Consider the following 115,343-nt stretch of genomic DNA (forward strand, 5'->3'; position numbering starts at 1 on the left):
GCCCGATGATGTGATCGCGTAACCACCGCTCCACCCACTGGCCCGCCGACGCATCCACGCCCGGTCGCAAGGTGATCGATGTGCCGATTCGGCTGACGAAATGCCAAGGCAGCTCGTTCAATTGCGATCGCGGTGGGTGCCCGCCGAATATCCGTGTGAACAACACCTGCCCGGTCAGGATCGCCGTCACCTGCGGATGGGAATCACGCACACCGTCGATCAGCAGATCGTCGACGATGCCGACCGGCTCGCGTTGCGCGTCGACGATCTGCCGGTCCAACAGGTGCAGCCTGGCGTCGATGAGCCGGACACCGTCGGGTCGCGGGGCGTCCGGGGCATCGGGAGACCGCAGTCGATTCGTCAGTCGATTCGTCATTGTCCTGCTCCTGTCACGATCATCAGCGGTATGGCGGCCGCGGAGGCGGCCAGAATGATCACCAGGTAGACCGAGGCCAGCACATTGGTGATGCGACCGTTGACATGGTTGCCCATGTATCCCGGGTCGTTGGCGACGATCAGGATCGGCAGATAGGTCAGCGGAAGTGCGATGGCCGAGAACACCACCGAGTACTCGGTGACGAGGATGGGGTCGATACCGGTGAAAAGCACGGCGCTGCAGGCGAAAACGGCCACGAACATCACGGTGTGGAAGCGGGCGGCTGCCGCGGGTCTGCGGAGCTTGCCCCACGCCCATCCGAAATACTGTGCCACGGTGTAACCGGAGGACAGCGTGGTCTCCAGTGCTGCACCGAAGGTGGCCGCGACGATTCCGACGATGACGAATGCCAACGCCAGCTTTCCGCCGGCCGCCACCACCGGCATGGTGATCTGGGACAGCGATGTCACCTCCACCTGTGCGGGCATCAGCACGATTGCCGCGCACGCCGCGATGGCGATGGACAGCAGGCCACCCAACAGGAAGCCCACCAGGACGTTGAGTCGTGACTTGCCCAGATCTGCAACGGTCCAACGCTCTTCGATGCCACCGGAGGAGAAGAAGAACACCTCGTAGGGTGTCATCGCGGCGCCGAACAGTGCAATCGCGAAGTACCAGTAGGTGGCGGCGGACTCCGTTTCGGGAATGACCGGCGCCAGCGCCTGATCAGACAGCTCCGACCAGTTCGGCTGCAGCAGAAACACACTGACGGCGAAGACGATCAAGCTCAGGCCGAGGATGCCGGTCACGTTCTCCATCACCGAGAACTTCACCCGCCAGATCACGATCCATACCGCGAAGGCGGCGACCGGAACCCACAACAGGTGGCCGACGTCAGTGGCCAGTTGCAGGGCCAGCGCGATACCGCCGATCTCGGCGGTCACCGTCATCAGGTTGATGAAGAATGAGGCGCCCAGGTTCGCCGCTGCCATCCGAGGCCCGAGCCGTTCCCGGATGATCTCGAAGGTGGCATGTCCGCTGAGCGCGGCAACCCGGCCGGCCATCTGCGCGTACAGGCAGATCCCCACCACGCCAACCGGTACCACCCAGGCCAGCCCCAGCCCGAAGCGGGATCCGACGACGGCATTGGTGACCAGATCCCCGATATCGAGGAACCCGCCGATGGCGGTGAGAACTCCCAGCGCGACGCTCAGCAGCTTCTTCATCAGCGGTACCGGTGTCGAAGATCGTCGGCGGCCGCGAGCAGCGCTGCCCGGAGTTCGTCCGTCGACCCGTATTGCGTCCCGGCGCGTACCGACGCGTAGGACCGGTTCAACGTGGAGGTGATCTCCGTCATGGCCTGCATCAGCAGAGTCTGTCGAGCCAGATCCACCGGATCCGTCGTCCGTAGCGCCGATGTCGTGTCGTAACTCTCCGCGACGTCATCGCGGGCGTCGGAGATCTGGACGGCGACGAGCCGGTCCGGCGATCGCCCCTGCCGCCACAGTTGCAGTGCCAGCGCAGCGGAGTGTGCAGCGGACTCGGTCTGCTCCTCGGCCGACGCCAGCTGGCCCGAGACGCCATCCCGGTAGGTCGGGCAGCTGGTGAACGCGCCTGCCAGCGCAGCGGCGAGAAGGATCGGGCCGAGCACCAGGCGGGCAACCCTGCCGGTCACCGCCGGACCCCCGCTGCCATCGCGATCTCCCTACACCTACGGCGATCTGTCGATCGGATCCCCCGGACCCGAGGTACCCGGCAAGCGACGCCACAAACAGCGCCCATCGGGTGCAGGGTCACCAAACGAACATTCCGGTGGTCGCCGCGTCCGCCGAGCGAAGCAAACCCCCTCTCGATTAGGTCGATGGTTACCTATCGCAACTATGTTCGGAGCGGGCAGATGGTGCTCAAGGTGGCACGACAATGCGGTCCGTCCAGACTCCCCACCGTCGATACAAGCCCGGTTCCACCAGGACCGTCCATCCGCACTTGCTGGCTGGACGGGTCGTCTTCGTGTGCGAAAGGAGTACGGCGATTGTCTGACGGGCTGTCCGACGCCGCAGATGGCCGGCGACGTGCAGAACGGCCGCTGATGGCCGATGCAGCATTGATCATCAGGTTGGTCGAGCTGGCGGATTCGCTGCAGCGTGACGATACGGCCGATTTTGCCGCGGCGATGCTCGCCATGAATGCCGAGGCGGTGTCGTTGGTGCCGGGCGCGCAGTATTGCAGCATCACGGTGCTGGAAGACGATGACTCGATCGCCTCGCTGGGGCCGACTCATCATCACGCGGAGACGGTGGATGCCGTGCAGCGTGAGACGGGCCAGGGTCCGTGTCTTGCCGCAGCACGTGGTGGGGGAGTCATTCGCGTCGACGATCTCGAAAACGAATCAAGGTGGCCGGGATTCGGGAGTGCGGCGCTGGCTCGAACACCGGTGCGCTCGGTATTGAGCGTCCACATGTTCGGGTCCGAAATCCCACCCATGGCGGCGATGAACTTCCATGCCGAGCGTCGGGACGCCTTCACCGACGAGTCGGTCGAGATGGCCCAGATCCTGGCTGCGCACGCCACCATGGCCTGGAATCTGCAACGTCGGGAGCAACAGTTCAGCACGGCCCTGCTGTCCAGGGATGTGATCGGACAGGCAAAAGGGATGCTGATGGAGCGCTTTGCGGTCGACGCCTATGAGGCGTTCGAGTTGCTCAAGCGCATGTCTCAGGAAAGCAATGTCAAACTGGCGACCGTCGCGGAGAAGATCGTCACTCTGACGCACCCGAGCGCTCGGCGCGGAGCCGATTAGCTGCGCAGGGTCACCGCAGGCGGGCGCCCATAATTCTGTCGGTAGAACGCAGCGAACCGCCCGTTGTGTGCGAACCCCCAGCGCTTGGCTATGGCGCTGACCGTGGTCTCCTGCGGCGAGCTGGTGAGGAGGTCGTAATGGGCGCGGTGCAGCCGGACTCTACGAAGGTACTCAGTCGGTGTGCAGTCCAGATGCCGGCGGAACATGTACTGCACTGCCCTGGGCGTCAGGTAGACGGCGCCGGCGATATCGGCCAGCGCGATATCGCGATCGACATTTTCCTCGATGAACGCAACGGCGCGGCGCAACAGCGCCGGCACCCCTGCATCGCGTCGATCGACCGCGGTCGGATCGATCGAAGCGTTGTGCGGGAAGGCATTCAACGTCGCGGCCGCCAGATGTGTGACGGCGCTGCCGATCACGAGCTCGGATGCCCGAGCCTCTTGGTCCGGGAGAACATGACCCCGTAGATAGTCGATCAGCGCGCCCAGTCGCCGCCCGGCCGCCCGCGAAACCGTCCGGTGCCCGGTCAATACGACCCGTGACTGACGCGCTCCCGGCACCGATGCTGCCACCCTGTCCAGAATCGCGGTGTCGAACACTGTCAGGGCATAGGAGGCACCGCGCACCGTTCCGGAGTGCGGCTGTCCCGGTGGGCTGAACAGGGTCAGGTCGCCTGGTGCGAACACATCGGTTTGCCTGCCGCTGATCGTCTCTTCGATGTGTCCGCTGCGCATCTCGCACAGCACTATTCGGCTCAGCGGGTCGGCATCGAAACTCATGTCGTAGGTGAAGGCGAGTTCGTCCATGCCGATGGCTCCCAGCGCCCGCCGGGAAATCCTGGCCCGCGATTGTTCACCCGCGCCGCCGATTCGCATCTTGGTGTAGGCCTGCACCAGAAACTCCTCGGTCTCGCCGAGGTCGCTGCTGTCGAAGGTCAAATCCTGCATGTCCGGTACCTGTCAAGCGGGTCGATTGTGCGCAAGAGAGTATCGAGCACCTGCTGCCACGTGTCACACGCCGCCGCGCGATGTGGCCCGTTTCGTGCGGCAGGTGGACCGAAATTGCCACCGAGAGTGACGATTCGTGCGTGGCCGACGGGGTACATCCGGTGCTGACGGCGGCGAGATCAACTTGCCGCGTCGACGACAGGAGATATCCGCATGACCGTCAGTAGGGAGACCTCTGCCACCCGACAGCAGGTCTGGGATGTGCTCGCCGACGGATGGACGTACTCGGGTTGGGTGGTCGGAAACAGCCGGATCCGAGCCGTCAGTGCCGATTGGCCGTCGAAGGGTTCGCGCATTCTGCACTCCATCGGCACGTGGCCTGTCGTCATCGACGACGAAACGGTGGTCGAGAGTTGTGAGCCCGGCCGTGAACTGGTGTTGCTGGCCAAGGTCCGCCCGGCAGGGAAGGCGCGAATTACCATGCGGCTCAACGATAGTGACACCGGGGGGTGCCGGATCGAAATGGCCGAGGTGGCAACCAGCGCGCCGGCGCGGTGGATCCCCGACGCCGTGCAGTTACTCGGTGTCGCGCCGCGCAACCGCGAGTGCACCTGGCGACTGGCGCTGATCGCCGAACGGGCCGACCCCAACGCGTTCTGAGATCAGGCGGCGGTGTGCCTGACCCGCGGGCGTTCGGCCATCTGGGCATTTGCCTGTTTGCGCAGCGAGTCCAGCGCCTTGGCCAGGATGCGCGATACCTGCATCTGTGAGCAGCCCATCCGCTCGGCGATCTGCGTCTGGGTCATATCCTCGAAGAACCGGTAGTCGAGTACGGCGCGTTCTCGCGGGGACAGTTTTTCGATGAGCGGTCGCACGGTCTCCACATCGATGATCTTGTCCAGCCGGGTGTCCACCGAACCGAGGGTGTCCTTGAGGGTGAAGTCCTCACCGTCGTCGGTGGCCGGTCGGTCGGTGGAGACGGTCGAGTAATGGCTCGCGGCCACGGTCGCCTGGATGACCTCTTCGCGTTCGATGCCCAGGTGGGTGGCGATCTCGCTGGCGGTCGGCGCGTGGCCCAGGGTGCGGGTCAATTCCTCGCGTGCCTTGGTCAGTTGCAGGGTAAGATCTTTCAGTCGGCGCGGCACGTTCACGGCCCATCCGGTATCACGGAAGTGCCTGCGCACCTCGCCCATCACCGTCGGTACGGCAAAGGACAGGAAGTCCGCCCCACGGTCCGGATCGAACCGGTTGACCGCCTTGATGAGTCCGATACAGGCGACTTGGTAGAGATCATCGTAGGGCTGTCCGCGCCCGGCGTAGCGCTGGGCGATGTGTTCGGCCAGCGGCAGGATCCTGGTGATGATGTCGTCGTAGAGGGTGCGATGGTCGGCGGAGCCGGGCTCGTGGCAACGCAACAATCGCACCATATCGGCGATTTCGGCGTACTGCTGATCGGTTCGTGGCATCCGAGTTTCCCCTGTTCGAAACGGTACTGAGGGTGGCTCGGATCTGAACCGTCTATTGCATACCCCGAGGAGTCGCTCATCGAACCTCGAGTTCGGGCCGGTATGCCGGCCGCATGATCATTATGCGACGGCGGTACCCGCCGCGCCGTGGTCACGCGCCGATTGTGCGCACGACGCGCATTCCGCGGCGTCGAGGTCGAATTCTCCGCATGTCGTGCAGATGAACGGAATCACGATCGCACCTCCAGGTGTGTTGCGGCGCCGCGATCGCGCCCGATGGTCAGCCTGTACCCGGTGCGGTGGTGAGTTGAAACCGACAGTCCCATGAGGTGCTGTGCCTGCTCTCAGGGGCATGACGCAAGACGAAAGCTCTTACGGCGACGTTAAATTGCCGCGAATGTATGTCGAAAAGGAAACCCCAGATGACGCTCGTATTGGTCTTGCTGTCGAGGTTTGCAGCAGTTGCACGGACAGATATCGACGCCGGCAGGCAGGCCGTACTCGCTGTCCACAAAGCGCACGCGGAGTTACGGTAGGAACATGTCTGATCGGGGGAACGATCTCGCACGCACTCTCGCGGACCTGGCACTGACGATGCAGGACCAGGCCGGCACCGAATCCACTCTCGAGGCGGTGGTCAAGGGCGCAGTGGACATCGTTCCGGGCGTCCGATGGGCAGGTGTCTCGATGATCGAGGGTCACACCGTCATCCCCAAAGCGCCGAGCGATCCGCTGGTCGCCCGCTTGGACCTGTTGCAGACCGAACTCGACGAAGGGCCGTGCCTGAGTTCGCTGCGTGAGCATCGCACCGTGCTCATCGCGGATATGGCTACTGAGACGCGCTGGCCTCGGTTCGCTGCGGCGGCGAGCGAGCTGGGTGCGCGCAGCCTGTTGTCCTTCCAGCTGTACGTGCTGCAACAGAATCTCGGAGCACTGAACCTCTATGGCGGTGAGGCCGAGGTGTTTTCGGAGGATTCGGAGTTCATCGGTGCCATCGTTGCCCAGCATGCCTCCATTGCGTTGTTCGGTGCGGAGGCCGAGAGCCAGTTCGAAGAGGCGCTGCACAGTCGTGATGAGATCGGGCAGGCCAAGGGGATCATCATGGAACGCTTCAAGATCGATTCGATGGCGGCGTTCCGGCTGCTGGTCAAGCTCTCGCAGGATGCCAATGTCAAGCTCTCCGATATCGCGCATCGTCTCGTCGCCTCGGTGGACGACGAGACGCCCTAAGTTACCGAGACCTCCGGTACTGGCTATGATCGGTCCGCCGTGCCAGCGGCCGAGCGAACGGGAGGTCGCGGTGATGAACATGGTGGGGGATTCGGGCGCGTCGGCGTGCGGTGTCAGTACCCGTCGGGTGGACGGGACGGTGGTCATCACCGTGACCGGCACGATCGACATGGTGACCGTCGCGCAGTTGGAGGCGGGAATCGAATCGGCAATGGCCGATGCGCCGGCGCGCGTCGTGATCGATCTGCTCGGCGTGCAGTTCCTGGCGTCCATAGGCATCGGTGCACTCGTCGCTGTCCACCATCATCCGACGGTACGGTTGGCCGTCGTCGCTGACGGACCTGCGACCGCCCGGCCGCTACAGCTCGTCGGGGTGGCCGATGTGATCGATGTGTGCCCGACGCTCGACGATGCGTTGAAAACGGTTCTCGTACAGCGATAGTCGCCGATTCAAGAAGTCGCGTTGAGGGCCAGCAGCGCGATATCGTCGGTCGGCTGGAGTTTGGGGATCAGCGTCGCCAGATCGTCGATGAGCGCCGCCGCGCTCAGAGCCGTGCGGGTCGTGCCGTAGGTGGCAAGTGCGGCATCGTCGAAAGGCTCGGCCCCGCGGCGTGCCTCGGTGAGCCCGTCGGTGTAGAGCAACAGTGTCTGACCAGGCTCCAGCGTCAATGTCAGCGTTCCGAACGTCGCGTGCGGGGTGGCCCCGACAAGCATGCCGGTCTCCGGTCTGACTGCGTGTGCGGTCTTCGCCCGCGGATCCAGTAAAAGGGCGGGAGGGTGCCCACCGGTAGCCATGATCAGATCGAAACCACCGGAGCTACGCGGGCGCAGGATCAGTACCGACACCGTCGCGAAACGGCGTGGACGCAGTTCCCGCAGTAGCACCGCATTCAGTTCCTCCAGCGCCGAGGCGGGTTCATGGTCATGCAGCAGCGCCGCGCGCAGGCTGTACCGAATGAGTGTCGTCAGCACGGCCGCATGCACACCGTGGCCCTGGACGTCGCCGATGAACAGACCCCACGTTCGCTCGTCGAGGGCGAACGCATCGTAGAAGTCACCGCTGACATCCCGCGGTGATGCCGGGTGATACCCGGCAACCAGGTCCAGGCCCGGGATCTCGGGCAGCACTGGGGGCACCAATATCTGCTGCAGTGCTGTCGCATAATCGTCGATGCTGTCGCGCTCTCGTTCGGCCGCCTGCCGGTCCAGCTGGGCCTCGTCGCGGTCCGACCGGGCCTGATCCCGATCTCGCTGAGCGATCAGGCGATCCGAGCGCGCCTCATCCAGCGCCAGACGCGCACTGTCGCGATCCCGCCTGGCCGCGTCTCTGTCGGCCCGGACCTCGTCCAGTTCGGCCTCGGCGACCGTACGAAGCCCATGTTCGAGGGTCAGGGCTTCCGAGGACGAAAGCCGGAGCTCCAATTGCTCGATCACCACGACGGCAAAGTCGGCCAGTACCGACAGCTGCGACGGAGAGGGATCGCGACGCGAACGGGTGTCCATCGCCGCGACGGCACCCAGGTGGTGTCCGTCGAACGTGATCAGCGGGACACAGGCGTAGAAACCGATGCCGTGCGCGCGAACGAAGCGGTTACCTGCCGTACGCGGGTCGGTTTGGCAGTCGGACACCACGTGTGGGGCTGTGCCGGCAATGGCGGTGGCGCACAGTCCGTCCTCACGGTCGATCCGGTCGACGTCCAGCCCGTGGGTGCCGATCATCCAGATGTTGTCCCGTTCGACGAGTGTGACGACGCCATATGGTGCGTCGAAGACCTCGGCGATGATCGTGGCGATACGCGCCAGCACCGGGTCGGCCGGGCCGATGACCTTGCGATATCGCGCCACCGCAGCCAGCCGCACCCGCTCGTCGGCGTCGATGTCGTCGGTGCTCATGGCTCCTACCCGATTCTGATTCGCGTGGACTGCTGCAGCCGACAGGGTTCCCGTTTCGTAACGGTTTTATACGGAGCAGGCGTACGTGGCGAGGGCCATGACTAGACCCCGTCGAATGGGGTAACCGATTGAAGATGTCCGCACTTACCGACCCTGCGCCGCTGTCAGGTGACGCTGACTTCGTGGTGACGGCGGCCGCCGAGCCGACCGCGGCCGGCGAGTTGAGCGGCGAAGTCAGGGCCTGGTTGACCCGACGAGTGCACATCGACACCGACCGGATCGCCGATATCGTGCTTGCCGCCTACGAGGCATTGGCCAACTGCGCCGACCACGCGTACCGCGGCCAATCAGCCACCGGGGACATGAGCATCGAGGCCCGCCACGATACGGACGCACGGACGGTGCGGCTCTGCGTGGTCGACCGCGGCCACTGGCTGGATCCACGATCGTCGCCGAAGAACCCCGCCCGAGGTCGCGGGCTGCGACTCATGCGCGCGCTATGTGATGATCTGACCGTTGACGGCACCGATCACGGCACTCGGGTGTGTCTGAAGTTCGAGCACTGTCCGGCCCGCTGACGGGGCTATGCGTCCACGATCTGCACTGTCACCAGATCGGCGAGCCCGCTGAGTGTGAGGATCGCCTTCAGTAGTCGGTTGGCCAGGATGCTGATGTGGTCGACGTGTCGGAAGAGCGCGTTGATGGCAGCGCTGTCGAGATAGGTGACATGCGTGAGGTCCACGGAGACAAGGCCCCCTGTTCCAGCGGTCGCGGTCTCAAGCGCAGCGGAGAACGCCTCGACATTACTCAGGTCAATCTCCCCGACCGCTTCCAACGCGGTCGTCCCGGCGTCGGTGCGGGTCTGGTGGAGGGTGAGTTCGGTGTTCATCAGCGGATCCTCGCCTGCATATCCACGGTGGTGCCGAGGTGATCGGAATTGATGGTGACCTGGTGGGTCAGCGCGCGCATCAACGCGAGGCCGCGACCGCGGGTGGGGTGTGGCACCTCGTCGGCGGGCTTCCACACACCGGTATCGGCGATGCGCAGGTGAACGTCTGACCCGTGCACCCGGCCGGTGAGCGTCACCGTGCCGGACTTCCCGCCGCGGTGCCCGTGTTCTATCGAGTTGGCGACGGCTTCCCCCACTGCGACCAGCAGATCCTGGACCTGCTCGGGGTGCAGACCGTTGCGCGACAACCACGTTCGCAGGGCGTTGCGGGTGACGGCCAGCTGGCCGATGTCGGCGGGGACGCTGATGTGCAGGGGGCCGGGGTGACGGTAGAGCAGCATCGCCACGTCATCGGAGTAGCCCTGTGGTGGGGTCATGCCGGCCAGCAGGCGGTCGGCCAGTTCGTCACCTTGATCGGTCGAGCAGGCTTCCCGCAACAGCTCACCGGCGCGGGCAATACCGTCATCGAGCGACTCGCGTCGACGCTCCACGAGACCGTCGGTATAGATCAGCAGCGTCGCTCGCGCAGGTAGCGTCAGCAACGCGACCGAGCGGTTTCGGCCCGGCCGAATCCCTACCGGGACACCACGTGCCGCGTCCAGCGTCATCGAGGTCCCGTTGGCATCGACCACGATCGGTGGCGGATGCCCCGCGTTCGAGTAACTGAGCTCCCCGGTCTCCAGGTCGAGCACTGCGCAGAACACGGTGGTGGACCTGGCCCCGGTGAGTTGCATGGCGAAACGATCGAGACCGGCCAATGCGGATGCCGGGGAGGGATTTTCGAGCAACAGCGCGCGGCACGCGCTGCGCAGCTGACCCATGACGGTCGCGGCGTCCAACCCGTGGCCTACACAGTCTCCGACGATGAGACCGGCCCGGCCGTCACCGAGGTCGATGACGTCATACCAATCCCCGCCTACCTGAAGCGGTGTGGTCGCCGGTAGGTAGCGGGCGGTGAATCCCGGTGGAAGGGCGGACGGTCCGAGAATGGCGTGTTGCAGCGCCACGGCCGTCTGGTGCTGTTGGTCGAGGCGGTGCACCCGGTGCAAACCCTGCCCGAGCTGTCCGGCAAGCACGGTCAGCAGGGTATGGTCCGGTGCGGTGAAGGGCCGGTTCTCGGCGAGTTCCATCCACACGACCAACACTCCGTCCGGGTGGGACACCGCGATGGCCGCGGTTCCCGGCCCACCGGTGAGTGAGGTGAGCAGGTCGGCATCACACAGCGATTCGATGAATCGGCGCTTGCTGGTGGGCAGGTCATCCCACGCGGTGGATACCCCTGCGGCGATCACCTTCGGGTGATCGGTCGACCCGTCGGTCGCAAAGGTGACGGCGAGAACGCGCCGCGCCTGCCATATCTGGCGCAGCACGGTGATGGTGGATTCCACGGCCTGGTCCACGGTCTCGGCGAGGACGAGGGCATGATTCAGATCTGCCAGTGCGGTGTCATGGCGTCGACGGTAGTGCTCAGCGGTCGCGTCGCGCAGGGTGCCGACGGTGAGGCGCTCCCCGGTGTCCGGGTCTTCGGCATGGGTGAACGAGAACGTCACCCACAGCCGATGACCGTCGCGGTGACACACCGGCACGGTGCGGACTCCGCGGTCCCGGTGCAGCAGGTCCTCGAATGCCGTCGCGATCTGCCGATGTGCTTCGGGTTCGGTGGCCGCATCCGGCCACCAGGGATGAATGGGTGGATAGGGAAGGCCCTCCGGACCGTAGCCGAGGATCTCGGCGAATGCAGCGTTGATCTCGACGACGGCTCCGTCGGCGTCGCAGACGAAGAACGCTTCCTGCAGGGAGTCGATGAGTGCGTCATGCCAGCGCGCGTGATGGGCCCGCATCCGGGCCAGGGTGATGTTGGCCTGCACTCGCGCCAGCAGCTCCGATGCGGCGAAGGGCTTGACCAGGTAGTCATCGGCTCCGGCGCGCAGGCCGTCGATCGAGGCCTCCGCGCCCGCCCGCGCCGACAGCAGCAGCACCGGCAGTGCGGCAGTGCGGGGATCGGCGCGCAGCGTGGCCACCAACTCCAGACCATCCAGATGAGGCATCATCACATCGCTGACCACCAGTTCCGGCGGCCGCGACCGGATGATGTCGAGGGCATGCCTGCCGTCGGACGCCTCTTCGACGGCGTACCCCGCGCCGGTGAGTAGCCGGGTGATGTAGTGCCGCATATCGGCGTTGTCATCGGCCACCAACACCCGCTCCGAGGTGCTCGCCGATGGTCTGGCCGGCGATACCACATGGGTGCCCTCGTCCTCGGGCAGCCAGCGCAAGGCCTCCTCCAGGAAGGGATTCGCCGACTGCGCCGGCGCCTCGTTCGTGGTCGCGGACCCACCAGGGGAGACAATCGCCTCTTCCGGTAAGTGATTGGTGCCGAACGGGATCCGTATGGTGAAGGTGGTACCCCGACCCTCGGTGCTCTGCGCGGTGATGGTGCCGCCGTGCAGTGCCACCAGCTCACGCACCAATGCCAGTCCGATACCGCTTCCTTCGTGCGATCGTGCCCACGCCGCCGGAATACGGTGAAAACGATCGAAGAGCCGGGGCAGTTCATCGGCGGACACGCCGATGCCGGTGTCGGCGAGGACGAACACCGCGTCGTCGCCATCGCGGTCCGTCCGCACCGAAATGGAGCCGCTTGCAGTGAATTTCACCGCGTTCGACAGAACGTTGAGTATCACCTTCTCCCACATGTCCCGGTCGAGGTAGACCGGTTGGCCCAGCGGTGGGCATTCCACCAGGAATGTCAGTCCCGCACGCTCGACCGCCGAGCGAAACCCACTGGCCAGCTCTGCGGTCAGGGCCGCGGCATCCACCGGTTCGTAGCGTGCCTGCGTCCGGCCCGCTTCGATCCGGGCGAAATCGAGCAGCGTGTTGACCAGTTTGGTCAGCCGAAAGCCATTGCGTTGCACTACTTCCAGTTCCTGCCGCGCATCAGGGCTGATTTTCTTCTCATCACCGCCGAGCAGCTCGGCGACCGGTCCGAGCATCAAGGTCAGCGGGGTGCGGAACTCATGGCTGACATTCGAGAAGAACACCGTCTTGGCCTTGTCCAGTTCGGCGAGTTCGGCGGCGCGACGCTGCTCGGCCAGGTAGCTGCGTGCGCTGCCGATCTCACCGGCGATGTGGCCGGCGACCAGGTCGATGAATCCGCGATAGGAGTCGTCCAGCGGGCGGAACCTGTTGAGCCCGGCGACCAGCATTCCGTACGGCGCCGCGCCCTGCTGGGTCAGCGGCGCCAGCAACGCCTGCACCGGCGGCTGTGACCACGGTTCGGTCGGTAGGTTCATAAACGATGCGCCCGCGAGCTCGACGACCCGTGAGCGCCCGGCGGCCGCATCGGCGCAGGGCCAGACCGAGTCGGTGCTGTCGTCGGTGATGTGCACCAACTCGGGGGCCGCCGGATTGTCAGCGGGTATGCCGGTGTGCGCAACCAGTCGAGCGCCGCCGGCACCGTCGAAGAGGTACAACAGGGCGAATGGGAGATCGAAGCGGTTACGGCCGAGCTTTGCTGCCGCAGACTGCAGAGTTTGGTCTTCCGACGGCAGCAAATTGGGATCGGAGCCCAGTTCCCGCAAGGTGGCCATCCGCCGCTCGGTGATCACGCGGGTGGTGTCCTCGCTGACGACGCACAGCAAGCCCACCACGTGTCCGTCGTCGTCGCTGAGCGCGCTGTAGGAGAACGTGTGGTAGCTCTCCTCGGGAAATCCCGAGCGCTGGATGATCAGCTGCAACCCCTCATCCCAGGTCGCCTCGCCGGTGCTGAATACGTGATCGATGCGGGGGCCGATGTCCTCCCATATCTCGGCCCACACCTCCCTGGCCGGTCGACCCAGTGCCCACGGATACTTGCTGCCCAACGTCTGATCGCGGTAGGCCGCATTGCAGAAGAAGGTGAGTTCCGGGCCCCAGGCCATCCACATGGAGAACCGCGACCTGAGCAGGATGCGCACCGCGGTCTGCAGGCTCTGCGGCCAGGCCGCGGGAACACCCAATGGGGTATCGGCCCAGTTCACCCGTGCCAGATCGTCGCCGATCTGCGGGTCGGAACTGAACACATCCCCGGCCGGATGGTGCGGACCGGATGTGGTGTCAGTGCTCATCGCCGGCCTCTGGTGTCCTCGCAAGCGGCGTCATGCCCGGTAACTACCCACCGAACGATCCTCTCCAACGTGATGCCGGCGTTCCGTTTTGCCGCACCGACCATACCCGGCAGACTTTCGTCTACCGGACAGCCGGACGGCGGCGGGTGATCGGCTCCCGTCAGCTGATCCGGGTGACCACACCCCGATCACCGTCGACGCGGATGCGGTCACCGGTCCGGAAGGTCTGGGTGCCGACAAGGGTGTTCACCACGCACGGCAAGCCATACTCGCGCGCCACCACGGCACCGTGGGATACCGAGCTGCCGATATCGGTGACCAGGGCTGCGATCACGGTGAAGTACGGGGTCCAACCGACATCGGTCACGGGTGCCACGAGAATCTCACCGGGGCGCACGGCCCCGGCGTCGTGGACCGATTTCGCCACCCGCACCGTGCCCTCGACCACACCGCGGCTCGCCGGACGGCCGATGATCATGTCGTCGTCACCGGCGACTGCCATCTGCGGTGTCGCGATCCTGGGTCTCGGTCGTCCCACCGAGACATCGTCGAACTCGAGCGCGTCCTGATAGGGGAGTGCTTCTCGGCGCTTTATCGCACATCGGACGAGATCGTCGATGTCATCGTCGCCCACCACCTGCCCCAGCTCGAAGCGATCGAAGAAGAACACGAGATCGGCATCGGGCAGTCGGCCGGCGCGCTGGAGTAACTCACCGAGATTGCGGTACCCACGCTTGAGCGCATGGGCCATCAACGCCATCTTCGCTTTGGTCTGTTCGCGTCCGCGGGCTCCGCCCCTGGCGAGACGGGCCAGCAGTTCGATCGGCGCGGGCGACTTCTCGTGCACCGCATCGGGTGTGCGGACGCGCTCGGAGGTGACGAGCGAGGCTCGCAGCATTGCCTGCATCATCGCCCCGAGGCCCGCGGGGTCATCCGCCCAGGACGGGTCGCGCATGCACAGTTCCCGGTATCCGCGATGACCGTGCCTGCCGAGGAACTCGCGCAACCCGGTGCCTGCGGCATCGGCGTACAGATTTCGGACAGCCACATCGGGTGCTTGGGCGAGGAATCGTTGGGCCGTCGGCGGATCGGCGGCCAGCCTGGCAACCACCGACCTCAGCTGCTCGAGCATCAGTGCACTCTCGACGTCATCGGCGCCGGCCATCAGGCGCATGGCCTCGGCCCGGCCGTCGGTCTCGGTGCGACCTTGCCGAACAGCCCGGCCGATCAGGGTGCTCTCCAGGACGTTGGCCGCGACGGCGGCACGTGATGAGGACCGCACGTGGATGAGTGTGACGTCACAGTAGAGTTCGACGCCGGATTCCAGTGCGCGCAACATCTCTCGCGGATCGGTGGTGGCGGGGATGCGAAATCTTGTGATCCGGTCGTCGAGTCGGCGGATCGCCGGGCCGACCGACAGTGCGTGGCTCACCAGTCGAATCGTGTTGCCGAGCTTGCGGTGGAATGGTTGTGCGGGTTTGGCTTCCAGCTCGTCGATCACCCGGCCGCATATCGACATCGAGAACTGCTCAAGCGAATTACCGAGGATTCCCGAGCTCAGCGCCGTACCTTCGGTGAGGTTCAAGAACATGTGGCCGTAGAAATAGCCGACCTGCAACCAGGGTGCCTCATAACGCTGCTGGGCCCGTGCCACTACCTGGGTCATCTGCATCGCGTAATCGATGGCGTAACCGGACACCGACGCCGTGAGTGGACAGAACGCGCCCGGCATCATCTCTCCGATGTTGCAGCGGGTGTAGACGTGATCGACACCGGCCAGCGGGGAGTCCATCTCGTTGAGGTCGCCGGGGAGGGTGGTGATGGGGCGGGCTTGCAACCACCACAGCATTCCCGATCGGTCGATGGCCCATTCGAGGTCCATCGGCACGCCCCAGTGCCGTGCGGCCAGGACCGCGCCGTTGCGGATCGCGGTGATCTCGTCGGTGCTCAGCACCGGTGTTCCGGCAGATTCGCACAATGCGGTGGTCCCGTCGGCGTTGAGCACGAGGTGGTCCGACGAGGCCGACCCATCGACCAGTGCCTCCCCGAGACCGGCGACGGAGTCGATGACCATCAGGTCGCGCCGACCGGTGGTGGGATCGGCTGTGAAGACCACGCCCGCGGCACGGGCGTCCACCATCTGCTGCACCACCAGATGCATGGTGGTCGTGTCGCGTTCGCTGTATGCCGACGCCCGTTGTGAGGCGACCGAATCGGCGCACCGGCGCACCGCGGCGACGAACTCGTCGACGTTTCCGACGCTCAGCACTGTCTCGTACTGACCGGCGAAGGATTGGTCGATCCCGTCCTCGCCGGTGGCCGAGGAGCGCACGGCGACGGGAACCGCTCCCGCGGAGAACATTTGGGTGAAGCGCCCGACCGCCGCCGCGATCGTGCCGTCACGCGCGGCATCGGCGAGGACGAATCCGACCGGAACGGGCAGGCCGATTCGGCGCAGTTCTGCCAGTCCGGCCGCTTTACCGCCGAGGCGACCGTCGGTGATGTCGTCGAATTCCACAATCGGCGACGTCTCCATCGGGCCCCTTCAGAATACGATACGGACGGTATTGTAATTACGGTCGGCATCATGACAGCAGACGGCCGCGCGGTTGGCAAGACCGCGCCCGATCCTCGAACTGATCACCTCGGGGTGGTCACTGGTCAGCCCCTGGTGTTGATCACCTGCTCGGCGATATCGGCGAGTTTGGTATTGCTGTCCTGGGACAGCTTGCGCAGCAGGGCGAATGCCTGCACGTCGTCGACCTTGAAGCGTTCCATGATGATCCCTTTGGCCTGCCCGATGCGGTCGCGGCTGGCCACCGCCGATTCGAGCTCCTCGCTCTGACGGCTTGCCAAAATCGCCGCGGCGGCATGCGCGGCCAGCACTAGGCCGGTGGTCTCGGCGCGGGCCGTCCAGACGTTGGGGTGAAAGCTGAAGAGGTTCAATGCTCCGGCCGTGCGGTTGGCTGTGTAGAGCTTGAAGGACAGGCCGCTGCGCACGCCGTACTCGAGGGCCGCCGGTGAGTACTTGGGCCAGCGCGGCTCGTCGCGGAAGTCGTCGGTGCGCACCACGATGTCATCCAGCGCTGCCTGCATGCAGGGACCCTCACCGAAGGTGACCTGCAGTTCGTCGAGTTTGTTGGGCAGGTCGCTGGTGGTCGCCAGTGACTCGTACGTGGAGTCTTTGCCGATCAGCAGGATTCCCGCGGTGTCGGCCTCCGGGATCAACTCGATCGCCGCGGAGGTGACATCGCGCAGGACATCGTCGACACTCTGCAAGGCGACGGCACGGGCCAGCTCGGCCATCCGCTGCGCCAGGTCGCCACTGGAGTCAAACGTCATCTCGCCACCCTAGAAGGGCGCGCGCTGCCACGTACAGTTTGGTCTGCCAAATGTGCGGGTAACGCGTCCTCAGTGCCGGCGATGACAGGCTGCGTGATCCCGGTACGAGGTGGGCTCAGGTTGGTCGGCAGCCACGTTAAGAAGTCAGCGGGACCAGAGTCTCACCGTCGCGCTGACATCGTTGTCCCTTTGTTATCAGTCCGCGGCCTGATGTCATCGGCCAAAGCCCGGACAGCATTTCGCCAAACTGGCGGCTCGACCATGGTCCAATGACGGCAGGGTTGCCGGACCAACGGTCCGGTCGAGGGGGGAGTCTGCTGTGGGCGACACCGGTGTGGTCGCCTTGTTCGGACGGTGGTGGCGACAACCGGGCCGCTATGACTGGCTCGTCCAGCTGGTACAGGACAGTGGTTATGGACGGCTCGGCCGATTCGGCGTCGGCGCGTCCTGCGTCGCCATCGGGGCGTGGCCGATCCTGATGGCGTTCAGTGCCCAGGGCGTCGTCCCGCCTGTGGCCCGGATCGTGACCTTGTCATGTGGTGTGCTGGCAATTTTGCTCGGCTGGTGGTGGTTTGTCGGGTGGCCCACCTATCGGCAGTCCAGGTTCATCGTCATCGTCCTGAACGCCAGCATCAGTCTCACCTGCGTGCTGTACATCCTCAATGGCAGTCCCGTCACCGGAACCTTGGCATTCGCCCTCACGGCCACCTATGTGGCCGGCTTACACACGCTCCCGCATCTGATGATCGTGTTGGGGCTGGCGACGGTGCCAATCGTCATGAAGATCGTGTCCGAGGCGCTGGCCGGCGATCTCTACGAGGGATTGGCCGATGGTGTGCTGCGACTTGCCACCGTCACGGTGGTGCCGATCACCTTGCGACTGTTGTTGCAGTTGCTCAGCGACGCCGCCGTCGACTCCGATCTCGACCCCCTGACCGGACTGGCGAATCGCCGTGGGCTCGTGCGATCGATCGGCCAGCTGGTGGGGACCGCGGGGAACGGCGAAGGTGTCCAGGTGTCCCTGACGATGCTCGATATCGACAATTTCAAGGCGATCAACGACACCCACGGACATGCCACCGGGGACGGCGTGTTGGTCACGCTGTCGCGATTGATGCGTATGACCTGTCCCGACCACGCGGTGATCGCCCGGGTCGGCGGCGAGGAATTCGCGATCGTCGCGATCGGAGCCATCGACGATGCGGTGGTGATGGCCGAGCGGCTGTGCCGCCAGTTCCATCGGGCTCCTGCTCGCTTCACGGTCAGCATCGGCATTGCCGGCGCCATGCTTGGGCACGCTGCGGCCGTCGACACCATCGCGCTCACCGAACGTCTCCTCGATGCCGCGGACAGGGCAATGTATACCGCCAAGCGCGCAGGCGGCGACCGCGTTCAGGTCGCCGGCGGCTGACCTGCAGGTGAGGATCCGGCGGTGAGCGGGTATCCCTGAGCCGCGGCACCGGGTCGCGTGGTGGGAGGATCGCGATGCTGGCTTGGCTCGACCGTGTCCAACAGCGCAGTCGCGCTGCCGGATTCGCGATCGCAGTGGTCTACAAGTACGTCGACGACCAGGCCAATTACCTGGCCGCGTTGATCACCTACTACACCTTCGTCTCGCTGTTCCCGGTCCTGATGCTGCTCACCACGGCACTCGGGGTTGTCTTGCGCGACCGTCCGCAGTGGCGGGAGCAGATCGTCGATTCGGCCATCAGCCAGTTTCCGCTGTTGGGGGATCAGATGAGCGAGCCGAATGCGCTCAGCGGCGGCACGACGGCCGTCGTCGTCGGGATCATCGGCGCACTCTATGGCGGTCTCGGGGCGGGTACGGCGCTGCAGAACGCCATGGACACCATCTGGGCGGTGCCGCGCTATGTTCGGCCCGACCCGATCAGGGCTCGGCTGCGCAGCCTCATGCTGCTGCTCGTGCTCGGATCGGCACTCATCGCCACCACGGTGCTCACCGCAGTGGGCCGCAGTTGGGCGGACCTCGGTTTCCTTGGGACGAGCGCGGTGGTCATCGCCTCGCTGGCCCTCAACACTGCGGTCTGTGTCATCGCATTCCGTGTCACGACGGTGCGCGAGCTGACGGTGCCCCAGGTGTTGCCGGGTGCGCTGATCGCTGCGTGCCTGTGGCAGATCCTGCAATGGTTCGGTGCCTCGTACGTCACCCATGTTGTCGGTTCGGCCAGCGTCACGAACAGCGTATTTGCCATCGTTCTCGGCTTGCTGGCCTTCCTGTACCTGGTCTCCACGTCGCTGTTGGTCTGTGCCCAGATCAATGCCGTCCGCGTGGACCGTTTGCATCCCCGCGCACTGCTGACCCCGTTCACCGATAATGTCGAGCTGACCGCGGCGGATCGCCGCATGTACTCCGGGCAGGCTGAGGCCCAGCAGGCCAAGGGTTTTCAGCGAGTCGATGTCAGCTTCGACGAGACACCGGTGAGTGACGAGGTTTCTCGGCGCGACGGCGAGGGTATGGCCGGGGCCAGTCAATGAGTGGCCGAGGGTTTTCCGGCCGCGTTTTCTTCAGATGGGAGACATGCTTGTGAGCGTCACCGGTAAGGCGAAGTCTGCCACTCGGTTCGGACTCAAGGTGCAACGCCGGATCGTGATCGCGCAGGCCCTGTGGTGGCCCACGCTCATCCTCGGGGGGATCGTTGCGGGAGTGAGTGTGCTCGCCGCGGCTCGTCGACGTACTGTGCCGCAACCGGTTTCGCCTCCGCAGCCGGTCACGACTGCCTACTGAGCTGCCCGCGCGCGGCGCGGGTGCCCAAGAACAGCACCGCGCCGATGGCCACCAGAATGCCGGCGAACAGCCAGACCTTGGCCGACTGTTGGGTCAGCAACAGCACGCACGACGCCACACCGAGTACCGGGACTATCGTCCACACGCGGAAATGCGGATGCTCGACAACATCGCGACGCAGCACGAGCACGGCGATATTGGTCGAGATGAACACCACCAACAGCAGCAGGACCACCGTCTCGGCCAGTGTCGACAGATCGCCGATCAGGGTCAGCGCCATGGCCACCGCGGTCGTTGACACGATGGCGACCCATGGGGTCCGGCGCCGTGGCAGGACTCTGCCCAAAATTTCGGGGAGCAGGCCGTGCTCGGCCATTCCGAATGCCAGCCGGCTCGCCATGATCATGGTGAGCAGTGCGCCGTTGGCGACGGCGACCAGAGCGATGGCCGAGAAGACCCACGCCGGGATGTTCAGCCCGGAGGCCGAGACGACGTCGAGCAGCGGCCCACTCGATGCTGCCAACTGATCAGTCGGCAGTACCACCGCGCTCGCCAGACCGACCAGGACGTACACCGCGCCCGCGGTGATCAGCGCGGCGAACAACGCCCGGGGATAGATTCTGCTCGGATCGCGGATCTCTTCGACGATATTGGCCGATGTCTCGAATCCGACGAATGAGTAGTAGGCGATGATCGCGCCGCCCAGGATGGCCAACGCCGGGGCCGAGTCTGCAGGGAACTCCACCACGCGATCGACATCGCCCCCGCCGCGACCGATGAGCACGGCACCGGCGATGATCACGATCAGCAGGCCGGTGAGTTCGATGACCGTCATGACCACGTTGCTCTTCATCGACTCGCTGATGCCCCTGGCGTTGAGCGCGGCGACCAAGCCGAGGAAAACCACGGCGGCCGGTATGGCCGGGACGTCGATGAAGGTGCGCAGATAATCGCCGGCAAAGGCCAGCGCCAGACCGGCCGCGCTGGTGACGCCGGCGGCCAGCATGCAGAAGCCCACCAGGAACGAGACCAGTGGCTGTCGGAACGCTCGCTCGGCGAATACGGCGGCGCCGCCGGCCTTGGGGTACTTGGTCACCAGTTCGGCATAGGAACCGGCGGTGAGTAGCGCCAGCAACAGGGCAACCAGCAGTGGCGCCCACAGCGCACCACCGACTTCCTCGGAAAGCACGCCCATCAGCGCATAGATGCCCGCGCCCAGCACATCACCGAGGATGAACAGGAACAGCAGCGGCGCTGTGATCCTGCGTTTGAGCTTCTCGGTGGTGCGCGGCGGGCCGGCCAGTGTTTCCGACGACATTGCTACCTCCACACTCCGTTGACCTGCGGGCTGCGGTGTACCCGGCGGACCGCGGTTTATGCACGCAGTCCGCCTTGCGCATCACGACGATTCGCCGCCGTGCCGTTTGACCGCTGCCGAAACGAGCATCCGATGGCACGTGACACTCGCACGCACACAGAGACAACCGGAGGAAACCCGATGACAGCTCGCGATGCGTCAGGCCAGGCCCGCAGGGGTCTGATCGATTCGGTCAAGGGCAAGGCCAAAGAACTTGCCGGGGCCGTGACCGGCAACGACTCGCTGACCGCAGAAGGACAGCTGGAGCAGGAGCAGGCACGTCAGCGCAAGGAAGCCAATACCGTCGAGACAGTCGCGAACGCCGAGGCCGAGACGGCCAGCCGCCGGGAGCGCGAAGCGCATCGACAGGCCGCTGAGCAACGAGATTCGGTGCGGCACGTCACCGCTGCGGTCGACGAGTCGATCACCGGGCAGCAGGCCGCCCAGACACAGGCGGGCGTCGAGGCGGCCCGTCGGGAAGGTGCACGGCAGCAGGTGCGGGCCGGCCAGGAGGCTCGGTTGGAGATCGGGCGGGCCGAGGCGCAGGAGCGCGTCGATGCGCGGGCCGCTGCCGCTGACGCCGCCGATGCCCTCGCCGCCCACGCCGCGCAGGTCGAGGAGGCCGACCGCCGCGCGGCCGAGGCCGACGAATTGCGTAGCAGGGCAGAGAAGTTGACCGACCGGACCGATAATCGGTGACCCTGACCCGAACAGGAGCTCGTATGAACGTCATGGAAGTCCCCCGCACGATAGCCAGGGCGCAGTATCGCTGGGCGCGAATCCCGTTGCAGCTGTTCGAAGATCGAGTGGTAGCCCGATTTGATGCTGAGGCGCCGGCGCGCCTGTTCTACGAGCGGTCCGTTGGCGTGCTCGACACCCTGATCGGGCACGCGCTGGGCGATCGGAAACTGTCTCACGACGGAGCCGCGCTGGCACAGCGCAGCGCCGCACGCGGCCGCGCCGCCCAGCTCGACGCCGACGCCGATGCCCTGCGGCGACAGGCCGACGAAATGCTGCAGGAGGCGCGCGAGGAGGTCGTGCAGGAACGCGAGGATGCACGCGCGGCCAAACGTGACGCCGTAGCCGAGGCGGTGAGTGATGCCGATCAACGCCGGCGCAACGCCACCGAGACCGCCGAACGCAACGCCGACGCTGCCGCGCGCCGAGCCGCCGATGCGGCTTCTCAGCGGCGGGAGTCGGTACGGCAGGTGCAACGCGGCCAGATCGACCGCATCGACGCGGCCGAGGACGCAGTCACCGCCGACGCATCGGACAAGCGCGCCGCAGCACAGGCCAAGCGCGCAGACGCCGCCGACAAACGCGCCACCGCCGATCGGGTGGAGGACTTGGCCCATGCCGAGAAGCAGGGCCGTCGCAACGCCGCGCGCTGAGCAGTTCAATCGAGCGATTCGCCCCGGTGTTTCTCGACGACATCCGGGGCGACTTCGCGCGTCGCCATGCCCCCGGAACGTCCCTGATCTGTCGGGCCGGGCGGCGGAACCTCACCGTTGTCGGCATTCGCGTCGGTGTCGGACTTGTCGGGTTGAGCGCTCATGGGGCGGGGGATGCCCGCCGAACCGGTCGGCCAATCCGCGGCACGCGCGGTACAGCACAATCGGGTCATGCGGCAGGACACGAAAACCATCGTCATCACAGGGGCCGGCAGCGGCATCGGACGGGCGTGTGCGCGGTCCCTGCTCGGTGCGGGCCACCGGGTCGTCTTGGCAGGTAGACACGCCGACTCGTTGTCCGAGGCGGCGCAGGGCAGCCCGGACGCACTCGTCGTACCCACCGATGTGACCGACTCCGATTCGGTCGATGCGCTGTTCGCCCAGGCCGTCGACCGATTCGGGCGCGTCGATGCGCTCTTCAACAACGCCGGTGTATTCGGGCCGCGCGCGTCGATCACCGATATCGATGACGAGCAATGGCACACCGTCTGGCGCACCAATGTCGACGGTGCGGTGTTCTGCGCACGCGCTGCGGCGCGGACGATGATCGCGCAGTCACCGCGCGGAGGGCGCATCATCAACAATGGTTCGCTCGCGGCGCACCGACCGCGACCAGACAGCCTGGCTTACGCCGTCACCAAGCATGCGATCAGCGGGTTGACGGCATCCATGCTGCTCGATCTCCGGGATGTCGATATCGATGTCACCCAGATCGACATCGGCAATGCCGCCACCGAGATGACCGCCGGATTCGCGGAGGCGTCGATCGATGTCGCTCATGTGGCCGAGATGATCACCCACATCATGGGGCTGCCGGTCGATGTGTCGGTGCCGACCATCACTGTGATGGCCCGTGGGATGAAGTACGTCGGACGGGGTTGAGGTGTCGTCCCGCTATGTCGTCAACTGCTCGATGCTCTTCCCGGAGCTTCCGATGGTGAAACGGCCGCAAGCCGCTCGCGACGCCGGGTTCGGAGCTGTCGAGTTCTGGTGGCCGTTCGAGTCGGCAGTCCCGAGGGACAGGGACGTGCAGGCATTCGTCCGCGCTATCGAGGACGCCGGCGTGCAATTGGCCGCGCTGAACCTCGCCGGTGGGGACATGGCCGCGGGGGAGCGCGGTCTCGCGTCGATTCCGGATCAACGAAATATGTTCCGCGACAACGCCGATATCGCGTTCGACATAGCAGAACAACTGGGCGTCGGCGCGCTGAACACCCTCTACGGGAATCGGATGCCCGATATCAGCGCGGCGGCGCAGGACGAGATTGCGACGGAAAACCTGGCCCATGTTGCGGGACTGGCCGAGCGCATCGGCGCTGTCATCCTGATCGAACCGCTCAGCGGTATCGAGGCGTATCCGTTGCGGACCGCCGCAGACGCGATCGCCGTCATCGACAGGGTGGGGGCGCCTGCCCTGCGCCTACTGGCCGATGTCTATCACCTGAGCGTCAACGGTGACGATATCGTCGCCGACATAGCGGTTTTCGGGGATCGGATCGGTCACGTCCAGATTGCCGACGACCCGGGCCGGGCTGAGCCCGGCACCGGGACGATCGATTTCGATGGTCTTCTCCGGCGACTCTTCGCCCGTGGCTACCGGGGGCATGTCAGTCTCGAGTACCGACCGACCGCCCCCGACCCGTTCGGGTGGTTGCCGAGGAATCGGCGCGGCGGCAGCCCGTGGGATCAGTCGGCGGCGCGGTCGAATTCGTAACGCTGCGCGACAGCGATCAGCTCTTCGCGCACCGTCGAATGGGGCATGGCGTTGATCCGCGCGTAGAGGCGGCGCCGGTTGTTGGCCCGCTTCATATCGGCACGAAACTTCGCGAACGACATTCTTCTCACTCCCTCAAAGTGCCCTGGGTCACAGAGCTTGTATTTCAAATCCGTTGTCACAGCGGGGATCACCCGGTATGAACAACACCTCGATCGTCGGTGTTAATTCTGTGTAAAGCAAGTTTCGACGTGTGAGTTTGGCTACAACGCAAGCGATTACCGCACCGGTCAGACGGTGCTCAGCGTCAGCAGGGTGATTTCACTCGGGGCGAAGATCCGAAACGGCGGACCCCAGTAGCCCGTGCCGCGGCTGGTGTAGAGCTGGGTGCGTTCGCCGTGGCTGCTCAGTCCCTGCACGACGGGCTGCTCGAGTCGCACCAGAAAGTTGAAGGGCCATATCTGGCCGCCATGGGTGTGACCGGATATCTGCAGATCCACCCCGGCGGCCACCGCGTGGCGGATCTGCTTGGGTTGATGTGCCAGCAGCAGGATCGGCGCATCGTCGTCGGCCCCACTCAGCGCCGCGGCGAGATCCTGACCGTGACCGCTCACACCCGAATCAGCGGCGGTCGCGTCGTCGATCCCGGCCACGATCAGCCGGTCGCCGCCGCGCTCCACGGTCACGTGCCGATTGTGCAGGGAGCTCCAGCCGATGGCTTCCATATGATCCAGCCACTCCTGCGCCTCGCTGAAGTATTCGTGATTGCCGGTCACGTACACGCGCGTCGCCGCGGTGATCGCCGCCAGTGGCGCGGCCTGCTCGCGGCGCATCTCGACCGTGCCGTCGGCGATGTCACCGACGTGGCAGACGATGTCCGCATCGAGCTCGTTGACCCTGTCCACCATGGCGGCTGACCAGCGCGCCCGGTTGATGGGGCCGTAGTGGGTGTCGGTGATGATCGCCACCCGCAGCCCGTCGAGGCCACGGCCCAACCGCGGCATCCGGACCGGCACCCGGCGTATCCGCGGGATCCGCATCGCTTCGTAGTGACCCCAGGCCAGCAGCACGGTCGCCACCACCAGGACCGTGGCGGCGATCAGGCGTGACCGCAGCGGGTCCTCGACTCCCAGCCCGATGAGCAGGAGCCGCGCGATGTTGCCGAGAACCGACCAGACGAATACCACCCAGATCACGCCGAGGAGCACGTCGCCGATCGCGGACGGCACGTCGCGATGTTTGCCGTGCCCGGTGAACATCAGCAACGGCAACGCCACCAGTGCGACCGCGAAAACCAGCGTCGCCGTTACCAGGACCGGCACCGGCCAAGCGGGGGCAACCACCAGCGTCCACCAAGGGACACCGAAAAGCAGTCCCAGCACCACCGACACCACCGCAAACCGCCGCCAGTGCCTCGACGCAGGCCGTGGGGGATGGCCGGCTTCCTCGACTACTTCGGCTGGGTTTTCGGTCATGGCACCTCGATCACGCTTTTGGGGGTTGGCAACGACGGTACCTATGGCGGGCGACCAGGCACGTTGCCGAACGAGCTGTCCATGATCAGATAGGGCGCGTAGGCTGGTGTCATCCGGCTTTTTGCTTGGAGGTTAAGAGTCAGCCTTTGAGTCATTGCGCCCTACCAAGTGTTGGTCTGCGAGGCATCATGACTGATCCAGGCTCTATGACCGTCAAAACCACCTGGTTGGAATCGACGGTGATCATGCATTGTGTCGGCGATCTCGACATCACGACCGCCGCAGTGCTCGAACGGAAGATCGACGAGGTCCTCAACCGCGGCCCTGGTGCGATCGTCGTCGACCTGACCGAACTCGACTTTCTGGCTGCTCGCGGCATGAACGTCCTGATCCGCGCCAAGGGCCGGTTGGGTGACCGGGTGAAATTCCTGGTGGTCGCGGACGGCCCCAAGACCCGACGGCCCATGACGCTGATCGGTGTCGACAGCCAGGTGCCACTGCACAGCACTCGAGACACTGCTCTCGCTGCGGCCGGTGGACCGGACTCGCTGGCCAGTTCGACTGATCGGCGGCCGCCTCAGCCCGGCAGTGTTTCGCCGCCGATGGGTGCCAGCACTTCACCGCTGTAATAGGACGACATGCGTCCGGCGGCGAAGAACACATACGACGGTGCGATCTCGTCGGGCTCGGCTGCGCGGCCCATGGGTGTCTGTTCACCGAAGGACGCCGTCTTCTCGGCATCCATCGTTGCGGGTATCAGCGGCGTCCACACCGGCCCTGGCGCAACGCAATTCACGCGGATTCCCCGGTCGCTGAGCGCCTGGGACAGTGAATAGGTCAAGGCGATGACTGCGCCCTTGGTCGCCGAATAGTCGATGAGCGTCTTGTTGCCGCGCAGCCCGTTGATCGACCCGGTGTTGATGATCGAGCCGCCCGGCGTCAGATGCGGCAATGCGGCCTTGGTGACATAGAAAAAGCTGTCGATGTTCACCGCGAAGGTGCGGCGCCACTGTTCGTCGGACAGTTCGGTGAGGTCGTCGACCGGCGACTGGTAGGCGGCGTTGTTGACCAGGATGTCCAGGCCTCCTAGCGCCGAGACCGACTCATCCACGATTCGACGGCAGTGCGCCGGGTCGCCCAGATCCCCTGGGAGTGCGACCGCTCGGCGCCCCTGCGCCTCGATCAGCCCAACGGTGTGTGCGGCGTCGGCGTCCTCGTTGAGATAGGAGATCGCGACATCGGCCCCTTCCTTGGCGAACGCCGCCGCGACAGCGCGGCCGATACCCGAATCACCACCGGTGATGAGGGCCCGCTTGCCCGCGAGTAGGTCGCGACCGACATAGTCGGCCATCTCGTCGTGGGGGGCGCGTTCCATCTCGTCAGTGCGGCCGGGGTAGGGGATGACGCCATGTGGTGCTGGGTCGGAGTGGGAGGCCATATCGTCCTTCGCTCGGGGTATGAGCCGACGAGATACCCCGACGTCCTGCCTCGAAACGGTGGACCCATCAGCAATCCGTAAAGATCATCAGGGGTCGCGTCAGCACCGCGTATGAGCCATTTTCGCGGGCGGGCCGGCAGGCGTAGGCATGAGACATGACATCTGCTGTTGACTCCGCGATCGACGACCCGCTCCTACGCCCGGTTTCCCGCAGTGCCGGCCACAGCGTGCCGGCCGCCGCCTTGGGTGATCGCCGGGTGGCGCTGTGGGTTCGTGCGCACGGCATATCGGTGACGGCGTGTGACGATCGAGACCTCGACCTGGTGCGGTTTCACGGGATCCGGCCGCGGCAGGTCATCGTTCGTTGTCCTACGGCGACCGAGACGCTGCGTCGGGCCTGTGAACTCGGTGTCTCGCGTTTCGTGGTTACCACCGGCCCGCAGCTCGCACGGCTCGCGATGTGCGCCGAGCGCACTCACTATGTGTATCTCGATGATGATGCCCCGCTGATGCTCGGGGACCCGAAGGTCAAGGTCATCGGGCTGCACACGCGGGTGGAGGATCAGGACTGGGCTGATGCCGCGCGAAAGCTCGTCGCCCGGTCGGCGGTCCTGCTGGCATGCGGATCGCGGGTCAGGCGGATCATGCTCAGCGGTGGCCCGGCGGAGTTGTGGATGGACGTCAACTCCGGCAGCGCGCGGCAGGTCGTGGCCGGTATCGACGCCGCGATTCGCGCTGAGGCCCGTTTCTGGCAGGTGCCCGTTCCCGCTGTCTCGATGGCAGCGCTGAGCACCTGATCCCTGGCCCCGGACAGAGAAATGGGCCCCGCGACGCTGCGGAGCCCATTCCTCTTTATGGGGCTACTTGCCGTTATGGAGCTACTTGGCGCTCTCGGCGCTCTTCTGTCGAGCTTCGGCGGCGCTTGCGGCCGCGCGTGCGGCGTCGGCCTGCGCTTCCTTCTTGGCGACGTTGCGCTCCGCCTCGGCCTTGTCCTGTTGGGCCCGTCCCTCTTCGCGAAGTCCGTCGTTGCCGGAGACGATCCCGGCGACTTCCTTCACCTTGCCCTTGACGTCTTCGACGACACCACTCACGGCATTCTCGGGTCCACTGTCAGCCATGGCGATTCCTTTCTACGGGGCGATATTCGCGAGGGCGATGTTCGCTGCGGTGTAAATACCCGTCGCTTTTCGGATCATTCCAAATTGTGATGTGCGTCACTTTTCAATGAGATGGCGAGCTCGGCGGCGTTGCGGGTGCGTTCGGCGTTTATGCGGTATTCGCGGTCGCGTTGTCGGGTGCGTTGGCGCCGTGGGATGTCGGGTTCGCGGTCGCTGAGATTGCCGCGCTCACCGATCAGGGTGATGTGCCGCGCTCGCGGGATCTCGACCTCAGATGTGTTGTGCCCGAACAGGACCGGACCGAGCGGCATCGTCGCATATCGGTGCCCGGATGGTGAGGTCCATGTGGTGGTGCCGTCGGGGTGCGCTTTCGGGGTCCAGCCAACTTTCACGGTTTTCAGTAGGTGGTGTTCGCGGCACAGTGGGCGCAGGTTGCCCGGGTGGGTCGCCCCGGCAGGCCAGGGGGTGACATGGTCCAGGTCGCAGCGTTGGGCGGGTTTTCCGCAGCCGGGGAAGCAGCAGGTCATGGCGGTCATGCGGACATAGGCGGCCAGCTTTGCTGAGGGGCGGTAGCGGGGTTCGGAGCCCAGGTCTGTTGCGCTGCTCAGGGGCCGGACTGTCGCGCCGGTGTTGATGAGCTCGGTGAGCAGGTGGGCGGGGATGATGGCCCCGTCGAGGGTGATACCCGCACCCACGCCACGTCGGGTTCTGGCGGCTGGTGCGGCGGGGCGCGGATCGGCGCCACCGCCCTCTTTCGCGGCGGGCTCCTCGGCCGGCGGCGCGGCCACCGGCCGTTCCTCGTCCTTGTCGGTCCTCGGGTCCTGCCCACCGCTGCCATCAGGTCCGGGCCCCGACGCGGGCTCCGCCCCGTGCCCGGTGTCGGGTTGCTGTCCGGTGAGCACGTAGATGGTGACCGCACCCGCCCGGGGATCCTTGCCCGACCCGGTGCAGTCGGGGTTACCGCACAGGCACGTCAAGGTTTCGGCGCCGGTCAGGACGGCGGCCAGGGCGTCGGCGCGGCGTTCGGCCACGGTCCGCGGATCACCCTCACACACACCGTGGGCGAGATCGTTGAGCCGGGCGTCGCTGAGCGCGGCGTCGGTGGTGCGCATCCGTCCCCAGAACGAGACCACTCCGTCGGGGTCGTCACGGTCGCCGAAGTCGATATAGCGGTCTTTGGCCGCGACCTTGGATCGGATGACCGCGATCGGATCGAACTTTTGCACCCAGAAATCGACCGCCCGGATCAGCGCGGTCTCCGATAAAGCCCCGTATTGGTGGGCGGTGCCGGCGATCCCGGCGTCGATCAACGACAGCGCCTCCTCGTCCGTGACGAGTTGGGTGCGCCAGGTGATCGCCGCGATGACTTTCGCCGATACCGACCCTTGCGCGAACACCTCCGCGGTGCGGGGTAGCCGGTCACGCAACGCCATCGCGATGCGCATCTGGGCGCTGGCGGCGCGGGGTCCGAGGGTGCAGGCGGCGCTGATTTCGGCTTTGGCCAGTGCCCATCCGTCGATCAGCTTCAATGCCGACGATTCGTCTTCGTCCGCGCAGTGTCGTGCGGTGACCTCGGCGATCAACGCAAGCCGCCGGGCCGCCGCGGCCGCCTCGGCGCGGGTGGCATCGGTGACCGCGGCGATGAGGTCTTGATCGCTCAGCTCCGACAACCCCGATCGTTCGAACATATGAGCGATTCTACTGACGCCCACCGACAAGGTCGGCCACCGAAACATTGGAACGGCCCCGGGAAACACACCGGGGCCGTTCCGTGGGCCTGGAGCACCCGCTCCGTAAAGATTGTTGCCGCCCCTGTACCCGGGGCATGCGACGATACTAACCTGTTTGTGACACGGATCACACGGCGGGTAGCAATCAGACATCCAATCGTGACCCGACCAATATCGTTCGGTCTGGCGGCAGGTGAAAGTAGCCGGCCGCATCGGCTGTGAGGAAGGATGTGGCGACGAAAAGCCGTTTGCGCCAACCGATCATGTCGTCGCTGTCGCCCGGTACCAGCTCGAGATGTGACAGGAAGTAGGACGCGTTGTCCAGGTCGATACCCCCTTCGGTGACTTCGCTGGGCAACATTCTCAAGGCGGCCGGGACGTCTGGCCGCTCCATATAGCCTGCATACACGGTGACGTGCACGATCCCGTCCTCGCGGTAACCAAGAGCGTCCACCGAGATGCGCTTGTTGTCGGGTAGGCGGGGGACGGGGACGGTCTCGACGGCGACGATCACGGCATGTTCATGCAGGACGTGGTTGTGCTCGACATTGGTGCGCATCGCCAGCGGTGTGGTGTCATCGGACCGGTTCAGGAATACCGCGGTACCGGGCACGCGTACCAGCGGGGGTTGCCGGTCGGCCAATTCGTCGATGAAGGGCCGGAGCGGTCCCTCGATCTCGTGCCTGGCCGCGGTCACCAGGTGACGGCCGCGCTGCCAGGTGGTCATCACGACGAAGGCGCAGATCGCGATGACCAGCGGCAGCCAGGCGCCGTGGACCAGCTTGGTGAGGTTGGCCGCCAAGAACATGACATCCACGAACAACAGTGCGCCGCCGCCCGCCACCAGCGCCCACAGCGGCCACCTCCACTCCTGTCTGGCGTAGTAGAGGAACAACAATGTGGTGATCGTGATCGTCCCGCTGACCGCCATACCGAACGCATAGGCCAGCGCTGCCGAGGAGCGGAAGGCGAACACCAGGGTAAGTACCGACATCATCAGTACCCAGTTGATCCACGGGACGTAGATCTGGCCGATCGCCTTGGCCGACGTGTGAGTGATGCGTAGACGCGGCAGATAACCGAGCTGGACGGCTTGTGAGACCACGGAGAACGCGCCGGTGATCACCGCCTGCGAAGCGATCACGGTGGCCGCCGTGGCCAACAGGACCAGTGGCAGCCGCGCCCACTCTGGGGCAAGCAGGAAGAACGGCGCGCTGTGCACGTTGTCATCTCGCAGCAGCAGTGCACCCTGCCCGACGTAGTTCAGCGTGCAGGCCGGTAGCACCAGTCCCAACCAGCCGATGACGATCGCACGCCGTCCGAAGTGCCCCATGTCGGCGTAGAGCGCCTCGGCGCCGGTGACAGCCAGCACGATCGCGGCAAGCGCAAAGAACGCGATGTGGAAGTGTCCGCCGATGAACGCGATGGCATACGTCGGTGACAGCGCGGCCAGAATCCCTGGGTTTCCGGCGATGCCGACGACGCCGCACGCGCCGATCGCGACGAACCAGACGATCATGACCGGACCGAAGAATCTTCCGACCACCGCCGTGCCTTGGCGTTGCACGCTGAACAGCGCAACGATGATCACCGCGGTGATCGGGACCACCCAATCCTTGAGGCCGGGTTCGACGGTCTTGAGACCCTCCACCGCCGACAGCACCGATATTGCCGGCGTGATCATCGAATCGCCGAAGAACAGTGCGGCCCCGAACAGGCCGAGGAAGCCCAGCGCGATCGCGGTCCGGTGACCGCGCGTACTCGCACCGCGGCGCAGCAGCGTGATCAGCGCCATGATGCCACCCTCACCGTGGTTGTCGGCGCGCATCACCAGGGTCACGTAGGTGAGGGTGACGATCGTCATGACCGACCAGAAGATCAGGGAGACAACGCCATACACGTTGGCCTCGGTCAGTGGTACCGGGTGCGGGTCGGCGGGGTTGAAGACCGTCTGCAACGTGTAGATGGGACTCGTGCCGATATCGCCGAACACCACGCCTAGCGCTCCGATGATGATCGCCAGCCGCAGCGGTGGCGCGGACTGCTGTAACTGTGCGAGTTGGTCTGGCATGCCTACATCATCGGTATCAGCGTGGGGTGAAGCTGCACTTCCTGGGTTTTCATGACGAAGTACACCCGCTGCCCGATCTCCAGATCCAGCTCAGCGGCCGCGGCAGGGGTGATATCGGCGGCCAGGCCCGTGCCGCCATCGGGTTGCTCGACACCGCGAACCCGCACCGTGGACCCGTGGATGTCGAGTTCGGCGATCTGCACCTCGACGATATTGCGCGGGCTTGCGTGCGGGGCACTCACGTGGACCGCGACCGCGGCGGGACGGAACAGTGCGACACCGGCCGACCCGACCTCCAGATCGCCAAGACCGGAGATGGTTTGGCCCCATGCGGTGCGCAGAACGCCAGGTTCGGAAAGAACGCCCGACACCAGATTGACCCCGGCGATGCGCGCGGCGAAGTCACTTCGTGGCGCGCTCAGTACCTTGCGGACATTCCCACTCTCCACCACGCGGCCGCCGTCGATGACGACCACGGTGTCGGCGAGGGCGAGCGCGTCGAGCAGATCGTGGGTGACGATGATCGCCGTGCGGCCACTTTCCCGCAGTACCTCGCGCAGCAGCCGGCGCATGGCGGGCGCTGCGGTGACATCGAGGGCGGCCATCGGTTCGTCGAGCAGCAGCAGCCGCGGTTCGGCGGCCAGCGCCCGGGCGACCGCGATGCGCTGCGCCTGCCCGCCGGACAGCTCCGCCGGCCTGCGTGCTGCCAGCTCCATGGCGTCGACGGCCGTCAACCAGTGCCGAGCCTGCTCTCGGGCGGCTGACCGCGACAATCCCCGGCAGCGCGGGGCGTAAGCAACGTTGGCCTCGGCCGTCATATGCGGAAACAGCATTGCCTGCTGGGACAACATGGCAACACCCCGGCCGTGCGGCGGGATGAACGTTTTGGCCGCAGTGTCGATGAGGACGGTGTCGCCGAGGGTGATGCGGGCTGATTCGGGCTGCAGGAGGCCGGCGATCATCTGCAATAGCGTCGACTTGCCGGCGCCGTTGGGGCCCAACACGGCCAGGACCTCGCCTTCTGCGACTGTGATGTCGACGTCGACATCACGTTGGGGGAACCGAGCCCGCACCGCGAGATCGCTCACAGGCCTCCCGCCAGACGCCTACTGGCCGACGCGATCACGATGGCCGCGGCGGCGACGATGAGCAACAGCGACAATGCCACGGCCGCATCGGGATCCGTTTCGCGTTGCAGATAGATCTCCAACGGCAACGTGCGGGTCACCCCCTGCAATGATCCCGCGAAGGTCAGCGTCGCCCCGAACTCGCCGAGCGAACGCGCGAAGGCCAACACCGCGCCCGATATCAGGCCGGGTAATACCAGCGGCAGAGTCACCGTGCGCAGCACGGTGGTGGGGCGGGCGCCCAGCGTTGCCGCGATGTGTTCATAGCCGCTACCCGCCGAGCGTAGCGCGCCTTCCAGGCTGACGACCAGGAACGGCAGCGAGACAAAGGATTGCGCGAGTACGACCGCGGTGGTGGAGAACGCGATGCGCAGGCCCCACAGTTCGAGGTATTCGCCGAGCAGTCCTTGGCGGCCGAATGTGTAGAGCAGTGCGATACCGCCGACCACCGGAGGAAGTACCAACGGCAGCAATACCAGCGAGCGCAGGATCGCTTGGCCGGGGAAGTGTCCGCGCGCGAGCGCCAGCGCCATCGGTGCCCCGAGCAACACACAGACCAGGGTGCTGGCGCTCGCGGTCTTGAGGCTCAACAGTAGTGCGGCGCGCGATGATTCGGAGGTGATGAGAGGGATGAAGTGCGGCCAGTCAATTCTCGACAGGATCGCGATCAGCGGTGTGATCACGAACAGTGCGCCCGCCGCGGCGGGCAGGTAGATCCAGGCCGGGAGGCCTACCTGGACCAGCCCGCTGGGTCGGCGCGCGACGGTCACGGTGAGGCAAAACCCGCTGCGGTGAGGACGTCCTGTCCGGCCGGGCTCGTCACGAGGTCGACGAAGTCTTGTGCGGCTCGTGAATTGACGGCCTCCTGGAGTACGGCGATGGGATAGGTGTTGACCGCGTCGGTGGACTCGGGGAACGGGACAGCTGTCACATCGTCCGCGGCGCCCGCCGCATCGGTGACGTACACCAGTCCGGCATCGGCCTGCCCGGAGGTGACCTTGCCCAACACATCGGTCACCGCGGATTCCTCACTGACCGGTGCCAGCATGACGCCGGTGGCCTTCTCCACTTTTTCGGTGGCCGCCCCGCACGGGACCTGCGGCGCGCACACCACCACCTGGGTGCCCGACCGCGCCAGATCGGCAAACGTCGCAATTTTCTTGGGATTACCGAATGGCGTGACGATCGTCAAGGTGTTGCTCGCGAAGTTGACCGGCTCTCCGTCGACGACGCCGGCGTCCACTGCTTTGGTCATGTTGGCGGTGTCGGCGGAGGCGAACACGTCGGCGGGCGCGCCCTGGGTGATCTGGGTGACCAGATCGGAGGAGCCTGCGAAATTGAAGGTGACCTTCGTTCCGGGATGGTCCTTTTCGAATCGGGCCCCCAGCTCGGTGAACGTCTTCTTCAACGATGCGGCGGCGAACACCGTGAGCTGTGCATCCGGCTGTGCCGAATCGCTCTGCGACGACGAGCATCCGGCGAGCAGGAGGGCTAGGGCCAACAGTCCCGCTAGTGGTTTCACGATGTTCCTCCTGGAGTTTCCACGATGACGTTGGTGGCCTTGACGACGGCGACGGCAAGCGCACCGGGCTCCAGCCCGAGCTGTTCGGCCGAGGTGGTGCTCATGAGCGAGACGACGGTGAACGGACCGCACTGCATCTCGACTTCGCACATCACGCGGTCGGCCGTGACCTTGGTGACGAGCCCGACGAGGCGATTGCGTGCGGAGCTGCTGGCTCCGGTGGGGTCGGCGGGTGGGGAGGCCTGTTCGCGGACGAACGCGGCCAGGACATCGCCGGCGATGACCTTTCGTCCGGCGTCGTCCTTGTGCGAGGCCAGCGCACCGCTGTCGGTCCACCGGCGGACGGTGTCATCGCTGACCCCGAGCAGCGCGGCGGCGTCCTTGATGCGAATCTCCGGCACCAATGACCCCCTCTATCCGACTATGCGGTTAAGAAAGCATAGATCACCCGCATTTGCGGTTCTCGGTGAGCGCGACGAAGACGAGATCGAGGACCCGTGGTCGACCGGCTTCCTCGGCGGTCCGGCGTGACGCGTTGTTGAGCCCGTGGATGGTGCCGATCAGATGCTCATCGCGGTCGGCGCTGATATCGGCGGCCCACCTTCGCTGGGCGTGGCTCGCGTAATGGTGGCCGGCATGATCGGTGTCCACGACCTCCTCGTGGATCTCGGCGCCAGGAATCCAGTAGATGCGGCCCGGCCGGACGGCGAACGCCCCGACCGCGATATCGGCCACGGTGATCGCGTGCAACTGTCCGGCGGCATGCCAGGCGCGTAAGTCCTCGGTGGCGGCAGCCACCACGCTCTGGGCCAGTACAGGATTGAGCGTTCGGTATCGGGTCTGTACCAGGCCGATGGCGTCCTCGACTCGGTCGAAAGGAACCAGCTGAACCTGCGGGTCCGGCACGCTCAAATCCTTGCACCGTGCGGCGTGAACGGTCTGATCCAGGACGATATCCGGGCCGTCGAGTGTCCCCGGCAGCGTCCGCAAGCGCAGCGCCTTCGGCGCGAACACCGACCACTCGGCGGCCACACACCGTGCCAGGTCGTCGACATCATCGAAGGTGTGCGCGATGATCTCGATGAACGGCTTGTCGATGTTTCGTCCCCGAAATCGGATGCCGCCCAACAAATCTCCGCGCTCGCTGTGGACAACTCGCTGCAGGTAGTCCGACGAGGACACCCCGGGCAGGTCGATGTGGTCGGAGAACGACCGGGCGAAGGCGTCATCGCGAGTGCGGGCCAGTTCCTCGGCCAGCCACGCCGACACATGCTCGCGACCGGACACATCGAACAGGGCGTGCGCCAGGTCGAATTCATGGGCCACTGATGGCCAATCCTCGATCAAGCGCATGCGCGCAATTCAACGCGACAATCCGGCCGAAGCCAATGTCTTTACGGCGAGGCGGGAGCTGTCACCACGTCGACCACCGATTGCGACGCGGTCCGCAGTCCGTTCCAGTCACCGCGCCAGCCCAGCAGGTGCACCGCCAGATCCGCGGTCCGGTTCGGCTGATCGGGCTCGCCCAACCCGTCGGCACGTAGGTTCGGCAGGCTCTCGACCAGTCGGAACACGGTATCGGCATCGGCGCTGACATCCAGGGCGCCGTCGGCCGGCTCGATATCGGCGATCACCCGCGTCGACAGCTCCCGGTAGGCGCGACGCAATTCGGTCCGTTGCCGGTGGAATTCACCGAATTGCGGATCACGCACCTCGGGCAGCAGATAGAGGATGCCCAGGTTCCACGGGCTGTCCCACAGGAGCCGGCAGTCGAGCAGGCTGAGCGCATGCAACAACACCACCGGTGGCTCGGGGCGGTCGCGCAGCTGTTCGGCCGCCCGCAGGGACGACAACACGGTGCCGCTCAACAGTGCCGCCAGGATGTCGTTCTTGGTGCGGAAGTGGTGATACAGCGACGCCTGCCGGATCCCGACGGCCTCGGCGATCTGGCGCGTCGAGGTCGCGGCCACCCCCGAGGTGGTGAACAGTTCGGCGGCCGCGTCCAGCACCTCGTCGCGGGCGGTCTGGCCGGGACGCTTGCGCCCCTCCAATCGGGGGCGGCCGCTTGCGGTGGTGCGCACGTGTCGATCCTGCCAGTCCGACAGGCGCGACACGTGCGCCACCGCCGACGTGTCCCGGCTCAGGACCGGGCCGCCGTCAACACCTCGACCGCGGGTGCCGGCTCGGTCTCCACGTCTTTCTCGACGCGGCCCGGTGTCAGCGCCGCGACAACCACATACGCGATCAACGATGCCGCCCCGGCCAGCAACGTGCTCCACCCGTCGGCAGATGTCGTCACCAGGTCGTTGGGGACGAAGAACAGCGTGTTGTCGACCCCGTAGATCGTCGGGGTGAGCACGAAGAACGTCATCCGCACGCCGATACCGATCACGATCGCCGCCCAGGCCGCCGCGGCGCCGCCGCGGGACCAGTACAGGCCGAGGATGAACGGGACCACCAGGCTCGCCAGCAGGAGGTCGAAGGCCAGCGTCAGCAGGATGCCGGTCTGCGGCACCCGCAGCGCGACGAGGCCCGCCAGTACCGCCATCGGCAGGGTTGCCCAGCGGGTCGCGGTCAGCACCCGCGGCGTCATCGTGACCGCAGCGGCATCGATGCGCAGGATGTTGCGGATCAGCACCGCTGCAGTGGACAGCAGAATCCCGCTGATGGTGGTCAACGTCGCGGCCAACAGGCCCGAGATGACGATGATAGCCAACCAGGCCGGCGCGTAACCGCCCAGCAGTGTGTACAGGATCGGACCATCCGTGGCCGCGTCACCGACGATGCTCACGGCGGCCAACGCCACGAATGACAGGGGGATGCAGAGCATCAGCAGTCCGGCTGCCGCGGCGAAGCATGCCTTCTGCGCACCGCCCGGCGTGCGGGCGGAGAACACACGCTGCATCAGGTCGATGGCCACCAGGTTGCCCAGGCCTAACGCGATGATGGTGGCCCAGTTGATCACTGCACCGGAATCGCTGGAGGTCAGCTGCGCGAGATCGCCGGCACCCATGCCCTCCGGAGCGGTGAAGCCGTGCGTGGTGGCCACCCAGGTCACCAGTGCGGCAACGCCGATGACATTGACGATGACGCAGGCGACGCCGGTGTACACCGAGGCGAACATGCCTCCGCTGATGGTGTACAACAACGCCAGCGGGATGGTGAGAAGAATCGCGTAGGCGTACGAGACGCCAAGGAAGCGCTCCAGCAGGAAGCCGACCGCGACCAGATTTCCGGCCAGCAGGATGATGAAGCTGGCGATGGTGAGAAACGATGACGCGACCTCGGTGCTGCGACCGAATCGGTCACGGAAGTACTCGGGCAGCGTCACCACGTCGGCAGCCCGCATCCGTTTGGCGAAGAACAGACCCATCAGAAGTAGGCAGATGGCCAGCCCGATGGGCAGTGCGGCGCCGGCCCAGAACCCGAAAGTGGCTGACAGATCGGCATTACCGATGGTGGCGTTGGAGTCGACGGGTTGGGCGATGAGCACGGCGGTCACCAGCACCGCTGGCAGGGCCCGACCGGCGACCAGATAGTTCGAACAATCGCCGCGGACACGGCGCGCGGAGATCACACCGCTGACGGTGAGAATGAGCAGGAAGACGGCAACGCCGGCAATGATCATGGCGAACTCCAAGAGGGAGTAGGGGTTTGTGGATCGGCGACGTTGCCGGGACAGCTTCGGGTACGGGTTAGGGGTCAGTGATTGGTGAGTGCCTTGCGGCCGAAGGTCGCCAGCGGTTGGGCGCCGGCGGGTAAGGTCACCTCCCCTCGGGCAAGACGCTCCTGGAGATAGCGGAAGCTCTGGGCGGTCTGCGCGAACAGGTGCTCACCGGCGATCACGGGTGTGCGCGCGGGCTTGCCGTTGTCTGCGAAGGCAGGAAGTGGCGCCACTTCGGTGTCGTCGTCGACATTGACGAACAACGGGAAGGAGTAGCGTTCCTCGGCAACCTTGCGGACTCGGTGGGTCGTTGCGACGAATTCCCCGTTGCTCCAGATCTCCAGTAGATCACCGATGTTGACGACGAACGCGTCCTCGAGCAGCGGCACGTCGATCCACGTCCCGGCGGCGTTGAGAACCTCCAGACCGGGTGCCGTCGGACGGAGCAGCGTGAAGCATTCGTAATCGGTGTGCGCGCCGATGCCCGGTCGGTCGGCCGCAGCCGGGTCGAACGGATAGTGGATCAACCGCAATTGTGACGGCGGGGCGGTGACATACCGGTCGAACCGATCGGCGGGCTCGCCCAGTGCCACCGCGAAGGCACGCAACAACCGGCGCGACAGCGCGAATACCGCGTCGTACCAGGCGGTCACGGCCTCCCGGAATCCCGGCAGCGCCGGCCACTGGTTGGGGCCCAACAACGGGTTACCTGCCAGATAGCGCGGGTCATCGGCGGGTAGATCGAGGGACAGGTCGAAGGCCTCCTTGGCATCGACGGTGCCTGCGGCGAACACTTCCTCACCGGGCGGCACGTATCCCCGATGGTTGCTCGAGCGGCCGATGTGGACCTTGAGCTTCTCCTGTTCGGGCAAGGCGAAGAAGGTCCGGGTGGCGGTGAGCAGATCGTCGAACAGCGCGGGACTTATTCCGTGGCCGACGATCTGGGCGAAGCCCACTCGTCGGGAGGCGTCACCCAGCTCGGCGACCGCCCTGGCATAGCCGGGGTGGTCATCATCGAGCAGGGCGGCGATGTCGAGCACCGGCACCTCGGTGAAATCGGCGGTCATATCGTTCCTCGTGGGTTCAGAGGGGGAGCAGATGATCGGAGCGGTCGAGCGCCATGACGGTCCAGCGCCGCCGGATGGCCGCTCCGGAGGAATCCCGCTCGCCGGTGGTGATTTCGGCGGCACCGAGATCGGGTGCCAGGTTGTCACCGATCCGGAACGGAAGCGTCGAACGGGTGATGTGCCAGCCGGATTCGTCGACGACCCCGAGGGAGACCTCGATGTCCAGGAGTGTCCGGGCCGCATCCGGGTCGGCTGCGGCGACGGCGGCGGACAAAAGGCCGACGGCCGGGTCGGTATCGCGACCGCGAACGAACCCGAACCGGCCTCCGACCCGCAGCAGCATGCCGAGCCGGCCGGACGCGTCGCGCAGCCGCAGTTCGATCCCGTCGGTGGACGGGCCGTCGGCGACCCAGTCCTCGTAGTAGTCGCGGCCGACCCCGGTCTCGACCAAAACCCCATCGGCAAGGTGCAATCGACCTCGATCGGGCAGGTCCTCGGCCGGATGCAGATCGAACTCCCGATGCCAGGTCCACACGCCGTCGTCCTCGGCGAGCCGACCCGCGAACGCGTGTTGACGGCACAGTGTCACCAAGTCGTCTCGGGTGAGGGTGTCCAACGAGGTGCCGGAGATCGACGGCATGTCCGCCGGCGTGCGCAGGTCGATGAACAGTTCGCCGCCCTGTAGCCAGTGCACCTCGGTGGTGGTGTCGATCTCGGTTGCGGGCACGGCGATCGCGGTGCGCCGCCAACAACGGTGCGCCAGATCGGACCGGGTGACCGCTACTCCGGGCTGTATTCGGCGCAGATAGCCGGGCCAATCACCGTGGTGGGTGATGTCGATACCGGATTCCCAGGCGTGCAGGCTGCACCCGAAGCCGACGACCTCGGTACCGTCGGCGAGTTCGACCCGCCCGAGTGACATCGGCGCGGGCAGCGCGTTAAGGAAGTCACCGAGCATGGCGGTGCCGACCGACCACAGCTCACCGGTGATCGTCGTGCCCGAACCGGGCGCGACCCGCACCAGGCCGGGTTTGGGCGGCTCGGTGTCCAGTCGGGCCAACCGGTAATGCGGTGCGGTGCGCGCGGGCCCGATCCAGCGTGCACCGCGGTCGTCGAGCTGCCAGGCCAGCGGCTGGCCGCGCAGATGGGCACCCACCACCAGCAGCGTGGTGGTGGCCAACCCGGCCCGTGCCGGCCAGGGATCGACGGCCGTGGGCGCGTCGGTCAGCAGGCGCGCGATGTCGAGCGCCACCGCGTCCGCGCCCGCGCGTGCGAGGACGCTCACTCCGAATTGAGCTCCTGCGGAATCGGTTCCGGTCGGCACTGCGACGGCGCACAGGTCCATCAGATTGCAGAAGTTGGTGTAGACACCCATCCTCGAGTTGGTCGCCACCGGGTCGGCGGTCACCTCGGCGATCGTCGGATGACCGGTGGTGGTGGGTATCAGCAGGGCATCGCAATCGGTCAGTTCGGCCATTGCGGCGGCGGTCAGCTCGGCCAACCGCACCCTGTCCCGAACCAGAGTGGTGGCCGCCACCGTGCCCGCGGACCCGATGATGCCGGCGACGGTCGGGTCGAGATCGGGGGAGTCGCGGTGGGATTCGACGAACGCCCCGACCGCCTCGTGCCGTTCGGCGACCAGACCGCCGTCATAGAGCAGCCGCGCCGCAGCCAGGAAGGGAGTCAGGTCGATATCGACGAGTTCGACACCGCGCGAGGCAAGCTCGGCACAGCTGGAGCGGAACAACTGCGCCCATTCTGCCGATAATTCGGGCAGCTTGCCGGGTACCGCCACGCGGGGCACCGGCGGTGCCGCCAGCGGTGCGTCCGGTGGGAACGGCCGGGCGCCGCCGGCGATCACTCCCGTGGCGGCATCGGCGGTGTCGAGATCCCTGGCGAACACCGTCACACAGTCGTAGGACCGGCAGGCGGGTACCACACCGTCGGTGGGCACCACGCCCAATGTGGGTTTGATCCCGACGATGCCCTGCAGCGCGGCGGGCACCCGACCAGATCCTGCGGTGTCGGTACCCAGGGCGATGTCCACCAATCCGAGGGCAACGGCCACCGCCGAGCCGGAACTCGAGCCCCCCGAGATGTACTCGGGGCGTCGGGCATCGCGCACCGGACCGTAGGGGCTGCGGGTGCCGACCAGGCCGGTGGCGAACTGGTCGAGATTCGTGGCGCCGATGACGACCGCACCTGCCGCGCGCAATCGGGCGACGGCGATGGCATCGGTGTCCGCCGGCCCGTCGGCGTAGCTCGGGCAGCCCGCCGTCGTCGGGATACCGGTGACGTCGATGTTGTTCTTCACCGCGGCCACCACGCCGGCCAAGGGAAGGTCGGGCCCGGCGGCATCCACGGCACGGGCATCGGCCAACGCATCGTCCAACGGCCGCAGCATGATCCAGATCTCCGGACGTCGCGCCGCGTCGATGGCAGCGTAGGCTGCGCGAACCCGCTCGACCGCGCTCATGCTCCTGCTCCGGTGCCGACGACCACCAGCGGAGTACCGGGATCGACCAGATGTCCCGCGGAGACCAGGATCTGGGTCACCACACCGTCCGACGGTGCGCGCAGCACCGTCTCCATCTTCATCGCCTCCAACGCCAGCAGCGGTTGGCCGCTGACGACCTGCTCGCCGACGGCGACGTCGACCTTCCACACGCTTGAGGAGAACGGTGCATCGATGCGGTGGTCGCCGTCATTGAGGACGATCTCATCGGTGGACACCGGGGCATCGGCGGCGGCCCGCTCGGCGCGGTCGAACTCACCGGCCCGCTCCCATGCGGTGCGTTCCGCGGCGAACGCCGCCGCCTGCCGGGCACGGAATGCGGCGATATCGGCGGCATTGTCGGCCAGGAAGCGATCATGGTCGGCCAGTGAGAAGGTGCCCTCGGTGATGTCGACATCGCCTCGCCCGGCCGCCATGTCGGCGCGCAGCTCCAGCAGTTCCTCCGCCGAGACCGGGTACCAGGAGATCCGGTCGAAGAACCGCAGCAGCCATGGGCTGCCCGCTTCGAACGGCGCGGTGTGCCGGTAGCGGCTCCAGACCTGGGTGGTGCGCCCGACGAACTGGTAGCCGCCCGGGCCCTCCATCCCGTAGATGCACAGATACGCGCCACCGATACCGACGGAGTTCTCCGCGGTCCAGGTGCGGGCCGGGTTGTACTTCGTGGTGACCAACCGGTGCCGCGGATCCAGCGGGGTGGCCACCGGTGCGCCCAGATACACGTCGCCCAGCCCCAGCGTCAGATATTCGGCGGCGAAGACGGTGTCGTAGACATCGGCCTGGCCGTCCAATCCGTTGATACGCCGGATGAATTCGATGTTCGACGGGCACCACGGCGCATCGTCACGCACACCCGAGGTGTACCGTGCGATCGCCTCCCGGGTGGCCGGGTCATCCCAGCTGAGCGGCAACCTGACCCGTCGGCTCGGCACGACCAGTTCCGAGGACGCCGGCAGCTCATCCTCGATCTCGGACAGCAGACCCAAAAGTCGTGATGTAGGAAGCACATCGGGATCGACATGCACCTGCAGCGACCTGATGCCCGGAGTCAGGTCCAGGATGCCGGCACAGCTGCCGTCCAGCCGGGTGTGTAGCGCGTGTACCCGGGCCCGCAGCGCGAGATCCAAGACGATATCGCCGTATTCGACGAGCACGTTGTCATCACCACTGCGCCGATAAGTCACCGCGGGTGCGCCGTCGACACCCGCGCGGCGGGCCAGCACGCCATCATCGCCGTCACCGCGGCGCACGGGCGCGGCCACCCGCCGCGGGCTCAGGTCGGCACGCGAGGGTGCCTCCACCGCGCGGACCGGTACGAACCGGACGGTGTCACCCGGGCGCAGCTGCCCCAGCTTCCAGCGTTGTGCGGAGATCACCGTGACGGGGCAGACGAATCCGCCGAGGCTCGGCCCGTCCGGGCCGAGCAGGATCGGGGTGTCCCCGGTGAAGTCCAGCGCACCTACCGAATACGCGTTGTCGTGGATGTTGGACGGATGTAGACCGGCCTCACCGCCATCGGGGCGGGCCCACTGCGGTTTCGGGCCTTCCAGTCGTACGCCAGTGCGTGCGGAGTTGAAGTGCACCCGGTACGGGGTGTCGAACAGAGTGTCGATGTCGGCGCGGGTGAAGAACTCCGGAGCCCCGTGCGGTCCCTCGGTGACGGCCAACTCCCACTCGCGGGCGAATGTGGGGCGACATTCCGGTGGAACCGGCGCTGCGGTGTCGACCGCAGCGCTGTGCGCGCGCAACACATCACCGGCGTGCAGCTCACGGCCACCGTGGCCGCCGAAACGCCCCAGGGTGAAGGTGGCGGCGCTTCCCAGGTAACTGGGCACGTCCAGCCCGCCGGCCAGCAGCAGATAGGTGCGCAGCCCGAGGGTTTCGGCGGCGCCGATGTCGAGCACGCCGTCGGCGGGGACCGTGATCGGTTCCCACATCGGCACGGGCACGCCGTCGACGGTGACCAGACATTCGGCGCCGGTGACGCACACCGTTGTGGGGTGGCTGAACCGCAGTGCCGGACCGGACGCGGTGCACTCCAGGCCCGCGGCCTGCTCGGGGTTGCCCAGGGCGCGGTTGCCGAGCCGGAAGGACAGGTCGTCCATGGGTCCGCTCGGCGGCACGCCCACCTGCCACAGGCCGAGTCGGCCGGGCACATCCTGCACGGTGGTCAGCAGGCCGGGTCGTTCGACGGTGATGCGCGGCCGCGGGTCGCGCACGTGTGCCAGCGTGGCGGTGTTGTGCCGCGCCGCCCGCACATCCGGGTGGGCGATGGCGGCGCCGAGCATGCCGATGTTGACCTCGATACCGTGCAATACGGTCTCGGACAGCGCCCCGGCGAGCCGGTCGAACGCGGTATCGCGGTCCTCGGCGCCGACGATCATCTTGGCCAGCAGCGGGTCGTAAGAGGCGGTGACCTCGGTGCCGTCGGTGATCCAGCCGTCGACCCGGACGTCATCCGGAAAGCTGACGGCGGTGATGGTGCCGGTGCTGGGCCGGTAGTCGCGGCTCGGGTCCTCGGCGTAGATCCGCGCCTCGACGGCATGACCGGTGACGGCAACGGAACCGGAGGGATGGTCGTCGAACATCGCCGTGTCGCCGGTGGCCAATCGCAGCATCCAGCCGGCCAGGTCGACGCCGGTGACGGTCTCGGTCACCGGATGTTCCACCTGCAGACGGGCATTGACCTCCAGGAACGAGGCCTCCTGCCGGGCGGCGTCGTAGACGAACTCGACAGTGCCCGCCGAGCGGTATCCCACCGAGGCGGCCAGCGCGCGCGAGGTGGCGTGCAACTGTTCGCGTACGGCATCGGGTAGTGCGGGGGCAGGCGCCTCCTCGATGACCTTCTGATGCCTGCGTTGCAACGAACAGTCCCGATCACCCAGAGACAGCACCCGACCGATGCCGTCGCCGAAGATCTGCACCTCGATGTGGCGGGCGTTCTCGACGTAGCGCTCGACGAAGACGCCGGCGGAACCGAAGCTGCGCTCGGCCTGCGCGACCACCCGCTGATAGGCCGTGCGCAGATCGTCGGCATCGCGGCACACCTGCATGCCGATGCCACCTCCACCGCCGGTGGCCTTCAGCATCACCGGATAGCCGATACCGTCGGCTGCGGTCACTGCCTCGTCGAGATCACCGAGCAGGTCCGAACCGGCGAAGATGGGGACTCCGGCCGCGCGGGCGGCCGCCCGCGCGGTGTGTTTGGTGCCGAACTCACGTAACTGCGCGGGGCTGGGTCCGGCGAAGCGGATACCGGCCCGCTCCACGGCGGACGCGAAATCGGCATCCTCGGAGAGGAATCCGTAGCCCGGATGCACGATCGTGGTGCCGGTGGCCGTGGCGGCGTCCAGGATGGCGTCGGTGCGCAGATAGCTCTCGCGCGGTGCGGCCGGTCCGATTCGCACGGCCTGGTCGGCCAGGGTCACATGGGGTGCACCGCGATCGGCGTCGGAGAACACCGCGACGGTGCGCAATCCCAAGGCTTTTGCGGCGGTCAACAGCCGGACCGCGATCTCGCCGCGGTTGGCGATCAGAACGGTGTGATCGGTCATGCTGGCTCTCCATTTCCCGTCCGGTCCGGCGAGGTGACGATCATCCGGACCGGTGTGGGGTCGAATGCGTTGCAGGGGTTGTTGATCTGCGGGCAGTTCGAGACCAGCACCAGGGTGTCGATCTCGGCGCGCAGTGCCACGCGTTTGCCGGGCCCGGACAGTCCGTCGACGATGCCGAGTGCACCGTCGGGGTCCACCGGCACGTTCATGAACCAGTTGATGTTGCTGGACATATCGCGGGCATCGAGACCATGCCGGGATCCTTCGAGCAGGAAGTTGTCCAGGCAACCGTGTTGGGCGCGGGTGTGCTGGCCGTAACGCAGCGTGTTCGACTCCTTGGAGCACGCGCCGCCGAGCGTGTCGTGTACACCGACCTCATCGGCGACGACCGTCATCAGTGCCGCACCGGTGTCGGCGCGTAGCACCGATCCGGTGGTCAGCGTGATGCGGCCCTGGCGCCGAACGGTTTCCGGTGCCGAGTACCGAACCCCGGTATCGGCCGCCGAATACAGCAGGCAGTCGACGGCCTGGTTTCCGGCCAGGTCGACAATGGTCAGGACATCACCGGCGGCGACGATCGCCGACCACGAGGCGCGCGCAGCGACGTGCTCGTCGAGCACGACGGTTCCTGGGATCAGGGCGGGAATCTCGACGGTGGTCACAGCTGTCCCCTTGCGGTGAGGTCGGCGTCGGTGTTGGCGATGGCCTGGATGTGCTCGGGACCCAACGGCCCCAACAGTTCTCCGGTGGCCAGGCGATCCAGATCGGTCGTCGCCGGCCAGGCGTGCACCTGCAATGGAGAGCAGGTGAATTGCGGGCGCGGGTCCAACGGGTGGGCGGTGTTGGCCAGCAGCATGATCGCGTCGACGTGCAGCAGCAGGTCGACCGTGGTGGCGGCGCCGGCTGAGCCGAGCCATCGCAGCGTGCCGTCATTATCGACCCGAACGCCTTGGAAGAAGGACACCGAGGGCGGCAGGTCGCGGCGGTCCAGTCCGTGTTTCAGCGCGGCGAGGGTGAACAGATCGCGTCCGGCGGGGGAGTCGGATTCCGGGGCCGATGCGCCGTATCGCTCCATATTGCCTGCACGGGTTGATGTTCCGGTCAGCGCATCGTGATTCCCGGAGGTGTCACCGACGAGGGTGGCCAAGACACGACCGAAACCGCTGAGCAGCGGATGTCCCGTGCCCAGGTAGGCCTGCCATGGCACCTTCACCGTATCGGCGACGTTGAGCCGCTCGTGCGGTGCATCGGCGCGGTGCAGCAGCAGATGCGCACAGGCGTCGCCGTCGGTATCGGTGAGGCGGATACGGGTGCCGCGGGCCAGCACCGCACTGGTGTATCCGCCGGGGGCAACGGTTTCCGACCAAACCAGCTTGCCGGCGGCGACACCGGCCGGCGCCGTGGGTGAGGCCGATGCCGGGTGGTGGCGCATGAATTCGGCGGTCCTGCCGTGTTGGGCACGCGCATGGGCCCTGGCGCCGGCGGTGGTGGCCGTTTCGGATGTGCTCGACACAGTGGTGCTCACTGATCACTCTCGGGCAGTCGGGAGTCCGTCGTTTCGGACTTTCTGTCAGGTGACAGTTTTCGCGGCGAGCGCGATGTCGTGGTTGCGGCGATGTAACCGATGATTCGGGGACTGTTAACAACGAGTGCCGAATGTTTCTGTCAAGTGACAGGTATTGGATGTCCATACTCGCCCGCGCGCCGATGGGCCTGCGGGCACAATCACCGGCATGGCCGACTTCGACCTGTCCGTCGAGGAACTGCGTCTGGTGGCGTGCTTCGTCGCTGACGCGGCGGAGCCGTTGATCCCGTACTACGAAAGCGCCCACCCCGACGACCGGCGTCCGCGTGCGGCCGTGGCGGCGGCCCGGGCCTTCGTCGCCGGGGATCCACGCGGGCGGCGGCAACGGGCTGCGTCGATGGATGCCCACCGCGCTGCGGCCGAGGCCGGTACCGAATCGGCGCGACTGGCCGCCCAGGCCGCCGGCGATGCGGCCTCCGCGGCATACCTGCACCCCATCGCCGCGTCACACCAGCTCGGCCATATCTTGCGGGCGGACGCCAATGCCGCGCGGATCGCCGAGATCGTCGATGGTCCGTCGGCCGCGGAACGTGTACTCGAGTTGGCTTGCCGTCGCGCCGGACCCGGCCTTGTCGATGTCCTGCGCAGATACCCACCGCCGACGTCCGCGTCCAGTCGGACGGCACAGCTGATATCGGCCCTGGACGGCGCGCTACGCAGCCAGTGAGGCGGCCATGAGCTACCCGGGTGGGAATGTGCCCCGTTGCTACGATTGCCGGCGTGCCAGACGATAACGAATCCGAGGTCAGCGACACCGAAGCCGACGAGACCAAGGTCGGTGAGACCGACAGTCAGACCAACGTCGGCGAGACCGACGGTCAGAAAGCGTCCGGCGAGAAAGCTCCCGACACCGCGGCTTCCGATGACGTCCTGGACGACGACGAGACGAGCTCGACCCGCGGACCCGCGGTCATCGCGGTCAGTGCGATGCTCGTGGCGATCGCGACACTCGGTGCATCGGCCTATATGTGGCGCAATCCGGTCAACAGTGCCCCGGCCCCCGCTGCGGCGCCTGTGGCCGAGACGTTCACCGAAGAGCAGCGCGCGCAGTCACAGGCCCAGGTGTGCGATGCCTTTGCGCTCGTCAGCGTCGGCGTCGCCAACAGCAGCGCAATGCAACAACCCGCGGCCAACCAGGGCAACTTCGGGGCGGCGATAGCCGTCGCGGCGAATGCGCGACTCGCGCTGCTCGGCGGCGGTCAGTTCCTGCTCAACCGGGTCGAGCCCGCCACCCCCGACGAGCTCGCCGAGGCGGCCCGCAACTTCGGCAACACATTGATGGACGTCGGCGCCGCGGCGATCGCGGAGATCCCGACCAACGATCCCGCGCAGCAGCAGCGACTCAAGGATGCCGACGAGCAGAACACCAAGCTCGACCAGATCTGCAATCCACCGACCGAGTCGGCGCCTCCGCCGCCACCCGCACCGGGAGCGCCCGCACTGCCGGGTGCGCCGACCCCCGGCGAGCCAGGGAACTGACGCAATCCGACACGCGCCATTGCTGAGAGCACGCTCAGCCACCGATGCCGACCCGATCCGGTGTCGGTCCACGTCGCAGCGGGTACGGCCACCAGCCCATACTGGCTGAATTGTCGGCGGCGTCAGCGTAGGAACCCGATTTTGGCAAAGGTCATATAGTTTCCGGTCATGGATCGCATCACGATGCGCAGGGCGCACGTCGACACCGTGCCGGACGGCCGTCGGAGCGCGTGGTGAACGTGCTCGCGTCGGCGTTGGCCGAGACCCTGTCCCGCAGCCCGCGGGATCTCGTCCTACTCGCCGACAAGCAATGGTCGCGCCATCCCTGGCAGGAGATTCACGCCAGGGCCGGAAGTGTCGCCGAGCGGTTGCGCGACCAGGACATCCGCCGGGTGGGACTGGTCGGTGCGCCGACCGCGGAACTCGTCTCGACCGTCATCGGTGCCTTCTACGCCGGGGCCGCCGTGTCGATTCTGCCCGGACCGATCCGCGGTGCCGACGCCACCCAATGGGCGCAGGCCACCCAGGATCGATTCCGAAGCATCGACGTGCAATTGGTCGCCAGCCAGGGCACGTATCTGGAGAAGATCCGCACCGCCGGGCAAGGGTTGCCGGTCACCGATCTCACCGACCTCGCACCCGCCGGACGATCGAGCGCCATTGGATGCGCAGAGGTCGACGTGTCCACAGCGATTCTGCAGGGCACCGCGGGGTCGACAGGCACCCCGAAGACGGTGGAGTTGTCGCCGACGGCGGTGCTGGCCAATCTCAGCGGTCTCGGCAAGCGCATCGGTTTGCAGGCCGGCGATGTGGGGTGCTCCTGGCTTCCGCTCTACCACGACATGGGTCTGAGCTTCCTGCTTGCCGGTGCGCTGGCCGGTAACGAGGTGTGGCAGGCACCGACGGCAGCCTTCCAGGCCTCGCCGTTCCGGTGGTTGAACTGGCTGTCGGAGAGTCGGGCTTCGGTGACCGCGGCGCCCAACATGGCCTACGGCATGATCGGCAAGTACTCCCGCCGCGTCGCCGACGTCGACCTGTCCGGGCTGCGGTTCGCCCTCAACGGCGGCGAACCCGTCGACTGTGAGCTCACCGAGCGGTTCGCCGTCGAGATGGCACGCTTCGGCTTCTCCGCAGGAGCCCTCTCACCGTCCTACGGTCTTGCCGAATCTACCTGTGCGGTAACGGTTCCTGTCCCGGGAGAGGGTTTGCGCATCGACGAGACCACCTTCACCACCGAGGAGGGCACCGCCACGCGCAGACACGCCGTGCTCGGCACACCGATCGAGGGCATGGAATTACGGATCGAACCCCGCGAGGGGATGGCCGTGGCGGTCTCCGGCCGACAGGTCGGCGAGGTGATCATCCGGGGAACCTCCATGATGTCCCGTTACCTCGGCGACCTGCCGCGCGTCGGCGACGAATGGTTCCGTACCGGCGATCTGGGTTATCTGGTCGACGGTGGACTGGTGGTGTGCGGCCGGGCCAAGGAGATCATCACCGTGGCCGGGCGCAACATCTTCCCCGCCGAGGTCGAGCGTATCGCCGCACGGGTACCGGGCGTGCGTGAGGGAGCGGTGGTCGCGGTCGGCATCGGCGAAGGTTCGGTGCGTCCCGGACTGGTGGTCACCGCCGAGTTCCGCGGGCCCGACGAGGCGGGCGCTCGAGCCGAACTCATGAGGGAGGTGGCCTCGGGCTGCGGTGTCGTGCCCGCCGAGGTGGTGTTCGTCAAACCGGGGACCTTGCCGCGCACATCATCGGGCAAGTTGCGACGGCTCGAGGTCAAGCGCGGGCTCGAGGTCGCCGCGACCTAACCGCTCATCGAGTTCCACGGGCAGAACGCGATGGTTGCGGTGCCGACCATGAACGTCGCCACGTTCTCGGGAACCTTGTCTGCGTTGATCACCACGTCGACGACGTCGAGTTGGTCGACCCCGCCGTCCATGGTGGCGCACAGTTTGTGGCCGCTGGCCAGCGCGGTGGCCGGGGTGTAGAAGCCGGGGATGATGCCGGCGTTGTGCAGCGCGTTGAGGTATGCGCGCTCGGTGTTCTCGTCCGCCGCGGCCGCGGGTGAGCCGAGCAGCGCGGCCGCCCCTGCCGCCGACACGGCGAGGGCCCCACGGAACAGGCAGCTGCGCATGTCTCGACGGTAGTCACTGATCGTGGCGGGGACCAACGATTATGGCGACGATTCGGACACAATGGTCGGTGATGGCTTCCATTCGACCCACCGCACCCGGTCCATTCGTACGGCTGGCCACCCGCGTGGTGAGTGCGCGACTGCGGCTACCTCCGGCGACGACGGGCTACCGGGTGGACCGCGACGTCGCGGTGACCATGCGTGACGGTGTCGACCTGCTGACCGACGTCTACCTCCCTGGTGTCCCGCACGCTGAACCCACGGGAACGGTGCTGATCCGCACTCCCTATGGCCGAACGAACCTTCCCGCCGCCGTGACCGCCGCGGTCTATGCCGTACGCGGTTATCAGGTGGTGATGCAAAGCGTCCGAGGCACTTTCGGCTCTGGCGGTGACTTCCACCCCGGGCATGCCGAGTCCGAGGATGCCGCCGACACGCTGATCTGGTTACGCGACCAGCCTTGGTTCCGCGGGCGGCTGTTCACCGTCGGGTCCTCCTATCTCGGCTACACCCAGTGGGCCCTGCTGATGGACCCGCCCCCGGAGCTCGACACGTCGGTGATCGGCATGGCCCCGCACGATTTTGCCGAATCGGGCTGGGGCACGGGAGCATTCGCGTTGGCCGATTTCCTCACCTGGAGCTACCAGGTCGCCACCCAGGAAGACGGCGGGACGTTGCGCACCGTCGTCCGGATGGTCACGATGCCGCGCCGGTTGCGTCGACCGCTGCGGATCGTGCCGCTACGCGATGCCGGCGCGAAGATACTCAAGGATCGTGCTCCGTGGCACGAGTCCTGGCTGCGCACTCCGGACGCCACCGATCCGTACTGGCGGCCCGCCCGTCTCGGGAGTGCATTGCAGCGCACCCGGACTCCGGTGCTGTTGGTGACCGGCTGGCAGGATGTCTTCCTCACCCAGACCTTCGAGCAATATCGCCGACTCCGCGACGGTGGCGCCGGGCCGACGCTGATCGTCGGTCCGTGGACCCACGGTGACGGTGGTGGGGATGTTTTACGAGAGTCGTTGAGCTGGTTGGCCGGTGAGCGATTCGACGGTGTCCGGGTCTTCGTCACCGGAGACGGCTGGCGGGATCTGTCATCGTGGCCACCTCCGGCCGATGCGCAGCGGTGGTACCTGAGCCCGCGTGCCGCGCTGACACCGCAACCGGTGGACGGTCCGCCCGCCCGGTTCGTCTACGACCCGGCGGATCCGACACCGACGATCGGGGGCCGGTTGTTGTTCGCGCCCCGGGGTTATCGCGAGGATTCTGCGCTGGCCGCCCGCAATGACGTCATCACCTTCACCGGACCCGTGCTCGACCGGCCGGTGGAGGTGATCGGCACCCCGACTGTCGAGTTGGCGCACCGAACCGACACCGGCTGGTGCGATATCGCGGTGCGGATCAGCGAGGTCGGCGCCGACGGTCGTTCCCGAAATGTCAGTGACGGTTACGCCACCCGGACACCCGCCGACACCGGGGTGCTCAGGCTGGATCTCGATCCTGTCGCACACCGCTTCGCGGCGGGGTCACGGATCCGGGTGTCCATTGCCGGCGGTTCGTATCCGCGGTTCGCCCGCAACCCGGGCACCGGTGAGTCGGTGTGGACCGCATCGCGATTGGTGCCCACCACCCACGAGATCGGCACGCGGTCCCGGTTGAGCCTGCCCGTCATGAACGGATGACCCGTCAACGGATCTTGAGCACCACCTTGCCGACGGCGGTCCGGTTCTCCAGCGAGGCGATCGCCGCGCCGGCCTGCTCGAAGGGGAACACCACGGGTGCGGGAGCACTGATCGCTCCGGAGGCCAACAGCGGTGCCAATTCGGTCCACTGCTCGGCCAGATAGCCCGGATGGGTTGCGGCCCAGGCGCCCCAGCCGACCCCGATGGCGTCGACGTTGTTGAGCAGCAACCGGTTCACCCGAACGGTGGGAATCTCACCGCCGGTGAAACCGACGACGAGCAGTCGACCGGCCGGGGCCAGGGACCGCAACGAGTCGGTGAACCGGTCCCCACCGACGGGGTCGAGCACGATATCGACCCCGCGGCCGCCGGTGAGTTCTTTGACCGCGTCCTTGAAACCGTCGACCGGCACCACATCGGTCGCCCCGGCGGCACGGGCGGTATCGGCTTTGGCCTCGGTGCTGACCACCGCGATGGTGCGGGCGGCGCCGAACGCGGGCGCCAGTCGCAGTGCCGAGGTGCCGATGCCGCCGGCCGCACCGTGCACCTGCACCGTCTCACCCTCGGCGAGCCTGCCCCTGGTGCGCAGGGCGCAATGCACCGTCAGATCGTTGAACAGGATCCCGGCTCCGGCCTCGAAGCTCACATTGTCCGGCAGTGCGAACACCCGGTCCGGCGGCAACGTCACCACCTCGGCCATGCCGCCGGTCAGCATGCATAGGCCCGCCACCCGGTCCCCGGCGGTGAACCCGGACCCTTGCGCGGCGCTGCGCACCACACCGGCGACCTCGGCGCCCGGGATGTAGGGAAGCTCCGCCTTGTGCTGGTAGAGCCCGCGGGTCTGCAGTGCGTCGGGAAACGCCACCCCCGCGGCGTGCACGTCGATCACCACACCGTCGGACTCCGGTTCGGCGATCTCCACCAGTTCGGCTGCCTCGGGCCCGTCCAGTCGGGGTATCTGTATAGCGCGCATGACTGACCATTTAACATGCGTCAAGTGATCAAGGCACGTGCCGCGGTGCTTCTGGAACCGGGCCAGGAACCGCAGCTCACCGATATCGAACTACGTGATCCGGTCGGCGACGAGGTGCTGGTGCGCATCGATGCCGTCGGCATCTGCCACACCGATATCACCATGGCGTCCTGGTGCAGCAAGACACCGATGGTATTCGGCCACGAGGGTGCGGGCACCGTGCTCGCCGTCGGTCCGCACGCCACGCCGCGCCCCGGCGAGCAGGTGGTGCTGACGTTCGCCAGCTGCGGACAGTGTGGCAACTGTGTGGCCGACCGGCCCGCCTACTGCGATCAGTCCACCAACCTCAACATGCGCGGGAGCCGTCGAGACGAGACGAGCCCGCTGCGGTTGAACGGCGCACCCATCACCGCGGGCTTCTTCGGTCAGTCCAGCTTCGCGTCCCACGCGATCGCAGGCAGTCGCAATGCCGTGGCGCTGCCCGCAGGCTTGGACCCGGCCCTGGCCGCCCCGCTGGGCTGCAGTGTGCAGACCGGTGTCGGTGCGGTGGTGAACGTCATCGGACCCGTGCCCAGCGTGGCGGTGTTCGGGGCGGGCGCGGTCGGGCTGTCGGCGGTCATGGGCGCACGTATTGCCGGCGCCGAGACCATCATCGCCGTGGACCCGGTGCCAGAGCGGCGGGCGCTGGCCGCCGAACTGGGCGCCACCGCGACCATCGATCCGACGTCCACCGATGCCGCGGCCGAGATCATCCGGATGACCGGGGGAGTCGCCGGTGCGGTCGACACCACGGCCCGCCCGGAGGTGATCAACGCGGCGGTCGGTGTGCTCGCCTCGCGTGGCACCCTGGCCCTTGTCGGTCTCGGCGCGCCGACGGCGGAGCTGCCGGTGACGCTGATCATGGGCAAGGGGCTGACGGTGCGCGGAGTGGTCGAAGGTGACAGCGACCCGCAGATGTTCATCCCGCAGCTCGCCCGCTGGTATCACGAGGGCCTGCTGCCGCTGGACCTGCTGGTGAGTACTTTCGCGTTCGACGATTTCGCGTCCGCTTGGTCGGCGGCCGAGTCCGCGACCGTCATCAAACCGGTGCTGGTCACGTAACGCCGGTACGTATCGAGACAGGGGCTACGCTCCCGTCTCAGGCAATGATGCCGAGGATTGGAGCCACCGTGACGCTACCCACCCTTCCCGAGGGACGCCCCCTGACGGTGCGCTCGGCCGACGGAACCCGCCTGCACGCCCAGGTGTTCGGCCCCGATGACGGCTACCCGATCGTGCTGGCGCACGGAATCACCTGTGCCATCGAGGTATGGGCCCATCAGATAGCCGACCTGGCCGGTGATTACCGTGTCATCGCCTACGACCACCGCGGGCACGGTCGCAGCGAGATCCCGCGCCGGCGCAGCGGCTACAGCCTGAACCACCTGGCTGCCGATCTGGACTCGGTGCTCGATGCCGCGCTCGCGCCGGGCGAGCGCGCCGTCATCGCCGGGCACTCGATGGGTGGCATCGCGATCACCTCGTGGTCGCAACGCTATCCGCGCCGCGTTGCCCAGTGCGCCGACGCCGTGGCCCTGATCAACACCAGCACCGGCGATCTGCTGCGCGATGTCCAGCTGGCCAGGGTGCCTGCCGCGCTGGCCGCCACCCGCGTGCGTACCGCGGGCTCCCTGCTGAAGACCTTCGGCGCCACACCCGTACCCAAACTCGCCGACCGGGCCAACAAGCGTTTCGTCGGCTACCTGGCCGTCGGTGCCACCGCCGAGCCGGAGGTGGGCGAGCTGGTGTACCGGCTGTTCGCCACCACTCCACCCGCCGGGCGTGGCGGCTGGGCCAGAGTTCTGGTCGATGGTCTTGGCGCACAACATATCTCGTTGTCGAACCTGTCCGTGCCGACCCTTGTCATCGGGAGCACGCAGGACCGGTTGCTGCCCATCAACGCCTCGCGTCACATCGCCGACAACGCACCCCGGCTCGCCGAGTTCGTCGAGCTGCCCGGCGGACATTGCGCCATCCTGGAATGCCCGGCTGAGGTGAACCGGCGGTTGCGCTCACTCACCGAAAACGTCGGCAGGCAACGCATCAGCTCGTGAGATAGGTGGCGGCCTCGGCGGCGGCACGCCGGCCCGACCGGACCGCGCCGTCGAGAAAACCCGTCCATTGGTCGGCGGTTTCGGTTCCCGCCCAGAAGATCCCGCCCACCGGTGTGCGCAGATGCGCGCCGTGCGCGGTCCAGGATCCCGGTGGCACGGCCGCAGTCGGACCGCCCGGTGCGAACGGTTCGGCACTCCAACAGTGGTCGAGATAGTCGATGGGTCGGGCGGCCTTGTCACCGAACAACGTCACGAAGCACCGCAGTGCCTGCTCGCGGCGTGCAGCGGGCGGGAGTGAGTCGAAGGTGCGTGCGGACGCAAAGCCCAACAGCACGCCCGGTCCCTGATCGCCCGGGCTGACATCGAAGGTGATGAACACCGGTCCGTCGTCGGACAGTGACTCTCCCGAGCAGCCGTCGGCGCGCCAGAACGGGGTGTCGTAGGCCGCGTATGCCTTGCTGAGATTGCCCTGCGGCCAATTCGGGATGAGCTCGGCATGCCCGGTGGGCAGGGCCGGCTCGAAGTCGATCGCACCGCGATGGGCCGGCGGAATCGCGATGATCACCGTCCTGGCCGAGTGCGTACCGCGCCCGGATTCGACGACGTATCCGTCCTCTGTGCGTAAAACCCGCTGTACCGGTGCCGATGTCAGGACCCGTTCGCCCAAATCTGCGGCCATCCGTGCGGCGATCGGCTGGGTTCCCGCCGGGAAGTGGTCCTGCTGTGCGCCACCCTTGACGTCGAGCATCCGGGCCAGCCCGCCGGCGGCCTTGATATAGCGCACGGCGTGCAGCATGGACACCTCGTCGGGCTCACAGCCCCAGGTGACGCGGGACATGATGGCCATCAGGTTGCGCGTCGACGCACCTGCGTGCACGGCGCGCAGCCAACTCTCCAGGCTCTTCTGGTCCAGACGCGCCGCGGCCGGCGCAGACCAGGTGTCGGTGACCGGGATGAGCCGGGACAGCCGGTCGAAGCGCCATTGGATCCGGGAGACGTCGAGAAGCTCGATCAGCGACAGCTTGGGGATGGTGCTGCGGTAGGACCGCACCTTGCCGTGCCAGTGGATCAGGTTCTTGCCGCGGCTGTATGTCGGCACGGTCGCACAGCCCAGTTCGGCTGCCAGTTCGCGCACGGCGTCCTGGGTAGGGCCGACGAAGGTTGCGCCCAGGTCGACCGGCACGCCGGCCACGGTCGCGGTGTAGGAACGTCCGCCCACCCGGTCGCGACCCTCAAGCACAAGTACATCGTGGCCGAGTCCGGTCAGCTCGCGCGCTGCTGACAGACCAGCAAACCCTGCCCCCACCACGATCACATCGGTCACGGCACCCAGTGTGCCGTCTCGGCGCGCCGAGGTGGGCGTTGCCTGCATTTTCGCTTCGAAATCGCATTAGGGTGACGGCCTGTGAAGGTGATGACTGCACTGCATGGATTGTCCGGAGCTGCCGAGCGGGCCCGCGAGTTGCGCGATGCCGGGGCCAGCGGTGTGTTCACCTTCGAGGGGCCGCACGATGTGTTCGCTCCGCTGACCTTGGCGTCGACGGTCGGCGGGCTGGACCTGATGACCAATGTGGCAATCGCCTTTCCGCGCAATCCGATTCACCTTGCCCACCAGGCCGTCGATCACCAGATCTTGACCGAGGGACGGTTCACCCTCGGGCTTGGCACCCAGATCCGCACCCAGATCGAGAAGCGATTCGGTGCGGACTTCGACCGGCCGGTGGAACGGATGGTCGAACTCGTCGGCGCGCTACGTGCGATCTTCGCGACCTGGCAGACCGGTGAGCGGCTGGATTTCCGAGGCGAGTTTTACCGGCACACGCTGATGACGCCGACCTTCACCCCGCGGGACAACCCCTACGGACCGCCGCCGATCTATGTCGGTGCGCTCGGGCCACGTTTGACCAAGGCCACCGCGCAGCATGCAGACGGGTTGCTGGTGATGCCCTTCGGTAACAAGAAGTTTCTGCACGAGGTGACGATGGCGGCGGTCGACAAGGGCCTGGCCGCCGCCGGCCGGACCCGCGCCGACCTGGCGGTGGTACCCGAGATCATCGTCTCGGTGGCCTCCGATGCCAACGACGATCACCGGGCGACCCGTCAGTTGTTGGCGTTCTACGGATCGACGCCGGCCTACCGGCCGGTGCTGGACATCCACGGTTGGGGAGATCTGCAACCCGAGCTCAATGCACTGTCCAAACAGGGCAAATGGGCGGAGATGGGATCGCTGATCGATGACGAGGTGCTGCACACCATCGCGGCGTGCGGTACTCCGACCGAGATCGCCGACCATGTCCGGGACCGGGTGGCGGGCATCTCCGACCGGATCTGCATCTACCAGCCGGGCCCCATCGAGACCGACTCGTTGGCTCAGATCGTTGACGCGTTGCACACCTGAGGTCCTATGGTGGTTGGTACGGGAGAGGACCATGAGGAGGTTGTCCGATGGCCGAGCGTGCCGAGGCTGATGAAGCCGAGTTCAGCGATGTCCTGATCATCGGGGCGGGCATCTCCGGGATCAACGCTGCCTACCGCATCCGTGAGCGCAACCCGAACCTGACGTTCACGATCCTGGAGCGGCGCGAACGCATCGGCGGTACCTGGGACCTGTTCCGCTACCCCGGGATTCGTTCCGATAGCGATATCTTCACGCTGAGCTTCCCGTACGAGCCGTGGACCGGTCGCGATCATGTTGCCGAGGGCGCCGACATCCGCGACTACCTGGTCGCCACGGCCCGGAAGTTCGGCATCGACCAGCACGTCCGGTTCGGCACGCAGGTGTCCTCGGCCGACTGGGATTCCTCGACCGATACCTGGACGGTGCATGCCGAAAGCGAGGGGGGCGCGACAACGTATCGATGCCGGTTCCTGTTCTTCGGCACCGGCTACTACAACTACGACGAGCCATACACCCCGGAGTTCCCGGGTATCGAGAACTTCGGGGGCACGGTGGTGCATCCGCAGTTCTGGCCGGAGGATCTCGACTACACCGGTAAGCGCATCGTCGTGATCGGCAGCGGTGCCACCGCCATCAGCCTGGTGCCTGCGCTGTCGGCCACGGCGGGTCATGTCACGATGTTGCAGCGTTCGCCGACGTACATGATGTCCATGCCCGCGGTGCCCAAACCGACCGAGGCGGTCCGCAGGATGCTGCCGCGCAAGATCGCCCACCAGGTGGTCCGATTCCGCAACGCGTGGATGCACTACTTCATCTACGTGTTCTTCCGCAGCATGCCGAAGTTGGGACGCAAGCTGATCCGGCGAACCACCATCAGTGCGCTGCCGAGCGGCTATCCCGTCGATGTGCATTTCAAGCCGCGCTATAACCCGTGGGATCAGCGGATGTGCCTGGTGCGCGACGGTGACCTTTTCGAAGATATCAGCGCGGGAAGGGCCGATGTGGTGACCGACCACATCGACCATATCGATGCCGACGGGATCGTGCTGAAGTCCGGTGACCGCATCGACGCCGACATCATCGTCACCGCCACCGGGTTGCAGCTCCTGGCACTTGGTGGGATCCAGATCAGCATCGACGGTGCCACGATCGATCCGACCGACCGGTTCGTCTACAAGGAGTATCTGCTCGAGGACGTCCCGAACATGGCGTGGTGTATCGGCTACACCAACGCCTCGTGGACGTTGCGGGCCGATATGACCGCACGCGCGGTGGCCAGGCTGCTCGCCTATATGGAGGAGAAGGGCTACACCCATGCCTACCCGCACCTGGGTTCGGTGGCCATGCCCGAGAAGCCGACGTTCGATCTGGCCGCCGGTTACGTGACCCGCGCACTGCACGCGTTGCCCAAATCGGGCACCCGCCGGCCGTGGAAGGTGCGGCACAACTACGCCCTGGACACCTTCGAGCACCGGTTCGACCGGATTGAGGAGTCGATGACGTTCGGTCGGGTGCAATCGGGTTCGCGTCCCGCGCCCGCTGACGCTCCCGCCGAAGTGAGTGCCTGAATCACGGGGTCCGAATCGTCAGGCCGGTGGCCAGCAGCTGGGTGGCCGACAGTCCGAACGTGGACTTGAAGCGGTCGGATAGATGTGACGAGCTGGCGAAACCGGCCTCGACGGCAGCGGTGGTGAGGTTGGCCCCGGCCGACAATTCCGCGCCCGCGCGCATCAGCCGGCACCACATCCGATACCGGCGCAGGCTGGTGCCGATATCGGCGGAGAACAGATGCAGGAAGCGGGATTCGGAGAGGCCGGCCTCGGCGGCGAGCTCCGAGGCCCGTGCCGCATGCACGGGGTCATCGCGGATCTGTTTGGCGGCCAACTCCATCCGCGGGTCCACCGTGCGCAATTCCCGGGGTGCGGCGATATCGAGCCAACGCCCGGCCTCCCGGTCGTCGTGCGGTGGGGAAAGTAGAAGCTGTTCTGAGCGGTGCCCTATGCCGATGCCGTGGGTGATGTCACGGAACTGGTTGCGGCAGGCCGTGCTCCGTTGTGCGGCCGGATCCAGATAGCAGGACACCAGCGGTCCGGTCATCGTCAGATGGTGGGTCAATCGGGGCGGGATGAGCGCGCTGCGTGTGGTGACCCGATACCCGCCGATATCGACGGTCAGCGGCGCATCCACGCCCACGGCCAGACACCACACCGACCCTGAATGCGGATCGAGGCCCAGCGCCGGACCGGAGTACAGCGCCTGTCCCGGCCAGATCCAGACGGCGGGATAGCAGGTTTGTGGAAGCTCGGTCCCCTCACGCGTTGACATGCTGGACTCCTCACCGCATCGATCAGGAGGTTACCGTGGCAGCAGCCGTCATCGTGTCCGTCGGGGTGTTCTTTACCGGAATGGGGCTGTACGCGCTGGCCGCCCCCGCGGCATTGTTGCGCCCCTTCGGTTTTGCCGTAGCCTCGGACACCCAGCGCGCCGAGGTGCGCGCCGTGTATGGCGGGTTCGGTCTCGCGATCGCCGGCGTGCTCGGCTACGCGCTCTTCGCCCCCGATGCCGTCCGCACGGGCATACTGCTGACGGTGGGGGTGGCGCTGGCCGGAATGGCGGCGGGCCGCATCATCTCGGCAGCGGTGGGTGACCGGACGGCCTTCTACCCCAACTGGTTCTACTGCCTGGTCGAAGGGGCCGCTGCCGCGGTGTTGTTCTGGTTTGCCTGACGCACGCCCCTGGATCTACGGGGCGACAGTGAGCCAGTCGGCGAATCCGGACGGGTCGTGGCGGCCCAACGCGCCGTGCTCGAACAGGCCCCAGCCCTCGCTGGTCGTTGCGCCTTCGCTGCACACCGCCCGCCCGACGTGGTCGATGACGCCGAAGCCGGATCGACCGATGATCGCGGGATCGGTCATATCGTAGGTGCGGCGCTCGGTGAAGTTCTCGCCCTTCCACACACCGTGGATCCAGTCCGGATCACCGCCGTACCCACCGCCGACGTGAATGGGCACCGGCAGTTTGGATTCCACGTCGAAACGTAACTGCGCGCCGGTGGCCGTCGTGGTGGTGATGGTGGCCCCGGTGGGGATGCGCGTGCCGGAACGGTAGTGGATCGTGACCTGTGGCCAGCCGAGCTGCTCGACGCGGCCGTCCTTGAACACCCTGGTGCAATCGTTGAGGGAGCGGAAACCGTCGGGCGCCTCCTGGATGATCATGACGATGGAGAATTCGTCGAAGGCCATCGGTACATAGAGCCACCACATGCCCTCGAACGGCGGGTCGGCGGGCCGACCCGCGGGTTCGGCCTCACCGATCGGACGGATGCCCCAGGATCGGTCGCGGGAGCCGATCCAGCTGGCGGGATCGACCGTGATGCGCTCGCCGTCGATATCGAGATGACCACTCCACGAACCCAATTGGGCAAAGCGTTGGGCATTCAAGGTCACTCGATTGCCCTGGCGCATCAGGTGCGGTTGTTCTTGCACCACGTCACACAGGCCGTTCCAGGTGAGATCGACGGCGATTCCTTCAGTTTCGTCCATGGTGATCCGCAACTGCTGCAACGGTTCGGCGACGTCGACCCGGTAGGAGTTGACATGCTGGTGTAGCCGATCCTGGTCGATGGCATCGGACAGGTGCACCGCGGTCTGGGTGTCGCCGCGGCGGATCAGGACGAAGGCGTCCTTGACGCCGAGGTTCGGGTAGTAGCCGATACCGGAGATGAGGAAGATGTCCCCGGTCCGGTCGTGTGCGTTGAAGTAGGACCGATCGTAGAAATTGCGGTCCGATGATCCCGGCCATGCGATCGGTTGCGGTACCTGGTGAATCGGGAACTCATCCATCGGTCCGAGCATCAGTTCTCCTCAAGCAGTCGTCGTAGCAGGGAAGCGTGGTAGAACGTCGACTCCACGTCGTCCGGGGCGTCCATCTCGCCGAAATGCACGCGGCGCGCAGTGGTACGCATGAACACGCAGCACCAGATCACCCCGGAGTAGATGTAGAACCAGCGCAGATCGCCGAGTGTCACACCGGTCAGCTTTTCGTAGGTTGCGCGCACATCGTCCTGGCGCAGGACATCCGGTAAGCCGGGAAGACCGGCAAGTCCGGCGAGTTCCTGAAAGACCATGTGCGCGAAGATGAGCCACGCGACATCGAGTTCGCGCGGGCCGACGGTCGCCATCTCCCAGTCGAGCACGGCGACCGGCCGGAAGTCTTCGTACAGCACATTGCCGACCCGCGAATCGCCCCACACGAGTACCGGTGTGCCGGATGCGGTATCGGTCGGGAAGTTCTCGTCGAGCCAGATCAGCGCCTGCTCGACAAGGGGGGACCGGCCGATATCGGCGACGGCGAACTCGTACCATTGCCTGAGCCAGCCGAAATGGCGACGCAGTGGTGATTCGGCCGGAGGGTCGGCTTCGGAGAGGAAGGAGAAGCGCTGTGCGGCATCCGGTATCGCGTGCAGTTTCGCCAGTACCTCGACCGTGGCGTCCTGTAGCTCGCGGCGGCGCGCCTGCGGCGCGTCGGCGAACCAGTTGCCCCCGAAGGTGTAGGGCATGACATCGGGCGGGACTTCGCCGGGCACGCGGTCCATCAGGAAGAACGGGGTGCCCAGCACCTCGCCGCCGTTGTCGATCCACCGCACCGTGGGCACGGGGACATCGGTGAGTTCGCCGACGAGCCGCATGAGGTCGAACTGATGGTCCAGTCGGTACGAGGAGAAGACGGGCACATCGGCCGCGGTGGGGGCCACGCGGGCCACCAGGGGATGCTCATCCTCGCCCCAGCGCGCCGTGAGCAGAATGGTCTCCGACGACATCCCGTTGGCGTCGACACCGCTTTCGAGGACGATCTGCGGTGCCGGACGCTCGGGTACCTGGGTTGCCAGCCAGTGCGACAGGACATCGGGCAGCGTGCTGGTATCGCGGGTGGAGCGCTGCAGACGGCTGACGTCCTCGACAGCCGGGTCATTGGCCACGATGCTTCCTTCCGATCCGAATTACGATACGCTGGGTAGCGTTATGAAATCAGACTTGCCATCGGTTGACAAGGGTGCCGGGCGGCCGCGTGACCCGCGGATCGATGCCGCCATCCTGTCGGCGACAGTGGACCTGCTCGTCGAGATTGGCTATGCCAACCTGACGATGGCGGCGGTCGCGGAGCGCGCGGGAACCACCAAGACGGCCTTGTACCGGCGGTGGTCGAGCAAGGCCGAATTGGTGCACGAGGCGGCGTTCCCGACGGCGCCCACCGCCCTGAACATGCCCGAGGGTGATATCGCCTCCGATGTGCGAGCGATGATCGCGGCGGCAGGCGCGGTGTTCACCAGTCCGGTGGTGCGGGCGGCACTACCCGGACTCATCGCGGACATGGCCGCCGATCCCGACCTCAACGACCGGGTGATGAGTCGGTTCACGGGACTGTTCGAGGTGGTCCGGTTGCGTCTGGTGCACGCGGTAGAACGCGGCGAGGTGCTCGAAAGCGTCGATCCGCAGCGGCTCATCGAATTGATCGGCGGTGCCACGCTATTGCGCATGCTGCTGACCCCGGGCCAGGAGCTCGACGATCACTGGGTGCAGCAGACCACGGCCATCGTGGTCAACGGCATCGTCCTGTGATCCGAGACCGATCGCCCCGACCGACCCCGATGTGCGACACCCCCGGCCGGCGCCATGCGTATGGTCGAGACGTAAAGGCTGTTTCGCCTCATCTGTCGAAAGGTGTGCCTCGTCGTGTCCGTGTTGTCGACCCCCTTGATCGCCGACACCCTGGCCCGGTTGTTCTCCCGGTTGGTGAATCCGAGCCCCAAGCAGGCAGTGCGCTTTGCCGATATCCCGGCCCGGGTCAGTACGGTCAGCATCCCGACCCGCCACGGCGAGACGGAGGCCGATGTCTACCGTCCCGACGGTGAACCCGACGGCGTGTACGTCAACATCCACGGCGGCGGTTTCGTCGTGGGACACCGCGAGCAGGACGATCCGTGGTGTCGGTTCCTGGCCGCCCGCGCCAACGTCGTCGTCGTCAACACCGACTACCTGCTGGCCCCCGACCATCGCTTCCCGATCGCCGTCGAGCAGCTCTACGACGTCGTCACCTGGGCCGGTGCCGCCGAACGGGACTGGCCGGGAGAGCGATTGTGTGTGGGTGGACAAAGCGCAGGGGGCAACCTGTCCGCTTCTGTAGCCCGGCTGAGTCTCATCCACGGCGGTCCCTCGATCGCCCTGCAGGTGCTGCATTACGCACCGCTGGACCTGGTGACCGCGACCGGACACAAGAGATCTCCCCGCGGTGCGCAGGCGATCATGAAACCGTGGATGGGTGAGATCTTCGACACCGCCTACATTCCCGACCGGCACCGCCGCCGCGACCCGCTGGCCTCACCGGCGTGGGGTGACAACGCCGACGAGATCGCCGGCATTGCACCGGCACTGGTCATCGCATGCGAGTACGACCGATTGCGTGACGAAGCCGCGGAGTACGCCAAGAGTCTCGACGCGGTGGCGGCGCTGGTCGACTATGTGGAGGTGCCCGATGTCGACCATGGATACAACATCATGAGCGACGCCGTCGACGTCACCCGCGGCATGTACGAGTTGATGGCCGGGCGGGTGCGCGACGCGGTGGGTTAGCGCACGAACTGTTGCGCGTCGTTCGCCAGGTCCAGCAGCGGCTGGGGGAGCGCGCCGAGGGCAAAAGTGGCCGCGGCGGTCACCGTCACCGCACCCATGGTGAAGACGCTCGGTGCCATCACCTCGGGCGCATCCGCGGGCGGATCGGTGAAGAACATCAGCACGATCACCCGTACATAGAAATAGGCGGCCACCGCGCTGGCGATCACGCCTACGACCACCAACGCGCCTGCCCCGCCCTGGGCCGCGGCCTTGAACACCGCGAACTTGCTGACGAACCCACTTGTCAGCGGGATACCGGCGAAGGCCAACAGGAACAGCGAGAACACCACGCCCACCACCGGATACCGCCGACCCAACCCGGCCCATTGCGCCAGTGAGGTCTCCTCCTCACCGTCGGCTCGGCGCACCAACCCGGCCAACGCGAACGCACCCAGGGTGCTGAAACCGTAGGCAAACAAATAGAACAGCGTTGCCGACACCCCGGCATCGTCGAGCGCGATGACGCCGGTCAGGATGAACCCGGTGTGGGCCACCGCGGAATAGGCCAACATCCGCTTGACATCGCTCTGACCGACCGCGGTGAGCGTGCCGACGACCATGGTGACGATGGCGATGATCCACATCATCGGTCGCCAGTCGGCCGCCAAACCCGGCAGCGCAACGTAGAAGATACGCAACATCGCACCGAACGCCGCGATCTTCGTCGCCGCCGCCATGAACGCCGTCACCGGCGTCGGTGCGCCCTGATACACGTCGGGGATCCACGAATGAAACGGAACCGCACCTACCTTGAACAGGATGCCGACCGTCAGCAATCCGGCACCCGCCAGGACCAGCGCAGGCCCGCCCGCGCGTTGCGGACCGTCACCGGCGATGGCGGCGGCGATATCGCCCAGCCGGAAGCCGCCGGCATAGCCGTACAGCAGCGCGATCCCGAAGAGAAAGAAGGCCGAGGCGAACGCGCCGAGCAGGAAGTACTTGAGTGCCGCCTCCTGTGACACCAGCCGCCGTCGTCGAGCCAGGCCGCACATCAGGTACAGCGGCAGCGATAGCACCTCGAGGGCAACGAACATCGTCAACAGGTCGTCGGCGGCGCCGAAGATCATCATGCCCGCCAATGCCAGCATCATCAGCGGGAAGATCTCGGTCTGCGCCACAACGGCTTTGGCGGCGATCTTCTCGGCCACACTTCCCGGTATCGCGGCGGCTTGCGGGGTGAAGCCGTCCAGTCCGCCACCTGCAGAGGCGGGGATGCGACGCTCGGCGGCCAGCAGTACCCCGAGGATGCCGATCAACAGCAACAATCCCTGCAAGAACAGGGCAGGCCGATCGACGGCCAGCGAGCCGACCGCGGCACTGTTGCCCGGGGAGGATCCCAGCCCCGCCGCCACCGACACCACCGCGACCAGCGCGGCGATCTGACCGCCCAGCGCCAGTAAGAGTTGGGTGCCGTAGCGCCGGCGGCGGGGGACGAACGCCTCCACCAGGATACCGGCCACCGCGACGCCGAGAACGATGAGAAGCGGTGCCAGCTGCCCGTATTCGATATGCGGCGCCTCGACGTTCATCGGCCGTTTCCTTCCGCGGTGGCGGGTGTCGGATCCTGCACGTCGATCGTGGTGAGCGTGTGGGTGACGGCGGGATCGATGACATCGAGCGCAGGTTTGGGGTAGATACCCAGCACGAGCAGCAGGGCGATCAGCGGTGCCACCACGATGAGCTCGCGGGGGACCAGGTCACGCACCGATTCGTTGCCGCGAGCCACCGGTCCGGTCATCATCCGCTGGTAGGTCCACAGGATGTAGATCGCGGACAGTACCAGCGCGAGCGCGGCGATGATCGCCAGCACCGGGAACCGGCCGAATGTGCCGATCAGCACCAGGAACTCACTGATGAACGGTCCGAGCCCCGGTAGTGAAAGGGTGGCCAGGCCCGCGACCAGGAATGTGCCGGCCAGCACCGGGGCCACCTTCTGTATCCCGCCGTAATGCGCGATGAACCGGGAACCTCTGCGCGACACCAGGAACCCGGCGATCAGGAACAGGGCGGCGGTGGAGATGCCGTGGTTGACCATGTACAGCGTCGACCCCGCCTGGCCCTGGCTGGTCAGTACGAAGATGCCGAGGATGATGAAACCGAAGTGCGATATCGAGGTGTAGGCGATCAGTCGCATCATATCGGTCTGGCCGATTGCGACGACGGCACCGTAGATGATGCCGATGACGGCCAGCGTGATGATCACCGGTTGAAACGTCTTCGTGGCATCGGGGAACAACTGCAGGCAGTAGCGCAGCATGCCGAAGGTGCCGACCTTGTCGACGACGGCCATCATCAGCACCGCGGTCGCCGGGGTGGATTCGACGGCGGCATCGGGCAACCAGCGGTGGAACGGCCACAGCGGTGCCTTCACGGCGAACGCGAACATGAAGCCGAGGAACAGCGCGTTGAGCACAGCGGGATCGACGGCGAGCTGACCGCTCTGCACGGCCGCCACGATCGCCCGGAAATCGAAGGTGCCACCGAGCTCGTCGAGGGTGACGACGTAGAGCCCGATCACCGCGGCCAGCATGATGAGACCGCCGAAAAGGTTGTACAACAGGAACTTCACGGCCGCGGCACCGCGATGTGCCCCACCGAACCCGCCGATCAGGAAGTACATCGGGATCAGCATGGCCTCGAAGAACACGTAGAACAGCAGCACGTCCAGCGCCACCAGCGAGATCAACACCATGCCCTCGACGGCGAGTGTCAGCGCGAGATAGGACTGGGTGGACCGGGCGCGATCGGCATGACCGTCGTTCCAGCCCGCCACGATCAGCAGCGGTACCAGCACCGCCGTGAGCACCACCAGGGCCAACGCGATACCGTCCAGGCCCAGGATGTAGCCCGTGCCGAAGCTCGGGATCCAGGGGTGGTCCTCGACGAACTGGAACTGTGGTCCGGCCGGGTCGAAACTCACGGCCAGGAGCGCCGCGACGGCCAGGACGGCCAGCGACACCGCGAGCGCGGCCCACCGCGCAAACACCTTGGAGGGCAGCAGGATCACGATCGCAGCGCCGACCAGGGGCACCGCCCACAGTGCGGTCAGCCAGCCGACCCCGTTCACCAGATCCTCACCATCAGTATCGCCCCGATCACCAGCACCGTGCCGGCCAGCATGGACAGTCCATACGACCGGGCGAACCCGGTCTGCCATCTCCGCAATCGTTGCGAGGCGTCGCCGATGACGGCGGCCAACCCGCGGGTTGCTCCCTCGACGACACCCTCGTCGATCTCGACCAGACCCGCGGTGACGCGCTGCCCGGGTCGCATCAAGAGCCGTTCGTTGAAGGCGTCGCCATAGAGATCGTTGCGGGCGGCGACGGTCACGGCCGAACCGGCCGGCGCGATCTCGGGAACGGGCCGGGTGGCGTACATGCGGTAGGCGAGCCCGATGCCGACCGCCACCACCGCCAGGATGATGGCCGTCATCGCCCACACCGGCATGATGTGGTGCACCTCGTGCACCCCGACCACGGGTTCCAGCCAGTGCTCCAGCCCACCGCCGACGGCCAGCACCGCACCGGCGCCGACAGATCCGAGGGCCAGGATCACCATGGGCGCGGTCATGACCGCCGGCGACTCGTGCGGGTGGGTGGTGTGCTCATCCCAGCGCCGCTCGCCGAAGAACGTCATCAACATCACCCGGGTCATGTAGAAGGCGGTGATCCCGGCGCCCAGCAGGGCGGCGCCGCCGAGCAGGATGCCTTTGACTCCGCCTGCCCCGAAGGCGGATTCGATGATGGCGTCCTTGGAGAAGAACCCGGCGAACGGGGGCACACCGATGATCGCCAGATAGCCGAGGCCGAAGGTGACGAAGGTGATCGGCATGACCGTGCGGAGCCCGCCGAACCGGCGCATATCGGTCTCGTCGTTCATCCCGTGCATCACCGACCCGGCGCCGAGGAACAACCCGGCCTTGAAGAAGCCGTGCGTGATCAGGTGCATGATCGCCACGGCGTACCCGGCCGGGCCGAGACCGGCCGCCAGCACCATGTAACCGATCTGGCTCATCGTCGAGGCGGCCAGTGCCTTCTTGATATCGTCCTTGGCGCAACCGATCGCCGCGCCGAACAGCAGCGTGACCGCGCCGACGATGGTGACCGCGACCTGTGCGCCGGGCGCGAGGTCGAACACCGGCCCCGACCGTACGATCAGGTACACCCCGGCGGTGACCATGGTGGCGGCATGGATGAGCGCCGATACCGGCGTGGGCCCCTCCATCGCATCACCGAGCCAGGACTGCAGTGGCACCTGGGCAGATTTGCCGCACGCCGCGAGCAACAACAACAACCCGATGGCGGTCAGTGTGCTCTCGGGGAGCCGGGCGGCCGCATCGAACACCCCTGCGTAGGAGACGGTTCCGGTCGAGGAGAACATCACCATCAGCGCGATGGCCAGACCGATATCGCCGACCCGGTTGACCACGAACGCCTTCTTCGCCGCCGTCGCGGCACTCGGCTTGTGTGACCAGAAGCCGATCAACAGGTAAGAGGCCAGCCCGACGCCCTCCCAGCCCATGTAGAGCCCCAGGAAGTTGTCGGCGAGCACCAGCAGCAGCATCGCCGCCAGGAACAGGTTGAGGTAGGCAAAGAAACGTCGGCGACCGGCATCCGCCCGCATATAGCCCACCGAATACAGGTGGATCAACGAACCGACCCCGGTGATCAACAGCACGAAGCAGATGGAGAGCGCGTCGACCTGCAACCCGAAATCCACCCGCAACTGTCCGACCGGCACCCAGGTGAACAGCGTCTGTGTCACGGTGCGGTCCTCGGCGGCCCGCCCGAGCAGGTCGACGAACAGCAATACGCCAAGGACGAAAGACCCAAGGGCGGTGGCGCATCCGAGTAGGTGACCCCACCGATCGGTCCTGCGGCCGCCGAGCAGCAGCACCGCCGACCCCGCCAACGGCAGTCCGATCAGCAACCAGCCCAGGGTGCCCATATCAGTTCTTCAGCAGACTGGCCGCGTCCACCGAGGCGGACTGCCGGGCCCGGAAGATGGCCATGATGATCGCCAGGCCTACGACCACCTCGCAGGCGGCGACCACCATCACGAAGAAGGCGACGACCTGACCGTCGAGGTTGCCGTGCATCCTGGCGAAGGTGACGAAGGCCAGATTCGCCGCATTCAGCATCAGCTCGACACACATGAACATCACGATGGCGTTGCGGCGCAGCAGGACTCCGGCGGCCCCGATGGTGAAGATCAGGGCCGACAGGTACAGGTAGTTCGCCGGGTTCATGATTCGCGCTCCCGCGATCCGCTGTTTCGCGGGATGAGGACCGAACTGACCGAGCTTGGTGCGGCGCTGCCGTCGGGCAGGCGCGCGGGCATGTCGACGGCGTTGTGCCGGGCGTAGACCCCGGGATTGGGTCGCGGTGTCGGATGCCCGCCGGGTGCGAATCGCTCGGTGGCCAGCTCGCGTTGCGTCTTGCGCCGGTCGAAGCGTTCCCGGTGGGCCAGTAGCATCGCGCCGACGGCAGCGGTGATGAGCAGCGCGCTGGTCAGCTCGAAGGCCCAGACGTAGCGGGTGAAGATCAGCACCGCCAGCCCCTCGACATTGCCTGTGCTGTTCGCCTGCGCGAGTCCGGTGAAGCCGCCCACGGTCCCATCGGCGACAGCGCTACCGATGCTACCGACCAACAGGACGCCGAAGCCAAGCCCGGCGACAATGGCTGCAACCCGCTGTCCGCGAAGGGTTTCCACCAGCGACTCCGAGGAGTCGACCCCGATGAGCATCAGCACGAACAGGAACAGCATCATCACCGCGCCGGTGTAGACGACGATCTGCACGACACCGAGGAAGACCGCGTCCTGGGCGATGTAGAGCACCGCGAGGTTGATCATGGTGACGGCGAGGAACAACGCCGAATACACCGCCTTCGGCGCGGCCACCACGCCGATCGCCGCTATCAGCGCCAGGGCGCCGAGAACCCAGAACACGACTGCTTCACCGGTCGAGGTCACCGTCATCGGGTGGTCTCCGATTGGCGTGCGAGTCCGTCGGAGTGGATGTTGCCGCGGTAGTAGTCCTCATCGGTGCTGCCCTCGGCCATGGCGTGTGGCGGCGCGGTCATGTCCTTGGTCAGCGGCGCCAGCAGTTTGTCCTTGCCGTAGATCAGGTCGGCCCGATTGTCATCGGCCATCTCGTAATCGTTGGTCATGGTCAACGCCCGGGTGGGGCAGGCCTCGATGCACAACCCGCAACCGATGCACCGCAGATAGTTGATCTGATAGACACGTCCGTATCGCTCACCGGGGGAGAAGCGTTCCTCGGCGGTGTTGTCGGCCCCCTCGACAAAGATGGCGTCGGCGGGACATGCCCAGGCGCACAGTTCGCAGCCGATGCACTTCTCCAAGCCGTCGGCGTATCGGTTCAGCTGATGCCGGCCGTGATAACGCGGCGCGACCGGCCCGGGTTTCTCCGGGTACTGCTCGGTGATCGGTTTGTGCAGCATCGCCTTGAACGTGACGCCGAACCCGGCAAGTGCGTCACCGACCTTGGACATCGGAGTACTCCTTCGGTTGCGTGCGCGGCGGACTCGGGATCGGAGGAATCGGGAAGGAACGCACCGCTTCGGGATCGGTGGGTAGCGTGAAGTGGGGGATGGCGCGCCTGCGCACCGCGCGCCGGATCATCACCACGACGGCCAGTACGGCGATCGCCGCACCGCTGACCGCCGCCGTCGTCCAGGACGGGGCGCCCTGGTTGCGCAAGGTCTTGGTGACCGAGACCACCACGATCCAGGCCAACGACAGCGGTATGAGTACCTTCCACCCCAGCGTCATGAACTGGTCGTAGCGCATCCGGGGCAGAGTGGCCCGCAGCCACATGAACAGGAACAGGAAGCCCCACACCTTCGCGACGAACCACAGCAACGGCCACCAGCCGGTGTTGGCACCGTCGATCAGGCTGAACGGCAGCGGCGCTTGCCAGCCGCCGAGGAACATCGTGGCCGCCAGTGCCGACACCGTCGTCATGTTGACGTACTCGGCCAGCATGAACATGGCGAACTTCAGCGAGGAGTACTCGGTGTGGAAGCCGCCGACCAGTTCCCCCTCGGCCTCGGGCAGGTCGAACGGGGCCCGGTTGGTCTCACCGACCATTGAGGTCACATAGATCAGGAACGACGGCAACAGCAATACGACGAACCAGGTGCTGTGCTGGGCGGCAACGATTCCCGACGTGGACATCGTGCCGGCGTAGAGGAACACCGCGACGAAGGACAGCGCCATGGCGATCTCGTAGGACACCACCTGGGCGCTGGAGCGCAGCCCGCCCAGCAGCGGGTAGGTCGATCCCGAAGCCCAGCCCGCCAGCACGATCCCGTAGACACCGATCGAGGTGACGGCCAGCACGTAGAGCACCGCCACCGGCAGATCGGTCAGCTGTAAAGCGGTGGTGTGCCCGAATACCGACACCTCACCGCCCATCGGGATGACGGCGAAGGCCATGATCGCCGGGATCACCGAGATGACCGGCGCCATCAGATAGATCGGCTTGTCCACCCCGGCCGGGATCAGTCCCTCCTTGAGGGCCAGCTTGATACCGTCGGCCAGGCTCTGTAGCAGCCCGAACGGACCGACTCGGTTGGGACCGAATCGCATTTGCATGCGACCCAGTACCTTTCGTTCGACCAGGATGGCCACCAGCACGGTGAGCAGCAGGAAAACGAAGATCGCGAGGCATTTCGCGAGCATCAGCCACCACGGGTCGTGGCCGAAGGAGTCCAGTGTCGGATAGGTCATACGGCCTCGATCCCGACGATCGTGCCCAGTGGCGCTTCGAGGGTGCGGTAGACCGCCGCGCCCGCCGTGTTCAGCGGCACCCACACCACCCGATCGGGCATCTCGGTGATCGCGACCGGCAGGTCCACGGTGCCCCGATCGGTGGAGATTCGCACCGGTTGCCCATCGGCGCAGCCGATCTCGGCGGCGGTGGCTGCCGACAGCCGGGCCACGGCCGGTCGGGCCGTCCCGGCCAGATGAGGTTCACCGACCTGCAGCCGGCCGCCGTCGAGCAGCATCCGCCAGCCGGTCAGTACCGCTTGACCGGGACCCGGCTGGAGCGCATGCGGCTGGGTGACCTGTGGCGCGGGCGGCCGCGGTCCGGTCCACGTACCCAATCGGTCGATATCGGCGCGGACGGTCGCGGTGTCGGCCAGACCCAGGTCGACGCCGACCTCATCGGCCAGTGCCGCCAGCACGCGCATGTCCGCGGTGGCCGATGGCGGTAACGCGGCCTCGAACGGTCGCTGCCTGCCCTCCCAGTTGACGAAGGTGCCCGATTTCTCGGCGACCGGCGCGACGGGGAAGACCACATCGGCGCGGTCGGTGACGGGGGAGTGCCGCAGCTCGAGGCTGACGACGAACGGGGCGGCGTCGATCGCGGCGGCCGCCGCCTGCGGATCGGGCAGATCGTCGATGTCGACACCGCCGATCAGCAGGGCCTGCAAGGCTCCCGAGGCGGCGGCGGCCAGGATGGCGTCGGTGTCGCGGCCCACGCCGGCGGGCAGGTTCTCGACATTCCAGGCGGCGGCCACCTCGGCGCGGGCCCGGTCATCGGTGACGGGCCGCCCACCGGGCAGCAGGTTCGGTGCCGCGCCGACCTCCAGTGCGCCACGATCCCCGGCGCGCCGCGGGATCCACGCGATCCGCGAACCGGTCGCCTCGGCCAGCGTGCACAGCGCCGAACAGGCTCCCGGCGAGGTCGCCAGCCGCTCACCGGCGAGGATGAGGGTGCCCGCCGGCAGGTCGTCGTGCATACCCGCCAGCGCGGCGGCCTCGGTTCCCGGTGCTGCCATGGCGAGAGTGCCGCCCATCTTGGCGAGCCCGCGGGTGGCGAACGGTGCAATCGCGGTCACCGGCAGTCCCCGCTTGCGGAATGCCTTGCGCAGCCGAAGGAAGACGATCGGTGACTCTTCTTCCGGTTCGAACCCGACCAGCAGCACCGCCGGCGCCGACTCGATATCGGCGTAGCCGACCGCCTGCGTCCGGCCGGCGACGGCTTGGGCCAGGAAATCGGCCTCCTCACTCGAATGCTGTCGGATTCGGAAGTCGATATCGTTGGTGCTCAGCATGATCCGGGCGAACTTGGCGTAGGCCCAGGCGTCCTCCATGGTGGACCGGCCGCCGACCAGCACCCCGGCGTTGCCGGCAGCGGCGGTGAGGCCGCGCACCGCCACGGCGATCGCCTCCGACCAGGACGCCGGGCGTTGACTGCCGTCGGGATCACGCAGCAGCGGGGTGTTGATCCGATCACCCTGGGTGGCGTAGGTGAAGGCCCAACGTCCTTTGTCGCAGTTCCACTCCTCGTTGACCTCGGGATCGTCACCGGCCAACCGGCGCAGCACCTTTCCGCGGCGATGATCGGTGCGCTGCGCACAACCCGAGGCGCAGTGTTCACAGACACTGGCTGAGGACACCAGGTCGAACGGCCGGGCGCGGAAGCGGTACGCGGTCCCGGTGAGGGCACCGACCGGGCAGATCTGCACGGTGTTGCCGGAGAAGTACGAGTCGAAGGCATCACCCTCGGCGATGCCGACCTGTTGCAGTGCACCGCGTTCCAACAACTCGATGAACGGGTCACCGGCGATCTGGTCGGAGAACCGGGTGCACCGCGCGCAGAGCACACAACGCTCGCGGTCCAGCAGCACCTGTGCCGAGAGGTTGATGGGTTTCGGATAGGTACGTTTGACATCGGTGAAACGGGAGTCCGCGCGGCCGTGTGCCATCGCCTGGTTCTGCAGCGGGCACTCTCCACCCTTGTCGCATACCGGGCAGTCCAGCGGGTGGTTGATCAGCAGCAGTTCCATCACGCCGTGCTGCGCCTTGTCGGCGATCTCCGAGGTCAGCTGGGTGCGGACCACCATGTCCGGGGCGACGGTGGCGGTGCACGACGCCAACGGTTTGCGCTGCCCCTCGACCTCCACGAGGCATTGCCGGCACGCCCCGACCGGGTCCAGCAACGGGTGGTCACAGAACCGGGGAATCTGGATGCCCATCAATTCGGCTGCCCGGATGAGCAAGGTGCCCTTCGGCACGCTGATCTGGTGGCCGTCGATGGTCAGCGACACCATCTCCACGGCGGTGGTGTCGTTGGCAGGTCCGGCGAGCGTCATGCCCGTGCCCCCTCTTTCTCGGCGAGCAGGCTGATGTACCCCCAAAAGTGGCCATGGCCGGGGGTACACGCGTCTGCTCGCGGGGTCATGGTCACCGGCCCGCCTCCGCGGTGGCGAACACCGTCGACGCGTGCGGGTCGAACGGGCAGCCCGACCCCAGATGAGCCAGGTACTCGTCGCGGAAGAACTTGATCGAGGAGATGATCGGGCTCGCGGCACCGTCACCGAGTGCGCAGAACGACTTGCCGAGAATGGCATCGGAGATGTCGAGCAGCGTGTCGACATCGGCGGCCGTGGCGCGACCGGTCTCCAGCCGTTCGTAGATCTGGGTCAGCCAGTACGTGCCCTCCCGACACGGTGTGCACTTGCCGCAGGACTCGTGGGCGTAGAACTGCGTCCACCGCCGGACCGCGCGCACCACACAGGTGGTCTCGTCGAAGATCTGCAACGCCTTGGTGCCCAGCATCGACCCGACCCCGGCTACCCCCTCGTAATCCAATGGCACGTCCAGGTGTTCGGCGGTCAACAGCGGGGTCGACGACCCGCCGGGGGTCCAGAATTTCAGGTCGTGGCCGGCCCGCACCCCGCCCGCATACTCGAGCAGTTCGCGCAGCGTGATACCCAGCGGCGCCTCGTACTGACCCGGTTGCGTGACGTGTCCGGACAACGAGTACAGCGTAAAACCCGGGGACTTGTCCGAACCCATCGAACGGAACCAGTCGACCCCGCCCGCGACGACGGCGGGCACGCTGGCGATCGACTCGACATTGTTGACGACCGTCGGGCAGGCATACAGACCCGCGACGGCGGGGAACGGCGGCCGCAACCGGGGCTGGCCGCGCCGGCCCTCCAGTGAGTCCAGCAGGGCGGTCTCCTCACCGCAGATGTAGGCACCCGCCCCGGCGTGCACCACCAGGTCCAGCCCTGCTCCCAGGTAACCGGCGTCGTAGGCCTCGGCGACAGCACCCTGCAACCGGCGCAGCACCGGCACCACCTCACCGCGCAGATAGATGAACGCATGTTCGGCGCGGATGGCGTGTGCGGCGATGATCGCGCCCTCGACCAGTGCATGCGGGTTGGCCATCAGCAGCGGGATGTCCTTGCACGTACCGGGTTCGGACTCATCGGCGTTGATCACCAGATACTTGGGCTTGGGGTCGTCCTGGTTGATGAACGACCATTTCTTTCCGGTGGGGAAACCGGCGCCACCTCGACCGCGTAATCCGGCCTCTTTGACCAGGGCGATGAGCGCGTCGGGATCCATCGAAAGGGCCCTGCGCATGGCCTCGTAACCGCCGCGGCGCTGGTAGCCGGCCAGCGTCCAGGAGTCGGCGTCATCCCAGCGCGCGCTGAGTACCGGAGCCAGCGTCACCGACGGTCCCCGTTCCTCGGCGGCACGTCTTCCGACGGTGCCGGGGCGGGCTGATCGCGCGCCGATTCCTCGGTGAGGCGTTCATCGTCCGGCTTCTCCACCCGGGCCGGAGTGCCGGACTCGGGTGCGGTGATACCGCGTTCGCGCGCGACGCGCAGACCCGCCAGCGTTGCCTGTCCCGGGGCACCGTCGTTGGCGCCGGGACGCTCGTCGGGAAATCCGGCGAGGATGCGGGCGGTGTCGGTGAACGCGCACAGCGGCGCGCCGCGACTGGGTGTCACCTGGTCGCCGGACCGCAGGGCATCGACGAGATCGCGTGCCGTGGAGGGTGTTTGGTTGTCGAAGAACTCCCAGTTCACCATGATGACCGGTGCGAAATCACATGCCGCGTTGCACTCGATGTGTTCCAGGGTGATGGACCCGTCCGCGGTGCTCTGCCCGGCGTGGACACCGAGGTGATCCTGCAGGACCTCCAGGATCGCGTCACCGCCCATGACCGCGCACAGCGTGTTCGTGCACACCCCGACCAGATACTTTCCGGTAGGAGTGCGCCGGTACATCGAATAGAACGTGGCCACCGCGGTCACCTCGGCCGGGGTCAGCGCGAGTTGCCGGGCGCAGAAGCCGATGCCGGCGGGGGTGAGGTAACCATCCTGCGACTGCACGAGGTGCAGTAGGGGCAGCAGCGCCGACCGGGCCACCGGGTACCGCGCGATGATCTGGGCGGCATCGGCGGCCAGTCGGGCCGTCACCTCCTCGGAATACGATTGGGGCCCAGCGCTGATCGGGGGTCCGGCCTCGTCGGGTCGCTGACCGAGCATGAGATCGATTGCTGTCACCTGAGGATCACCTGTCCACGCCTCCCATCACCGGGTCGATCGAGGCCACCGCCGATATCGCGTCGGCGACCATGCCGCCCTCGCACATCGCCGCCACGGCCTGCAGATTGGTGAACGACGGATCGCGGTAGTGCACCCGGTAGGGCCGGGTTCCGCCATCGCTGACCATGTGCACACCCAGCTCACCGCGCGGTGACTCGACCGCGACGTACACCTGCCCGGGCGGCACCCGGATGCCCTCGGTCACCAGCTTGAAATGGTGGATCAGCGCCTCCATGGAGGAGCCCATGATCTTGGCGATGTGCTCTGGTGAGTTGCCGAGGCCGTCCGGGCCGAGCTCCAGGTCGGCGGGCCAGGCGAGCTTCTTGTCGGTGAGCATCACCGGCCCGGGCCGCAGCCGGGATACGCACTGCTCGACGATGCGCAGCGACTGTTTCATCTCGTCGACCCGGATCAGATAGCGGCCGTAGGCATCGCAACCGTCATCGGTGCAGACGTCGAAATCGTAGGTCTCGTACCCGCAGTAGGGCTGGGCGCGGCGCAGATCGTGCGGCAACCCGGTGGAGCGCAGCACCGGGCCGGTGATGCCGAGGGCCATGCAGCCGGTCAGGTCCAGGTAGCCGATGCCCTTACTGCGGGCCTTCCAGATGTAGTTCTCGCGCAGCATCTTCTCCAGGTCACGTAGCTGCTCGGGGAGCACCTCCAGCAGGCGGCGTAGCTGCGGCATGGCCTCATCGGGCAGGTCGGCGGCCAATCCGCCGGGCCGGATGTAGGCGTGGTTCATCCGCAGCCCGGTGATGGTCTCGAACAGCGACAGGATCTCCTCGCGCCCGCGGAAACCGAAGAACATGGCCGACATCGCGCCCAGTTCCATGCCACCGGTGGCCAGTGCGACGAGATGGCTGGAGATCCGGTTCAGTTCCATGAGCATCACCCGGATGATGCTGGCGCGTTCGGGGATATCGTCGGTGACGCCGAGGAGCTTCTCCACTCCCAGGCAATAGGCCGTCTCGTTGAAGAACGGCGACAGATAGTCCATCCGGGTCACGAAGGTGACACCCTGTGTCCAGGTGCGGTATTCGAGGTTCTTCTCGATCCCGGTGTGCAGATACCCGATACCGCAGCGGGCCTCGGTGATGGTCTCGCCCTCGATCTCCAGGATCAGCCGCAGCACCCCGTGCGTCGACGGGTGTTGTGGGCCCATGTTGACCACGATGCGCTCGCCGGCGTGCTCACGCGCCGCGGCCACGACCGCATCCCAGTCCTGGCCGCCGACCATCACCACGGGCGGGTCTGTCTCTATCGTCATCAGTTGTAGGACCTCCGCTGGTCGGGCGGCGGTATCTGGGCTCCGTGGTATTCGACGGGGATGCCGCCCAACGGATAGTCCTTGCGCTGCGGGTGCCCCACCCAATCGTCGGGCATCTCGATGCGGGTCAGCGCTGGGTGCCCGTCGAAGATGATGCCGAAGAAGTCGTAGGTCTCGCGTTCATGCCAGTCGGTCGTCGGATAGACCGAAAACAGCGACGGCACATGAGGATCGGCGTCGGGTGCGGTGACCTCCAGCCGGATCCTGCGGTTGTGGGTGATCGACATCAGCGGATAGACGGCGTGCAGTTCGCGGTCCTGCTCGTCGGGAAAGTGCACCCCCGACACCCCGAGACAGAGTTCGAATCGCAGGGCAGCATCGTCACGGAGGATCTGGGCGACGGTCAGCAGGTGCGCGCGGCGCACGTCGATGGTGAGCTCATTGCGGAACACCACGACGCGTTCGACGGCATCGGTGAACCTGTCGCGGCCCAGTATCGCGATCAGGGTGTCGACCACCTCGTCGAAGTAGCCACCGTAGGGGCGCGGGGAACTGCCCGGCAGCGCGACCTCGCGGACCAGCCGACCGTAACCGGAGGTGTCTCCGGTGCCGCTGACACCGAACATGCCCCGGCGGGTGCCGATCACCTCCCGGTCATGCTCGGTCATGCGATTCCCTCGCAGGCTCGGGTCTCGCATGTCATCTGTCTGTTCGCTCCGCAAGCGTCGCTCATCGCAGCAGCCCGGTCAGTTCGATGGTTGTCGGCGATGCCAGCGCGGCCTGCTCGGCGGCGGCCACGGCCTCGGCGCGATTCACCCCGAGCGGCATCTCGGCGATCTTGGCGTGCAATTTCAGGATCGCGTTGAGCAGCATCTCCGGCCGGGGCGGACACCCGGGCAGATAGATGTCCACCGGCACCACGTGATCGACCCCTTGGACGACCGCGTAATTGTTGAACATCCCGCCCGAGGACGCGCAGACCCCCATCGCCAGAACCCATTTGGGTTCGGCCATCTGGTCGTACACCTGACGAAGAACCGGGGCCATCTTCTGACTGACCCGGCCGGCGACGATCATCAGGTCTGCCTGCCGCGGGGTCGCCGAGAACCGCTCCATGCCGAACCGGGCGATGTCGAAGCGCGGACCTGCAGTCGCCATCATCTCGATGGCACAGCACGCCAGGCCGAAGGTCGCCGGCCACAGCGAGCCCTTGCGGACATATCCGGCCACCTTCTCCACGGTGGACAGCAGGATGCCGCCCGGTAGCTGTTCTTCTAATCCCATGACAGACCACCTCGCCGCCAGACATAGGCGTAGGCCACGAAGACCGTGAGCATGAACAACAGCATCTCGACGACTGCGAACAGGCCCAACGAGTCGAAAGACACCGCCCAGGGGTACAGGAACACGATCTCGATATCGAAGATGATGAACAGCATGGCCGTCAGGTAGTACTTGATCGGGAACCGCTGTCCCGTTGCGATCTTGGCGTCCGCGGCCGGCAGCAGCGGTTCGATTCCGCACTCGTAGGCCTCGAGCTTGGCCCGGTTGTAGCGGCGTGGGCCGATCAACGTGGCGATACCCACCGAGACGATGGCGAATACCGCCGCGATCGTCCCGAGCACCAGAATCGGTGTGTAGACGTTCATGCCTGTGCCGCTCTCTCGGGGAAGTGTCGATGTGAGCTAGAACACAGCTTAGACACGTCAACGGTCGAGGCGCCGCATTTCCGATAGGATTTCGGTCAGCAGCTTCGGCCGCCCGTCCTCACCGGTGAGGATGGTGAACAAGCAACGGCCGCAGCCTATTTCGTCATGGATTACGATGCTGACCGCAGCAGGTCGGCAGCCGCCTCGCCGAGCCTGATCGGATCGATCGGATGGGTCACCGCCGCCTCGGCGCGTGACCAGGACGCCAGCCAGGCATCATCGCGCCGCCCGGTCAGCACGAGAATCGGCGGGCATGCCTCGATCTCGTCCTTCAGCTGCTTGGCAAGCCCCATCCCGCCGGTCGGTGTCGCCTCGCCGTCGAGAATCAGCAGGTGCAGACCTCCCTCGGCAACCCGGGAGAGCACCGTCGGGGCGGTCGCCACCTCCAGATAGCTCAGCTCGGGCAGGTCGGGGTGGATTCGCCGGCCCAGCGCAGTGCGCACCTGATCTCTGGTCCGGTTGTTGGAGCTGTACACCAGAATCCGCAGCTGGGCATCGGGGTCGGCCACAACGCCGATGCTACGGCTGCCGGACGAACACCGCGGCCGCTTCGACGCCTACCGCATCCCCCATCATGCCCAGCAGATTGCCGTCCACCCCCAGATTGCGCCGGTTGAGTGTCGCTGTCGTGCTCAGCTGTACCGCACCGCCACCGAGATTGCGGACGTGGACCGGCAGGTCGAGTTCGGATTCGTGACCCTTGACCGTCAGGCGCACGTGCAGCGTGACCCAGGATGGCGAGGTGACCTCGCCGGACTCAGCCACGATCTCCACGGTGGGGAAGGTCTCGACATCGAAGAAATCGGCCGACCGCAGATGGGCGTCGCGGCGCTTGATGCCGGTGCGCACCGACGCCGCATCGATGCGCAGCGTGCCGGTGAGCTTGTCACCGTCGACCTGCGCGTCGCCGTCCATGGCGTCGAATTCGCTCTTGACGTGGACAAATCCCCAGAAGGTGGGGCTGTGCGTGGTGATGGTGGTGCGTTCGGCATCCAACCGCCAACGACCAGCCCAGTCCTGCAGGTCCATCTGTGCTCCCTCAGTTGCCCAGCAACGGCGCCATCTCTGCGGGGTCGAAGTACTCGTCGATCCGGGTGATCAGCCCGTCGGTACCCACCTCGATAACGATGCATACCCGTAAATGGATCGAAGCGCCATCGCTGGAGTCGGCGTGCAGGATGTGCTGCTGGACGAAACCGCCATCGAAGAACCGGCGATCGAGGATCTCGTACCGTCGGGTGGCCGTCGCTCGCAGGAACCAGCGGATGACTTTCAGGGCACGCGCCCGATCGTTGTCGGCGGTATCGCCGGTGTGCCACACCAGGACGTCATCGGCCCACAACGCCTCGATATCAGGGTAGTCACCGCGTTCGATCGCGGCGAACAGACGGTCCGCTACGGCTGCGCTCATCTTTGTTGACCTCAACTGTTTTTCAGGTTGGACACTGGCGGTGTGACAGCGATTCGGAATTCGACGGCTCTGAACGCATCGCGATGTCATTCGGTGTCGTCATTCGGCGTCGTAGCCCGGATGGGCCACGGCCACCCGCCGCGCCACCACGGCGTGCAGCACGGGCAGCACTTCGGCGTCGCGACCATCGAGATCCCCGCTCCGGATGGCTGCCGCCAGGCTCGCCTCGTCGGCGAAACCCAGCAGATCCGGAGCGGGCTCGGTATCGAGCAACTCCCGTTCGACGGTGCGCAGGACATTGGCCGCCACCCGAGCGTGGAAGTTGACCGCACCCGCGTCGGCGAGTCCACTGTCCGGCCCCGTCGCCGCGCGTACCTCGCCCTCCAGGAACTCCGCGACCGCGGCGACGAGCTCGGCGGCGGTCGGCCGGTAGTGCAGATCGGTCATGCTGCCTCCAAGAGGGTGAGCAGGTCGTACTCGGTTTCGCACACCCGGCGTCCGATCGCCGCGAGCTCGACCGATCGGGTCTGCCCCGACCGGTGTCGCTCGAACTGATAGCGGCAGATGACCCCCCAGCGCAGCGTGGCGGCGACCAGCCACCAGCGCAGCGCGGCCCTGTCGACCGCCGCACCGCCGGCCGCTTCATAGGCGGTGACGAAATCCTCGATGCCGCCGAGCCCGCCGGCGGCGAGTTCGCGCGGGGCGCCGAAGCGCCAGGCCCGGATGCAGAACCAGGCGAGATCGTCCAGTGCCTCACCGATGTGGGTGAGCTCCCAGTCCAGCACCGCGGCCAGTCGGCCGTCGTCGACGATCAGGTTGCCCATCCGGAAATCCCCGTGCACCAGCACCGGGGGTGTGCGGACGGGACGGTTCCGCTCCAGCCACCGGAAGGCGTACTCGAATACCGCAGTGGTGTCGCCCATTTCGTCGAGCTGGGCCCGCCATTGTTCGAGTGGGTCGGTGATAGGCAGACCAATTCCGGCCGGGTCTGCTCGGTGGATGGCGGCAAGTGCCTGCGCGCACTGGTCCAACAATCGCGCACGAGCCTGCGTGTCCAGTGTGCGAGCGATCCTGCGCACGATCGTCTCGCCGCCGATGAAATCGCAGATCAGATAGGGAGTTCCCAGAGCCGCACCGGCGTTGTCGGCGGCGAGGACCGCTGGGACGGGCGCGCCGGCTTCCGCGGCGCGCCGCAGGGCGGCCGCTTCCAGTTCCATGCCGGCGTGCACATCGTCGGGCGGGCCGGTGCGCAGGATGAGGGCTCGGTCATCGGCGTGGAATGCCCAGGTTGCCCGGCTCGCGCCGCCGGTGAGCACCCGCAGGTCGGTGATGCGGTCGGAGCCGAGCACCGTGGCCAGTCGCTCGGCCAGTGACTGGTCGGGCTGCGCGGTCACTTGCGGCCGAACTTCAGCATGCGCTGGGCGACTCGGCGGATCTGGATCTCCTCGGCCCCCTCGGTGATCCGGTAGCGGCGGTGGTGGCGATAGATGTGTTCGAACGGTTCGTGGCGGCTGTATCCGATGCCGCCGTGGATCTGCATGGCGCGATCGGCTGCCTCGCACACCAGGCGGTTGGCGCGGTAGTTGGCCATCGACACCTTGTCGGAGACCTCCATGTGGTGGTCGCGATCCAGGTGCCATGCGGCGTAGTACACCAGCAGGCGCACCATCTGGGCCTCGGTCTGCAGCTCGGCCAGCGGCCACTGCACGGCTTGATTCACCGACAGCGGCTTGCCGAACACGACGCGTTCGCCGGCGTAGGTGGCGGCGCGATCGATACAGTATTGAGCCGCCCCGAGGCTGCTGGCTGCTTGCCGAATCCTGTTCTCGTGCAGGAAGGTCTGACCGACCTCCAGGCCGTGGTCGACCTCGCCGAGCACCGCATCGGACGGCACCCGGACGTCGTCGAGCTCGACCTCGCCGTGGTCACTGGGCATGTTGAACGTCCACCAGTAGTACGGCACGCTGAAACCCGGGGTGTCGGTCGGGACGAGGAACGCGGTGATACCCACCGCCGACCCCGATTCGCCGGACGTGCGGGCGAAGATCAGATCGTGGGTCGCCCGGTGCACGCCGGTGTTCCACCGCTTGGCGCCGTTGATCACCCAGTCGTCCCCGTCTCGGACGGCGGTGGTCTCCAGCCAGGTCGCGTCGCTGCCGTGGTCGGGTTCGGTCAACCCGAAGGCCATCGAGCGGGTGCCGGTCAGCAGCGCTTCGATCCATTCGGCCTTCTGCGCCGCGGTGCCGAACCGACTCATCATAATGACCTGTGGGAAGTTGCCGACGATCGAGGACTCGTCCTGCAGGTCGTTGTGCAGGCCCAGTCCCTTGTGCGCCAAGTGTTCTCGGATGACGGCCATGTCCAGGTTGGAGCCGCCACGCCCACCGAACTCCTCGGGCAGCCCGTAGCGCAGCCAGCCCGCGGCATCGGCGCGCCGGCGCATCTCATCGAGCAGATCTTCCCACTCACGGCGAGGGACCCCACCGTTGTCGAGATCGGTGCGGGCGAACTCACGCCGACGGTCGAAATACTGCATGTTCTCGCGTTCCAGCGGCTTGATCTCGGCCTCGATGAAGGCGTCCATCTCCTGGAGCAGAGTGGGAAGATGTTCCGGTAGCGCGAAATCCACGTTGATCTCTCTCGATTCAGTTGCCGTACAGGGTTTTCTTCCAGATGGTCGACAGGGTGGTGATGGCGTCATCATCGCTGATCTGCAGCGCAGTGCCGGGGTTTCCCACCACGACCACGGTGAAATTCTCGAACAGCAGCGCGATCGCCGCCGCGATGTGTTCGGGCTCCAGGTCTTGGGCGTAGCCCTGCTCACGGGCGCGGCGCACCGATTCGGCCACCAGATCCATCCCGAAGCGTCGGAACTCGTACTGCACCTTGGCGAATCGGGGTTGGGTGGCCGCGAGCTGGGCGACGGCGATCATGATGCCGATATTGCGTTTGAACAGGTTCCAGTATCCGGTGACCACGGTGTGGAAATAGTCGGTGTCGGCGGGCGAATCCGGCAGCGGGACCTTGGTTCCGGACGGTTCGACGATATCGTGCAGGAAGGACTGGGCCAGTGAGGCGAGCAGATCCTCCTTGTCGTCGAAGTAGCGGTAGAACACCGCAGCGGACTTTCCTGCGGCGGAAGTGATATCGGCCAGTGTGGTGCCGTGGAAACCGCGCTCGGCGAACAGCTTCCGTGCGGCCAGCTCGATGGCCTCTCGGGTCTGGCGGCCCTTGGCGGTCAGGGCGGACGATGGGTCCGATGCGGCGGACGGGTGCGCCATCTCAGCCCACGATTCGATCACCGGCGCGCAGCAGCGCACTGGGCAGCTCGTGGCCGACGGCCCGCTGGGCAATCCGTGCCGCGGCGATGGCGCTGTCGAGGTCGACATCGGTGCTGACACCGCTGTCGCGCAGCAGATAGACCAGGTCCTCGGTGGCGATGTTTCCGCTGGCGCCCGGTGCGAACGGGCAGCCGCCGAGTCCGCCGACCGACGCGTCGAGACGGGTGATGCCGGCCTGCACGGCGGCGAATGCGCTGGCAAGTCCCGCCCCGCGGGTGTTGTGGAAATGTGCGCCCAGCGGCAGGTCGTCGACGATCGGGCGGATGGCCTCGACCAGGGCGCTCACCCGCACCGGGGTGGTGGTACCGATGGTGTCGGCAATGGCGATGCGGTCCACCCCGAGTTCGACGGCGGCCGAGGCGATGTCGAGAACCCGGCGCTGATCCGTCGGCCCGTCGAACGGGCAGTCCCAGGCCGTCGCGATGATGACTTCGACACGTGCCCCGCTGTCGTGGGCGATCCGGGTGACATCGGCGATGGCCGTGGTCGCCTCCGCGGTATCGCGTCCCACATTGGCCCGGCTGTGCGCATCCGATGCCGAGACCACGTACTCGATGGAGTCCAGTCCGGCCGCGATGGCGCGCTTGGCCCCGTTCGGGCTGGCCACCAGCGCCGAGAACTCGACGTCGTGAGATGCCCTGTACCGGTGCAACTCCTGGGCCAGTTCGGCCGCATCCGCAAGTGCGGGCACCTTCGATGGTGAGACGAAGGCGGTCGCCTCCACTTCCCGAACTCCGGTGGCGACGATAGCCTCCAGCAACTCGACCTTGGCCGACAACGAGATCGGCGCCTCGATCTGCAGGCCGTCGCGCAGGCAGACCTCGCGGATGTCGACCTTGGCGGGCAGATTCATCGTCACAGCACCCCCTCGGTGCGTAGTGCCTCGAGCTCCTCGGCGCTGAGTCCCAGCAGTCCGGTGTAGATCTCGTCATTGTGTTGACCTGGACGTGACGACCCGGCATTGCGAATCGAACCCGGCGACTCCGAGAGGACCGGCACGATGCCCGGACCCTTGACGAAGCGTCCGATCCGTTCGTCCCAGTGATCGGCGATCATGCCGCGGGACCGCAGTTGTGGATCCTCGACCACCTCGGCGACGGTGTTGATCGGCCCGCTGATGACCCCGGCCTCCGACAGGGTGCTGATGATGTCGTCGGGCTGGCGAAGCGCAGCCCAGGCGCCGATGATGGCATCGAGCTCGTCCTGATTGCGCCCGCGTGCGACGTGGTCGACGAATCGTTCATCGGTGGCCAGCTCAGGTTGACCCATCGCCGCGCACAACCGGCGGAAGACGGTGTCCTGGTTGGCGGCGATGACCACCCAGCTGCCGTTGGCGCTCTGGTAAATATTCGACGGCGCAATACCTTCCAGCCGGGTGCCCGACGGGCCGCGCACGACGCCGCCCACGTCATAGTCGGGGATGGTGGATTCCTGCACGGCCAGGCAGCTCTCGGTCAGCGCGGTGTCGACGATCTGGCCCTCACCGGTGATCGTGCGTCGATAGAGCGCGGCCAGGGCACCCTGGGCGGCGAACATGCCCGCCAGACTGTCGCCGAGGGACAGCGCCAGCCGCGGTGGTGGTCCCCCCGGGAAACCATTCATATGGCGCAGGCCGCTGGCCGCCTCGGCCACTGAGGCGTAGCCGGCCTTGCCGGCATCCGGTCCGGTCTGGCCGTAGCCGGAGACCCGTACCAGGATGATGCCCTTGTTGCGATCCTTGAGCACCTCGTAGCCGAGGTCCCATTTCTCCAGGGTGCCGGGGCGGAAGTTCTCCACGATCACATCGGTACGGTCGACGAGCTCGAGGAAGAGTTCCCGGCCGCGGCCCGTGCGCAGGTCGAGGGTGACGGCCTTCTTGTTGCGGGCGTGCACCGTCCAAAAGAAGTGGTGTCCTTCGAGCTCGGCCTGTCCCCAGGTGCGCAACGGGTCCGGGGTGGTCGGCAACTCGATCTTGATGACCTCGGCGCCCATATCACCGAGCAGTCGGGCGGCGAACGGCCCCGAGATCAGGGTCCCGAGTTCGAGCACCCTGATGCCGTCCAGCGGTCCGGTGACCATCAGATCGACAGCCCGTGCCGGTGTAGCCAATCGGTGCAGATGCCCACCGCCTCGCGCAACGTTGCGCGCTGATCGGGGCCGGAGTAGTAGTGGTTGGCGCCGTGGATCTCGTGCATCTCCTTGTCGGGGTGCCCGATCGCCTCGAACAGCCTTCTGGTGTGGCTGGGCGTGCAGGCATCGTCGGCCAGGTTGCCGATCACCAATGTCGGCACCGCGATATCGGGGCCGGCCTTGACCGCGTCGCCGTTGGCGTCGTCATAACTCCACTGTGACAGCCAGCTGCGCAGCGTGCAGAACCGGGCCAGTCCCACCGGGCTCATGTTCACCACCTGAGGATCGCCCAGATAGCACTGTCCCGGGGCGCGTTCGTTGGGATCCACCGTGGGGTCCAGCCAGCGCGGGTCGGCCATGGTGCCGTGTACGACGAAGGCGTACTCGTCATCGGGGCGGCCGGCGGCCTTCAATTCCGCGAGTTTCTCTTTGACCCACTTCGTGATCCGCCGGTTCCTGGCGATCTGCGCCGCGTGGTAGCGGTCCAGGAACTCCCTCGTATAGGGCGGTTGGTTCGGGTTGTCGGGGTTGTAGAGGTCCAGCTCGGGATCTCGTCGGGTGGGGTCGTTCTCGTCGAGGATGGAGGCGTCCATCCATTCGGTCATGGTGCCGTGCCTACTGATGTGCGCGGCCAGCAGCATGATGGCGTCGGCGGGAATGAGACCGAGCTTGGTGAGGTCCGGTCCGTCACCGGACGGGCTCGAGGTGACGGTCGGGTGCTGCGCCTGCTGTTGGTAGAACACCGACAGCGAACCGCCGCCACTCCACCCGGCCAGCACGACCTTGTCGTAGCCCAGGCGGTTCTTGGCATCCTTGATGCACTCGCCGAGATCTTCGACGACCTTTTCCATGAGCAATGCCGAGTCGGTGCCGCGGAAGCGGCTATTGCAGTAGATGACATGATGGCCCGCGCGGGCCAGCGCATTGATCATCGGCAGATAGGCGCCGCCACCGATCGGGTGCATGAAAACCAGCACCGTATCGGACGGCTTGTCCTTCGGCTTGAGCAGATAGCTCTCCAGGACCACGAGTTCGGCGACGCCGCCGTAGACATCGCGGACACCGGAATTGTTCTGGTAGGCAACCAGATACGGGATGCGGTCGTACTCGCGCTTCGCGGGCGCCTCGGTGGTCGTCATCAGTGCTCTTTCTTCTTCGCGCAAGCGCTCATCAGTGCTGTTGCTTCTTCGCGCAGCCGCTCATCAGTTCTGTTGCTTCTTCGCGCAGGCGCTCATCAGTGCTGCCCCAGGTCGTTGGCGAGGATTTCCGCCGACGGGGTGAGCCGCCGCCGGGTGTCGATGGCGATCACCGACCAGTCCACCCGGTCGTAGTCGTCGAACTTGCGGCGCGCCCGCTCGCGCGCCTGCTCCGGTGCTCCGTGGTGAACCCCCTGCGGCGCATGCGAAACCAGCCCGGGTGGCATCGGGATGCCGTAGAGCGAACCGGAGTGGAAGAACGCGATCTCGTCGTAGTCGACGTTGCGGTGATACCACGGAGTGCGTTCGGTGCCGGGGACGCTTTCGGCGGGCTTGGGCAGGAAGTTCATCACATACACCCCGGTTGCCTGCATGAACAGATGCACCGTCGGAGGCAGATGCACACTCTCGGACGTGATGACGGTGTAGTCCTCGATGTTGAACGTGAACGGGAAGTTGTCCCCGCGCCACCCCTCCACGTCAAGCGGATTGTGTTGATAGAACAACGAAGTGAAGCCCACCCCCTGGACGGGCGAGTGGATGAGTCGCACCTCGTATTCGTCCCGGCCGTCATCGTCGATGGGGGAGGGCTCGGGAATGGTCACCTGCGCGGGATCGAACGGGAAGTGCCTGCCCAGTGACCCGGCCGGCGGTACCCGGAAGTCGTCGGTGGCCTGGATCATCAGCCAGGTGGATTCCTCGCTGGGGACCTGGCGGAAGGTGCATGCCTTGGGGATGTAGACCCAGTCGCCCTCGCGGTAGCGCAGCGGGCCGAACTCGGTCTCCAGTAGTCCGGCGCCCTTGTGCACGAACAGCAGCAGATCGCCATCGACGTAGCGCACGAAGAACGGCATCGGTTCGGTGCGCCTGCTCAGCAGCACCTGGCAGTCGGCATTGCTGAACATCAGCAGCGGAGCGCCATGTGCATCGGTGGCATCGCTGGGCTTGAGCTCCGAGGACAACACATCGGTGGGGCGCAGCGGCCCCACGGTGCGGTAGGCGGTCGGGTCGTGGCGCCGGTACATGTTCGCGGTGCGGCCGACAAAGCCGCCGCGGCCGAGTTCATCGTCTTTGAGACCGTCCAGATCGGCGTGCACACGCTTGGGCGTCTTGCCTTTGCGAAGGTGGACAAAGGATTCCATGGTGCTCCTCGGATATCGGTCCGCAAAACTGAAAGTGACATTACTTTTTGTTTCGGCCCGACGCAAGGGTCTGTCGGAGGCGAATTCGCCGGCGGCCAGGAGTTCCGCCTTTGCCTAACGGATGCAGGCGTATGGCTAGCGGCGGTGTGCGCGCCTGCGTCGGTATCGCCACACCTTGTACGTGATGAAAGCGCTCACGCCCACGAGGACCATGACGGGCCCACCCGGAGTGGTCGCGCCATCCTCGCCGGCTGGAGTGGCCGGTGCACGCGGCTTCGGCGGTTCCTGCGGGTCGGCGAGCGCGATGGCTTCGCCCGCAGCTGTCTCGTCGCTCATGTCGCTATCTCATATCGGTGCCGTCGATCGGCGTCGCGTCGTCGTCCGCCAAGTGTCGGAGGGTCGCGGCAATGCTACGTGCCGAGGGTGAGAGGTTCAGATTTGCGACGATCGATACTGGTCAGTGGTGGTGTCCGGCGGGACGGTGGTCGCCGAGTCCCGACGATTCGGACAACGCCGACGATGCCTCGGACCGTCGCGAAGTCGCCGCCCCTGCCCGGCGGGCCAATTCGATTGCCTCGGCGCGCATCTGTGCCCGCTCATCGGGTGTCCAGCGGGTGGTGGGCTCGATCACGAGTGTCTGAACCCGGTAGCCGAGCATGCCGAAGACATACTCGAGATACGGTCGCTGGAAATCGTTCAGCTCGGGATGTCGGCCGTCATAGGCGCTGCTACGGGTCAGGATGAGCTGCACCGGCTTCCCGTCGCCGAGGGTGCCGACATGGCGCCCTTCGGCGTCGATCTCGTCGAGCACCTGCTGCCAGATGTCCTGCTGTCGCGCGGTGACGCTTTCGCCGAACAGGGGAGCGAACTTGGCCACCGCCGCGTCATGGCCGAATCTCAGCAGATCGTCATTCCACACCGAGAAGCGTTGGTAACGAGTGCCTTCCAGGAATGCTTCGGCAAGCTGAGAGGACAGTGCATCATCGCCCTTCGGGCTGCCCTCGATCCAGAGGGTATCCATGCCGGACACCACCGCTCCCTAGATCATCGAGGTGCGGGGGATCTTCATACCGAGGCTCAGGGCCCCGGCCAGCTCCCGCGCGGTGTCGTAATCGAAGACGACGTGGCCGGACAGCACGTCCACATCGCGCTTGAAGCGCTGCATGGGGCTGGACAGGAAATGGATGCTCGCGCCGCCTGCGCCCATCAGATCGGCGATGACGGCCTTGGACTCCGCAACGATGTGCGCCGCGGCCAACCGTGCCTGGGCGCGCACCGACTTGTCGACGCTGTCACCCGCCGCCACGATCGTCTCGATCTCGCCGACGGTGTCGGCGAGCAGTCCGTGCAGGGCGCGCAGACGCACCTGTGCGCCCGCCAGTCGGGCCTGCGCGATCGGTTTGTCCTTCTGCATGACGCCCTCATAGGCCAGCACGCGTTCGGCCAGGCGCTCGGAGTAGGCCTCGGTCACGCGTTCGGCGCTGCCGAGGGCAGGCATGGCCGACAGCAGAGCCAAGGCAGGCACCATCGGCCAGCGATAGGTAGCGCTGGCGTGCAGTCCCGCGCCGGGGGCGGTGCCGGCATAGATGTCGGTGACCCGCACCAGTCGGTGCTCGGGCACGAACACATCGGTGATCACGGCATCGTTGGAGCCCGTCGCCCGCATGCCGTCGGTGTGCCAGACGTCCTCGACGGTCATATCGCCGGACGGAAGCAACGCCAGCGCGGGGAACAGGCCGTCATCCGGCCCGCACAGCGCGCACACGATGATCCAATTGGCGTGCATCACGCCGGTGGCCCAGGACCAACGTCCGGTCAGCCGGATGCCGCCGTCGACGGGAACGCCCCGGCCGGTCGGCGCGAGCGGGGCCGGGGCCAGGAACGGGCGGTCGGCGAACGCCTCCTGCTGGGCCTGCTCGCCGAACAGCGCGAGCATCCAGTTGTGCAGGGTCAGGAAGCCGATGGTCCACGCGCTGGAGGTACACCCGTGGGCCATCCGGCGCACCGGATCGAGCAGGGCGGGGAACGGCGCCTGCCGACCGCCATAGGTCGCCGGGACCAGCAAATCGGTGAACCCCGTCGCGGTCAGGTCGGCCACCGTGGCATCGGGCAGCCGGCGCAGGGTCTCGGCTTCTTCTGCGCGATCGGCCAAGGCCGCCACGAACTCGTCGGTGATCACGCCACGTGCCTCGATCGTCGTCATGCCCGAAACGTACCATACCTTTTAGTACGGACTTGATCAGTGGGCCACCATCAGATCGAGGAAACGCTCGCTTTGTTCGGACAATCGGCTGTCGGGAGCGTGCCCCAACAGGTGCAGGAAGCCGATACCGGCTGCGAAGGTGGCGTTGGCACGCAAATCCGCATCCTCGGCGTCGAACCCCAGGTCCTCGAATGCCCTGCGCACCGCGGCCAGGATGCGTCGGTCGGCGGCACGCACGCTGTCGGCGACGGCCTCGTCGGTGCGGGCCCACTCGCGCATGGCCCGCTCCAGCGTCCAGTGCCGCGGGCTGACCATGGACGCCATCATCTGGACCAGCCGGTCCCGCGCAGGCAGCTCGTCGACGGCCTCGATCCGGCTCCGATCGTCATCCCGCAGATCGCCCCACGACTCGATGAGCGCGGCCCGGTAGCCCGCCATGTCGTGGAAGTGCCAATAGAAGCTGCCCTTGGTCACGCCGAGGCGCCGACACAGCGCATCGATTTTAAGAGATTTGAGACCGTCCTCAGCGAGGATCGTGTAGCCGGCCTGGAGCCAGTCATCCGTGGTCAGGCGGTTGCCGGACGGCTTCGGAGCGGTCGTCATGACCGGCAGCCTACGGCGGCGCGCCGAACACCTGACTTTCTGTACGTGCTGGCTGCATGTTTTACTGCAACTCGCGACAACTGAATTCTCGGTCCGCTCCGCAATCCAATCGGAGTCAATGCGAGCGGACACGGATACCGCAGTGCAAGGGAGCACTGCGGTATCTCTGGGTGTTGGGCACACAGCACCGAGGGTCGGGCGGGACCGTGAACAATTAGAGTTGGGAAGAAATACATGCAGAACGTTGTTGGCCGGTGGATGCGCCGGATCGGGGCCGCAGCCGCGGCCGCGCTGGTCGTGCCTGGCGCGATCGCTGTAGCGGGTGAGACGGCCACCGCCGGTGCCTTCTCCCGCCCCGGACTGCCGGTCGAGTACCTGATGGTGCCGTCGGCCGGAATGGGCCGCGACATCAAGATCCAGTTCCAGAGCGGTGGCGAGAATGCTCCTGCGGTGTACCTGCTGGACGGCCTGCGTGCGCAGGAGGACTTCAGCGGCTGGGACATCAACACCCAGGCCTTCGAATGGTTCCTGGACTCCGGCCTGTCGGTCATCATGCCCGTCGGCGGCCAGTCCAGCTTCTACGCCGACTGGTACGCGCCGGCCCGTAACAAGGGTCCGACCGTCACCTATAAGTGGGAGACCTTCCTGACCCAGGAACTCCCGGCCTACCTGCAGGCCAATAAGGCCGTCAAGCCCACGGGCAGCGCCGCGATCGGTCTGTCGATGGCCGGCTCGGCCGCGCTGAACCTGGCGACCTGGCACCCCCAGCAGTTCATCTACGCCGGTTCGATGTCGGGCTTCCTGAACCCCTCCGAGGGCTGGTGGCCGTTCCTGATCAACATCGCGATGGGTGACGCCGGTGGCTTCAAGGCCGACGACATGTGGGGCAAGACCCAGGATCCCAACAGCGGTTGGAAGCGCAACGACCCGATGGTCAACATCCCGACCCTGGTGGCCAACAACACCCGCCTCTGGGTCTACTGCGGCAACGGCAAGCCCAACGAGCTCGGTGGCGGCGACCTGCCTGCAACCTTCCTCGAGGATCTGACCATCCGTACCAACATCACCTTCCGCGACAACTACCTGGCCGCGGGCGGTTCCAACGGTGTGTTCAACTTCCCGGACAACGGCACCCACAACTGGGCGTACTGGGGCCGGGAGCTGCAGGCCATGAAGCCCGATCTGCAGCGCGTGCTCGGCGCCGCCTGATCTAGGTACTGAGAAGCGAAAATCCCCCCGAGGCCGCATGGCCTCGGGGGGATTTTCTTTTCCCCCCAGGGGGTTCCCCCCGGTACCCCCGGTCTATGTCCCTTGCGGGACGAGTTGAGTGCGGCGCGGGTCGCGATTCCCCTCAGATCGCGACCCGCGCCGAGTTTGGTTGGCGCGTACGACTCGGCGCACGAACGCCGGCCGCATGAGTTGGGTGGGTGAATCCAGCAGTCCGGTCACCTTGATCAGGTCCACGGCGACGTGCGGGTCGGTTTCGGCGGCTGCCGTAACCGCGGCCAGGCAGGGCTGCGCCACCCGCACCCAGAGCCGGCGGTGCCCTTCAACCTCCGGCAGCGCGAGGTCCGAACCGACCGCGATACGCCACGCGCTCCGCAGCCGCGGGGTGCACGCGCGGAAGAACCGTCGGCCCAGATCGGCGTCGCCATAGCGCAGGCAATCCCGAAGGATGGTCGCCTCGATGGCCGACAAGGTCAGCCCCTGGCCATACACCGGGTTGACACTGCAGATCGCGTCGCCGATCACCAGCAGGCCCCGCGGGAGGCGCTTGAGCTTGTCGTAGCGACGCCATCGGTTCGACGGCACCCGGAAATGCGCGGTTTCGCCGACAGGTGTCGCGGCGCGCACCGCGGCCAGAATTCGATCGGGTATCAGACCGTCACCGACGGCGAGCATCTCCGGGCGATTCGCCGGCGGTGGGTGGCCCGCCATCGAGCCGACCGTGAGCGTCCAGAGGTTCTTCTCATGGCCGACCAGTGACCACATCGATGATCGTTCGGGTTCCGGCAGATACGCCACCAGCTGCTCGGGCAGGGTGCCTTCGGGCATCTGCAGGCGCTGGCTGGCGTAGGCCAGTTTGACGACGACGTAGTCCTCGGGCGGCCGGCTGTAGCCCATTCGCTCGAGTAGCAGGGGCGTGCGCGACGCCCGGCCGGTGGCATCGACCACGAGATCGGCGTCCAACACCGACGTCATCCCTCCGTGCGCCACCTCGACACCGGTTATGCCGGACCCATCGGCGGTGCCGGCCAGTCCGACGGCAAGGCGATCGTCGAGGATCGTCACATTTCCCATGGCCTGGACGCGCCGGCGGATGGTGCGCTCGACCAACCCGGAACTGGGGAAGTGCATCGTCGCCGCATCGGGCCGGTGGACATCGCGGTCTCGAGCCAGCCGGTGCCCACCGACATGGATGTGTAACCGGGTGAGCGTGTCACCGCGCAACGCGGGGACGCCCTCGGCGGCGAGATCATCCTCGAAGCCCGGAAACAGCTGGGCAAGGAGCACGGTGGCAGCGGGTGGAAGCACCCGCCCGTAGCGATAGTGCGATACCCCGCGGCGGGCGTCCGGGTTATCGGTCAGGTCATCGCGTTCGACGATGGTGACGCTGCGGTAGTGGTCGGCGAGGACCCGTGCGGCGAGCAGGCCGGCGATGCTCCCTCCCAGCACCACCGCCCGCTCGCCCACGATCGCCATACTCGAAGTCTGCGGGACCCGGAGGCCGCCACTTAGAGTAGTGCGCTACTCATATTTGCCCGACGGACTACTTCAATTCGGCGGACGACAACCCGAGCAACCGGCGGGCCACCACCAGTTGCTGGATCTGCTGGGTTCCCTCGAAGATGTCGAGGATCTTCGAGTCGCGAGCCCACTTCTCCAGCAGCGACTGTTCGGAGTAACCGACCGTGCCGGCCATCTCGACAGCCTTCAAGGTGATATCGCTGCCGACCCGGGCGGCCTTGGCCTTGCCCATGGAGGCCTCTTTCGAGTTCGGGATCTTGTTGTCGGCCTGCCATGCCGACCGCACGGTCAGCAGGTAGCCGGACTCCCACTCGGCCTCCATACGCAGGAACTCGGCGGCCGGGGCGCTTTGGGCGTGTGCGGGCTTGTCGTAGGAGATCTCGATGCCCGCCTCGGTGAGGATGACCCGCAGCTCCTCCAGCGCGGCGCGCGCCACACCGACAGCCATCGCCGCCACGATCGGCCGGGTGTTGTCGAAGGTCTCCATGACCCCGCCGAAACCCTTGTCCACCTTGACTTCCGGATCGCCCAGCAGGTTCTCCTTGGGGATCCGGGCATTCTCGAAGCGGATCGCCGCGGTGTCGGAGGCCTTGATGCCGAGCTTGTGCTCCAGCCGTTCGACGGTGACGCCGGGATGTTCGCGGGGAACGATGAACGACTTGATCGCGGCGCGGCCCAGTGACTTGTCGACCGTTGCCCACACCACGATGTGGCTGGCCCTCGATCCGGCCGTGACGTAGATCTTCTCGCCGTTGATCACATACTCGTCACCGTCGAGCACCGCGGTGGTCGTCACCGCCGCCGAGTCGGATCCGAAGCCCGGTTCGGTGATCGCCATCGCCGCCCACACCTTGCCGAGCCGCTCGAGCTGCTCCTTGGTCGCCACACTGGAGATCGCGGCATTGCCCAGTCCCTGATAGGGGATCGACAGCAGCAGTGCGACGTCGCCCCAAGAGACCTCGAGTGCGTTCACCAACGCGGACATGTTGGCGCCGTTGATATTCGACTTGCCGTCGACATCACCACCACCGACACCGTCCGCGCCGGCAAAGGAGATGGTCTTGGCCGCCGAGATGCCCTCGAACAAGGTGGCCAGTGTGTCGAGCTCCACCGGGTAGGCGTGCTCGGCGAGGTCGTACTTGCGGGAGATGGGACGCAGCATCTCGGCCGCACCCTGATGACCCTTTTCGATGACTGCCCGCAGTTTGCGCGGCATTTCCAGATTGATTGCCATGACAAGACCTTTCTAGAGAAACCGGCTACTACAGGACGACGACACCCTCGGCGACGCCGAGTGCCCGCAAATCGCGGTACCAGCGTTCGACCGGGTGTTCCTTGGTGTAACCGTGGCCACCGAGCAGCTGCACGCCATCCAGGCCGATCTGCATGCCCTTGTCGGTGGCAATCCTCTTGGCCAGGGCCGCTTCTCGAGCAAAGGTCAGCCCCTGCTCGGCCCGTGCGGCACCGCGCCAGGTGATCAGGCGCAGACCGTCGAGCTCGATGGCGATGTTGGCGGTCATGAACGCCACGGCCTGCCGGTGGGCGATCGGCTCGCCGAACGCTTCGCGCTCCTTGATGTAGGGGATGACGTAGTCGAGCACCGCGTGCGAGGTGCCGACGGCCAGTGCGGCCCAACCCAATCGCGAGTATGCGATCGCTTCCGAGTAGTCCTGGTCGGAGGCGCCGTCCTCGCCGAGGCGGTTGTGCAGCGGAACGGCGACGTCGTCGAGCGCGACACGGCCCAGGGCCGCGGCCCGGACACCCATGGACGGGTCGGCCTCCACGGTGAGCCCCTCGCTGGAGGACTCGACGATGAACAGTGCGGGCTTACCGTTCAGCGCCGCCGCGATGATGAACAGCTCGGCATCGGCAGCGGCGGGAACCAGCGACTTCACCCCGGACAGCCGGTAGCCGCCAGGTGTACGCACCGCGGTGGTCTTCAGTGCCGTCGGATCGAAGAGGGCGTGTGGTTCGGCGATCGCCAGGCACGCCTGAGGCACCTTCTCGCCGGCGAACTCGGGAAGATAGGTCGCCTGTTGATCGGCGCTTCCCCAGTGGGTGAGGGCGGATGCGACACCGGCGGGAGCCAGGATGGGCAGGGCCAGTCCCATGTCCCCGTAGGCCAGGGCCTCGGCGACCAGCGCCGCGGTGACGGTGCTGCGGTGTTCTGCGATTCCGTCGAAGCTCTCCGGGATGCTCAACGACGTCACACCGATCTCGGCCGCCTTGGCGATCAGATCGGGGGGATAGTTGGCTGCGGCATCGGCATCGTGGGCGGCCGGGCGCAGGATCTCCTCGGCGAATTCGGCCACCGTCTCGACGATCATCTTCTGGTCGTCATCGGGGGTCAGGTCGAAGTAATCCGACTCCTTGGGCGCCAACCGGGTGGGGGAGCCGCCGATGTTCTGGATGCGCTTGAACTGACGGGCTCCGGCACCGGCTGCCGAGAACGCCGTCTTCACGCCGTAGCGCAGACCCTTGTTGAGCGGATCGCGCAGGCCGTAGCGGTCCAGGAACTCCTGGCCGACCAGCGGGGTGAGCAGTGCGATCCCGATATCGGTCGCGGTGCGCTTGTGCTTCTGGAGTCCGACGGCGCTTTCCGGGCCGGTGCGCTTGGGACGGGATTCGAGATTTGTCATCACAGCCTCACGTGGTTGGGGCAACGTGTGTCGGACGCTATCTTACTCCAGAGTAAGATAGCGCGTGGCTGTTATGAACGTCACACGGAAAGGTGGGCGCGCACCGCCTCGTGCAGGTGACCGTTGGTGGCCAGGGCGCTGCCGCCGTGCGGTCCCGGCTCACCGTCCAGGCTGCTGAACGTGCCGCCGGCCTCGCGGATCAGGATGTCCAGCGGGGCGATGTCCCAGACCTTGACCTCTGGTTCACAGGCGATATCGACCGCGCCCTCGGCGACCAGGCAGTAGGACCAGAAATCGCCATAGGCCCGCACCCGCCAGACTTCATCGGTCAGTGCGACGAACCGCTCCCGACGGTCGTCCCAACCTGTCGTCAGATCCGAGTAGGACAGGCTTGCCGCGGACAGCTCGTTGACACCGGACACCTGGATGCGTCGCTGTCTGCCGGCGAACGAGGTGTGTGCGCCCAGACCGTCTGCGGCCCACCATCGCCTGCCCAGCGCCGGCGCACTGATGACACCGACGACCGGCATGCCGTCGGAGATCAGGGCGATCAAGGTGCACCACACCGGCACGCCCCTGACGAAGTTCTTGGTCCCGTCGATGGGGTCCAGAACCCACACCCGCCCCGTGGAAACCGGTGCGCCGCCGAACTCTTCACCGAAGATGCCATCGTGGGGCCGGGCCTCGGTCAGAATGGCGCGCAGCGTCTCCTCGGCGCCCTTGTCGGCATCGGTGACCGGGGTCAGATCCGGTTTCGTCTCGATCGCGAGATCCAGGGCGCCGAATCGGTCCATGGTCAGGGCGTCGGCCTGATCGGCGAGTTGGAGGGCGAGGGCGAGATCATCGGCGACGTCGGTCATGCCCGCATGCCTACCATGGTGGCGTGGTCGAATTCGCGATGATCCTGCTGTTGATCGGTGCCCTGGTCCTGATAGCGGGCCCGTGGATCCGCAAGCGTGCCGCCGCCGGTGGTGGCGGGGGCGCATTCGGCGGGGGACGTGCCGCGAACATGGCGCCCGGCACGCTGCTGGTCACCGGTGTCAGCCCGCGCCCCGATGAGGTCGGCGAGCAGTTCGTCACCATCAGCGGGGTGATCAACGGGCCCACGGTGAACGAACATGTGGTCTACCAGCGGATGGTCGTCGACGTCGATCAGTGGCCGACCATCGGCCAGCTCATCGATGTCGTCTACTCGCCGAAGAACCCGGACAAGTGGGGTTTCGCACCGATGGACGCGCCGCCGCCGCAGTACCCACCGCCACCGCCGCCGAACCAGCCGCCGCCACCCCCGAACTCCCATTGAGAGTGCCCATGTCCCAACAGCTTCCGCAGGGTCTGCTCGACCTGCTGGGTAAACCGAGTCCCTGCTTCGTGGCCACGCTGATGCCCGACGGCGCGCCGCAGTTGACCGAGACGTGGGTGCACACCGACGGTGAGCACATCGTCCTCAACATCGTCGGCGGCTCGCAGAAGGACCGTAACCTCGCCCGCGATCCGCGGATCGCCATCAACGTCGCCGACCCGGACGACGTCCGGCGCTTCTACGCCATCAGAGGTCGCGTCACGACCACGACGGCCGAGGGCGGACACGAGAGCATCCACGAGATTTCGCAGAAGTACCTCGGCATGCCCTACCCCTACTTCAGCGGAAATCCCGACGAGACGCGGCTCATCCTCACCATCGCCGCCGAGAAGATCACCCCGCCGCCGGGGGAGTGAATGGCGGCTCGGCGGCCGAGCCCCGACAGTCCGATAAAACGCCTTGGGCGAGATTGGCTTCAGGGTTGTCGTCACGGCCCAGTCGAGGGCTGAGCGCAACCATCAGCAGAGTCTCGTCCGAGGCGTTTCACCCGGTACCCCTCGGGTGCCCAGGCAGCAACGGACACCGCGCGCGTCAGCCGTGCGCGATGCCCAGCAACTTCTCGACATTGGCCACCTTGACCCGCGGCCGGTGCTGCGCCTCGCCTATGGCGCGCTCGTGGGCGTCGATGCGCTCCCAGTGCGCATCGGTGACCAGTCGGGGCTGGCGCGAAAGCAGCCAGTCGTGCAACTCCTGGGCGTGCCCTTCATCGAACCGCGGCTCTTTGAGGTCGGCCAGCAGCGTCTCGACGGTATCGGCGGAATCCTTCTTGTTCGAGCCGATCACCCCGGACGGTCCGCGCTTGATCCAGCCGACCACATACTCGCACTCGCGGCCTTCGATGCGGCCGTTCTCGTGCGGGATGGTCCCGGAACGTTCGTCGAACGGCAGCCCGTCGACGGCGACACCGCGGTAGCCGACGGCGCGCACCACCAGCTGCACCGGCAGCTCCTCGCGCTCGCCGGTGTCCTTGGCCACGACGCGGCCGCCCTCGTCGACCAGTTCGTTGCGGCCCAGCACGATCGACTCCACCTTGTCGGTGCCGCGGATCTCCACCGGTGAGGTCGCGAAGCGGAACACCACCCGCCGCTGCGCCCCTTCGGGCTGGAGTTCTGCGTACTCGCGCAGCACCTTGATATTGGTGCGCACGGTCTTGTCGGCGGCGGCGAGATCCTCGTCGGTGATGCCGTCGAAATCGGCGCGTTCGACGACGACGTCCACCTCGGCCATCTGCTCCATGTGCCCGAGCTCGCGCAGTTCCATGGTGGTGAACGGCGCCTGCAGCGGTCCGCGGCGGCCCACCACGATCACCTCCTGCACGGCCCTGGTTCCCAGCTGGTCCAGCGCGTGGTCGGCGATATCGGTCTGGGCCAGGATCTGTGGCTCGCTGATCAGGATCCTGGCCACGTCCAGTGCCACGTTGCCGTTGCCGATGACCACCGCGCGCTCGACGTCGAGGTCGGGCGCGGTCTCCTCGAAATGCGGGTGCCCGTTGTACCACCCGACGAAATCGACCGCGGACACGCTGCCGGGCAAGTCCTCACCGGGGATACCGAGCACCCGGTCGGACTGGGCGCCGATGGCGTAGATCACCGCGTCATATCTTTCGGCCAGCTCGGCGGCATGAACGTGCTCGCCGACGCCGATATTGCCGAAGAAGCGGAACCGCGGATCCTCCGCGGTCTTGGCGAACTGCGCGCTGATCGACTTGATCTTCGGGTGATCCGGCGCGACACCGGAGCGAACCAGCCCCCACGGGGTCGGCAGCATCTCGATCATGTCGACACGGAAGTCGCGGTCGTCCTGACCGGCTTTCAACAGCGATGCAGCGGCAAAGAACCCGGACGGTCCAGAGCCGACGATCGCCACGTGGTACGGGCGCATGCATGGCCTTTTCGTGAGGCTGACCGGCCTCGCGCAAGGGGCTGTCGCGTCGATGCCGGAGGGGGTTTGCGCCACCGAGCCTAGCCGCGCGACACCGATCGAGGGCCGAGTCGGGAGAAGCCGCCCGGTAACCTCAACAATCGTGGATCCAGACCGTCTTGCCGATATCGCCGCCCTCGACACCACGTTGACGACCGTGGAGCGGGTGCTCGATGTCGAGGGTCTGCGCGCCCGCATCGCCACACTCGAAGCAGAGGCCGCCGACCCCACCCTATGGAACGACCAGTCCCACGCACAGAAAGTGACCAGCGAGCTGTCGCACGCGCAGAACGAACTGCGCCGCGTCGAGGAGCTGCGTCAACGTGTCGAGGACCTGCCGGTGCTCTACGAACTGGCCTCGGACGAAGCCGGAGCGGAGGGTGACGAAGCCAAGGCCGAGGCGGACGCGGAGCTGGCCAAGCTGCGCGAGGACATCGAAGCCATGGAGGTCCGGACGCTGCTGTCCGGCGAGTACGACGAGCGCGAGGCGCTGGTCAACATCCGCTCCGGCGCCGGTGGCGTCGACGCCGCCGACTGGGCGGAAATGCTGATGCGGATGTACATCCGGTGGGCCGAGGCGCACAAGTACCCGGTCGAGGTGTTCGACACGTCCTACGCCGAGGAGGCCGGGATCAAGAGCGCCACCTTCGCGGTGCACGCCCCGTATGCCTACGGCACGCTGTCGGTCGAGCAGGGCACCCACCGGCTGGTGCGCATCAGCCCATTCGACAACCAGGGCCGCAGGCAGACTTCCTTCGCCGAGGTCGAGGTGCTGCCGGTCACCGAGACCACCGACCACATCGAGATCCCCGAGGGCGATATCCGCGTCGATGTGTACCGCTCCAGTGGCCCCGGCGGGCAGTCGGTCAACACCACCGACTCGGCGGTCCGGCTGACCCACATCCCGACCGGCATCGTCGTCACCTGTCAGAATGAGAAGTCCCAGCTGCAGAACAAGGTGTCGGCCATGCGCGTGTTGCAGGCCAAGCTGCTGGAACGCAAGCGTCAGGAAGAGCGCGCCGAGATGGACGCACTCAAGAGTGACAGCGGCAGCTCCTGGGGTAACCAGATGCGGTCCTATGTTCTGCACCCCTACCAAATGGTGAAAGACCTCCGCACCGAATACGAGGTCGGGAGTCCGGCCGCGGTGCTCGACGGCGATATCGACGGTTTCCTGGAAGCCGGTATCCGATGGCGCAATAGGAAAGATGACGACGACTAACGGCACGGTTCTCGCACTGTCAGTGGCCGACCGCTGGCATGACTTCTGGCGCGGCGAGATCGGCGAGTGGATCATCACCCGCGGTCTACGCATCGTCATGTTAGTGATCGCCGCCATCCTGATCGCGCGGTTCGTCAACTGGGCGGCACAGCGCATCACCCGCCGGATCGACGCCGACTTCCGGGAGAGCGATGCGCTGGTGCGCACCGAGACGGCCAAGCACCGGCAGGCGGTCGCTTCGGTCATCTCCTGGGTGACCATCGCGCTGATCTGTGTGGTGGTGCTGCTGCAGATCACCGACATCCTGGCCATCCCGGTCGGATCCTTGGTGGCCCCCGCTGCGGTGCTCGGTGCGGCGCTCGGTTTCGGGGCGCAGCGCATCGTGCAGGACCTGCTGTCGGGTTTCTTCATCATCACCGAGAAGCAGTACGGGTTCGGTGACCTGGTGACGCTGACGTTGGGCGCCTCCAACGACGCCACCGGCACCGTGGAGGATGTCACCCTGCGGGTGACCAAGCTGCGCACCAGCGATGGTGAGGTGTTCACCATCCCCAACGGTCAGATCATGAAATCGCTCAACCTTTCCAAGGACTGGGCGCGCGCCGTAGTGGACATTCCGGTGCCGACCACCGCCGACCTCAACTCGGTCAACGAGTTGCTGCACGCGGTCTGCGAGAACGCCATGAAAGACCCGCACATGAGCGAGTTGTTACTGGACCGGCCGCAGCTGATGGGTGTGGAAAGCCTGGAGTTGGACACCGTGAACCTGCGGATGGTGGCGCGCACCCTGCCCGGTAAGCAGTTCGAGGTGGGCAGGCAGTTGCGCTTGCTGGTCATCGCGGCGTTGGCTCGCGCGGGGATCGTGTCCAAGCCCGAGTCCACCCCGCTGGCCGCGAACTCGGAGGTCCGCAGTCAGTGAAACTGGTAACCCGGTCCACCGGCGACGACAACAAGCGCTGGCCGAACTACATGTTCGGCGGGCGGATGCGCACCTCGACGGTGGGATTGATCGTCGCGTTCTTCTTCACCGCATGGCTCTACGAGACCTATCAGCCGCCGCCGGAGCCGCCCCCGATCACCCAGACCGTGCCGCCGGGGTTCGTTCCCGACCCGGAGTACACCTGGGTGCCACGTACGCAGGTCTACGAACAGCCGCGGACGACCTACCCGACCACCACGACGCCGACGACTACCGAGTCGCCGGAGCCCACGACCACCACGACGTCACCCACGGCGACGACGTCGGGCACCCCTGGACCCGATGATCCGGCCACCTCGAGCGGTGAGCCGACCCCCGAGGAGCGACCGACCACGACGGTGATCGATCCGGACGGTCCGGGTGGCCTGTTGCCGCCGATCACGTTGCCGGTGCTGCCCGGTCCGGCACCCGCGCCCGCGGCGACACCGCCACCGCCCGCACCCAGCGCGAACTGACACACGTCGAGATCCCGCTACACTGGCGTGCCGTGATGATCACCCTCGACAAAGTGAGCAAGCAGTACAAATCCTCTGCCCGCCCGGCGCTGGATGACGTCTCGCTCAAGATCGACAAGGGTGAGTTCGTCTTCCTGATCGGGCCGTCCGGCTCGGGCAAGTCGACGTTCATGCGCCTGTTGCTTGGCGCCGAGCACCCGACCAAAGGCGATATCCGGGTTTCCAAGTTCCACGTCAACAAGCTCGCCGACCGGCACATCCCGCAGCTGCGACAGGTGATCGGTTGCGTCTTCCAGGACTTCCGGCTGCTGCAGCAGAAGACGGTCTTCGAGAACGTGGCCTTCGCGCTGGAGGTGATCGGCAAGCGCGGTGACGTGATCAACCGGGTGGTACCCGACGTGCTGGAGATGGTCGGCCTGTCCGGTAAGGCCGCTCGGCTGCCGCACGAACTCTCCGGCGGCGAACAGCAGCGCGTCGCGATCGCCAGGGCGTTTGTCAACCGACCCCTGCTGCTGATCGCCGACGAGCCGACCGGCAACCTGGACCCGGAAACCAGCAAGGACATCATGGATCTGCTTGAGCGGATCAATCGCACCGGCACCACCGTTCTGATGGCCACGCACGATCACCACATCGTGGACTCGATGCGTCAGCGCGTCATCGAACTGGAACTGGGCCGGCTCATCCGCGACGAACAGCGCGGTGTCTACGGAATGGATCGCTAGTGCGCTTCGGCTTTTTGGTCAACGAGGTCTGGACCGGACTTCGCCGCAACGTCACCATGACGGTGGCCATGATCCTCACCACGGCCATTTCCATCGGCCTGTTCGGTGGGGGTCTACTTGTGATGCGTGTCGCCGACCAGTCTCGTGACATCTACCTGGACCGCGTCGAGAGCCAGGTCTTCCTCACCAACGACGTCTCGGCCAACGACCCGACGTGTGACCAGGATCCGTGCAAGGCGCTGCGGGCCCAGATCGACGCCCGCGACGACGTCCGCTCGGTGCGCTACCTGAACCAGGCCGACGCCTATGAGGACGCGATCAAGAAGATCCCGGCGTTCAAGGATGTGGCCAGCAAGGATGCGTTCCCGGCCTCGTTCATCGTGAAGCTGGAAAACCCGGAACAGCACCTCGATTTCGACACCGCGATGCAAGGTCAGCCCGGTGTACTCAACGTGCTGAACCAGAAGGATCTGATCGACCGGCTGTTCGCGCTGCTCGACGGCATGTCCAGCGCGGCTTTCGCGGTGGCGCTGGTGCAGGCGATCGGTGCGATCCTGTTGATCGCCAACATGGTTCAGGTCGCGGCGTACACCCGCCGCACCGAGATCGGCATCATGCGCCTGGTCGGTGCGACCCGCTGGTACACCCAGCTGCCGTTCCTCGTGGAGGCGATGCTGGCCGCGTTCATCGGTGTGGTGCTGGCACTGCTCGGCCTGCTGACGGTGCGGTCGCTGTTCCTGGAGAAGGCGCTGTCGCAGTTCACCCAGGCTAATTTGATTGCGCCGCTGGACTTCGCCGACATACTTTATATCTCGCCGATCCTGCTGTTCGTGGGTGTGGCGATGGCCGGGCTCACTGCGTACGTGACGCTGCGCCTCTACGTACGAAGATAGAAGATGGCTACCAAGAGCAAGAAACCGGACAAAGCCGAGAAGGCGAACAACTTCGTCATTGCGACCAATCGCAAGGCCCGGCATAACTATTCGATCCTGGAGACTTTCGAGGCCGGCGTCGTGCTGGTCGGCACCGAGGTCAAGAGCCTGCGCGAGGGCCAGGCCTCCCTGGTCGATGCGTTCGCCACCGTCGACGATGGTGAGATCTGGTTGCGCAACCTGCACATCGCCGAGTATCACCACGGCAGTTGGACCAACCACGCACCGCGGCGCAACCGCAAGCTGCTGCTGCACCGCCGTCAGATCGACACGCTGGTCGGCAAGATCCGCGACGGGAACCTGACCCTGGTTCCTTTGTCGCTGTATTTCGTCGACGGCAAGGTGAAGGTCGAACTGGCACTGGCCCGCGGTAAAGAGGCGCGCGACAAGCGCCAGGACCTGGCAAAGCGCGATGCCCAGCGTGAGGTGGTCCGCGAGCTCGGTCGCCGTGCCAAGGGAATGCGCTGACGCCCACCCCCATTTGAGGCGCGGTGTTCTCGGCGTGGCCGTATTTACCCGGTTCGCGGGCAATACAGGGATATAGTTCGCCCACGCGTTAAGACGCACGGGAGGACGGGTGACGGTGCGACGCTCGCGTCTGTGTGCCCTCGTCCTTGGTGGCGTCGTCATCCTCGCGGCCCTCAATGCCTGCGCGCCGTTCGGTGCCGCGGTTGCCGATCGGATCGAGTTGATCCTGCAGGTGAGTGTCGGTGTCGGTGCCATGATCGTCGGAATCGTCACGGCGGCCCGGGAACGCGGTCTCGAACGCTGGTGGCGGGTGTCGTTCGTCTGCGCACTGTTCACCTGGGTGCTCGGCCAGACGCTGTGGCAGGTGCACGTCGCCGACTGGGCGCCGATGCTGGCCCGCGCGATCTACCTGGCGTTACCCGTGCTGGTCTTCACCTCGGTGATCCTGCTGGCGCGATCCAGCGGCGGTATTCGGGCGCCTGCGGCCAGCCCGCTGCGGCAATCGCTGGTCACCAACGTGCTCGACGGGGTGATCGCAGCGGTCGCCTTCCTCATCCTGGCAGCGATGAGCGACCTGGGCACCCGATTCGAGGCCGCCAGCCCGGCCATGCGGGTGCTCGACGTCGTGTTCATCGGTGCCGAGATCGGCGTCATCGGCGTCATCGTCCTGATCGCGATGATCTACGACGCGGACCGGCCGAACCGGACCAACTACATGCTTCTGGCCGGCGGACTGTTGCTGATGGGCGTGTCCAACCGCATGCTTGCCTATGTGCGGTCGGTGGATCGCGTCGACGCCGAACTCTGGGTCGGCATCGGACTGATCATCGGCCCGGTGCTCACGGCGTTCGCATTCCTGCCGACCACCCCGGCGCGCGATGTCGACGTGTTGCGCCGCCAGGACTGGCCGCATCTGCTGCTGCCCTATATGGGCTTTCTGGGTGTGGCGGTGCTGTTCGCCTACCACCTCTACATCGATCGTGAGGTGTCCGCGCTCGCGGCGTTGCTGACCATCGTCATGGTCGTGCTGGTGGCCAGCCGCCAGGTGGTCGCGACGCGCGCCGAGCGTTCACTGACCCAGTGGCTGTTCTGGGCGCAGCGCGGGCTGGCCCACCAGGTGCACCACGATCCGCTCACCGGCCTGCCGAACCGGACCCTGTTCGCCAAGCGTCTCGACGAGGCGATGGCTCGCGGCAAATTCGTGTTGATCTTCCTCGACCTCGACGATTTCAAGGAGGTCAACGACCGATTCGGCCACGCCGCCGGCGACGAGTTGCTGCGCGCGGTGGGGGAGCGGCTGTCGCGCGGGATCGGCGACCGCGACACCCTGGCCAGGGTGGGCGGCGACGAGTTCGCGGTGCTCATCGTGAGCAATGGTGATGCCGACGACCAGTTGGAAGGTGCCGCCGACCGGCTGCGCCTCGCCCTGCGCGACCCCTTCCCGGTGCACGGATCCTCGGTGCGGGTGAGGGCCAGCATGGGACTGGTGCGCCCCGATACCGAGGGCCTGTCCCAGACCTCGGACAGCCTGCTGCGCCAGGCCGATGTCGCCATGTATGCCGGCAAAAGAATGGGCAAGAACACCGCCGTGGTCTACAACCCGCTCGCCGGGGCGGTGGTCGACTTCCCGACGATGCTGCGTGAAGCGCTCGGTGCGCCTCCGCGGGGTTTCCGGTTGGTCTACCAGCCGGTGGTGGCCCTACCCGGCGGGGAGCTGGTGGCCGTGGAGGCGCTGGCCCGCTGGACGGCGGGCAATGGTGTCGAGATCTCGCCGGAGACATTCGTCGCCGACGCCGAGGCGGCGGGCATGGGTGCCGAACTCGATGCGTTGGTGCTCGACATGGCCTGCGGTGAGGCGCGCGCGGCCGGGATCGACCTGGACATCCACGTCAACATCGGTGGCGCCCGGCTGGGCACGCCCGGCTTCGACCAGGTGGTCCGCGAGGTGCTGCAGCGCCACGAGATCCCGCGCGGCCGGTTGATCCTGGAGATCACCGAGACCGAACCGATCGTCGACCTGGACAAGGCCGCGACGCAGATCACCCGGTTCGGGGAGTTCGGCGTGAAGGTAGCCCTCGACGATTTCGGGTCGGGCTTCAACTCGCTGCTCTACCTGCACTGCCTGCCGGTGGACATCGTGAAGTTGGATCGGACATTGGCCTCGGACATGGACGCCGGGCGTGACCTGACGTTGTACCGCTCGGTGATCAACCTGTGTGGCGAGCTCGGCTTCGAGGTGATCGCCGAGGGTATCGAGACCGACGAACAGGCCGATATGGTCTGCCGCGCCGGCGGACGGTTCGGCCAGGGATACCTGTTCGGGCGTCCGATGCCGATGACCGAACTGGCCGAGATGCAGCGCCATGCCGTGCGGACTATTTAATGGCTGGCCTCGGTTGTAATAGCCGTTAGTATGGAAAGTCCTGCCGAACCTCGGCGGGGGTGCGAGGGGCTGAACGGTTTCGACTTCGCGCATCGAATCAAGGGAAGCGTGCCGGTGCAGGCAAGAGACCACCGTAAGCGTCGTTGCAACCAATTAAGCGCCGATTCCAATCAGCGCGACTACGCCCTCGCTGCCTAAGCGACGGTGTGTCTGTCAGACCGGGAGCGCCCTCGGCCCGGACCCTGGCATCAGCTAGAGGGACCCACCCACGGGTTCGGTCGCGGGACCCGTGGGGACATCAAACAGCGACTGGGATCGTCATCTCGGCTTGTTCGCGTGACCGGGAGATCCGAGTAGAGACATAGCGAACTGCGCACGGAGAAGTCTTGAGGGAATGCCGTAGGACCCGGGTTCAATTCCCGGCAGCTCCACAAGAAAGGCCCGGACCGCGAGGTCCGGGCCTTTTTCGTGCTCGCCGGACGTCCAATCTGAAGAAGATGCCGACAAATCACGCCGTGGCCGCGATCTAGTTCAGATTCGCGCAACGGCGTCGGCGTTTTCGGCGCAGGCGGTTTGGCAGGCGCCATAAGCGCAGTGCGCGGTTCGATGACGCACAGTTTGCCAGGGCGTGGGCCTCCACAATTAGGATCGGCGGCATGGGGCGAGGGGACAGTTGATGGTCGGCGACAGCGCGCAGTCCGAGGGGCAGGTCGGTTCGGGTATCGAGCCGCCGGTCGAACCGCGCATCCGCCGGGCCCTCGGCCTGCTGGAACGGTTCGCGCCGGCGATCGGCGCCAAGTGGGCCACCGAGCTGTGGTGCACCCCGCCGCAGGTCGACGCCAGTCTGCGGATGCCGCCCGGGGTGCCGCCCAGTGAGCCGATCGAGGCTTTCTGGGACGGGCACCGCATCGCGGGTGAGGCCTGGGGCGAGGGGCCCGCGGTGTACCTGGTGCACGGCTGGGGCGGTTGCCGCGCCCACCTCGGCGTCTTCGTCAAGCCCTTGGTCAATGCCGGACACCGCGTCATCGCCTTCGACCTGCCCGCGCACAACGACTCCGAGACCGGTTCGCTGGCCGAAGGGCGCACACACCTGGTGGAGTGCACCGAGGCCTTCCGCGCCGTCGTCCGCACACACGGGCCCGCCCGCGCGGTGATCGCGCACTCGTTGGGCGCCAAGGCCGCCGCGTTGGCGTTGGCCCGCGGCACCGAGATCGAGCGCATGGTGTTCCTGGCGCCGATGGGTGACTTCGGTTTCTATCTGGACCTGTTCGCCGAGCGACACGGATTCGGGCCGCGCATCCGAGACGGATTGCATCGCCGCCTGAGCAAGCGCATCGAGATGCCGTTGTTTGACACCGATCTCGGGGTCATCGGGTCGAACCTGAAGGCCCCGACACCGCTGCTGGTCATCCACGACCCCGACGACCCGGATGCGCCGTATCACTACAGCAAGGCGCTCATCGACGACTGGCCCGACTCGGAACTGGTCACCACACGCGGTCTCGGCCGGCTGGCGCACTACCGGATTCTGCGGCACCGCGCGGCGATCAATGCCGGCGTCGACTTCATCGGCGCTGCGCAGCAATCAGCGGTCTGACCGGACGGCGCCCGAAGACCAGGCGCATCAGCCGACGCCGCACCGGAGCGCCCACCACCGAGCCGCAGAGGAAGCCGACCGCGAACACCCGGCGGGTGCGCGTCCGGCTCCGCCTGCCGACGGCGTACCCGCCCGCCGCGGCCGCGACGGCGACCACCACGACCAGCGCCAGTGTCCACACCCGCCCAGTGCAACAGCGGCAGGCGCCGCGGGGCAATGCTTGTGATCAAACCGAGCCCTGCTCGCGTCGCGCCTTGGCACGCCGTTTGCCCTCGTGCATGGCGGCGACCCGGGCCACCGGGATGGTGTGGCCGTGGGCGATCAGGTCGTCCGGCAGTCGCTGCGGCGCAGGCATCTCGGCCGCCCAGGGATCGCCGTCGCCGAGGCGTTCGAGTGCGGTGTGCACGGTGAAATCCGACGGGTGCACCTCGGCCAGCTCCGACCAGGCCACCGGAAACGACACCGGGGTGCCCGGTCGCAACCGCGGGCTGTAAGCCGCGGCCACCGTCGCCCCACCCGATCGGGTGGCGTCGACGAACACCTTGCCCGCCCGGTCCTCGACGATGAAAGCCGTTGTGGCGATGGACGGATCGAGTGCCTCGGCACGCGCCGCCAACGCGCGCGTCGCGGCGGCAACATCGTCTCCGGCTGCGTCCTCGGTGAGCGGCACGAAGATGTGCACTCCGCGCGACCCGCTGGTTTTCACGGCGCCGGCCAGGCCCGTGTCGGCGAGCGCCTGACGAACCAGCAACGCCACTGCCACCACCGCGGCGAAGTCCGCACCGTCGGGTGGGTCGAGGTCCAGGATCAAATGAGTAGGGCGGTAGATATCGGCGGCCAACCCCAGCGCGGGGTGGTACTCGATCGCGCGCTGGTTGGCCAGCCACAGCAGGGTGCGCCGGTCGTCGCAGAGCGCGTAGTGGATCTCGCGGTGGGACGCCGCTGCCCACACCGGCACCGTCTTCACCCAGTCCGGTGTGTATTTGGGGACGTTCTTCTGCATGAACGGTGCCCGGCCGCGCAACGCCCGCAGCACCGTCAGCGGCCGACCCGTCAACACCGGCAGAATCCGGTCGGCGACCGCGTCCAGGTAGTCCACCAGATCGCGTTTGGTGGCTGCGGCGTCCGGCCCGAGCGGCTGATCCAGATTGGTCAGCTCGACGCCGGCACGCTTCTCGTCCGCGGTCATCACTCCACTCCACCACAGGATCGGGCCGGGGCTCGCGCTCTCGAATGCAGCTGTGAGTTTGCTGTCAGTTTGGTCCACGAGTTGTCATGGTTAAACGGGCTACGTAAGTTACGCGCAGTAGCGATTCTGTAACAGTGACGGGGCCATCGGATGAATGCCAGCAATGGCCAGCGATCGAGAATTGCCCAGCTGATCCGCACGCTCGCCGTGCCGATCGTGCTGGCCTGGCTCGCGATCGTGGTCGCCACCAATGTGCTGGTCCCGTCCCTGGAAGAGGTCGGCGAGGCCAACACCGTCGGCCTGAGCGCCCAGGACGCGCCGTCGATGATCGCGATGAAGCGCATCGGCGCCAACTTCAAGGAGTTCGACTCCGATTCCAACGCCATGGTGGTGCTGGAGGGCGACGAGCCCCTCGGTGATGAGGCGCATCGCTACTACGACGGACTGATCGACAGGTTCGAATCCGACCCGGCCCATATCCAGCATGTGGCTGACTTCTGGGGTGACACCCTCACCGCTGCGGGTGCGCAGAGCGCCGACGGCAAGTCCGCCTACGTCCAGCTCTATCTGCACGGCAACCAGGGCCAGACGCTGGCCAACGAATCGGTGGCCGCCGTCCGCAATATCGTCGCGCAGAACCCGCCGCCGCCCGGCCTGCACGTGTTCGTCACCGGTGGCGCACCGCTGATCTCGGATCAGCACCATGCCGGGGACAAGAGCATCTTCCTGGTCACCATGATCACCCTCGGGGTCATCCTGGCGATGCTGCTGATCGTGTACCGATCCATCGGCACCACCATCCTGATCCTGCTGATGGTGTTCGTCGAACTCGGCGCCGCGCGAGGCATCGTCGCTTTCCTGGCCAACGCCGGGTTCATCGGGCTGTCGACCTTCGCGGTGAACCTGCTGACGCTGATGGTCATCGCCGCGGGCACCGACTACGCGATCTTCGCCGTCGGGCGCTACCAGGAGGCTCGCGGCGCAGGCGGGGACCAAGAATCGGCCTACTACAGCATGTTCGGCGGGACCGCGCATGTGGTGCTGGGCTCCGGGCTGACCATCGCCGGGGCCATGTTGTGCCTGTCGTTCACCCGGTTGCCCTACTTCCAGACCATGGGTGTGCCCTGTGCGATCGGCACCCTGGTCGCGGTGTTCGCCGCGTTGACGCTGGGACCCGCGGTCATCGCGATCGGCAGCCGGTTCGGGCGTTTCGAGCCCAAACGGGCCATCCGGTCGCGGGGCTGGCGACGCATCGGGGTGACGGTGGTGCGCTGGCCAGGACCGGTGTTGGCGGCCACGCTGGCGTTGGCGCTGATCGGCCTGGTCACCCTGCCCGGCTACAAGACCAATTACGATGCCCGCCGTTACCTGCCCACCGATCTGAAGGCCAACGTCGGATATGCCGCCGCCGAGCGGCATTTCGGCGCCGCCCGGATGAACCCCGAACTGCTGATGGTGGAAAGCGACCGGGACCTGCGCAACCCGGCGGACTTCCTGGTCATCAACAAGATCGCCAAGTCGATCCTGGCCGTGCCCGGCGTCGCGCGTGTACAGACCATCACTCGGCCCAACGGGAAACCGATCGAGCACACCACGATTCCGTTCATGCTTAGCCAGCAGGGCGCCACCCAGACCATGAACGAGAAGTACCGCGAGGACCAGTTCGCGGACATGTTGCGCCAGGCCGATGATATGCAGACCAATATCGAGACGATGGAGCAGATGGCGGCCGTCACCCAACAGATGGCCGATGTCACCCACTCGATGGTCGAGAAGACCGAGAACCTGACCGCCGATACGGCCGATCTGCGCGACTACATCGCCAATTTCGACGATTTCATGCGTCCGCTGCGCAATTACTTCTACTGGGAGCCGCACTGTTACGACATCCCGGCCTGTTATGCGCTGCGCTCGGTGTTCGACACGCTCGACGGAATCGACGTGCTGACAACCGATATCGAGACCGTGCTCCCGGACCTCCAGCATCTGGACACCCTGATGCCGCAGTTGGCCGAGATCATGCCGCAGAACATCGAGGTACTGAAGAGCACCCGGGAGTCGATGCTGCTGATGTATCAGACCCAGAAGGGCATGCAGGACCAGGGTTCGGCCATGCAGGAGAACTCGAGCGCCATGGGGGAGGCGTTCGACGATGCCCGCAACGACGACACGTTCTACCTGCCACCGGAGGCCTTCGACAACGAGGACTTCAAGCGCGGGATGGACAACTTCATCTCACCGGACGGAAAGTCGGTGCGGTTCATCATCAGTCACGACGGTGACCCGGCCACCCCGGAGGGCATCGCCCACGTCGACCCGATCAAACAAGCGGCGCGGGAGGCCATCAAGGGCACGCCATTGGAGGGATCGAAGGTTTTTCTTGCCGGGACCGCGGCCACCTACAAGGACATGCACGACGGTGCGCAGTGGGATCTGGTGATCGCCGGAATCGCGGCCTCTGCAATGATTTTCGTGATCATGCTGCTGATCACCCGCAGCCTGGTGGCGGCGGCCGTCATCGTCGGCACGGTGCTGTTGTCCCTCGGGGCATCCTTCGGCATGTCGGTGCTGCTGTGGCAGCACGTGCTCGGGCTCGAACTGCACTGGATGGTGCTGCCGATGTCGGTGATCCTGCTGCTGGCCGTCGGCTCGGATTACAACCTGCTGTTGGTGAGCCGGTTCAAGGAGGAACTGCACGGCGGGCTGAAGACCGGCATCATCCGCGCGATGGCGGGCACCGGTTCGGTGGTCACCTCGGCGGGGCTGGTGTTCGCTTTCACCATGGCCTCGTTCGCGTTCAGCGACCTGACGGTGATGGCCCAGGTCGGTACGACGATCGCGCTGGGGCTGTTGTTCGACACCCTGGTGGTGCGCTCGTTCATGACGCCCGCGGTGGCCGCGCTGCTGGGCCGGTGGTTCTGGTGGCCCAAGATCATCCGGTCGGAGGCCTCCCGGCGCCGGCTTGCCGACAGCGGCATCAGCGTCTGACGATTCCCGCTCCGTGGCGCGGAGCCCGTAGGCTACCTCGGTGAACGCGATCGACCCCGACAAGCTGGCCACCTGCCTGCAGGTGCTCGCCGACGTCGAGGGATTACCCCCTGAGCACCCCGATGCCGTGGCCGTGCGCCGCGCCACCGCCGGGATCTTCAAATCGGTGCGCAAGGCCCGCCGGGCTGCCAAGCGCGATGAGGTGGCCGCCGCCGACCGCGCCGTCATCGCCGCCACGGCCACCGGCGCGCCCGGGCGCATCGACGACGAGACCGCCGGCCTGCCGCTGGTCTCCGCGACCGTCGGCGCCTCGGCGGGCACCCTGCTGCGCAGCCGGGCCTGTTATGTCTGCAAGAAGCACCACACCGTCGTCGACGCCTTCTACCACCAGCTCTGTCCCGAGTGTGCGGCGTTCAACCACGCCAAGCGCGATGCCCGCACCGACCTGTCCGGGCGGCGGGCGCTGCTCACCGGTGGGCGCGCCAAGATCGGCATGTACATCGCGCTGCGGTTGCTCCGCGACGGGGCGCACACCACCATCACGACCCGTTTTCCCAACGATGCGGTGCGCCGTTTCGCGGCGATGGAGGACAGCGCGGACTGGCTGCACCGGCTGCGGGTCATCGGTATCGACCTGCGTGACCCGGCTCAGGTCGTCGCGCTGGCCGATACCGTCGCCGCTGCCGGGCCGCTGGACATCCTGATCAACAATGCCGCCCAGACCGTGCGCCGCTCGCCGGGCTCGTACTCGGCGCTGGTCGAGGCCGAGCGCACCCCGCCGCCGGAGCTGGTTTCGAAGGTGGTCGATGTCATCTCCTTCGACCGGGTCAGCGACGCGCACCCGGCCGCGCTGACCGGCAGCCTCGGTGAGCACCAGACCCCGCATGCACTCACCCAGCTGGCGCTGGCCGCCCGCAGCGCCTCCCCGGAGCGAATCGCCGCGGGCACCGCCATCGACGCCGGCGGGTTGCTGCCGGATACCGCGTCGGTGAACAGCTGGACCCAGCATGTCGACGAGATCGACGCGATGGAACTGCTCGAGGTGCAGCTGTGCAACCAGACCGCACCGTTCATCCTGGTCAGCCGGTTGCGTCCGGCGATGGCGGCGGCCGCGGCGCGGCGCAAGTACGTCGTCAACGTCTCGGCGATGGAAGGTCAGTTCGGCCGCAAGTACAAGGGGCCGGGCCACCCGCACACCAATATGGCCAAGGCTGCGCTGAACATGCTCACCCGCACCAGCGCCGCCGAGATGCTGGAGACCGACGGCATCCTGATGACCGCGGTCGACACCGGCTGGATCACCGACGAGCGACCGCACCCGACCAAGCTCCGGCTGGCCGAGGAGGGCTTCCACGCCCCGCTCGACCTGGTCGACGGTGCCGCCCGGGTGTATGACCCGATCGTGCGGGGCGAGGCCGGTGAGGACCTCTACGGTTGTTTCCTCAAGGATTACGCCAAGGCCGACTGGTAACTCAGATCTGCAGCTTCCCGCCGTGCACCGCCAGTTCGGCGCCGGTCATATAACTGCTCTGCTGCGAGGCCAAAAACAGTACGGCCGAAGCGATTTCGTCGACGTGGCCGAGGCGGTGCAGCACCACGCCGGCGGCCAGACCGTCCAACAGCGCCTTCTCCTGCTCGGCGTCGGCGGCTAATCCGGTCAGCCCGGGGGTCTCGATGGGGCCTGGGACGATGGTGTTG

General features: G+C 66.4%; 110 protein-coding genes and 1 other RNA gene (2 of these 111 cut by a window edge). 38 read left to right on the forward strand and 73 right to left on the reverse strand.

Translation table 11 applies throughout. From position 1 onward, the window contains the following. The 3 genes in view from PGN27_RS21905 to PGN27_RS21915 are tightly spaced (each overlapping or abutting the next) and all read right to left on the reverse strand, a layout consistent with a single transcriptional unit that may run on beyond the window. Positions 1–376: the 5' portion of a hypothetical protein gene (locus PGN27_RS21905; RefSeq protein WP_335327992.1), read on the reverse strand. 32 nt of this gene lie to the left of the window's left edge; the window shows 376 of its 408 coding nt (coding positions 1–376); its start codon is at positions 374–376; its stop codon lies off the left edge, out of view. Next, positions 373–1,602 (reverse strand): NRAMP family divalent metal transporter, encoded by a 1,230-nt coding sequence (locus PGN27_RS21910; RefSeq protein WP_335327993.1) that lies wholly within the window; start codon positions 1,600–1,602, stop codon positions 373–375. The genes PGN27_RS21905 and PGN27_RS21910 overlap by 4 nt, the downstream gene beginning before the upstream one ends. Further along, positions 1,602–2,051: a hypothetical protein gene (locus tag PGN27_RS21915; RefSeq protein WP_335327994.1), complete on the reverse strand. Its 450-nt coding sequence runs from the start codon at positions 2,049–2,051 to the stop codon at positions 1,602–1,604. Before PGN27_RS21915 ends, PGN27_RS21910 begins: the two co-directional genes overlap by 1 nt. Before the next feature lie 222 nt (positions 2,052–2,273). Between PGN27_RS21915 and PGN27_RS21920 the strand changes: the two genes are divergently transcribed. Further along, entirely contained in the window at positions 2,274–3,176 is a 903-nt protein-coding gene (locus PGN27_RS21920) for a GAF and ANTAR domain-containing protein (RefSeq protein ID WP_335327995.1), read from the forward strand. Here the strand turns inward: PGN27_RS21920 and PGN27_RS21925 are convergent. Further along, positions 3,173–4,126, reverse strand: a complete 954-nt coding sequence (locus PGN27_RS21925) for an AraC family transcriptional regulator (RefSeq protein WP_335327996.1) — start codon at positions 4,124–4,126, stop codon at positions 3,173–3,175. The two genes, PGN27_RS21920 and PGN27_RS21925, sit on opposite strands and share 4 nt — an antisense overlap. Before the next feature lie 213 nt (positions 4,127–4,339). Between PGN27_RS21925 and PGN27_RS21930 the strand changes: the two genes are divergently transcribed. After that, positions 4,340–4,786: an SRPBCC family protein gene (locus PGN27_RS21930; RefSeq protein WP_335327997.1), complete on the forward strand. Its 447-nt coding sequence runs from the start codon at positions 4,340–4,342 to the stop codon at positions 4,784–4,786. Positions 4,787–4,788: 2 nt separating this feature from the next. On the opposite strand, the gene PGN27_RS21935 is transcribed toward PGN27_RS21930, so the two are convergent. Beyond that, positions 4,789–5,592 carry a SigB/SigF/SigG family RNA polymerase sigma factor gene (locus PGN27_RS21935; protein WP_335327998.1) on the reverse strand — a complete coding sequence of 268 codons (804 nt, stop codon included), beginning with the start codon at positions 5,590–5,592 and terminating at the stop codon, positions 4,789–4,791. Positions 5,593–6,132: 540 nt separating this feature from the next. Between PGN27_RS21935 and PGN27_RS21940 the strand changes: the two genes are divergently transcribed. Together PGN27_RS21940 and PGN27_RS21945 are read left to right on the forward strand one after the other, a co-directional pair. Further along, positions 6,133–6,822, forward strand: a complete 690-nt coding sequence (locus PGN27_RS21940) for a GAF and ANTAR domain-containing protein (protein WP_335327999.1) — start codon at positions 6,133–6,135, stop codon at positions 6,820–6,822. Positions 6,823–6,847: 25 nt separating this feature from the next. Continuing rightward, complete coding sequence (locus PGN27_RS21945) at positions 6,848–7,264, forward strand: STAS domain-containing protein (RefSeq protein WP_335328000.1); 417 nt, start codon at positions 6,848–6,850, stop codon at positions 7,262–7,264. An 8-nt stretch (positions 7,265–7,272) separates the two neighbouring features. On the opposite strand, the gene PGN27_RS21950 is transcribed toward PGN27_RS21945, so the two are convergent. Further along, complete coding sequence (locus PGN27_RS21950; protein ID WP_335328001.1) at positions 7,273–8,715, reverse strand: GAF domain-containing SpoIIE family protein phosphatase; 1,443 nt, start codon at positions 8,713–8,715, stop codon at positions 7,273–7,275. A gap of 134 nt (positions 8,716–8,849) precedes the next feature. On the opposite strand from PGN27_RS21950, the gene PGN27_RS21955 reads away from it, so the two are divergent. After that, a complete protein-coding gene (locus PGN27_RS21955; RefSeq protein ID WP_335328002.1) occupies positions 8,850–9,293 on the forward strand; it encodes an ATP-binding protein in 444 nt (147 codons plus the stop codon). A 5-nt stretch (positions 9,294–9,298) separates the two neighbouring features. Here the strand turns inward: PGN27_RS21955 and PGN27_RS21960 are convergent, their stop codons facing one another. The 4 genes from PGN27_RS21960 to PGN27_RS21975 all read right to left on the reverse strand — a co-directional run bounded on the left by PGN27_RS21960 (position 9,299) and on the right by PGN27_RS21975 (position 17,112). Then, the gene (locus PGN27_RS21960) at positions 9,299–9,604 is read right to left on the reverse strand and encodes an STAS domain-containing protein (protein ID WP_335328003.1); all 306 of its coding nucleotides are present in this window, start codon (positions 9,602–9,604) and stop codon (positions 9,299–9,301) included. After that, a complete protein-coding gene (locus tag PGN27_RS21965; protein WP_335328004.1) occupies positions 9,604–13,770 on the reverse strand; it encodes a SpoIIE family protein phosphatase in 4,167 nt (1,388 codons plus the stop codon). The genes PGN27_RS21960 and PGN27_RS21965 overlap by 1 nt, the downstream gene beginning before the upstream one ends. Before the next feature lie 160 nt (positions 13,771–13,930). After that, on the reverse strand, positions 13,931–16,306 hold the full coding sequence (locus PGN27_RS21970; protein ID WP_335328005.1) for a PEP/pyruvate-binding domain-containing protein: 2,376 nt from the start codon (positions 16,304–16,306) through the stop codon (positions 13,931–13,933). Between the two features lie 125 nt (positions 16,307–16,431). Further along, positions 16,432–17,112: a GAF and ANTAR domain-containing protein gene (locus PGN27_RS21975; RefSeq protein ID WP_335328006.1), complete on the reverse strand. Its 681-nt coding sequence runs from the start codon at positions 17,110–17,112 to the stop codon at positions 16,432–16,434. Positions 17,113–17,431: 319 nt separating this feature from the next. Between PGN27_RS21975 and PGN27_RS21980 the strand changes: the two genes are divergently transcribed. Both PGN27_RS21980 and PGN27_RS21985 read left to right on the forward strand, forming a co-directional pair. After that, positions 17,432–18,523, forward strand: a complete 1,092-nt coding sequence (locus PGN27_RS21980) for a GGDEF domain-containing protein (RefSeq protein ID WP_335328007.1) — start codon at positions 17,432–17,434, stop codon at positions 18,521–18,523. 74 nt (positions 18,524–18,597) lie between these two features. Continuing rightward, positions 18,598–19,608: a YihY/virulence factor BrkB family protein gene (locus PGN27_RS21985; protein WP_335328008.1), complete on the forward strand. Its 1,011-nt coding sequence runs from the start codon at positions 18,598–18,600 to the stop codon at positions 19,606–19,608. 233 nt (positions 19,609–19,841) lie between these two features. Here the strand turns inward: PGN27_RS21985 and PGN27_RS21990 are convergent, their stop codons facing one another. Then, a complete protein-coding gene (locus PGN27_RS21990; RefSeq protein ID WP_335328009.1) occupies positions 19,842–21,176 on the reverse strand; it encodes an APC family permease in 1,335 nt (444 codons plus the stop codon). A 180-nt stretch (positions 21,177–21,356) separates the two neighbouring features. Here PGN27_RS21990 and PGN27_RS21995 point away from each other — a divergent pair, with 180 nt between their 5' ends. Both PGN27_RS21995 and PGN27_RS22000 read left to right on the forward strand, forming a co-directional pair. Further along, on the forward strand, positions 21,357–21,914 hold the full coding sequence (locus PGN27_RS21995; protein WP_335328010.1) for a CsbD family protein: 558 nt from the start codon (positions 21,357–21,359) through the stop codon (positions 21,912–21,914). Positions 21,915–21,937: 23 nt separating this feature from the next. After that, positions 21,938–22,606, forward strand: a complete 669-nt coding sequence (locus tag PGN27_RS22000; RefSeq protein ID WP_335328011.1) for an IF2 family translation initiation factor — start codon at positions 21,938–21,940, stop codon at positions 22,604–22,606. A gap of 5 nt (positions 22,607–22,611) precedes the next feature. Here PGN27_RS22000 and PGN27_RS22005 read toward each other — a convergent pair whose 3' ends face one another. After that, positions 22,612–22,770 carry a hypothetical protein gene (locus PGN27_RS22005; protein WP_335328012.1) on the reverse strand — a complete coding sequence of 53 codons (159 nt, stop codon included), beginning with the start codon at positions 22,768–22,770 and terminating at the stop codon, positions 22,612–22,614. Between the two features lie 67 nt (positions 22,771–22,837). Here PGN27_RS22005 and PGN27_RS22010 point away from each other — a divergent pair, with 67 nt between their 5' ends. Together PGN27_RS22010 and PGN27_RS22015 are read left to right on the forward strand one after the other, a co-directional pair. Then, a complete protein-coding gene (locus PGN27_RS22010; RefSeq protein WP_335328013.1) occupies positions 22,838–23,548 on the forward strand; it encodes an SDR family oxidoreductase in 711 nt (236 codons plus the stop codon). Positions 23,549–23,579: 31 nt separating this feature from the next. Next, on the forward strand, positions 23,580–24,380 hold the full coding sequence (locus PGN27_RS22015) for a hydroxypyruvate isomerase family protein (protein WP_472850861.1): 801 nt from the start codon (positions 23,580–23,582) through the stop codon (positions 24,378–24,380). On the opposite strand, the gene PGN27_RS22020 is transcribed toward PGN27_RS22015, so the two are convergent. Then, positions 24,353–24,502: a hypothetical protein gene (locus PGN27_RS22020; RefSeq protein WP_023985489.1), complete on the reverse strand. Its 150-nt coding sequence runs from the start codon at positions 24,500–24,502 to the stop codon at positions 24,353–24,355. The genes PGN27_RS22015 and PGN27_RS22020 overlap by 28 nt on opposite strands. 168 nt (positions 24,503–24,670) lie before the next feature. After that, entirely contained in the window at positions 24,671–25,855 is a 1,185-nt protein-coding gene (locus PGN27_RS22025; protein WP_335328014.1) for a metallophosphoesterase, read from the reverse strand. A gap of 206 nt (positions 25,856–26,061) precedes the next feature. On the opposite strand from PGN27_RS22025, the gene PGN27_RS22030 reads away from it, so the two are divergent. Beyond that, on the forward strand, positions 26,062–26,484 hold the full coding sequence (locus PGN27_RS22030; protein ID WP_335328015.1) for an STAS domain-containing protein: 423 nt from the start codon (positions 26,062–26,064) through the stop codon (positions 26,482–26,484). Here the strand turns inward: PGN27_RS22030 and PGN27_RS22035 are convergent. Continuing rightward, complete coding sequence (locus PGN27_RS22035; protein WP_335328016.1) at positions 26,433–27,293, reverse strand: SDR family oxidoreductase; 861 nt, start codon at positions 27,291–27,293, stop codon at positions 26,433–26,435. The genes PGN27_RS22030 and PGN27_RS22035 overlap by 52 nt on opposite strands. 155 nt (positions 27,294–27,448) lie before the next feature. Here PGN27_RS22035 and PGN27_RS22040 point away from each other — a divergent pair, with 155 nt between their 5' ends. Beyond that, on the forward strand, positions 27,449–28,090 hold the full coding sequence (locus PGN27_RS22040) for a hypothetical protein (RefSeq protein ID WP_335328017.1): 642 nt from the start codon (positions 27,449–27,451) through the stop codon (positions 28,088–28,090). 81 nt (positions 28,091–28,171) lie between these two features. Here PGN27_RS22040 and mbp1 read toward each other — a convergent pair whose 3' ends face one another. The 15 genes from mbp1 to PGN27_RS22115 all read right to left on the reverse strand — a co-directional run bounded on the left by mbp1 (position 28,172) and on the right by PGN27_RS22115 (position 47,171). Further along, the gene (gene mbp1, locus PGN27_RS22045) at positions 28,172–28,411 is read right to left on the reverse strand and encodes a microaggregate-binding protein 1 (protein ID WP_023985493.1); all 240 of its coding nucleotides are present in this window, start codon (positions 28,409–28,411) and stop codon (positions 28,172–28,174) included. A 74-nt stretch (positions 28,412–28,485) separates the two neighbouring features. Beyond that, the gene (locus tag PGN27_RS22050; RefSeq protein ID WP_335328018.1) at positions 28,486–30,099 is read right to left on the reverse strand and encodes an HNH endonuclease signature motif containing protein; all 1,614 of its coding nucleotides are present in this window, start codon (positions 30,097–30,099) and stop codon (positions 28,486–28,488) included. 187 nt (positions 30,100–30,286) lie between these two features. Next, the gene (locus PGN27_RS22055; RefSeq protein ID WP_335328019.1) at positions 30,287–32,212 is read right to left on the reverse strand and encodes a potassium transporter Kup; all 1,926 of its coding nucleotides are present in this window, start codon (positions 32,210–32,212) and stop codon (positions 30,287–30,289) included. Between the two features lie 2 nt (positions 32,213–32,214). Further along, positions 32,215–33,300 (reverse strand): sulfate/molybdate ABC transporter ATP-binding protein, encoded by a 1,086-nt coding sequence (locus PGN27_RS22060; RefSeq protein ID WP_335328020.1) that lies wholly within the window; start codon positions 33,298–33,300, stop codon positions 32,215–32,217. Continuing rightward, positions 33,297–34,109 (reverse strand): ABC transporter permease, encoded by an 813-nt coding sequence (locus PGN27_RS22065; RefSeq protein WP_335328021.1) that lies wholly within the window; start codon positions 34,107–34,109, stop codon positions 33,297–33,299. Before PGN27_RS22065 ends, PGN27_RS22060 begins: the two co-directional genes overlap by 4 nt. Then, positions 34,106–34,861 carry a molybdate ABC transporter substrate-binding protein gene (gene modA, locus PGN27_RS22070; RefSeq protein ID WP_335328022.1) on the reverse strand — a complete coding sequence of 252 codons (756 nt, stop codon included), beginning with the start codon at positions 34,859–34,861 and terminating at the stop codon, positions 34,106–34,108. The genes PGN27_RS22065 and modA overlap by 4 nt, the downstream gene beginning before the upstream one ends. Then, positions 34,858–35,262 (reverse strand): TOBE domain-containing protein, encoded by a 405-nt coding sequence (locus PGN27_RS22075; protein ID WP_335328023.1) that lies wholly within the window; start codon positions 35,260–35,262, stop codon positions 34,858–34,860. Before PGN27_RS22075 ends, modA begins: the two co-directional genes overlap by 4 nt. A gap of 43 nt (positions 35,263–35,305) precedes the next feature. Further along, entirely contained in the window at positions 35,306–36,214 is a 909-nt protein-coding gene (locus PGN27_RS22080; RefSeq protein ID WP_335328024.1) for a hypothetical protein, read from the reverse strand. A gap of 41 nt (positions 36,215–36,255) precedes the next feature. Then, positions 36,256–36,942, reverse strand: a complete 687-nt coding sequence (locus tag PGN27_RS22085) for a TetR/AcrR family transcriptional regulator (protein WP_335328025.1) — start codon at positions 36,940–36,942, stop codon at positions 36,256–36,258. 59 nt (positions 36,943–37,001) lie between these two features. Then, entirely contained in the window at positions 37,002–38,489 is a 1,488-nt protein-coding gene (locus PGN27_RS22090) for a sodium:solute symporter family transporter (RefSeq protein WP_335328026.1), read from the reverse strand. Positions 38,490–38,563: 74 nt separating this feature from the next. Next, on the reverse strand, positions 38,564–39,592 hold the full coding sequence (locus tag PGN27_RS22095; RefSeq protein WP_335328027.1) for an isopenicillin N synthase family dioxygenase: 1,029 nt from the start codon (positions 39,590–39,592) through the stop codon (positions 38,564–38,566). 16 nt (positions 39,593–39,608) lie between these two features. Then, on the reverse strand, positions 39,609–42,068 hold the full coding sequence (gene atzF, locus PGN27_RS22100) for an allophanate hydrolase (protein WP_335328028.1): 2,460 nt from the start codon (positions 42,066–42,068) through the stop codon (positions 39,609–39,611). Then, the gene (gene uca, locus PGN27_RS22105) at positions 42,065–45,658 is read right to left on the reverse strand and encodes an urea carboxylase (RefSeq protein WP_335328029.1); all 3,594 of its coding nucleotides are present in this window, start codon (positions 45,656–45,658) and stop codon (positions 42,065–42,067) included. The genes atzF and uca overlap by 4 nt, the downstream gene beginning before the upstream one ends. After that, entirely contained in the window at positions 45,655–46,320 is a 666-nt protein-coding gene (locus tag PGN27_RS22110) for an urea amidolyase associated protein UAAP2 (RefSeq protein ID WP_335328030.1), read from the reverse strand. Before PGN27_RS22110 ends, uca begins: the two co-directional genes overlap by 4 nt. Then, complete coding sequence (locus PGN27_RS22115) at positions 46,317–47,171, reverse strand: urea amidolyase associated protein UAAP1 (RefSeq protein ID WP_335328031.1); 855 nt, start codon at positions 47,169–47,171, stop codon at positions 46,317–46,319. Before PGN27_RS22115 ends, PGN27_RS22110 begins: the two co-directional genes overlap by 4 nt. 220 nt (positions 47,172–47,391) lie before the next feature. Here PGN27_RS22115 and PGN27_RS22120 point away from each other — a divergent pair, with 220 nt between their 5' ends. The 3 genes from PGN27_RS22120 (at position 47,392) to mbtM (ending at position 50,533) form a co-directional block, all read left to right on the forward strand. Further along, on the forward strand, positions 47,392–47,910 hold the full coding sequence (locus PGN27_RS22120; protein ID WP_335328032.1) for a putative immunity protein: 519 nt from the start codon (positions 47,392–47,394) through the stop codon (positions 47,908–47,910). Between the two features lie 53 nt (positions 47,911–47,963). Then, a complete protein-coding gene (locus PGN27_RS22125; RefSeq protein ID WP_335328033.1) occupies positions 47,964–48,722 on the forward strand; it encodes a hypothetical protein in 759 nt (252 codons plus the stop codon). Positions 48,723–48,955: 233 nt separating this feature from the next. Then, positions 48,956–50,533: a long-chain-fatty acid--ACP ligase MbtM gene (mbtM, locus tag PGN27_RS22130; RefSeq protein WP_335328034.1), complete on the forward strand. Its 1,578-nt coding sequence runs from the start codon at positions 48,956–48,958 to the stop codon at positions 50,531–50,533. Here mbtM and PGN27_RS22135 read toward each other — a convergent pair. Continuing rightward, entirely contained in the window at positions 50,530–50,859 is a 330-nt protein-coding gene (locus tag PGN27_RS22135) for a DUF732 domain-containing protein (protein ID WP_335328035.1), read from the reverse strand. The genes mbtM and PGN27_RS22135 overlap by 4 nt on opposite strands. Positions 50,860–50,930: 71 nt before the next feature. On the opposite strand from PGN27_RS22135, the gene PGN27_RS22140 reads away from it, so the two are divergent. Then, positions 50,931–52,541, forward strand: coding sequence for a CocE/NonD family hydrolase (locus PGN27_RS22140; protein ID WP_335328036.1), 1,611 nt, complete (start codon positions 50,931–50,933; stop codon positions 52,539–52,541). Between the two features lie 4 nt (positions 52,542–52,545). Here PGN27_RS22140 and PGN27_RS22145 read toward each other — a convergent pair whose 3' ends face one another. Then, positions 52,546–53,514, reverse strand: a complete 969-nt coding sequence (locus PGN27_RS22145) for an NADPH:quinone oxidoreductase family protein (protein WP_335328037.1) — start codon at positions 53,512–53,514, stop codon at positions 52,546–52,548. A 24-nt stretch (positions 53,515–53,538) separates the two neighbouring features. Between PGN27_RS22145 and PGN27_RS22150 the strand changes: the two genes are divergently transcribed. Both PGN27_RS22150 and PGN27_RS22155 read left to right on the forward strand, forming a co-directional pair. Next, the gene (locus PGN27_RS22150) at positions 53,539–54,615 is read left to right on the forward strand and encodes an NAD(P)-dependent alcohol dehydrogenase (protein WP_335328038.1); all 1,077 of its coding nucleotides are present in this window, start codon (positions 53,539–53,541) and stop codon (positions 54,613–54,615) included. Positions 54,616–54,683: 68 nt separating this feature from the next. After that, entirely contained in the window at positions 54,684–55,607 is a 924-nt protein-coding gene (locus tag PGN27_RS22155) for an alpha/beta fold hydrolase (RefSeq protein WP_335328039.1), read from the forward strand. Here PGN27_RS22155 and PGN27_RS22160 read toward each other — a convergent pair. Then, positions 55,597–56,979: a flavin monoamine oxidase family protein gene (locus PGN27_RS22160; RefSeq protein ID WP_335328040.1), complete on the reverse strand. Its 1,383-nt coding sequence runs from the start codon at positions 56,977–56,979 to the stop codon at positions 55,597–55,599. The genes PGN27_RS22155 and PGN27_RS22160 overlap by 11 nt on opposite strands. A 42-nt stretch (positions 56,980–57,021) precedes the next feature. On the opposite strand from PGN27_RS22160, the gene PGN27_RS22165 reads away from it, so the two are divergent. Then, positions 57,022–58,005 (forward strand): TIGR03617 family F420-dependent LLM class oxidoreductase, encoded by a 984-nt coding sequence (locus tag PGN27_RS22165; protein ID WP_335328041.1) that lies wholly within the window; start codon positions 57,022–57,024, stop codon positions 58,003–58,005. A 47-nt stretch (positions 58,006–58,052) separates the two neighbouring features. Beyond that, complete coding sequence (locus PGN27_RS22170; RefSeq protein WP_335328042.1) at positions 58,053–59,573, forward strand: flavin-containing monooxygenase; 1,521 nt, start codon at positions 58,053–58,055, stop codon at positions 59,571–59,573. A 1-nt stretch (position 59,574) separates the two neighbouring features. Here the strand turns inward: PGN27_RS22170 and PGN27_RS22175 are convergent, their stop codons facing one another. Then, positions 59,575–60,330 (reverse strand): helix-turn-helix transcriptional regulator, encoded by a 756-nt coding sequence (locus PGN27_RS22175; protein WP_335328043.1) that lies wholly within the window; start codon positions 60,328–60,330, stop codon positions 59,575–59,577. A 35-nt stretch (positions 60,331–60,365) separates the two neighbouring features. On the opposite strand from PGN27_RS22175, the gene PGN27_RS22180 reads away from it, so the two are divergent. Next, positions 60,366–60,731, forward strand: coding sequence for a DUF4345 family protein (locus PGN27_RS22180; protein WP_335328044.1), 366 nt, complete (start codon positions 60,366–60,368; stop codon positions 60,729–60,731). 15 nt (positions 60,732–60,746) lie between these two features. Here PGN27_RS22180 and PGN27_RS22185 read toward each other — a convergent pair whose 3' ends face one another. Next, complete coding sequence (locus PGN27_RS22185; RefSeq protein ID WP_335328045.1) at positions 60,747–61,859, reverse strand: Rv3169 family protein; 1,113 nt, start codon at positions 61,857–61,859, stop codon at positions 60,747–60,749. Beyond that, a complete protein-coding gene (locus PGN27_RS22190) occupies positions 61,859–62,983 on the reverse strand; it encodes a phosphotransferase family protein (RefSeq protein WP_335328046.1) in 1,125 nt (374 codons plus the stop codon). Before PGN27_RS22190 ends, PGN27_RS22185 begins: the two co-directional genes overlap by 1 nt. Before the next feature lie 43 nt (positions 62,984–63,026). Here PGN27_RS22190 and PGN27_RS22195 point away from each other — a divergent pair, with 43 nt between their 5' ends. Together PGN27_RS22195 and PGN27_RS22200 are read left to right on the forward strand one after the other, a co-directional pair. Beyond that, on the forward strand, positions 63,027–63,623 hold the full coding sequence (locus PGN27_RS22195; protein ID WP_335328047.1) for a TetR/AcrR family transcriptional regulator: 597 nt from the start codon (positions 63,027–63,029) through the stop codon (positions 63,621–63,623). Positions 63,624–63,737: 114 nt separating this feature from the next. Then, entirely contained in the window at positions 63,738–64,634 is an 897-nt protein-coding gene (locus PGN27_RS22200) for an alpha/beta hydrolase (protein WP_335328048.1), read from the forward strand. Here the strand turns inward: PGN27_RS22200 and nuoN are convergent. The 29 genes from nuoN to PGN27_RS22345 form a co-directional block, all read right to left on the reverse strand. Continuing rightward, positions 64,631–66,205 carry an NADH-quinone oxidoreductase subunit NuoN gene (gene nuoN / locus PGN27_RS22205; protein ID WP_335328049.1) on the reverse strand — a complete coding sequence of 525 codons (1,575 nt, stop codon included), beginning with the start codon at positions 66,203–66,205 and terminating at the stop codon, positions 64,631–64,633. The genes PGN27_RS22200 and nuoN overlap by 4 nt on opposite strands. After that, positions 66,202–67,743, reverse strand: coding sequence for an NADH-quinone oxidoreductase subunit M (locus PGN27_RS22210; protein WP_335328050.1), 1,542 nt, complete (start codon positions 67,741–67,743; stop codon positions 66,202–66,204). Before PGN27_RS22210 ends, nuoN begins: the two co-directional genes overlap by 4 nt. Next, on the reverse strand, positions 67,740–69,623 hold the full coding sequence (gene nuoL, locus PGN27_RS22215) for an NADH-quinone oxidoreductase subunit L (protein ID WP_335328051.1): 1,884 nt from the start codon (positions 69,621–69,623) through the stop codon (positions 67,740–67,742). Before nuoL ends, PGN27_RS22210 begins: the two co-directional genes overlap by 4 nt. Before the next feature lies 1 nt (position 69,624). Further along, positions 69,625–69,924: an NADH-quinone oxidoreductase subunit NuoK gene (nuoK, locus tag PGN27_RS22220; RefSeq protein WP_019514398.1), complete on the reverse strand. Its 300-nt coding sequence runs from the start codon at positions 69,922–69,924 to the stop codon at positions 69,625–69,627. Further along, entirely contained in the window at positions 69,921–70,655 is a 735-nt protein-coding gene (locus tag PGN27_RS22225) for an NADH-quinone oxidoreductase subunit J (protein ID WP_335328052.1), read from the reverse strand. The genes nuoK and PGN27_RS22225 overlap by 4 nt, the downstream gene beginning before the upstream one ends. After that, positions 70,652–71,191: an NADH-quinone oxidoreductase subunit NuoI gene (gene nuoI / locus PGN27_RS22230; protein ID WP_335328053.1), complete on the reverse strand. Its 540-nt coding sequence runs from the start codon at positions 71,189–71,191 to the stop codon at positions 70,652–70,654. Before nuoI ends, PGN27_RS22225 begins: the two co-directional genes overlap by 4 nt. Continuing rightward, on the reverse strand, positions 71,175–72,431 hold the full coding sequence (gene nuoH, locus PGN27_RS22235; RefSeq protein WP_335328054.1) for an NADH-quinone oxidoreductase subunit NuoH: 1,257 nt from the start codon (positions 72,429–72,431) through the stop codon (positions 71,175–71,177). Before nuoH ends, nuoI begins: the two co-directional genes overlap by 17 nt. Then, positions 72,428–74,803 (reverse strand): NADH-quinone oxidoreductase subunit G, encoded by a 2,376-nt coding sequence (locus PGN27_RS22240; protein ID WP_335328055.1) that lies wholly within the window; start codon positions 74,801–74,803, stop codon positions 72,428–72,430. Before PGN27_RS22240 ends, nuoH begins: the two co-directional genes overlap by 4 nt. 91 nt (positions 74,804–74,894) lie before the next feature. Beyond that, positions 74,895–76,175: an NADH-quinone oxidoreductase subunit NuoF gene (gene nuoF, locus PGN27_RS22245; RefSeq protein WP_335328056.1), complete on the reverse strand. Its 1,281-nt coding sequence runs from the start codon at positions 76,173–76,175 to the stop codon at positions 74,895–74,897. Beyond that, positions 76,172–76,996 (reverse strand): NADH-quinone oxidoreductase subunit NuoE, encoded by an 825-nt coding sequence (nuoE, locus tag PGN27_RS22250; RefSeq protein ID WP_335328823.1) that lies wholly within the window; start codon positions 76,994–76,996, stop codon positions 76,172–76,174. Before nuoE ends, nuoF begins: the two co-directional genes overlap by 4 nt. 25 nt (positions 76,997–77,021) lie before the next feature. Next, positions 77,022–78,323 carry an NADH dehydrogenase (quinone) subunit D gene (gene nuoD, locus PGN27_RS22255; protein WP_335328057.1) on the reverse strand — a complete coding sequence of 434 codons (1,302 nt, stop codon included), beginning with the start codon at positions 78,321–78,323 and terminating at the stop codon, positions 77,022–77,024. Next, positions 78,323–78,991 carry an NADH-quinone oxidoreductase subunit C gene (locus tag PGN27_RS22260; protein WP_418888633.1) on the reverse strand — a complete coding sequence of 223 codons (669 nt, stop codon included), beginning with the start codon at positions 78,989–78,991 and terminating at the stop codon, positions 78,323–78,325. The genes nuoD and PGN27_RS22260 overlap by 1 nt, the downstream gene beginning before the upstream one ends. A gap of 61 nt (positions 78,992–79,052) precedes the next feature. Further along, positions 79,053–79,607 (reverse strand): NuoB/complex I 20 kDa subunit family protein, encoded by a 555-nt coding sequence (locus PGN27_RS22265; RefSeq protein ID WP_019514407.1) that lies wholly within the window; start codon positions 79,605–79,607, stop codon positions 79,053–79,055. After that, entirely contained in the window at positions 79,598–79,972 is a 375-nt protein-coding gene (locus PGN27_RS22270; RefSeq protein WP_335328059.1) for an NADH-quinone oxidoreductase subunit A, read from the reverse strand. The genes PGN27_RS22265 and PGN27_RS22270 overlap by 10 nt, the downstream gene beginning before the upstream one ends. Positions 79,973–80,142: 170 nt before the next feature. Continuing rightward, a complete protein-coding gene (locus PGN27_RS22275; RefSeq protein WP_335328060.1) occupies positions 80,143–80,541 on the reverse strand; it encodes an Rv3143 family two-component system response regulator in 399 nt (132 codons plus the stop codon). A gap of 10 nt (positions 80,542–80,551) precedes the next feature. Continuing rightward, entirely contained in the window at positions 80,552–81,061 is a 510-nt protein-coding gene (locus PGN27_RS22280; protein WP_335328061.1) for a YceI family protein, read from the reverse strand. A 10-nt stretch (positions 81,062–81,071) separates the two neighbouring features. Then, entirely contained in the window at positions 81,072–81,443 is a 372-nt protein-coding gene (locus PGN27_RS22285) for a nuclear transport factor 2 family protein (protein ID WP_335328062.1), read from the reverse strand. A 99-nt stretch (positions 81,444–81,542) separates the two neighbouring features. After that, positions 81,543–81,890: a DUF6285 domain-containing protein gene (locus tag PGN27_RS22290; RefSeq protein WP_335328063.1), complete on the reverse strand. Its 348-nt coding sequence runs from the start codon at positions 81,888–81,890 to the stop codon at positions 81,543–81,545. Continuing rightward, a complete protein-coding gene (locus PGN27_RS22295; RefSeq protein ID WP_335328064.1) occupies positions 81,887–82,837 on the reverse strand; it encodes a phosphotransferase family protein in 951 nt (316 codons plus the stop codon). Before PGN27_RS22295 ends, PGN27_RS22290 begins: the two co-directional genes overlap by 4 nt. After that, the gene (locus PGN27_RS22300; RefSeq protein WP_335328065.1) at positions 82,834–84,072 is read right to left on the reverse strand and encodes an acyl-CoA dehydrogenase family protein; all 1,239 of its coding nucleotides are present in this window, start codon (positions 84,070–84,072) and stop codon (positions 82,834–82,836) included. The genes PGN27_RS22295 and PGN27_RS22300 overlap by 4 nt, the downstream gene beginning before the upstream one ends. A 16-nt stretch (positions 84,073–84,088) precedes the next feature. Beyond that, on the reverse strand, positions 84,089–84,724 hold the full coding sequence (locus tag PGN27_RS22305; protein ID WP_335328066.1) for a TetR/AcrR family transcriptional regulator: 636 nt from the start codon (positions 84,722–84,724) through the stop codon (positions 84,089–84,091). 1 nt (position 84,725) lies between these two features. Then, positions 84,726–85,637, reverse strand: coding sequence for a hydroxymethylglutaryl-CoA lyase (locus tag PGN27_RS22310; protein ID WP_335328824.1), 912 nt, complete (start codon positions 85,635–85,637; stop codon positions 84,726–84,728). 2 nt (positions 85,638–85,639) lie between these two features. Next, positions 85,640–86,842 carry a CaiB/BaiF CoA transferase family protein gene (locus PGN27_RS22315; protein ID WP_335328067.1) on the reverse strand — a complete coding sequence of 401 codons (1,203 nt, stop codon included), beginning with the start codon at positions 86,840–86,842 and terminating at the stop codon, positions 85,640–85,642. Then, the gene (locus tag PGN27_RS22320; RefSeq protein WP_335328068.1) at positions 86,842–88,032 is read right to left on the reverse strand and encodes an alpha/beta hydrolase family protein; all 1,191 of its coding nucleotides are present in this window, start codon (positions 88,030–88,032) and stop codon (positions 86,842–86,844) included. Before PGN27_RS22320 ends, PGN27_RS22315 begins: the two co-directional genes overlap by 1 nt. A gap of 95 nt (positions 88,033–88,127) precedes the next feature. After that, the gene (locus PGN27_RS22325; RefSeq protein ID WP_335328069.1) at positions 88,128–89,231 is read right to left on the reverse strand and encodes a homogentisate 1,2-dioxygenase; all 1,104 of its coding nucleotides are present in this window, start codon (positions 89,229–89,231) and stop codon (positions 88,128–88,130) included. Between the two features lie 135 nt (positions 89,232–89,366). Then, complete coding sequence (locus PGN27_RS22330) at positions 89,367–89,567, reverse strand: hypothetical protein (protein ID WP_335328070.1); 201 nt, start codon at positions 89,565–89,567, stop codon at positions 89,367–89,369. Between the two features lie 121 nt (positions 89,568–89,688). Beyond that, on the reverse strand, positions 89,689–90,252 hold the full coding sequence (locus tag PGN27_RS22335; protein ID WP_335328071.1) for a flavodoxin family protein: 564 nt from the start codon (positions 90,250–90,252) through the stop codon (positions 89,689–89,691). Positions 90,253–90,270: 18 nt separating this feature from the next. Then, a complete protein-coding gene (locus PGN27_RS22340) occupies positions 90,271–91,434 on the reverse strand; it encodes an acyl-CoA dehydrogenase family protein (protein ID WP_335328072.1) in 1,164 nt (387 codons plus the stop codon). A gap of 36 nt (positions 91,435–91,470) precedes the next feature. Next, a complete protein-coding gene (locus PGN27_RS22345) occupies positions 91,471–92,037 on the reverse strand; it encodes a TetR/AcrR family transcriptional regulator (protein ID WP_335328073.1) in 567 nt (188 codons plus the stop codon). A 234-nt stretch (positions 92,038–92,271) separates the two neighbouring features. Between PGN27_RS22345 and PGN27_RS22350 the strand changes: the two genes are divergently transcribed. Next, entirely contained in the window at positions 92,272–93,246 is a 975-nt protein-coding gene (locus tag PGN27_RS22350; RefSeq protein WP_335328074.1) for an esterase family protein, read from the forward strand. Between the two features lie 93 nt (positions 93,247–93,339). Here PGN27_RS22350 and PGN27_RS22355 read toward each other — a convergent pair whose 3' ends face one another. The 4 genes from PGN27_RS22355 to hisN form a co-directional block, all read right to left on the reverse strand. Next, positions 93,340–94,740, reverse strand: a complete 1,401-nt coding sequence (locus PGN27_RS22355) for an FAD-dependent oxidoreductase (RefSeq protein ID WP_335328075.1) — start codon at positions 94,738–94,740, stop codon at positions 93,340–93,342. A 67-nt stretch (positions 94,741–94,807) separates the two neighbouring features. Continuing rightward, the gene (locus PGN27_RS22360) at positions 94,808–96,019 is read right to left on the reverse strand and encodes an acyl-CoA dehydrogenase family protein (protein WP_036463034.1); all 1,212 of its coding nucleotides are present in this window, start codon (positions 96,017–96,019) and stop codon (positions 94,808–94,810) included. A 28-nt stretch (positions 96,020–96,047) separates the two neighbouring features. Continuing rightward, the gene (locus PGN27_RS22365) at positions 96,048–97,424 is read right to left on the reverse strand and encodes an acyl-CoA dehydrogenase family protein (protein WP_335328076.1); all 1,377 of its coding nucleotides are present in this window, start codon (positions 97,422–97,424) and stop codon (positions 96,048–96,050) included. 80 nt (positions 97,425–97,504) lie between these two features. Further along, positions 97,505–98,284: a histidinol-phosphatase gene (gene hisN, locus PGN27_RS22370; RefSeq protein WP_335328077.1), complete on the reverse strand. Its 780-nt coding sequence runs from the start codon at positions 98,282–98,284 to the stop codon at positions 97,505–97,507. A gap of 23 nt (positions 98,285–98,307) precedes the next feature. Here hisN and PGN27_RS22375 point away from each other — a divergent pair, with 23 nt between their 5' ends. Both PGN27_RS22375 and PGN27_RS22380 read left to right on the forward strand, forming a co-directional pair. Continuing rightward, the gene (locus PGN27_RS22375; RefSeq protein WP_335328078.1) at positions 98,308–98,727 is read left to right on the forward strand and encodes a hypothetical protein; all 420 of its coding nucleotides are present in this window, start codon (positions 98,308–98,310) and stop codon (positions 98,725–98,727) included. An 8-nt stretch (positions 98,728–98,735) separates the two neighbouring features. After that, positions 98,736–99,143, forward strand: a complete 408-nt coding sequence (locus PGN27_RS22380; protein ID WP_335328079.1) for a PPOX class F420-dependent oxidoreductase — start codon at positions 98,736–98,738, stop codon at positions 99,141–99,143. Positions 99,144–99,318: 175 nt separating this feature from the next. Here the strand turns inward: PGN27_RS22380 and PGN27_RS22385 are convergent, their stop codons facing one another. Beyond that, on the reverse strand, positions 99,319–100,668 hold the full coding sequence (locus PGN27_RS22385) for an FAD-dependent oxidoreductase (protein ID WP_335328080.1): 1,350 nt from the start codon (positions 100,666–100,668) through the stop codon (positions 99,319–99,321). Between the two features lie 142 nt (positions 100,669–100,810). On the opposite strand from PGN27_RS22385, the gene prfB reads away from it, so the two are divergent. The 9 genes from prfB (at position 100,811) to PGN27_RS22430 (ending at position 109,468) form a co-directional block, all read left to right on the forward strand. Continuing rightward, the gene (prfB, locus tag PGN27_RS22390) at positions 100,811–101,929 is read left to right on the forward strand and encodes a peptide chain release factor 2 (protein WP_335328081.1); all 1,119 of its coding nucleotides are present in this window, start codon (positions 100,811–100,813) and stop codon (positions 101,927–101,929) included. Continuing rightward, positions 101,916–102,848 carry a mechanosensitive ion channel family protein gene (locus PGN27_RS22395; protein WP_335328082.1) on the forward strand — a complete coding sequence of 311 codons (933 nt, stop codon included), beginning with the start codon at positions 101,916–101,918 and terminating at the stop codon, positions 102,846–102,848. The genes prfB and PGN27_RS22395 overlap by 14 nt, the downstream gene beginning before the upstream one ends. Beyond that, a complete protein-coding gene (locus PGN27_RS22400; RefSeq protein ID WP_335328083.1) occupies positions 102,845–103,363 on the forward strand; it encodes an Rv3103c family proline-rich protein in 519 nt (172 codons plus the stop codon). Before PGN27_RS22395 ends, PGN27_RS22400 begins: the two co-directional genes overlap by 4 nt. A 35-nt stretch (positions 103,364–103,398) precedes the next feature. After that, entirely contained in the window at positions 103,399–104,088 is a 690-nt protein-coding gene (gene ftsE, locus PGN27_RS22405) for a cell division ATP-binding protein FtsE (RefSeq protein WP_335328825.1), read from the forward strand. Further along, positions 104,088–104,981 (forward strand): permease-like cell division protein FtsX, encoded by an 894-nt coding sequence (gene ftsX, locus PGN27_RS22410; RefSeq protein WP_030135924.1) that lies wholly within the window; start codon positions 104,088–104,090, stop codon positions 104,979–104,981. The genes ftsE and ftsX overlap by 1 nt, the downstream gene beginning before the upstream one ends. A 3-nt stretch (positions 104,982–104,984) precedes the next feature. Beyond that, positions 104,985–105,488: an SsrA-binding protein SmpB gene (smpB, locus tag PGN27_RS22415; protein WP_030135923.1), complete on the forward strand. Its 504-nt coding sequence runs from the start codon at positions 104,985–104,987 to the stop codon at positions 105,486–105,488. Between the two features lie 115 nt (positions 105,489–105,603). After that, positions 105,604–107,871 (forward strand): putative bifunctional diguanylate cyclase/phosphodiesterase, encoded by a 2,268-nt coding sequence (locus PGN27_RS22420; RefSeq protein WP_335328084.1) that lies wholly within the window; start codon positions 105,604–105,606, stop codon positions 107,869–107,871. Positions 107,872–107,936: 65 nt separating this feature from the next. After that, positions 107,937–108,305, forward strand: a transfer-messenger RNA (tmRNA) gene (gene ssrA / locus PGN27_RS22425). Positions 108,306–108,547: 242 nt separating this feature from the next. Next, positions 108,548–109,468 (forward strand): alpha/beta fold hydrolase, encoded by a 921-nt coding sequence (locus tag PGN27_RS22430; protein WP_335328085.1) that lies wholly within the window; start codon positions 108,548–108,550, stop codon positions 109,466–109,468. Here the strand turns inward: PGN27_RS22430 and PGN27_RS22435 are convergent. Together PGN27_RS22435 and PGN27_RS22440 are read right to left on the reverse strand one after the other, a co-directional pair. Next, complete coding sequence (locus tag PGN27_RS22435) at positions 109,437–109,649, reverse strand: hypothetical protein (RefSeq protein ID WP_335328086.1); 213 nt, start codon at positions 109,647–109,649, stop codon at positions 109,437–109,439. The genes PGN27_RS22430 and PGN27_RS22435 overlap by 32 nt on opposite strands. A gap of 45 nt (positions 109,650–109,694) precedes the next feature. Beyond that, entirely contained in the window at positions 109,695–110,657 is a 963-nt protein-coding gene (locus PGN27_RS22440) for a DNA polymerase domain-containing protein (RefSeq protein ID WP_335328087.1), read from the reverse strand. Between the two features lie 150 nt (positions 110,658–110,807). Here PGN27_RS22440 and PGN27_RS22445 point away from each other — a divergent pair, with 150 nt between their 5' ends. Beyond that, a complete protein-coding gene (locus PGN27_RS22445; protein ID WP_335328088.1) occupies positions 110,808–113,645 on the forward strand; it encodes an MMPL/RND family transporter in 2,838 nt (945 codons plus the stop codon). Between the two features lie 40 nt (positions 113,646–113,685). Then, positions 113,686–115,116 (forward strand): SDR family NAD(P)-dependent oxidoreductase, encoded by a 1,431-nt coding sequence (locus tag PGN27_RS22450; RefSeq protein ID WP_335328089.1) that lies wholly within the window; start codon positions 113,686–113,688, stop codon positions 115,114–115,116. A 1-nt stretch (position 115,117) separates the two neighbouring features. Here the strand turns inward: PGN27_RS22450 and PGN27_RS22455 are convergent, their stop codons facing one another. Next, a protein-coding gene (locus PGN27_RS22455) for an SDR family oxidoreductase (RefSeq protein WP_335328090.1) crosses the window boundary here: on the reverse strand, positions 115,118–115,343 show its 3' end. Its footprint extends 524 nt past the window's final position; only the last 226 of its 750 coding nucleotides appear in the window; its start codon lies off the right edge, out of view; it ends in the stop codon at positions 115,118–115,120.

The sequence above is a fragment of the Mycolicibacterium neoaurum genome (assembly GCF_036946495.1).
Lineage (GTDB): Bacteria > Actinomycetota > Actinomycetes > Mycobacteriales > Mycobacteriaceae > Mycobacterium > Mycobacterium neoaurum_B.

Coding starts and splice junctions, on each gene's coding strand:
- PGN27_RS21910 (WP_335327993.1), bottom strand. CDS start 1,602: ATGAAGAAGCTGCTGAGCGTCGCGCTGGGAGTTCTCACCGCCATCGGC.
- PGN27_RS21920 (WP_335327995.1), top strand. CDS start 2,274: ATGGTGCTCAAGGTGGCACGACAATGCGGTCCGTCCAGACTCCCCACC.
- PGN27_RS21925 (WP_335327996.1), bottom strand. CDS start 4,126: ATGCAGGATTTGACCTTCGACAGCAGCGACCTCGGCGAGACCGAGGAG.
- PGN27_RS21930 (WP_335327997.1), top strand. CDS start 4,340: ATGACCGTCAGTAGGGAGACCTCTGCCACCCGACAGCAGGTCTGGGAT.
- PGN27_RS21935 (WP_335327998.1), bottom strand. CDS start 5,592: ATGCCACGAACCGATCAGCAGTACGCCGAAATCGCCGATATGGTGCGA.
- PGN27_RS21940 (WP_335327999.1), top strand. CDS start 6,133: ATGTCTGATCGGGGGAACGATCTCGCACGCACTCTCGCGGACCTGGCA.
- PGN27_RS21945 (WP_335328000.1), top strand. CDS start 6,848: ATGATCGGTCCGCCGTGCCAGCGGCCGAGCGAACGGGAGGTCGCGGTG.
- PGN27_RS21950 (WP_335328001.1), bottom strand. CDS start 8,715: ATGAGCACCGACGACATCGACGCCGACGAGCGGGTGCGGCTGGCTGCG.
- PGN27_RS21955 (WP_335328002.1), top strand. CDS start 8,850: ATGTCCGCACTTACCGACCCTGCGCCGCTGTCAGGTGACGCTGACTTC.
- PGN27_RS21960 (WP_335328003.1), bottom strand. CDS start 9,604: ATGAACACCGAACTCACCCTCCACCAGACCCGCACCGACGCCGGGACG.
- PGN27_RS21965 (WP_335328004.1), bottom strand. CDS start 13,770: ATGAGCACTGACACCACATCCGGTCCGCACCATCCGGCCGGGGATGTG.
- PGN27_RS21970 (WP_335328005.1), bottom strand. CDS start 16,306: ATGGAGACGTCGCCGATTGTGGAATTCGACGACATCACCGACGGTCGC.
- PGN27_RS21975 (WP_335328006.1), bottom strand. CDS start 17,112: ATGACGTTTGACTCCAGTGGCGACCTGGCGCAGCGGATGGCCGAGCTG.
- PGN27_RS21985 (WP_335328008.1), top strand. CDS start 18,598: ATGCTGGCTTGGCTCGACCGTGTCCAACAGCGCAGTCGCGCTGCCGGA.
- PGN27_RS21990 (WP_335328009.1), bottom strand. CDS start 21,176: ATGTCGTCGGAAACACTGGCCGGCCCGCCGCGCACCACCGAGAAGCTC.
- PGN27_RS21995 (WP_335328010.1), top strand. CDS start 21,357: ATGACAGCTCGCGATGCGTCAGGCCAGGCCCGCAGGGGTCTGATCGAT.
- PGN27_RS22000 (WP_335328011.1), top strand. CDS start 21,938: ATGAACGTCATGGAAGTCCCCCGCACGATAGCCAGGGCGCAGTATCGC.
- PGN27_RS22005 (WP_335328012.1), bottom strand. CDS start 22,770: ATGAGCGCTCAACCCGACAAGTCCGACACCGACGCGAATGCCGACAAC.
- PGN27_RS22010 (WP_335328013.1), top strand. CDS start 22,838: ATGCGGCAGGACACGAAAACCATCGTCATCACAGGGGCCGGCAGCGGC.
- PGN27_RS22015 (WP_472850861.1), top strand. CDS start 23,580: ATGCTCTTCCCGGAGCTTCCGATGGTGAAACGGCCGCAAGCCGCTCGC.
- PGN27_RS22020 (WP_023985489.1), bottom strand. CDS start 24,502: ATGTCGTTCGCGAAGTTTCGTGCCGATATGAAGCGGGCCAACAACCGG.
- PGN27_RS22025 (WP_335328014.1), bottom strand. CDS start 25,855: ATGACCGAAAACCCAGCCGAAGTAGTCGAGGAAGCCGGCCATCCCCCA.
- PGN27_RS22030 (WP_335328015.1), top strand. CDS start 26,062: ATGACCGTCAAAACCACCTGGTTGGAATCGACGGTGATCATGCATTGT.
- PGN27_RS22035 (WP_335328016.1), bottom strand. CDS start 27,293: ATGGCCTCCCACTCCGACCCAGCACCACATGGCGTCATCCCCTACCCC.
- PGN27_RS22040 (WP_335328017.1), top strand. CDS start 27,449: ATGACATCTGCTGTTGACTCCGCGATCGACGACCCGCTCCTACGCCCG.
- mbp1 (WP_023985493.1), bottom strand. CDS start 28,411: ATGGCTGACAGTGGACCCGAGAATGCCGTGAGTGGTGTCGTCGAAGAC.
- PGN27_RS22050 (WP_335328018.1), bottom strand. CDS start 30,099: ATGTTCGAACGATCGGGGTTGTCGGAGCTGAGCGATCAAGACCTCATC.
- PGN27_RS22055 (WP_335328019.1), bottom strand. CDS start 32,212: ATGCCAGACCAACTCGCACAGTTACAGCAGTCCGCGCCACCGCTGCGG.
- PGN27_RS22080 (WP_335328024.1), bottom strand. CDS start 36,214: ATGCGCTTGATCGAGGATTGGCCATCAGTGGCCCATGAATTCGACCTG.
- PGN27_RS22090 (WP_335328026.1), bottom strand. CDS start 38,489: ATGATCATTGCCGGCGTTGCCGTCTTCCTGCTCATTCTCACCGTCAGC.
- PGN27_RS22095 (WP_335328027.1), bottom strand. CDS start 39,592: ATGACCGCCGATTTCACCGAGGTGCCGGTGCTCGACATCGCCGCCCTG.
- atzF (WP_335328028.1), bottom strand. CDS start 42,068: ATGAGCGCGGTCGAGCGGGTTCGCGCAGCCTACGCTGCCATCGACGCG.
- uca (WP_335328029.1), bottom strand. CDS start 45,658: ATGACCGATCACACCGTTCTGATCGCCAACCGCGGCGAGATCGCGGTC.
- PGN27_RS22120 (WP_335328032.1), top strand. CDS start 47,392: ATGGCCGACTTCGACCTGTCCGTCGAGGAACTGCGTCTGGTGGCGTGC.
- PGN27_RS22135 (WP_335328035.1), bottom strand. CDS start 50,859: ATGCGCAGCTGCCTGTTCCGTGGGGCCCTCGCCGTGTCGGCGGCAGGG.
- PGN27_RS22140 (WP_335328036.1), top strand. CDS start 50,931: ATGGCTTCCATTCGACCCACCGCACCCGGTCCATTCGTACGGCTGGCC.
- PGN27_RS22145 (WP_335328037.1), bottom strand. CDS start 53,514: ATGCGCGCTATACAGATACCCCGACTGGACGGGCCCGAGGCAGCCGAA.
- PGN27_RS22160 (WP_335328040.1), bottom strand. CDS start 56,979: ATGCAGGCAACGCCCACCTCGGCGCGCCGAGACGGCACACTGGGTGCC.
- PGN27_RS22165 (WP_335328041.1), top strand. CDS start 57,022: ATGACTGCACTGCATGGATTGTCCGGAGCTGCCGAGCGGGCCCGCGAG.
- PGN27_RS22170 (WP_335328042.1), top strand. CDS start 58,053: ATGGCCGAGCGTGCCGAGGCTGATGAAGCCGAGTTCAGCGATGTCCTG.
- PGN27_RS22175 (WP_335328043.1), bottom strand. CDS start 60,330: ATGTCAACGCGTGAGGGGACCGAGCTTCCACAAACCTGCTATCCCGCC.
- PGN27_RS22185 (WP_335328045.1), bottom strand. CDS start 61,859: ATGCTCGGACCGATGGATGAGTTCCCGATTCACCAGGTACCGCAACCG.
- PGN27_RS22195 (WP_335328047.1), top strand. CDS start 63,027: ATGAAATCAGACTTGCCATCGGTTGACAAGGGTGCCGGGCGGCCGCGT.
- nuoN (WP_335328049.1), bottom strand. CDS start 66,205: ATGAACGTCGAGGCGCCGCATATCGAATACGGGCAGCTGGCACCGCTT.
- nuoL (WP_335328051.1), bottom strand. CDS start 69,623: ATGGGCACCCTGGGCTGGTTGCTGATCGGACTGCCGTTGGCGGGGTCG.
- nuoK (WP_019514398.1), bottom strand. CDS start 69,924: ATGAACCCGGCGAACTACCTGTACCTGTCGGCCCTGATCTTCACCATC.
- PGN27_RS22225 (WP_335328052.1), bottom strand. CDS start 70,655: ATGACGGTGACCTCGACCGGTGAAGCAGTCGTGTTCTGGGTTCTCGGC.
- nuoI (WP_335328053.1), bottom strand. CDS start 71,191: ATGTCCAAGGTCGGTGACGCACTTGCCGGGTTCGGCGTCACGTTCAAG.
- nuoH (WP_335328054.1), bottom strand. CDS start 72,431: ATGACCTATCCGACACTGGACTCCTTCGGCCACGACCCGTGGTGGCTG.
- PGN27_RS22240 (WP_335328055.1), bottom strand. CDS start 74,803: ATGACGCTCGCCGGACCTGCCAACGACACCACCGCCGTGGAGATGGTG.
- nuoE (WP_335328823.1), bottom strand. CDS start 76,996: ATGCTCGGTCAGCGACCCGACGAGGCCGGACCCCCGATCAGCGCTGGG.
- nuoD (WP_335328057.1), bottom strand. CDS start 78,323: ATGACGATAGAGACAGACCCGCCCGTGGTGATGGTCGGCGGCCAGGAC.
- PGN27_RS22260 (WP_418888633.1), bottom strand. CDS start 78,991: ATGACCGAGCATGACCGGGAGGTGATCGGCACCCGCCGGGGCATGTTC.
- PGN27_RS22265 (WP_019514407.1), bottom strand. CDS start 79,607: ATGGGATTAGAAGAACAGCTACCGGGCGGCATCCTGCTGTCCACCGTG.
- PGN27_RS22270 (WP_335328059.1), bottom strand. CDS start 79,972: ATGAACGTCTACACACCGATTCTGGTGCTCGGGACGATCGCGGCGGTA.
- PGN27_RS22280 (WP_335328061.1), bottom strand. CDS start 81,061: ATGGACCTGCAGGACTGGGCTGGTCGTTGGCGGTTGGATGCCGAACGC.
- PGN27_RS22285 (WP_335328062.1), bottom strand. CDS start 81,443: ATGAGCGCAGCCGTAGCGGACCGTCTGTTCGCCGCGATCGAACGCGGT.
- PGN27_RS22290 (WP_335328063.1), bottom strand. CDS start 81,890: ATGACCGATCTGCACTACCGGCCGACCGCCGCCGAGCTCGTCGCCGCG.
- PGN27_RS22305 (WP_335328066.1), bottom strand. CDS start 84,724: ATGGCGCACCCGTCCGCCGCATCGGACCCATCGTCCGCCCTGACCGCC.
- PGN27_RS22310 (WP_335328824.1), bottom strand. CDS start 85,637: ATGAATCTGCCCGCCAAGGTCGACATCCGCGAGGTCTGCCTGCGCGAC.
- PGN27_RS22315 (WP_335328067.1), bottom strand. CDS start 86,842: ATGGTCACCGGACCGCTGGACGGCATCAGGGTGCTCGAACTCGGGACC.
- PGN27_RS22320 (WP_335328068.1), bottom strand. CDS start 88,032: ATGACGACCACCGAGGCGCCCGCGAAGCGCGAGTACGACCGCATCCCG.
- PGN27_RS22325 (WP_335328069.1), bottom strand. CDS start 89,231: ATGGAATCCTTTGTCCACCTTCGCAAAGGCAAGACGCCCAAGCGTGTG.
- PGN27_RS22330 (WP_335328070.1), bottom strand. CDS start 89,567: ATGAGCGACGAGACAGCTGCGGGCGAAGCCATCGCGCTCGCCGACCCG.
- PGN27_RS22335 (WP_335328071.1), bottom strand. CDS start 90,252: ATGGATACCCTCTGGATCGAGGGCAGCCCGAAGGGCGATGATGCACTG.
- PGN27_RS22340 (WP_335328072.1), bottom strand. CDS start 91,434: ATGACGACGATCGAGGCACGTGGCGTGATCACCGACGAGTTCGTGGCG.
- PGN27_RS22345 (WP_335328073.1), bottom strand. CDS start 92,037: ATGACGACCGCTCCGAAGCCGTCCGGCAACCGCCTGACCACGGATGAC.
- PGN27_RS22350 (WP_335328074.1), top strand. CDS start 92,272: ATGCAGAACGTTGTTGGCCGGTGGATGCGCCGGATCGGGGCCGCAGCC.
- PGN27_RS22355 (WP_335328075.1), bottom strand. CDS start 94,740: ATGGCGATCGTGGGCGAGCGGGCGGTGGTGCTGGGAGGGAGCATCGCC.
- PGN27_RS22360 (WP_036463034.1), bottom strand. CDS start 96,019: ATGGCAATCAATCTGGAAATGCCGCGCAAACTGCGGGCAGTCATCGAA.
- PGN27_RS22365 (WP_335328076.1), bottom strand. CDS start 97,424: ATGACAAATCTCGAATCCCGTCCCAAGCGCACCGGCCCGGAAAGCGCC.
- hisN (WP_335328077.1), bottom strand. CDS start 98,284: ATGACCGACGTCGCCGATGATCTCGCCCTCGCCCTCCAACTCGCCGAT.
- PGN27_RS22380 (WP_335328079.1), top strand. CDS start 98,736: ATGTCCCAACAGCTTCCGCAGGGTCTGCTCGACCTGCTGGGTAAACCG.
- PGN27_RS22385 (WP_335328080.1), bottom strand. CDS start 100,668: ATGCGCCCGTACCACGTGGCGATCGTCGGCTCTGGACCGTCCGGGTTC.
- PGN27_RS22395 (WP_335328082.1), top strand. CDS start 101,916: ATGACGACGACTAACGGCACGGTTCTCGCACTGTCAGTGGCCGACCGC.
- ftsE (WP_335328825.1), top strand. CDS start 103,399: ATGATCACCCTCGACAAAGTGAGCAAGCAGTACAAATCCTCTGCCCGC.
- smpB (WP_030135923.1), top strand. CDS start 104,985: ATGGCTACCAAGAGCAAGAAACCGGACAAAGCCGAGAAGGCGAACAAC.
- PGN27_RS22430 (WP_335328085.1), top strand. CDS start 108,548: ATGGTCGGCGACAGCGCGCAGTCCGAGGGGCAGGTCGGTTCGGGTATC.
- PGN27_RS22440 (WP_335328087.1), bottom strand. CDS start 110,657: ATGACCGCGGACGAGAAGCGTGCCGGCGTCGAGCTGACCAATCTGGAT.
- PGN27_RS22445 (WP_335328088.1), top strand. CDS start 110,808: ATGAATGCCAGCAATGGCCAGCGATCGAGAATTGCCCAGCTGATCCGC.